Consider the following 112,968-nt stretch of genomic DNA (forward strand, 5'->3'; position numbering starts at 1 on the left):
CGCTCTTGTCCTTCTGGTTGGCCTGCACAAACTCCTGGTACTCGGGCAGCGTGAACAGCTTACCGGCTACGTTCTGCACCAGGGCAAAGTCCTTGGCTTTCTCGTAGAATTTGTCGTCGGAGAGCATGCCGTACTTCACGAAAAGCCCAATGTCCGACCACTTCTGCTCGTAGCCCGCGCGGTCTTTGCGGTAAAGCTCGGCCAGCTTGTCGGCTACCTTCTTGGTGATGTAGGTGTTGATTTTGCGCACGGCCGCGTCGGCCTGCAGGAAGGAGCGCGACACGTTCAGCGGAATATCAGGCGAGTCAATCACGCCGTGCAGCAGCATCAGGAACTCGGGCACCACGTCCTTCACCTCATCGGTGATGAACACCTGGCGCGAGTACAGCTGGATTTTGTTGCGCTGGAATTGCAGCTCATCCTTCACCTTGGGGAAATACAGAATACCCGTGAGGTTGAAGGGGTAATCCACGTTGAGGTGAATCCAGAACAGCGGCGGCTCCGAGAAAGGATACAGCTCCTGATAGAACTTGGTGTAGTCCTCATCGGTCAGCTCGGAGGGCTGCTTGGTCCAGATGGGGGCCGTCTGGTTGATAACGGTGCCTTCGAACTCAATTTCGATGGGCAGGAACTTGCAGTATTTGTTCAGGATGCCCTTCAGTCGCGCTGCTTCCAGGAACTCATCGGAGTCCTCGGCTACGTGCAGAACCACGTCGGTGCCGCGGTCGGCCTTCGCGGTGGTTTCGAGGCTGAACTCCGTGCTGCCGTCACATACCCAGTGGGCGCCTTCGGTGTCATCCTTATAGCTCTTCGAGAATATTTCTACCTCCTTGGCTACCATGAATGCCGAGTAAAAGCCTAAGCCAAATTGTCCGATGATCTGGTCTTTGGCGGCGGCATCCTTCTCCTTATACTTCTCCACAAACTCGGTAGCTCCGGAGAAGGCAATCTGGTTGATGTACTTCTTGATTTCCTCGGCCGTCATGCCCAGGCCGCGGTCGGAGATGGTGATGGTGCGGGCGTCCTTGTCCACGCTCACCTTCACCTTCAGCTCACCCAGCTCACCCTTGAACTCGCCCAGCTGGCCGAGGCTTTTCAGCTTTTGAGTGGCATCAACGGCGTTGCTAACCAACTCACGCAGGAAAATTTCGTGGTCGGAATACAGGAATTTCTTGATGATGGGAAAGATATTCTCGGTGTGAATCGAGATGCTGCCTTTCTCTTGCATGGCGCTTGGGGAACAACTAGGGTTAAAACACAGAACTCGGTTTTCGGTGCCGGTAGCTGAGTCTTTCAGCCACCGGACGGACAGCGCGCGTCAAAACCCATTCCACCCCGGGCTTGGGCTGTCAGATTGACAGGCAAACCAACACGGCGGCGGCATAAACCGAAGGCCGAAACCGCCCGTAGATACTGGCTGATAAGGCAAAAAGACACGTATACACCCCACCTGTTCCTTATGGCTGCTTCCCACAACCGCCTTCGCGAACTACGCGACCTACTGGCCCTGGAGCGCACTTTAATGGCCAACGAACGTACGCTGCTCGCTTACGTTCGCACGGGTATGGCCTTGGTTATTGCCGGCTTCTCCCTCATTCAGTTTTTCCGCCAGAATCTCTTCGTCTGGGCAGGGGTGGCCCTGGTGCCAATTGGGCTAGGCGTAGTGCTGGTGGGCTGGGTGCGCTACCGTCATAAGGGCAATGCCTTGGCCAGCAGTTCGTCCACGTCTTTGTAAACTACGGTTGGGTTTAGCCATTCTGCCATAAGCCGCCCAGTGGCTTCTTCGTGGCCGTTTACTACCCAGTCAAAGGCGGCATCCAGATCGGAGAAAAGCTGTACGTCGAAGCGGATAAACCGCCGGCCAGCGCGCAGAATGCTTTCAATCACCATCAGGTTATAGTCCCGCTCGCCCACTATCACGGCCACGCAATCGATAGTCGGCAGGCAAACCCGGGGAAGCCAGCTGTGCAGAATCCAGAACTGGTCTTCTATGGAAATAGGTGGCAGAGAACGGGTATCAAGCAGGCACTGGCGGATCTGAAGTTGCGGAGCCAGCTGCGCAATAACTTCCAGCGCCGGCCGCAACGCTTTGCCCGAGGTCAGGTCGCCACACCAGGCATAATGCAGCAGCTGCGCTTCTGCATCGTAATGCAGCCGAATGCACTCCTGAATATAACAGATCATAGTTGGCGAGAGCAGGGCTTATCTACAATAATAAGCACAATTCTGCCATAAAACCACACAGTTACAAAATTTACTCCACTACCCTCACCCTGTTTTAGCAGTCAGCTAATATGGTTTAGCACATACTGAAGGCACCTTGTTGTGGCCGCATCGCCCAGATGCGCCACGACTACACAAACCACGATTCGGTGGTATGCGGCTGACCGGTTTTGGGAAACGGACGTAGTTTAGCCGCCAAGCGGCGTAACAGATGGATAGTGAGCTTTTGCATGGTATGAGCAACCAGGTTTTGTCTGCGGCAAAGCTCGGATGGCAAGATGACCTGAAGATGATCAGGCTATTATGTTTACCGCTCTTTCGGGGCATTCCGCGTTTTCCTTCTACATTTGCCTTCGTTCGTATCCTGTGGTAATGCCCATGCGTAAGCTTCGTTCCCGGCTGGCTTTGTTGCTGCTCCTGTGCTTTGTGCGGGTGCTGCTGCCGGACACGTGGGTGCTGGCCCTGCACCAGCACACGCACACCACCGACGAGCTGGCCCACGCCGTGACCTGGCCCAAGGGCAAGGCATTGTTCTCCGCCAAGCACCAGCACTGTAATGCGGACCAATTCTTCAAGTCGGCATTTGAGCCCGCACCCGGCGTACAGCTGGAAGCCCCGGTAGCTGGCATTTTTGCCGCGCCGACTGCCGAGGAGATTGTTTCGCTTTGGGCCGCTACACCCTTTGCTACTTACCAGCTGCGGGGCCCCCCTACCCGGGCTTAAGCACACAGTAACCTTTTCCACCAGCAGCCCCGCAGGTAAGGGCATCGGGCTATCCGATGCCGTAGAGCACTTGTCGCTGCGCTGCTGCTACTGGCCAGAGCCTGCCCGCTCCTGGCCTATCAGGGAAAACGGTTGGTTTAAGTAGCCCGGGCAGATTCCTTTCTCTTCGTATGTTTTTTCGTACTCCGGGCCGTGTCCGGGGGCGGAGGGCTGGCTCCGTGCTGGCGGTAGCGTTGCTGTGCGTGCTACCCCGGCTGCTGTGGGCCCAGGCTCCCGCTCCGGCGGATTGCGCCCTGCTGCTGAGCGGCCGCGTGCAGGACCACGAGTCGCGCCTGGCACTGGCGGGCGCCACGGTAGTTGTGCTGGAAACCCAGCAAGCAACTCAAACCGAGCCCGACGGCCACTACCACTTGGAAAGTCTTTGCCCCGGCACCTACCACGTGCAGGTAAGCTTCATTGGCTTTGCGTCGGAAGTGAGTGAGGTGCGCCTGACGGTGGCCACGTACCGCGACTTCCGCCTCCACCCCGATGCCGTGGTGCTGAAAGGGGCTGTGATAAGCGGGCAGCGCGTAGCGGCTCCTACCACCCAGGCCACGGCTACGCTGTCGGAAGCTGACTTGCAGCAGACCCGCGGCCAGACCCTGGGCGAGGCCCTGCAGAAAGTGAATGGCGTGACGGCCCTGCAGACCGGCCCCGGCATTTTCAAGCCCATGATTCACGGGCTGCACTCCAACCGCGTAACCATTCTCAACAATGGGGTGCGGCAGGAAGGTCAGCAGTGGGGCCAGGAGCACGGCCCGGAAATTGACCCGTTTCTGGCTTCTCAACTCACTGTCGTGAAGGGCGCAGCCAGTGTGCGCTACGGCTCCGATGCCGTGGGCGGCGTGGTGCTGGTGCAGCCCCGAGCCCTGCGCGACTCGGCCGGGGTGGGTGGCGAGCTGAACCTGGTGGGCATGAGCAACAACGGCTTGGGCGCGGCCTCTGGTACGGTGGAGGGCAACCTGCGCCGCCTGCCAGCCCTGAGCTGGCGAACCCAGGGCACGGTGCGCAAAGCCGGCACCATGCGTGCTCCGGGCTACTACCTGAAAAACTCCGGCTTCGAGGAGGGCAATTTCTCGGGCGCGGTAGGCTGGCGCAAACCGACGTACGGAGCCGAGGTTTTTTATAGCCAGTTCAACACCCGCATCGGGATTCTGCCGGCGGCGCACGTGGGCAATCAGCAGGATTTTCTGCTGGCCGTGGCGCGTGACCGGCCGCTGGAAACCACCGGCTTCAGCTACGACATCGAGCGGGCTTACCAGCAGGTACAGCACGACGTACTCAAGTTTTCGGGCTTTGTGAAAACGGGCAATGCGGGCCGCCTCAGCACGACCGTGGCCCAGCAGGTAGACGCCCGCGACGAGTACGACAAGTACCGCCCTCGTAACGACAACCGCGCCGCCCTCGACCGGCCCGCGCTGAGCTATACCAACCGCACCAGCACCGCCGAGCTGCTGTGGGAGCACCGGGCCTGGCGCGGCTTCACGGGCAGCGTGGGGCTGGCGGGCACCTACCAGTTCAACCGCTACGCCGATGGCAGCCGGCAGTTTATTCCGTTCTACACCAACTACGTGGGCGGCCTGTTCTGGCTGGAGCAATGGCGACAGGGAAGCTGGCTGCTGGAAGGTGGCCTGCGCCTCGACCAGCGCGACTTGCAGGTGAAACGCGCCACCCGTGCGGGCGGAGTGTTTGGGGTTGAAGAAAGCCGATTCCAATACACCACGCCGGCTGCCTCGCTGGGGGCTGTGTATGATGCCTCCACCCACCTGACGCTACGACTGGCCTCGGGCCTGACCCAGCGCGCACCCGCCCCGAACGAGCGGTTCAGCGACGGGGTGCACAACGCGCAGTACGAGCTGGGCTATGACCTAGTACCCGGCAACGGTCCCGCCCGGCCCGAAACTGCTCTCAACCTGGGTTTCACCGCCACCCTGCACGACAACCCGCGCCTGAACGGGGAGCTGACCGTGTACCAGACGCGCATTCGGGGTTTCCTGTACCAGTCCCCCATTCTGCCGCCGGTAGTGAACATCCGGGGCGTGCTGGCCAGCTGGCAGTTTCAGCAAACCGATGCCACCCTGCGCGGGCTGGATGTGAGTGGCTCCTACCAGCTGACGGCGCGCTGGCTCCTGGCCGGCAAGGCCGCTATGGTGCGCGGGCGCGACACCCGCCAGGATGAGTGGCTCATCTTTATGCCCGCCGACCGCGCCGAGCTGAGTGTCCGCTACGCGCTACCCAACCGCGTGGGCCGCCGACTTTCCGCAGGCTACGTGCAGGTACTGGGAACCGGCGTAACCCGCCAGACCCGTGTGCCGCGCAACTACGCCGAGCGGGACTACCGCCTGCCCCCGAACGGTTACGGCCTCCTGGGACTGGAAGCCGGCACCACCCTGCACTGGGGCCGCCTGCCGCTGGAGCTGAGCGTGGCCGGCGCCAACCTGCTCAACCAACGCTACCGCGACTACCTGAACCGCTACCGCTACTTCGCCGACGAAATGGGCCGCAACGTGACCCTGCGCCTGCGGGTACCCCTCGAATTCAGCCGGGCAAAGTCAGCCCCTACGCCCTAGGGCCTGGTACTACTGCCTTCTTCCCTTTTTACTCTTTTCTCATTCACTTCATCACCTTCTGAAACCATGAAAAATCTGCTTTTCCGTTCCGCTTTCCTGGCCGTGCTGGCGGCTTCGCCCATGCTCACCAGCTGCTCCGACGATAACAACGACACGCCTACACCCGACGAGGAAAACGAACAAATTACTACCCTGCGCTACGAGCTGACGCCCGTGGGCGGCGGCACTACGCTCACGGCCCAGTACCGCGACGTAGATGGTGACGGGGGCGCGGCCCCGGTTATCAGCGGCCTCACGCTGGCTCCCAACACTACGTACACCGGCAAGCTGGTACTGCTCGACGAAACCAAGAATCCGGCCGAGGACATTTCGGCCGAAGTGAAGGAAGAAGCTGATGAGCACCTGTTCCTGTTCGAGGCCACCGGCACCAACGTGACCGTTACGCGTACCGACAAGGACAAGAACAACCTGGAAGTGGGTTTGGAAACGACGGTGCAGACCGGCGCAGCCAATGCGGCCGGCACGACCGGCAACCTTAAAATCACGCTGCGCCACCAGCCCGGCACCAAAGACGGCACGGCTACGCCCGGCGACACCGATGTAGCCGTAGACTTCCCCACGGCCGTACGCTAAGTCAGGGCCTCCCAAACAAACCGGGCAGCACAGGTGGCACAGAGCTGCTGGTGCTGCCCGGTTTGTTTACCGGATTTCCCTCGGACGCAGGTACCCGTTCTGATCAGAAAATCCGGCCAGCTGGTTTCATTAGTTTTGGCTAAGTGCAGCCTTGCGGCCCCGTCTGCCGTTCATGACCAGCGTATAGTTTTTTGCGAGTATGTTCCGATTTCTTCCCACGGCCGGCGTATGGCTGCTTTCTTTTAGCGCACTTGCCCAAGCCCCCGCGCCGCCGCCTGCCCGGCCCGCGCGCGTGGCGGCGCCCCCGGTGACGGGCCGTATTACTGATGCCGCCACCGGCGAGGCGCTGCCCGGGGCCACCATTGTGTTTCCGGATTTGCGCCAGGCCACGGCGGCCGGGCCTGACGGCACGTTCCGGTTCAGCAGTTTGCCCCGCGGGCGGTTTCTCATGCAGGTTCGCTTTATCGGCTACACACCCGTGGTACGGACCGTGGATACCGGCGCCGGCCTTGCCCTCGACGTAGCCCTCACGGCGGCCGATACAGAAATTGGGCAGGTCATTGTTACGGGGGTATCGGCTAGCACGGAAATGCGCCGCTCCCCCATTCCCACCAGCGTGGTGGACCAGACACGGCTGCGCCAAACGGCCGCTACCAACGCCGTAGATGCCCTGGCCCACCTGCCGGGCCTAAACCAGATTACTACCGGAGCAGCCATCAGCAAGCCGGTTATCCGGGGGCTGGGGGCCAACCGCGTTATCACCCTGAACAACGGAGCCAAGCAGGAGGGCCAGCAGTGGGGCGATGAGCACGGCATCGAAATCGACGAGTTCAGCATCGACCGGGCCGAAGTCATCAAAGGTCCGGGTTCTTTGCTTTACGGCTCCGACGGGCTGGCCGGGGTTATCAACTTCCTGCCGGCCGAGCCCGTGGAGGAAGGCCGGGTGCTCGGCGCCGTAGCCGCCACCTACCAAACCAACAACTACCAGCAGGGCTACTCAGTCTGGAACGCGGGCAACCTGAATGGCCTGAACTGGCAGGTGCGCGGCTCGGGCAAAGTAGCCGCCGACTACCGTGACCGCTACGACGACCGGGTGTACAACTCGGGCTTTCGGGAGCTGGACGGCAGCGGCTACGTGGGTCTAAACAAAAGCTGGGGCTACTCCCACCTCACGTTTAATTCTTTCAACCAGATTCTGGGCCTGATTGAGGGCGAACGGGAGGCAGCCACCGGCCGGTTTCTGCGCATCAATGGCCTGGGCGAGCCGGAAGTGGTGATGGACCGCGGCTTTTCGGGCTACGACCTGGATGTACCGCGTCAGCAGATCAACCACCTGCGCCTGGGCACCGATAACAACTTTATTCTGGGCCAGCACCGCGTGACGCTGAACGTGGGCTGGCAGCAGAACCTGCGCCGGGAGTTCGGCAACCCGCTGGACTACTACGAGAAGTCGTTGTTTTTCCAGCTGCGCACCGTGGATTATGCCCTGCGCTGGTTTCTGCCCGAGAAAAACGGCTGGAACACCACGGTGGGCCTGAGCGGCATGCAGCAGCAAAACCAGAACAAAGGCGTGGAGTTCCTGATTCCGGCGTACCGGCTGCTGGATGGGGGCCTGTTTGGCGTCACCAAAAAGAGCTTCGGGAAGCTCGACCTTAGCGGTGGCCTGCGCGTGGACGCGCGGCGCATCACGGCCGATGCCCTGTTTTTGAACGCCGACGAGCAGCCGGTGCCGGCTGGCCTGGGTGAGCAGAAGTTTGGGGGCTTCCAGAGCACCTTTCGCAACGTGAGCGGCAGCGTGGGCGGGGCGTACAGCCTCAGCGAAAAATGGCTGCTGAAGGCCAACCTAGCCCGGGGCTTCCGCGCGCCTAACATTGCCGAGCTGGGCTCCAATGGCATTCACGAAGGCACTACCCGCTACGAAATCGGGGAGCCGGATCTTAAGGCCGAAACCAGCTTCCAGGCCGACGGCGGGGTGAGCTTCACCTCCGACCACATTAGCTTCCAGGCCGACGTTTTTCGCAACCGCATCAGCAACTACATCTTCCCCCGCCGCCTGGCCGCCGTCGATGGCACCGATTCGCTGTCGGCCGACGGCGACCGGGTGTTCCGTTACGGGCAGGGCGACGCGCGCCTGGCCGGGGGCGAAGTCAGCCTCGACCTGCACCCCCACCCCCTGGACTGGCTACACTTCGAAAACTCGTTTTCGATGGTGCGGGCCCTGCAGTTTGACCAGCCCAGCGGGCAGCGCTACCTGCCCTTTACCCCCGCCGACCGATTTCAGTCGGAGCTGCGGGTGAACTTTCGCAAAGCCGGCCGCTCCCGGTTGCACAACCTGTACGCGCGGGCCACCCTGGAGCACAACTTCGCCCAGAAGCGCATTTTCTCGGCCTTCGACACTGAAACTCCCACTTCTGGCTATACCTTGTTTAATGCAGGTATAGGAACAGATGTGGTGTCGGCCAAGGACCGCACGCTGTTTTCCTTGTACCTAGCGGCCAACAACCTCTTTGATGTCGCGTATCAAAATCACCTCAGTCGGCTGAAGTACACGGCCGTAAACGAGGCCACCGGCCGGCCAGGCGTGTTTAACATGGGCCGTACCCTGAGCGTGAAGCTTTTGGTGCCCTTGTCGTTCAAGTAAATTCCTCGCATTGTTATGCTGTGGAAGGCGCAGTGTCCGCAGTGCGCTGACCGCAGAACGACACCGCGAGACACTACTCCTTTCACTGCGCAATACTGCGAGCAACCCGTATGGCCCACGACCACGCCGGACACGACCACCACCACCACGGCCCGCCTGCCGACGGCAATTTCTCGCGGGCCTTTGCCTGGGGTATCACGCTCAACCTGCTGTTTGTGGCGGGCGAAGCAGCGGGCGGCTTGTGGGCCAATTCCTCGGCCCTGCTCTCCGATGCCGGCCACAACCTGAGCGACGTGCTAAGCTTGGCCCTGGCCTGGGGCGCCACGCTGCTGGCCCGACGCCGGGCGGCCGAGCGGTTCACCTACGGCTACAAGGGCGCCACTATTCAAGCCGCGCTACTCAACGCGGCGCTTTTGTACCTGGCCCTGGGCTTTATTCTTTGGGATACCATCGACCACCTGCGCCACCCGGCCCCGGTAAATGGGCCGGTCGTCATGGCCCTGGCCGGGCTGGGCGTGCTCATCAACGGCTTCACCGCCTGGCTTTTCCAGAGCGGGCAGAAGGCCGACGTAAACGTGCGCGGCGCCTACCTGCACATGCTCACCGACATGCTGGTATCGGTGGGCGTAGTGGTGGGTGGAGCGCTGGTGTACTTCACCGGCTGGCTCTGGCTCGACCCGGCCATCAGCTTCGTAATTCTGGCCGTGGTGGGCTACAGTTCCTGGGGGTTGCTGCGCGAGACTATGCAGCTGGGCTTACAGGCGGCTCCCGTCGGAATTGAGGTAGGGGCGGTGCGGCGCTTTTTACTGGCCCGTCCCGGCGTTACAGCCCTGCACGACTTGCACATCTGGCCCTTGAGCACCCAGGACACGGCCCTCACGGTGCACCTGGTGCGCCCCGGCGGCCAAAACAGCAACCAATTTCTACGGGAGCTGCAGCACGATTTGCTCCACGAGTTCAACATTCACCACTGCACCGTGCAGCTGGAAGATGACTACCCCTTGATGGGCGCCCACGGCTGCTGCGACGCGTAGGGAAGGCGGGGGCTGCCTGACCGCCTAAGCTGCTACGTAGGACGCTGGCAAAACCACCGCGCCTTCTGCGGGCTAAAATACACCGGAACAATTCTGCTGGCCCCTGGCTCCCCTCCGGATAACAGAAGCCAGGATGCCGGTAAATCTTCGTAATCTGCGGGTCGCAACGTTCCCTCCCGCATGAAATCCGTTACGCCTGCCTCTCCTTCCCAAACTACCGGTCTGCTCAGCACCATTGTGGTGGTAGCTGCCCTGGGCTATTTCGTCGACATCTACGACCTGATTCTGTTCAGCATTGTGCGCGTCGCCAGCCTCAACGAGCTGGGAATTACAGCCGCCGACCAAGTGACCAGCCAGGGCCTCTACCTCATCAACATGCAAATGGGCGGCATGCTGCTGGGGGGCATTCTGTGGGGCGTGCTCGGCGACAAAAAGGGCCGGCTCTCGGTACTCTTCGGTTCCATCCTGATTTACTCCCTGGCCAACATTGCCAACGGCTTCGTGCAAACCATCGACCAGTACGCCTGGCTGCGGCTGATTGCCGGCATTGGGCTAGCCGGAGAGCTGGGCGCGGGCATTACCCTGGTTTCGGAAACCCTGCCTAAGGAAAAGCGCGGCTACGGCACCATGATTGTGGCCACCGTGGGCGTATCCGGCGCCATGCTCGCCTACTGGGTGGGTGACAAGTTCGGCTGGCGCAATGCCTACTTTGTGGGGGGCGGGCTGGGCCTCGCCCTGCTGGCTTTGCGCGTGGGCGTGTACGAGTCGGGGATGTATGAGCAGGCCAAAAAGAGTGAGGTGGAGCGCGGTAACTTCTTTGCCCTGTTCACCAATGGCCCACGCTTGGCCCGCTACCTCAAGTGCCTGCTCATCGGGGTGCCGCTGTGGTTTGTGGTGGGCATCCTGATTACCCTTTCTCCCGAGTTCGGCAAAGACCTGGGCCTGACCGGACCCGTCACGGCCGGGTTGGGCGTGTTCTGGTGCTATTTTGGACTGGTCTTCGGCGACTTTGCCAGCGGTACGCTCAGCCAGCTGCTGCGCAGCCGCAACCGGGCGCTGCAGATATTTCTGGTGTTCTGCGGCCTGATGGTGGGCGTGTACCTGTTTGCCATTCGTGGGGCCTCGCCCACGGTGTTTTACGCCGTGTGCTTTGTGCTGGGCATTGCGGTGGGCTTCTGGGCCCTGTTCGTGACGGTGGCCGCCGAGCAGTTCGGCACCAACCTGCGCGCCACGGTGGCTACCACGGCTCCCAACTTTGCCCGTGGCTCGGTGGTGCTGCTGGTGCCCATCTTTCAGTACACAGCCGCCGCGCTGGGGCAGCCCGGCGCGCCCAACCGTGTGCTGGCCGGGGCCGTAGTGGGTTTGGCTTCCTTACTCATTGCCTTCTGGGCCGTGAGTACCCTGCCCGAAAGCTTCGGCAAGGACCTTGATTACGTGGAACTGGACGAGGCGTAGCCCGGCGGACGGGCTTTTGTTTGCAGCGGCTAAGTGGGCTGACCCCAACTCTGCTGAGTGGGCGCCGTACCTAAGGGCGAATTCTCCTATGAACTCGACCGTAGCTATGAAATTTTTTGTTGCGCTTTTAGCCGCTGCCTGTTGCAGCGTAGCCACTGCTCACGCCCAAACCACGCCTGCGGTAACCGATACCACCCAGCTTACGCTGGAGCAGCAGCAAGCCCGGGCCGCCGCTGCCCAAGGCACCCTGAACACTCAGAAACAAGCCTCGACGGCTTCCCGTACCGCCGTACACGACTCCAAGGCGCAGCTTAACGAGCAGAAGCGCGCTATGAAGGAGCAAAAGCAGCAGCTTAAAGAGCAAAAGCTGACACTACGCCGGCAGCAGGAAGCGGCAAAAGCCGACCGCCAGCGCGAAAAAGAAGCGCGTGGGCTGTTGAAAGAAGAAAAGAAGCGCACCAAGGAAGCCCGGAAAGCAGCCCGCGCCTAAGCCGGTAAGTCTGCGGGGCGATGGTCGGTACTCAGCCAGGCAAGTTCCCCGCGCACCCAGCATATAGCGGCTCGAAAATTTCAGTGCTTTTCACGACCACAGCTCATGCCCTCTTCTTCGCCCAACAACCGCCCTACCGTGCGCTTCTACGCGCCGCACCATTTTATCCTGTTGCCAGCGGCGCTGGTCATGGCCTTTTATGCCGGACGGCGCTACGCAGCCGTAGCCGGCACCGACGACAACAACGCCCGCCTGTGGTTTTGCGTGGCGGCCGGAGCCATTATTGTACTGGGCATACTCATTATGATGCGGCAGCACTACGCCCTCACCCTGCAGGACCGCATCATTCGGCTGGAGATGCGCCAACGCTACTTCGAAATCACCCGGGACAGTTTTCAGCCCTTCGAGCAGCAGCTCACCTTCAAGCAGATAGCCGCCCTGCGTTACGCCTCCGATGCCGAGCTGCCGGGGCTGCTCCAGGCGGCCATCCGCGAGAAACTCTCCCCCGCGGCCATCCAGGAGCGCATCGACCACGTGCTGCTCGACACCATGCGGGTGTGAGCCATACGCCCGTTTAGGCCGGCGACTGGAATTTTTGCCTGAACTTTGTGTTGTCGCACCAAGACCTGCGCCGTAGAACCGTACTCCGGCCTAGCACCCTTGGTCGTATTCATCCGCTTCGCCGACATTCCCCATGATTCTGTATAACGTCACCACCAGCCTCGACCCGGAAATTGAAGAGCAGTGGGTAGCTTACATGCGCGACACGCATTTGCCGGATGTAATGGCCACCGGCTTTTTCCTGAAAAGCCAGCTCTGCCGCCTGCTCAACGAGGAAGACGGGGGTGTTACCTACGCCGCCCAGTACTACTGCGTGAGTCTGGAGCAGCTGGAGGAATATCAGCAGGTAGCGGCCCCGGCGCTGCGCCAGGAAATTGACAAGCACTTCGCCGGGCGGTTTGCCTCCTTCCGCACCATGCTGGAAGTGGTAGACTAGTCTCACAGTACCCTTGAAGGCACGAAAAGCCGCTTCCCTGGAGGCGGCTTTTTCTGTTTATCTTACCTGCGCTTCGCCCTGCTTGTCCACTTCCCACCCCGCCCCCGATGAACTTGAACCCGATTATCCTTTCCATTCCCATCTACTTTCTGCTGATTGGGGTGGAGCTGCTGGTCGAACGATTTCACCAGACCAAGCACTACCGCTTCCACGATGCCCTCACCAACATCAGCTGCGGCCTCACCCAGCAGGTAACGGGCGTGTTCATGAAGGTGCTGGGCGTGGGCGCCTACGCGCTACTCTACCAGCACCTGGCTATCTGGCACGTGCCCCGCACCTTGCTTACGGGCGCCCTGCTGTTTGTGCTGGCTGATTTGTGCTACTACTGGGCCCACCGCATGAGCCACGAAATCAACTTGTTCTGGGGAGGCCACGTGGTGCACCACCAGAGCGAGGACTACAACCTCTCGGTGGCCTTGCGGCAGGGCTCCTGGCAGGAGCTGTTCACGTTTGCCTTCTACCTGCCCCTGGCCGTCATTGGGTTCGAGCCGGAGTTTTTCGTGTACGTGTCGGCCTTCGTGACGCTGTACCAGTTCTGGATTCATACCGAATATATTGGCCGGCTGGGGCCACTGGAATGGGTGCTCAATACGCCCTCCCACCACCGCGTCCACCATGGCCGCAACCCGCAATACATCGATAAGAACTACGCCGGCGCGCTGATTATCTGGGACCGGCTCTTTGGCACCTTTGAGCCCGAACAGGAACGGCCGGTATACGGCGTGACGGTGCCCGTCAGTTCCTGGAACCCGGTGTGGGCAAACCTGGGCCACTATCAGGGGCTGTGGCAGCAGCTTAGCCGCACACCCGGCCTCGGCGACAAGCTACGCACACTGTTTGGGCGGCCCGGCTGGCGCCCCGCCAGCCAGGGAGGCCCCTACGAAATTCCGGCCGTAGACCCGCTCACGTATCAGAAATACCATACCCCGGCCCCGGTGCAGCTGAACTGGTACGTATTTGGGCAGTACGTCGTCACCATTGGTATTGGGGCCTTGTTTCTGTTCACCCAGAAAGATATGAATGCTCCCCTGCGCCTGATTACGGCACTTTGGATAGGCTGGGCGGTAGTAGCCTGCGGCGGCCTGTTTGAGAACCGCCGCTGGGCTACGCAGCTGGAGCCGGTGCGCCTGCTGGCCACGCTGGGCCTGGTACTGGCCTTCACCTACCATACCGCGTGGCTTGGCCTTGCGGCGGGCGTGGGTGGGGCGTGGCTGGTGGCCGCCGAAATCTGGTACGCCCGCGTACGGGCGGCTACCACGGCCACGTATGCCCCGGTCCCGCTGCAAAACGCCTAAACCCAATCTACCCGCGCACGGCTGCTTCCACGTCCGGGTGACAGGCGTAGGCCGCCAACTCTGCGGCCGTGAGGGTGCCATTGTGCCACTCGGGGTCGAGGTTGGCGCCGATTTTTTTGTAGAAGCCGATGGCGGGCTCGTTCCATTCCAGCACCTGCCAGCGCAGGCGGTGGGCCCCGGTGCGGCGGGCTTCGGCCACCACGGCGTCAAACAGCAGTTTGCCCAGGCCGGTGCCGCGGGCGGCTTCCGTTACCACCAGGTCTTCGAGGTACAGCATCCGTCCTTTCCAAGTGGAGTAGGCGGTATAGTACAGCGCAATGCCCAGAATGCCCTGCTCTGGCGACTCGGCCACGAAGAACCCAAAAATTGGCTGAGGTCCGAATCCGTCGCGGCGCATGTCGTCCAGCGTGTTGGTGACTTCCTCGGGGGCGCGCTCGTAGATGGCCAGCTCGACGATAAGCTCATGCACGCGGGGCAAATCGGCTTCGGTGCCGCGACGAATAATCATAATCAACGATGTAGTGAGGGGGCAAAGAAAGTTAATGCGGGGGCAATATACTGCTGGGCCGGTGGCCCGAAACAACGGTTACTTGCTGCGGGTAGCCAGCTTTAGCTCGTTGAGCTTTAGCAGCGCCTCAATGGGGGTAAGGGTGTTTACATCCAGGCTTTCTAGCAGCTCTCGGATACGCTCGAGGGCCGGGTCGGCGGGCTCGAACATACTGAGCTGCAGGCTGGGCCGGGGCGCAGAGTGCACCGCCGCCGCGGGCTGGGCCCGAGGCCCCGGCCGTGCTGCCTCGGGCGTAGCTACTGGTGCCGGGGCTACGTCTAGGCCGGCCAGTACTTCATCGAACTCCGTTGCCCCGTCAGTGTCTACGCCGGCGGAGGCGCGCTCCTGCTCCAGGTGGTGCATAATCTCATTGGCCCGCAACACCACGGAGGTGGGCATGCCCGCCATGCGGGCCACGTGAATTCCGAAGCTATGCTCGGAGCCTCCCTCTCGCAGCTTGCGCAGAAACAGAATGCGACCATCAGCTTCTTTCACGGCCACATTGTAGTTGCGCACCCGCGGGCAGTCGTCGGCCAGCTGGTTGAGCTCGTGGTAGTGGGTGGCAAACAGGGTTTTGGCCCGGGCCTTGGGCCAGTTATGCAAGTGCTCTACAATAGCCCAGGCAATGCTGATGCCGTCGTAGGTGCTGGTGCCGCGCCCAATTTCGTCCATGAGCACCAGGCTGCGGTCGGACAGGTTGTTGAGGATGCTGGCCGTTTCCGTCATTTCCACCATGAAGGTGCTTTCGCCCTTGCTCAGGTTGTCGGAGGCCCCCACGCGGGTGAAGATCTTGTCGATAACGCCGATGTGGGCGGCATCGGCGGGCACGAAGGAGCCGATCTGGGCCAGCAGCACAATGAGGGCCGTTTGCCGCAGCAGGGCCGACTTGCCAGCCATGTTCGGCCCGGTTATCACCACAATCTGCTGCTCGTCCTGGTCTAGCCGGATGTCGTTGGGAATGTACTGCTCACCGGGGGGCAGCTGGCGCTCAATCACGGGGTGGCGCCCCGCCCGAATGTCAAGCAGCGTGCTGTCATCCACAGTAGGCTTCACGTAGCGGTGCTGGCGGGCGGTAGCGGCAAACGAGGCTAGGCAGTCGGCAACCCCAATAGCGCGGGCGTTCTGCTGAATCTGGGCTACGTACTCGGCCGCAAACAGCACCAGGTCGTTGTAAATGTTCTGCTCGATGACGAACAGCCGCTCCTCGGCGTGGAGGATTTTCTCCTCGTAGGTTTTCAGCTCCTCGGTGATGTACCGCTCGGCATTCACCAGCGTCTGCTTCCGAATCCAGGAGGCCGGCACCTTATCCTTGTGGGCATTCGTCACTTCGAGGTAGTAGCCGAACACCTTATTGTAGGCCACTTTCAGCGACGATATTCCCGTTTCCTGAATGGCCCGCTGCTGGAGCTGGAAGAGGTAGTCCTTGCCCGAAAAGGCCATGGCGCGCAGCTCGTCAAGCTCCTGGTCTACCCCATCGTTGAGCACGCCGCCCTGGTTGGTGAGGATAGGGGCATCTTCCCGCACTTTCGCCCGGATTTCTTCCCGCAGCGCCTGGCAGGGGTTGAGCTGGTCGGCCAGCTTCTGCAGGGCCTTGATGCCCGAAGCCGCCAGCTCCGCCCGGATGGGACCAATGGCTTCCAAGGCGCGGGCCAGCTGCAGCAGCTCCCGCGGGTTGATGCGCCGAACGGCCACCTTGGAAATGAGACGCTCCAGGTCATTTATCTGCCGCAGGTGCTGGAGCAGGTTTTCGAGCAGTTCGGGGGTCTGAAGCAGCGCCTCCACGGTATCGAGGCGGCGCTGAATCTGGGCTGGCTCCTTGAGCGGCAGCACCACCCACTTGCGCAGCAGCCGCGCGCCCATGGGGGTCACGGTCTGGTCGAGAATATCGATGAGGGGTACGCCGCCGGGGTGCTGGGCGTGTACCAGCTCCAGGTTGCGCACCGTAAACCGGTCGAGCCACACGTACTTGTCTTCCTCCAAGCGCCCGATACTGCCAATGTGCCCTACATCGGTGTGCTTGGTTTCGGCGAGGTAGTGCAGGATGCAGCCGGCTGCCGTTATACCCTCGCGCAGGCCATCAATGCCGAAGCCCTTAAGTGAGGTAGTGCGGAAATGACGCGTGAGGGTATCATGCCCGTAGTCGAAGCCAAACACCCACTCATCCAGCGCAAAATGGCAGTAGTCGGGCCCGAAGTGCCCTTCAAACTCCGCGCGGCTTTTCTTGCAGAAAAGTACCTCGGCGGGCTGGAAGTTCTGCAGCAGCTTGCCCAGGTACTCAATGGTGCCCTGCGCCACCAGAAACTCTCCGGTGCTAATGTCCAGAAAGCTGATGCCGGCCTCCTGCTTGCCGAAGTGCACGGCGCAGAGGTAGTTGTTGCTTTTGCGCTCCAGCACGTTATCGTGCAGGCTTACGCCCGGCGTCACCAGCTCCGTGATGCCGCGCTTCACCAGACCCTTAGCCATTTTCGGGTCTTCGAGCTGGTCGCAGATGGCGACGCGCTGCCCGGCCCGCACGAGCTTGGGCAGGTAGTTGTCGAGGGCGTGGTGGGGAAAGCCGGCCAACGGCGTTTCAGAAGAGGTACCCGCGCCCCGCTTGGTCAGCGTAATATCGAGAATGCGCGAGGCCGTAACGGCATCCTCGCCGAAGGTTTCGTAAAAGTCACCCACCCGGAACAGCAGGACCGCACCGGGATGCTGCTGCTTGAGCTGGTAGTACTGCTTCATCAGCGGGGTATCAACCACGGGGGCGGGCCCAAGGGAACCATGCGTGCGGATGGGCTTTTTATTGGTATCGGCAGACTTGATTTTCACGGAAGCGGAAATACGGGAATATGGGGCTGGCCTGTTATCCTGAGCAGGTCGCGCACCGCAAGCAAGGGCGCAGAGCATGATCAGGCCAGTGCGGCTTAAGCCAAACAGCTACCACCTAGCCGGGCGTTCCTACCTTTGTGGGCATGCGCAAACTCTCCATGGAAGAGCTCAACCGGCTGACGGTGGCAGACTTCAAAAATACGCGAAAATTCCCCCTTACCCTAGTCCTCGACAACGTGCGGAGCCTGCATAATGTGGGCGCGGCCTTCCGCACCGCCGATGCGTTTGCCATCGAAAAAATATGGCTGTGCGGCATTACCGGCCGGCCCCCGCAGCGCGAAATCACCAAAACAGCCCTGGGCTCCACGGAGTCGGTGGTGTGGGAGTACGCGGCTACCACCCGGGAGGCCCTGCAGCAGCTGAAAGCCGCAGGCTACGTGCTGGTAGCCGTAGAACAAACCACCGGCAGCCAGCTGCTGCCCGCCTTTCAGCCCTTACCCGACCAGCGCTACGCCCTCATTATGGGCAATGAAGTGTTTGGGGTGGAGGATGAAGTACTGGCCTTGTGCGACGCCGCCGTGGAAATTCCCCAGTTTGGTACCAAGCACAGCCTAAACGTGAGCGTAGCCGCCGGCGTGGTGTTATGGGATTTTATCAGCAAGTTGGGCTGGCAACTGCCCACTGAGTAGGCCACTGCTCAGCCCATAATAAAAGAGCCGCTTCTATAGCAGAAGCGGCTCTTTTACTTTTCTAAGGGGAAGCTTAGTGGCGAACCATCAGGCGCTTGGTCAGCGCTTCAGAACCATCACCCAGGCTTACCAGATAGAGCCCATTTGCCAGCTGGCTTAGGTCGAGGGTTTCCTTCACGAGGCCGGGCGTAGTGGGTAGGGCTTTGCGCAGCACTTCCTGGCCCAGCACATTACGCACTACCACTTGTAGGCCGGGCGTAGCTTTGGTAAGGCGGGCCTGGAGCGTAAAGCGGCCTGTGGTGGGGTTCGGGAATACGTCGAACCCGCCGGCATCCTTCAGCTCCTGGGCCACGCCCGTTACTGCGTCCTGAATGCGCAGATTGTCGATGGCCCAGCCCCAGCCGTGGGCACCGGCATCGGCAAACAGGCGGAAGCGCAGCTGCACAATGTCCCCACCGGCAAACTTGTCGCGGAGGTTGAGCTCACGGGCCCTAAACAAGCTGGGCGTGCCCACGGCAGTGGAGTTGTTGCCGCTTGTGCTGCTGTTGTAGTGGTCCAGCCAGGCAATATTGGCGCGGGCATCGTAGCCATCGGCCAGGGGTACCCAGGTAGTGCCGTCCTTGCTGCCTTCCACCACCACGTAGTCGTAGAAATCGACCGAGCCAAAAGGTTTCCCGTCCTCGCCGGGCTCCACCAGTACAATCTCATCGAACTTCACCGTGGCCTCGGCGCGGTTGGCCTGCACCTTAATGGGCACCAGCAGCTGGTAGATAAAGTTAGTTTCCTGGTCGTCGCCGTCCCCATCGGGGTAGGGGTGCAGGGAGTGAATGGCGGCGTTGCTGAAGCCGGCGGGCGTGGTAATGGAGAAACCGTTGCCCACCAGATCAAGCGGCGTGGCGCTGTTGAGCTGGTTGACGTACGTAACCTGGGCATCCTTCACTTTCACTACGTTGATGGTGTATACGCCAGCAGTGGGGTTGAAGGCTTTGTTTTGTGCCGTAGCCACGTCCGTCACTACCACCCGGTACGTGAGTACGTCGCCCGCTTTGAGGGTGCCGTTATTCCCGATGGTGCCTACATAAGTATCCTCGCCCTGCTTGGTTAGCTCGATAGGCGTCTGGGCCACGCCGTTTACGCTATACTCTACTTTCACTGAGGCCACGCCCACGTTGTCGTCGGCCGCTACCACCAGCTGGTAGGGCAGCTGCGACTCGAACAGGAAGCTGGGGGCTTCGTGGGCTACCTCCGGGGCCGTTACGTCGGCCCCCACTTTGAAGGTGTAGCGGGGCATGGCGGCAATACCCGGCGCCGCTTTACCCGGGGCCGTGTAAGTGCGGCCGGTTTCATTGTCGGCGGCGCTCAGGTAGTACCGGATGGTGTGGTTGAGGCCCGGGTTGGGAATAACCACCGAATACTGCTTGGGCTGGCCGGTTGGGGCCAGGCTCAGCGTCACGTCAGTGCCTCCATCTACGGAGTACACCAGCTTGGGCGAATCGGCCTTCACGGTTCCGTCGCTTTCAATTACGGCCGTGACGGTGTAGTTCTGGGCCGTTTCCGTGTCGCGTAGGGGCGTATGACGAATGGCCGTGTTAAACCAGCCCATTTCGTCGAACATTTTTAGCGTAATAGGCCCCGGGGTGTGGATAGACTCGGCCGGCCCGATCTGGGGCGTCATCAGGGAGTTGGGGTCGCCTGAGAGGTAGGTATTCTCGTTTAGGTGAGCAATGCTAGAGCCCCCGCTGTACCGGGTGGGCGCGTACAGCCGCGGCCGGGTATTGTTGTTCACCGCCTCGGCCAAGTCGCTGTTAAAGTACAAGGCGTTGCTGGTCATCTGCTTTTCCAGCTCCGGGGAAGGATTGGCAAAGTTGGTTTTGTCGACCAGGCGCTTGCCCAGGCTGTTTTCCACGAAGGTGTCGTAAGCCACGGGCAGGCCACCATAGCCGTGCTCTCCCCCGGCATCCACTATCCGCATGCCATCCACGAAGCCCAGGCCGTGGCCCAGCTCATGCAGCACCACCGACACCAGGTCGTACTTATTGGTGGGGGTGTTGCCGTCAGTGCCCAAGTACCAGTCGAAGGTACTGCTGAAGCTGGCCACCACGTCGGCCTGACCGGCTCCGTTCAGCTCCTGCCCAGCTAGCTTTTCGGCCAGAGCTATGGGGTACCACACGTTACTTTGAGGCGCCCCACTTATATTACGTATATATGTACCTGGGCCAGCCGAGCCTAAGACACCTGGTTTTAAAGGCTCCCACGTAGCCTCAATATAAATGGGCACATCTGTTTTAAGCAAAGAAGCCCAGATATCTACCGCGTACTGAAAAGCCGCCTTGGCCGCGGGCGTGAAGCCCGTGTACGTCACCGTAATGGGGGCATTGATAGAGCGGCCTTTCAAACGCTGGGCCCGCAGAAAGCTTTCCGGCGGGGCAATGCGGGTATAGGCGTTTTCGGTGGAGGCAAAGCATACGGTGGTGCCGCCCGGCACGGAAGACTGCTTCAGGTCCTGGGCATTTCCCAGCTGGGCGGTGGCTAAGCCCAGCAAGGCAAGCAGTACTCGTTTTTTCATGCGCAACGTGCAAAAGGTAAAAAGGGGTGGAAAAGAGAATCGAAGAGAGTATGCCAAAAATACCCTTTTTGCGGCAATGCCCGGCTAGCAAACTGAAGCCGGGCCAGCTAAGCGGGCACATTCCAGGCAGTTGCGGGGCTTTCGGCTGAAATATTCCCTGTATATTTATCTCCTAACCTGCCCCAAACTTTCTTTCGTTCCAGTGAAAACACTTTTAACCAGCTTCTTTGCTGCCCTGCTTTTGGGCCTGAGCGCACCCTCGCCCGCCCAGGCCCAGGACCCCGGCACCCGGGCCCAGCACTACCTCGCGCAGCACCAGCAGCAGCTGGGCCTGCGGCCGGCCGATGTGCAGAACCCGCTTATTACGGATGCCTACACCGACGACCTGACGGGCATCTCGCACGTGTACCTGCGCCAGCAGCACCAGGGCTTGCCGGTGTTTGGCACCGAAATGGGCCTGCACTTCGACCGCCAGGGCGCCCTGCTCACGCAAACGGGTCGGTTCGTGGCCGATCTGGCCCGCAAGGCCCCGGAAGCGGCCGCCGCCTTGTCGGGTACGGAAGCCACGCTGGCCGCTGCCCGCAAGCTCAAGCTCACGCCCGCCAGCCTGCGCCCGACCAGCACGGCGCAGAGCCGCACCAACAAGCTCACTCTAACCGACGACGCCCTTTCCACGGAGGAAATACCCGTGGAGCTGGCGTACCTGGCCGCCGAGGATGGCCGCGTGCAGCTGGTTTGGCAGGTGGTGCTGCACCCGCCCCGCACGCCCCAGCAGTGGCGTCTGCTGGTAGACGCCGGCACCGGCCGGATAGTAGAGCAGCACGACCGGAACATCCACGAGCAGCTGGCTCCGCCGGTACCCACCGCCGCCCAGCAGCTGGCCCCACCCGCGGCCGGGATTAGCGGCCGCCCATCCGCCAACGAACCAACCTACACGGTATTCGCTATTCCAACGGAAGGGCCGTCCTTCGGGGCCCGCACCGAGGTTCGCAACCCCGCCGACGCCCAGGCCTCGCCCTACGGCTGGCACGACACCAACGGCGCCGCCGGCCCCGAGTTTACGACCACGCGCGGCAACAATACCCTGGCTTTTGTCTTCGACGAAGCCAAAAGCCCCGTCTACGTTGATGGTGGCACCAGCCTGGCGTTCAACCCCGCGTACGACAGCAACAAGTCTTTGCTGGACAACCAGAAAGCGGCCGTGGTGAACCTGTTCTACATGAATAACATCATGCACGACGTGTTCTACAACTACGGCTTCACGGAAGCCAGCGGCAACTACCAAACCAAGAACTACACCGGCAAAGGACGCGGCAGCGACGCCGTGCGGGCCGTAGCCCAGGACCCGGACGGTGTGTACAATGCCTACTTCGTGCCCAGCGTGGATGGCTCGGCGGGCCGCATGCATATGTTTACCTGGCCGGCCCCCAATACCACTACCCTGAAGGTAACCGCCCCGGCCTCCATTGCCGACACCTACCCCGCCGCCGAGGGCAGTATCGGGCCCGCCCTGCCCGAAGTTACCCCGCTTAAGGGCCAGCTGGTGCTGGTGAACGACGGCAGCGCTACTCCCACCCGGGCCTGCAGCGGTACGCTCACCAATGCCAGTGCCATTAAAGGTAACATTGCCCTGCTGGACCGCGGCGACTGCACCTTCGTGGAGAAAATCCAGGCGGCGCAGAATGCCGGGGCCATTGCCGTGGTGGTCATCAACAACGTGGAGGATGAGCTGCTTACCATGGGCGGGGATGATCAGCTAGCTATTCCCAGCCTGATGATTACGCTGGCCGCGGGAGAACAGATCAAGGCCCGCCTGAAAGCCGGGGAAACGGTAAGCGTGGAGCTACTGAGCCCGCCCAGCCCGTACGCCGACCGGGATGGAGCCTTCGATAACGTTATCATTGCTCACGAATACACCCACGGCATCAGCACCCGCCTCACCGGTGGGCCCTCCACTGCCGACTGCCTAGACAATGTGGAGGGTATGGGCGAGGGCTGGAGCGACTTTGTGGCCTTGTGGCTGACAACCAAGCCCGGCGACAAAGCCACCACTCCCCGGAGTGTGGGCTCGTACGTGATGGGCCAGCCTACCGATGGCGAAGGCATCCGACAGAAGCCGTATTCCACTGATATGGCCGTCAACAACTACACCTACGACATCATTGGCAAGGCATACACCGAGACGCACGACGTGGGCGAGGTGTGGGCCACGGTGCTCTGGGACCTGAACTGGGCCATGATTGAGCGCTACGGCTACAACGCCGACTTGTACCGCGGCACCGGGGGCAACAACAAAGCCATGCTGCTGGTGATGGAGGGAATGAAGCTGCAGCCCTGCAGCCCCGGCTTCCTGGACGGACGCAACGCCATCCTGGCCGCCGATAAGGCCCTGTTCAACTCGGCCAACCAGGACCTTATCTGGCGGGTGTTTGCCCGCCGCGGCATGGGGAGCAATGCTATCCAAGGTAGCGGCAAGTCCCTGAGCGACAACAAAGCGGGGTTTGCCCTCCCGGCTGCCCTGAGCGCGCAGGCCACCCTCAGCGCCACGGCCGTGGAGGTATACCCGAACCCCGCCAACAACCAGCTTATGCTGCGCACCTTCGGCCTGGGTGCGGCTCCGGTGCAGGTGGAAGTGCTTACCGTACTGGGTACTTCCGTGCGCACGGTTTCCCTGTCGGCCGGGCAGGCACAAAGCGGCGCCTTCCTCGACGTGCGCGACCTGGCCGATGGCCTCTATCTGGTGCGCGTGACCACGCCTCAGGGTACGCTCACCAAAAAAGTAGTGGTGCGCCACTAGCTTTTTTTCCAGTACCGCTTAACCCCAACGGCCCGCCTGGCTTTCTGCCGGGCGGGCCGTTGTTTAGCCTGCAGCCGATGATAACCTACTACGCCGTTCTGGAGCTAAGCGAGCAGGCCGCCGCCGCCGAGATACGCCGGGCCTACCTGCACCTGGTGCGCCTCACCCACCCCGACCGTACCGCCGACCCAGCTGCCCACCAACGGTATCTGGCGGTAAATGAAGCCTACGAAACCCTCTCCGACCCCATTCGCCGGCAGCGCTATGACGCAGCGTTGCAGCAGGCGCAGAAGCTGCCTGCTCCGGCTCCTCCAACAAATTACAGGTCACGCGCCCAACGGACTCCGCCACCCACCGCATTCAGGCGCCGAGCCAGAATTAGGGTGTTGCAGGTATTCGATTACCACTCGTATTCCGGGCGGGCCCGCCGCTGGTGTCAGCTTTTACTGCTGCTGCCTTGCCTGATCCTGGTTGACTATTTCGTGTTAAGAAGAGAAGTGCAGGCCAACTTTCTGACCTACGCAGATAAATCCAACGTCAATGAGCCCGGGAAATACGAAATAGGCACTTCGCATGGGCACTTCATCACCAGCGTCGATATTCCGCTATCCATCCCCCATTTGCAGCTACGCATTTCCCCGATAGGCCATTTTGTGTTTGCAGCGCAGCTACCTGATGGCACGCCACTGCCAGTTCACAATGAAGTAAGCGTCCTGGCTGTATTCAGTGGCATTTTGTTAGTTATAGCAGGCAGCGGCTGGCGGGCTTCCAATACGCAGGTACGAGTCAACCTGGCCATCATAGGCTCCGTAGTGGCGCTGATCTTGCTGCTAATGCTCCTGAAACGCCTATAACCAAAGAGGCCCACCGCTACACGCTGTGGGCCTCTGCTTTTACCAACGCTGTTAACCGCTTAGTCGAACTGGGAGTCGCGCAGGCGTACCGGGTCGGCCTTTTTGCGCAAACGCATGTTGAGCACTTCCACCACCAGGGAAAAGAACATGGCAAAGTAGATGTAGCCCTTTTCGATTTCCTTGTGGAAAGCCTCCATCACCAGCATCACCCCAATCATAATCAGGAAAGACAAGGCCAGCATCTTGATGGTAGGGTTGCGGTTGACGAAGTCGGCTACTACTCCGGAGAAGGCCAGCATCACGCCCATCGACAGCACCACGGCCAGAATCATGATCAGCACATTATCGACCAGCCCTACGGCCGTGAGAATGGAGTCGAAGCTGAACACGATGTCGATGAGCACAATCTGAATAATAATGCGCCCCATGGAGCTGTAAAGCTTGCCGCCGGCCTCAGTTTCTTCCTCCCCCTGCAGCTTGGTGTGAATTTCGGTGGTGCTTTTGGCAATGAGGAACAGGCCCCCGATCAGCAGGATAATGTCGCGTCCGGTTACGCCAAAGTCGTGGTCGGCCCAGGGCACATCGATGTGGAACAACGGGGCTTTCAGGCCCACAATCCAGGAAATACTCATCAGCAGCAGGATCCGGATAACCAGCGCCAGCACCAGCCCAATGGTACGGCCCCGCTTCTGCTGCGCGGGGTCCAGGCGGTTGACGATAATGGAAATGAAGATGATGTTGTCGATGCCGAGCACAATTTCCATGAACGTGAGCGTCAGCAGGCTCACCCAGGTTTGCGTTTCGGAGAAAATGGAAAGGTCGAACATGGTGTTTACTGTGCGAATATGGGAAAGGTGCTGGTGTGATGAGGAGAGTTAATGCGCCGATGTGCTGATGCCAGAACAAGCCTTAGCACACCAGCCCATTGCCGCATGAGCACATTGACTAGCTCTTCATGTTCACAAATTGCAGGGGCTGGCCAACCTCCGCCCGCCGCACGGCCGCAATGGCCGCCTGCAGATCGTCAATTTTTTTGGCCGTCACGCGCACCTGGTCGTCCTGCATCTGGGCTTCTACTTTCACCTTAGCATCTTTGATGGCCTTGATAATTTTTCGCCCAACTTCTTTGTCAACGCCGGCGCGCACTTTCACGGTTTTCTTCACCAGCGCCCCACTGGGCACCTCTTCGTCCGAGAAGTCCAGCACGGTCCCATCAATACCCTGTTTCACCACCCGCGTGAGCAGGATGTGTTCCAGGGCCTGAATACGCATAGAATTCTCCGAGCTCAGCAGAATGGTATTGGCCTTTTTGTCCAGCTCGATGCCGCCCTTCGTGTCGCGGAGGTCGTAGCGGGTTTGCAGTTCTTTTTTAGCCGTGTTCACCGCATTTTCCAGGGTTTGCGGATCTACTTTGCTGACGATATCGAAGGAAGCCATGAGGAAAAGCAGGGAAAAGAAAGAATATCTTGCAGGGCGCAGGGCCCAAAGGTAGGAGTTTGGCCGTACGCCCGGCGCAGCCGCGCCGGAACCGCTCCTGTTTTCCTTTAACGTCCCTTCCTGCTATGCGTGTTACGGCGCCTCAAAGCCCGGCCGAGTGGGCCGCGTACTACCAACTTCGCTACCAAGTGCTCCGGGCGCCCTGGCTGCAGCCTCCCGGCTCCGAGCACGCCCCCGACGACGAGGACCCGGCCACCTGCCACGCAGCGGCACTGGCCGAGGATGGCACGCTGGTGGGCGTAGGGCGCCTGCACGCGGCTACCGCGGCCCAGGGCCAAGTGCGCTTTATGGCAGTTCATCCCGCCTGGCAGGGCCAGGGCGTAGGCCAGGCTGTGCTTACCTACTTAGAAGCCGAAGCGCGTCACCGGGGCCTCACCGAGTGCGTGCTGCATGCCCGCGCCGCCGCGGTGCCTTTCTATGAGCGGGCCGGCTATGCCGTGGTAGCGCCGTCGCATACCTTATTTGGCAGCATTCCGCACTTCCTGATGCAGAAGCCTCTTTAGAACTTTTCCCGGCCGCGCAGCAAGTCCACGTACAGCTTGAAGTCGCCTCGTAGGGAAAGCCACGGGTGCTGAAAGGTGGCAGGCCGGTTGTGCTCCACGAAAAAGTGCCCCACCCAAGCCAGCCCGTACGCCACCCCAATGCCCCAGGCCAGCAGAACCGGCCGCAGGAACACCAGCGCCAGCACAGCCGCTACCAAGAACAGGGAGGTGCCGATGAAGTGCAGCACCCGCGTGCCCCGGCGCTGATGGTCGCGCAGGTAGCGGGGATAGAACTCAGCAAAGGTGAGCGGCAGAGCAGACATGACCGGGGGCTTTCCGTAAAGAAGCCTAACTTTTCGCTGAAAGCCCAGTACCCCCTTCCCTTTTCCATGGAACCCCTCCCCGATGTGGCCACACTGGTGGCCATCTACAACCAAATCAACCAGTACGGCCGCACCAATGGCATGGCGCTGCGCCTCGTCGGCTCCGGCCAGGTAGAATACAGCATGACGGTGCTGCCCGAGCACCTCTCCTCCCCCGGTACCTGCCACGGCGGCGTGTTGGCCGGCCTGATGGACTCGGCCCTGGGGGCGGCGGCCCTGGCCCTGGCTTTCACGGAGGGCGAGCTGGTTTCTACGGTCGAGTTCAAGATCAACTACCTGCACCCCGTGCGCCTGCACGACCAGCTGGTGGCCCGGGCCCGGGTGGTGCACAGCGGTAAAAGCCTGGTAGTAGCCGAGGGCGACATCTTCTGCGCCACTCGGGAGCTGGTGGTAGCGTGCGGCCTGGGCACCTTCAACCGCTACCCCGCAACCAAGCGCGAGTTCCGCAACCTGCTGTTTCCCTCCGCCGACGACAGCCAGGAATAAACGGCCACAAAAAAGCCGGCTGACTGTTCGTCAGCCGGCTTTTCCAAGACCGAACTACAAGGATAAGGGCAGGGTACTAGTAGCGCGAGCTGGCGGACTCGTGCTCTTCTTCTTCGGAAGAGTTTTCTTCTTCCTCGTCAAACTGCGGCGCCTCTACTTTGCGCACGTTGCGGGCACAGTCTTCGTCGCGGTGGTTGCGGCCTACGGTAAACTCCACCCAGTCGCCTTCGCGCAGGTCGTTGAAGTCGCCTTCGGCCATATCAGCGTAGCTGAAGAACAGGTTGTTTGGCGGCATTACCACGAAGCCAAACCCGTTTTTCAGGTTCTTGATGGTGCTGATGCCTACCGTGCCTACCGGCCCGGCTGCCGTGGGGCCTGTCGGGCGTACGGGCTTGGCCGCGGGGCTGTAGGGTGCCGGCTCGGGCGTGTTCACAAACATGTCCTCAATCAGCGGGTCGTTTTTGGCCAGACGCTCATCAATTACCTCGTGCATGAGCACGGGATAGGTAGAGTGGTCGAGCAGCTGCTGGGAAGGACGCGTTACGCGGTTTTCGCCTTTGAAGTCGGTGTACTTGAAATCCCAGCTCAGCAGCATCACGCGGGTACCCACGGTGTTGAGCTTCTTCACCAGCGGCAGGTAGTCGGAGTCGCCGGCAATGAGCACAATCACGTCGAAGCTTTTGTGTAGGGCCAGTTCCAGGGCTTCCAGCGACAGCCACACGTCGATGCCTTTTTCCTGCAGGCGGCCGTCGCGGGTTTTCAGGGCCATGTAGTGGGTGGTGATACCCAGGTTCATGAGAATGTCGTCCAGGAGCCGGTCATGGAACAGTCGGTCTTTGTCGCGGGCTTCGGTGGCGCTCAGGCGCCCCCGGAAGAAGTGCGCGTCGGTGATCTGACACAGGCGCACGTCGGTATCTTCATCTTCGGCAACCTGATGGCGGATGAACTCGTGCAGCCCTTCCAGGCTGATGCGAGCTTTCCGTTCATGTTGGAAGTAGTAGTAATCACTGATCTTCAGGAAATAATTGCCGTCGTAGAAGACGCCTATCCGGATCAGCGGGCTATTCATCTGATTCATAAACAAGGAACGCGGGTTAGAATGAGCGGAAAATGAGCGAAAACAGGTGTGTAAAGGATGAAGAGGACGAGAAGCGGGGTGGTAGTTCGGAAGCTCCCGTAGAGGCAGGAGGGGTTCAAAGGTACGAAGGAAGCATAAAATACATAATATAAATTTAATATGGTAACTGCCTGATTCTTTGCGTATATAGACAAAGCTACTTTCCTATATAATCCTATTTTCTACAACGCAGAAGGCATCATATAGCGTCTTTATACTGTTTGATTTCACCATTCAGGTTGGGAGCTAAAAGTAAATAATCCAAGTTCAGCAAAAACCCTATATTCTCTCGGGGCGGGCAGCAGCTCCCGTGGTGGGCCGGGCCACTCTCCTGGCCCACGGCCAGGCCGGCTGCGGGCTCCAAGCTCCTGTGGAGTAATAATCTACTTGCCAGCATTTTGTTTAAAACCCCATCCGCCCAACTACCAACCCCAGCACCAACAGCCCGTAGCCCGCACAAATGGCCACCTCCAGAAAATTACCGCTTTTCGAGCCCGTGCGAATCAGCGGAATTTTCACACTAACGTCCCAGAGCGGCATAAAGTATTTCACCCCGGCCTTGGTGAGCGTATCGGCCAGCAGGTGCGACAGGTACCCCCCGCCCGCGAACAGGGCCACGCCATGCCAGCCCAGGCTCTGGTTGGCCAGGTGCCCGATATAGGTCCACAAAGCCGCCGCCCAGAGCGTGTGCGTCCAGGTGCGGTGGGAGGTATAGGGGGCCACGGCCACAAAGCACCCCAGCATGCTCAGCCACACGTACTCGGTGTAGAGGCCCGCTACCACCGTGCACAGCCCGGTAAAGAGCAGGGCCAGCTTGCGCGTGGCGTCGCCCTGCATGGCGGCCCCAATCAGGCCAAACGCCAGCGCCGCCGTGAAGCCCATACGCCGGTCGGGGCCGGGCGGCAGCAGGAAGTGCGTGTAGGCCGCCAGCACGGCTGCCCCCACCATAAAAGCCCAGCGCACGTAGTTCTGCGCGAAGCCCAGCCGTTTGCTGAGCCGGGAGCCGGGGTGGTCGAGGTCGGGAGCCAGGGACGAAAAGCCGGCCAGGGCAATACCCGCCGGGGAGAAGGGAATGCCGGGTACCAAGCCGGCAATGGCGACGCCGGTAATCAGGCCGATAGCCAGGTGAGAAGAACCGCGCACAAAAAATACCTACTACTTACTACTTGCGAAAGTACGAAGGTAGTGCGCCCGGGCCTAGCAATGACTTTTCTCGGGCAGGGCGCAGGCGGCCCAGGGCCGGGCGCTGCCGCGCGTGTAGGGCCGGGGCGTATGCACGGCGGACAGGCAGCGCTGCTGGTAGATGGCTAGCCAGGCGTGATGGGCCCGCTGGCGCAGCTCCCAGGCGTTAAAATCGAATTCGGGGTCCTCGGCCGGGTTGCGGGTAGGGTCCATGGGGTGTGGGAATTAAGGGGTAGGCAAGCAGAGCGGGGTAAGCAGGACCTAATATAGGAATTAAGTAATAAGCTCCACCATACGCGCCATGCCGGGGCTTCGCGGAAACTTTCGGACCTTGGCCGCGGTATTGCTACCACCCCTGCCCGACCGGAGTTGACTCCGGCCGGGCTTCCCCCTTTGCCTCCCCTTTAGCCGATACCCGTTTTGAAGGTCTCCGATTTTCTGAAGCTCTACGCCCTCGACCCAACCGTGCTGACCGTGGGCGCCCGCCTGAACCCCGCCACGCGTAACACCCTGCGCGGGGCCGCCAAGGCCGAGGCCGGCACCACCCGCCTGCACCTGCGCGGCCTCATCGGCTCCCAGGATGCCGTGCTAGCCGCGGCTCTGCACCAGGAGTTTCCCGACCAGCACCACTTGTTCATCCTCCACGACCGGGACGAGGCGGCTTACTTCCTGGCCGACCTCCAGCATTTGGTGCCCAACGAGGAGCCCCTGCTGTTCCCCACCTCCTACAAGCGCCCCTACTCCTTCGACGAGACGGAAAACGCCAACGTGCTGATGCGGGCCGAGGTGCTCAACAAGCTCAATAGCCACCGCGGACCCAAAACCAGCGCCGAGCAGGCCTCGGAGGACGCCGACGATGCCCTGCCCGAAGGCGCAGAAAAAAGCCAGAAGGGCAAGAAGATCAGCATAAAGGACACGGCCGGGGCGCTTATCGTCACCTACCCCGAGGCCTTGTTCGAGAAGGTTATCAACAAGAAAAGCCTGGTAGCCAATACCTTTCTGGTGAAGGTGGGCGACAAGCTGGACGTGAACTTCGTGAGCGAGATGCTGGCGGAGTACGACTTCGAGCGGAGCGACTTTGTATACGAGGCCGGCCAGTTTGCCGTGCGCGGGGGCATTGTGGATATCTTTTCCTACGCCAACGAGCTGCCCTACCGCATCGAGCTGTTCGGCGACGAGGTGGAGACGATTCGGACGTTTGACCCCGAAAGCCAGCTGTCGGTGGAAAAGCGCCAGCAGGTGAGCATCATCCCGAACGTGCAAACCAAGCTGCTCCAGGAAACCCGGGAAGCCTTCCTCGACTTCATTCCCCAGAATACCACCATCTGGGCCAAGGACGTGCGCCAGACCCTGGACGTGGTAGACGAGTACTTCGACAAGGCCGAGCACGGCTTCAAGGAGCTGCTGGCGGCTTCGGGCGGCACCCAGGTGGTGAGCAAGCCCGACGACCTGTTTGAGACGGGCAAGTCGCTGAAGAAGCTGCTCGACGGGTTTGCGGTGGTGGAGTTCGGCAAGCGGTTTCACTACAAGACCGGGGCCGAGGAGTTCCAGTTCAGCGCCAAGCCCCAGCCCAGCTTCGGCAAGGACTTCAACCGCATCGTGAAGAACCTGCACGACAACCAGAAGAAGGGCTACACCAACATCATGGCCGCCGAGCAGGTGCGCCAGGCCGACCGCCTCCGCACCATCTTCGACGAGCTGGACAACAACGTGCAGTTTCAGCACCTGCTCCTGGGCCTGCGCGAAGGCTTCATCGACGAGACGCTGAAACTGGTGGTGTACACCGACCACCAGCTGTTTGAGCGCTACTACCGGGCCCAGGAAACCCGCAAATTCAGCAAGAAAAAGGCCCTTACGCTCAAGGAGCTGCGTACCCTTGTGCCCGGCGACTACGTGGTGCACCAGGACTACGGCATTGCCCGCTTTGCCGGCCTCACCCAGGTCGAAATCAACGACCGGCTCCAGGAAGCCATCCGGCTGGTGTACCGCGACGACGACGTGCTGACCGTGAGCATCCACGCCCTGCACAAGATTGCCAAGTACTCGGGGGCCGAGGGCACCCCACCCTCCATGAGCAAGCTGGGCTCCCCGGAGTGGGAAAACAAGAAGAAGTCGGTTAAGAAAAAGGTGAAGGACATTGCGGCCGAGCTCATCCGGCTCTACGCCAAGCGCAAAACCGCGCCCGGCCACGCCTTCGCCCAGGATTCCTTTATGCAGGCCGAGCTGGAATCCTCCTTCATCTACGAGGACACCCCCGACCAGGCCAAGGCCACCGAGGACGTGAAGCGCGACATGGAGGTGCCCCACCCCATGGACCGCCTCGTGTGCGGCGACGTGGGCTTCGGCAAAACCGAGGTAGCCATCCGGGCCGCCTTCAAGGCCGTGGCCGACGGCAAGCAGGTAGCCATGCTGGTGCCCACCACTATCCTGGCCATGCAGCACTACAAAACCTTCCGCGAGCGGCTCGGCAACCTGCCCGTCACGGTGGAGTACGTCAACCGCTTCAAGACCACCAAGCAAATCAAGGAAACCCTGGGCCGGGTGGCCGACGGCAAAACCGACATCCTCATTGGCACCCACCGCCTCACCAACAAGGATGTGCAGTTCAAGGACCTGGGTTTGCTGGTGATTGACGAGGAGCAGAAGTTCGGGGTGAAAACCAAAGACAAGCTCAAGGAAATAAAGGTGAACGTGGACACGCTCACCCTCTCGGCCACGCCCATTCCGCGCACCCTGCACTTCTCCCTCATGGGCGCCCGCGACCTGAGCGTGATTGCCACGCCCCCGCCCAACCGCCAGCCCGTGCAAACCGAACTGCACGTGTTCGACGAGCTGCTGATCCGCGACGCCATTGCCCGCGAAATCAAGCGCGGCGGGCAGGTATTCTTCGTGCACAACCGCATCAAAGACATTGAGGAGCAGGCCAGCATGATCCTGCGCCTCGTGCCCGATGCCCGCGTGACCTACGTGCACGGCCAGATGGAGGGCGACCTGCTGGAAAAGCGCATGATGAAGTTTGTGGACGGCGACTACGACGTGCTGGTGAGCACCACCCTCATCGAGTCGGGCCTTGATATTGCCAACGCCAACACCATCATCATCAACCGCGCCCACATGCACGGCCTCTCCGACCTGCACCAGATGCGGGGCCGCGTGGGCCGCTCCAACAAAAAGGCCTACTGCTACCTGCTCACGCCCCCGGTGGCCGGCCTGCCCTCCGACGCCCGTAAGCGCCTGAGCACCCTCGAAGAATTCTCCGACCTGGGCGCGGGCTTCAACGTGGCCATGCGCGACCTCGACATCCGGGGCGCGGGCAACCTGCTGGGCGGCGAGCAGTCGGGCTTCATCAACGACCTGGGCTTCGAAACCTACCACCAGATTCTCGACGAAGCCGTGCAGGAGCTCAAGGAAACCGAGTTCCGCGACCTGTTCCTCGGCGACCCCACCCAGCGCCTCCAGGAAGCCACCGGCACCGGCCGCCCCAAGGAGTGCAACATCGAAACCGACCTGCAAATCCTCATCCCCGACCACTACGTGACCAGCGTATCGGAGCGCCTGCAGCTGTACAGCAAGCTCGATCGGGCTAAAAACCCCGAGGAGCTGCGCAAGGTGCTCACCGGCATGATAGACCGCTTCGGCCCCCTACCCGCCGAGGTAGAGCAGCTCGCCGACATCGTAAGCCTGCGCTGGCAGGCCTGCCAGGTAGGCTTCGAGAAGCTCACCCTCAAGAAGAACCTGCTCAAAGGCTACATCCCGGCCACCAACAACGAGCCTTACTTCCAGGGCGACACCTTCGGCAACATCCTCTCCTACGTGCAAAGCCACACCCGCTCGGCCACCCTAAAGGAGCGCAAGGAACAGCTCATCCTCAGCATCGAAGACGTAAAAAACGTGCAAGCCGCCAAGCGCATTCTCAGTGAGCTGGGAAGTGAGGAAGCGGTGGGGGTATAATTGCTTTCATAGAAACAGCTGAAAATGCCTGCCTTATAATGGGCAGGCATTTTCATTTCATCGGATGGCGTAGCTCACCGGCACCAAGCAATCGGCAGCTACTGGTTTGCCGCCAGCGTAGGCCGGAATCCAGTTGGTGGGAATAAGTTTTACCACGCGCAGAGCCTCTTCATCACAGCCAGAGCCTAAGCCCTGAATGACCCGATAGTCGGTAGTATTTCCTTTGGTATCAATGGTAAAGGCTACCCAAACCTTTCCCTGCACGTCTTTGCGCAAGGCCTCGGCCGGATAGCGCATATTCCGCCCTATGTAGCTCACCATAGGGTTAAGTTGTTCAACATATACGGGGTCCGTGTCGAGCTTCACCCCTTCCTCTGCCGCCGAAAACACGAGGCCATTCATAAGCATAGTGGGTTTGCTGAACAGTAGTTTTCCTTTGCTATGGTCGTACTGTTGGGCAAGCTTACCGTCACTGCCATAATAGTCCCATACGCCCACCTTCTCGTCGTTATGGTAATGCCCCTTCTGGCTAAGCTCTTGACTGTTTTCAGCATACGTTATCCATAAGCTATCCTTTTGCCCAGCTGTATAGAAACCACTCGTTAGCAGCTTAGCTCCTTTGCGGCCGCTGTATTGCTGATAGGGACCCTGTTTAGTTGCGGGCGCGCCTTTCAGCACAAAGTATTCTTCACGGCCCAAAGGTTTCTGTTGACTGACCGTCACCTTCTCGGTGTCTTGCCCAAAACTGGCAAACGAGATTCCCAACGACAGAAATGGCACTAAAAAAGACAAAGACGGGCGCATAGTATTTGAGATAAAGGAAACCTGAGCAAACTGAAACCAGCAGAAAAGCCGCTTAAAGATAGTACCTCACCATGCTTAGCCAGCACCAGCTATTGTAAGCAGCATTTTCAGCGAGCTGGGTAATAAGGAAAGGGCAGGTGCGTAGACACCAAACGAAAAGGCCCAAGCTCTGACACTGCTTGGGCCTTTTACTTAATGCCTAATTGAAAAAGACACCGGTATCTGGCATTCCGCTCCAACAGCTTTTCCTGCCCTTTGAGCCGGTTGCCAAGTGCCCGGCAGCAGCTTTATCACCCGTAGGGCTTCTTCATCGCAGGCCTGTAAGAATGGCTTTACGATTCGATGATTCGATACCTGCCCCGTACTGTCTATAGTAAAGCCAACCAACGAGCTGCCTTCGATGTGCGACCGAAGATAGAGCGGCGGATAGCGCAGATTCTTCCTCACGTGCTCAGAAAGACCAGTCAAGCCACCCGCGTAAACTGGATTGCTGTCCAATGCAGCTTCGCCAGCTAGCGGAGTGAACCTAACATCGATTTTAGCTTCACGGGACTTAGCAGATAGCAGTTTGCAGCCGACCAGGGAAACTCCAAGCAACAGCAGCGGCAGCAGAAGCCGCAGGACTCGGTACATAAGCATAAGTAACGGTGAGGATAAAGGCTACCTCGAAAGTACAGAATGACTCAGCGCTAGCCGGAAGTACTGAAAGCTGGCCGAGGTATTTCGATCCGGCTCCAGATGGGGCGTAATAGTTTCGGCCCACTCCACTTTGGCCTTGCCGGTTAGGTAGTACTTGCCTTCCTGCAACACGCGCCACAATGTTTCCCAGGTATCGGCAATAGTATCAGGGTCGTGGGGCAGGCCGCTGAAATGCGGTGGGCGTACGCGCGGATAAGCCGCATGAATAGCCGCCCGGTCGCCGAGAAACCACGCTTCCAGCTCCTGCACCGCTAGCCGGGTGATGATGCGGAAGGGCTGGCCGGCAGCGGTGGTCTTAGTCAGCAGGCCCGCGTCGGCCACTATCTTTTCGAGCTCTCCTTTCCGCCGCTTACAGTCCGAATCGGCATCCATCAAAATCACGACCCGCAAATCTGGCTGCCCGGCAAACTGGCGGGCGTAAGTTTTCAGGCGGCCGGGCAAGCGCTGAAACAAGTCCGTTTTGCCCCGGTGCGGGTAGCAACTCCAAGTGGTATCGGGTGGCAGCAGCTTAGGCAGCAGAACGTCCAGTGCGGCCTTGGCCGATTCTTCCTCCAGCAGAAACTCAATGTGCATACTACTGCGCGACTGAGGTGCGGGGAGCAAGCGGGTCGCCCAGTCGAAAGAAGTTGCTGGTCCAGAGGTAGCCCAGCGGTGAGCCATCCTCTATCAGCTCCTTCACCTGCGGAATATCGGCCGTGCGGGTGGCCTGAGTGTAGCCATCCGCGCCCCGGTCCAGTATCCACACCTGCTCCGGCTCCAGCGCATCCAGAAAAAAGGGCGAGTGAGTAGCTACCAGTAATTGTCGCGTTTCGGTAGCCTTGCTCAGTTCCTCCGCCAAGCGCGTCAACAGGCGCGGGTGCAGCTCGTTTTCCGGCTCTTCAATCCCCAGCAAGCCGGTAGCATTGGGCTCATAGAGCAGCGTGAGCAGGGCCGTCAGCCGCATGGTGCCATCCGACATGTACTGGGCCGGCAGGGGCTTCTCAAACGGCGCATCCCGGAAGCGCAGCAGCAGCCGCTCATCCGAGGTTATTTCCGGCACCACCTCCGCCAGCCCCGGCACCCAGCGCCGCAGCTTCTCGCTGATGCGGGCCAGTGCCTCCGGGTGCTTGGTGTGCAGGTAATACAGCACGTTGGGCAGGTTGTCTCCGTTGGCCGACAGCTTCTCCCGCGGCCCGGCATCGGAAAAGCCTTTCAGGTGGTCGTCGGTGAGGTGAATGTAGCGGTAGGATTTAATTGCTTCGCTCAAAGCAAATGTTTTAGGTGCAGCCTCTTTCCTTCCTCGCTCTTCAGAAAAGAGAAAAGTAGAATAAAGGAAAGGGTCACTTGACATACTAGTGTAACTCTTTCCAGGATTGCCGTCTCGCTCATAAATGTTTAATCTAAATACTCTATCATAGCCTTGTGGAACTGGTTCTGCACTTACCAGTTCTATAAGTCTCTCTAGTACCGATTCAGGCTCTGTTATGCTCTCGTAGGATACGTATACCATTCCTCCTGCCTCATCTATATTCAGCTTATAGCGAAGTCGAGATGTATGCTCGTTGATAAAATATTCCACCTCAAACTCAATCGGCCCCTCCTGTCCGCGGGTGCGCATCCCGGCGAAGCGGTTCCGCTTTTCCCAGGCTTGCTGCAGATTCCCGCTCACGGCTTCGGCCAGAAACGCCAGCGCGTCGAGTACCGTGGATTTGCCGCTGCCGTTAGGGCCGATGAACACCGTCAGCGGCGTCAGGTCGCGCAGCTCCACGTCGCGCAGGGCGCGGTAGTTTTTGATGCGCAGGTAGGTGAGACGGGGGAAACCAGAAGATGCGGCGGAATCGGGCATAGAGCAAAGCGGTAGTTGCTACAAAGTACGCGGGTTTGAAGGAATACGTGTATTCTACACGTATTTCGCCTGAAGCTGCCACCGCAACGCGGCCAAGGCGGCAGGTTCTAGCGCGTAGCAGCAAATTCCTTTCTTTACGGCTGTATTTCCCGCTACGTATTCGCTTTATGCCTATTCGCCTTAAACCCATCAACTGGCGCTTACTGCTCCTGCATCTTCTGTCAATCCCTCTGCTCATTCTTGGTGCGCGACAATTGGCATTGGCTCCTTATGCCGAGATGATAACCCTGTATCAAAAGGGAGGAACCCGGGCAATAAAGGATTCGCCCCAGGTCTTTAATGCAGCAGATATAGGCGGACTGATAGCAGACCCTATCTACGCATGGTTCTTGGCTATCCTGGCTGGTTGCGCCTTGTCAGCACTCGTGGTATGGCACAGACGAGAAAGCAAGCTGCTGCCCGTTGCGCTGTTCATCCTTTCCATCGTCACTTCCTGGACGCATTACGACGAAAGTGAAGCTGCCCAAAGTGGCTTGGCATATCTGCAGTGGCCATTTAAAGCATGGCCACTGGCTACGCGTTTAGGTATCGTGGGCGCTGGGTTGCTGGTATTAGGGTGTCTGCCCTTCCTGTTTACCTGGCGACGTCCGGTATCAGCCCGGAACTGAAATAGCAACTACTCCTGCTTCTCTGGTAGCCTGAAGCTGCCGCAGCAACGCGGCCAAGGTCGCCGGTTCCGGCGCTTAGCAGCAAACTCCTTTCTTTACAGCCGTACTTCCCACTACGTATCCGCATTATGCCTAGCCGCCTCAAACCCATCAACTGGCGCTTGCTGGGCCTGCACCTGCTGGGTATCCCCTTTATGGCGCTAGGCATGCAAGAGTTATTCCTGATTCGTCAGGTGTGGCTTATCAGACTTGGGTTGCGCTACGGAGATGACGCTTGGAAGCATATACCGGCTAATTATTTACAGGCCGAAACGGTGAATGACATATTGATGTGGCAGCTATCAGCCAATCCTGTAGGTATACTCCTCGGCTGTTTGCTGCTGAGCATCATTGTATGGCGGCGGCGGGAAAGCTGGTTGCTGCCCGTGTTGCTTTTCGTAGGCGGTATACTGCTCAATTGGAGTCAGCTATACAGCCTATCGTATCTGCATAACTTATTGATAATCCTACGAGGCTCAATCGAAGCAGCTAATATTCATTACCGGCTAGCCATCCTCGGCGCTTTCTTGGTACTGATTGGGATGCTGCCATTTCTGTTCACGTGGCAGCGTCCGGTACAAGAGCGAAACTGATCTAAGTAACCCAGCCGCCCCCGCGTCAAAGGCACTCCCGCGCCCGGTACCCCAGTCGCGCCACTGATATGGCCTCTCGCATGGCCGACAAAGTGCCTCACACGCCGGTCAATGCCCGTCGCACGGCCGCCACTGCCTGTCGCAAGGCGGTCAGCGGCCGTCGCAGAACGGTCAGTGCCTATCGCAAAGCAGTCAGCGGCCATCGCACGATGGTCAGCACCCGTCGCAGAGCCGCCACGGGGCGTCGCACGCCGGTCAGCGGCCATCGCACGCCCGACAGCGCCCTTCGCACGGCCGCCACCAGCCTTCGCAGCCCGGTCAGCGCCCGGCGCGCGGTAGCCCAACATATTTCCGCCGCCGCCTCCACAACCAATTAGCAATATCCCTATATTCCCTTACACTTTAACCCTCATCCTATTATGACCGACAAGCAACGGGCCCAGCTGGCTATGCTACAAGCCACCCTCGGCGTCCTCACCGACCACGCCCCCCTCTACCTCACCAACAAGGCCCTCACCGCCGCCCGCGTTAGCCTGGCCGCGCTGGTCGCCGACCTCGACCCCACCGCCGCCACCCAGCAGGCCGCCGGCGCCGCGCCCAAGCCCGGCGCCGTCAAAAAGAAAACCAAGGCCACGCTGGCCAGCCGCGCCGCCGAAACCGCCGCCGCCCTGCACGCCTACGCCGACGAAATCCAGGACATCCGCCTCCACACCGACGCCGACTACACCGAGCGCGCCCTCCTGCGCGCCACCGACAACGACCTGCCGCGCATCGCCAAAAACATTCACACCCGCGCCACCGAGCTGCTCACGCCCCTCAAGGAACAGGGCGTCACCCAGCAGGAGCTTAACGACCTGGCCGCCGTCCTCACCGCCTTCCAGCAGGAGCAGGCCAAGCCCCGCGTCAACGTCGCCGATGCCAAAGCCCGCAACGCCTCCCTCACCGCCGACCTGCGCGCCGCCACCGCCCTGCTCCGCAACCGCGTCGATAAGTTCATGGTCCGCTACCAGCGCCCCCAGCCCGAGTTCTACACCGCCTACCTCTCAACCCGCCAAACCATCAACACCGCCGCCCGCAAGGAAAAGCCCCTCCCCACCCCCGCCTAGCCCCCGCGGCCCATTATTGCCTGTCGCCCCCTATCCCTTCGCACTATCTATTGCAACAGCCGCGCCCGGCTTCCCACCCGGGAGGTCGGGCGTTGTGTTGTCTGACGCCCCTACTCCACCTTCGTAACGGCGTAGGTGATGCGTGCGCCCAGCAGCCGCAGGCTGGAGGCATTTTCCACCGTGTTGAAGCGGACGTAGTAAGCGTACACGGCGTTATCCACCACGGAACTCACATCGGCCAGAATGGTCGTGTTCAGCGGGGTGCCGTTCGTCAGGCTGGTGGAGCCGATATTGGTAATGACGTTGGTAGCCAGGTTAATCCGGTAGAGGTTACCATACAGCTCGTAGGAAGCATCATTATCATACACATACACCGTGTACCGGGTAATCCGGGCTCCGTTGGGCAGGTAGACTGGGGCAAACAGGTGAGCCGAGTTGCCGTAGCTCCCACCGGCCACATACCGGTAAGTACCCGTCGTGGTGCCGGTAAGATACGCCGTAGTACTGCCGAAGGGGGCATACGTAAAAGCAATGGCCGGCACTGATACATAGCCCACCCTTTCCCCGTCGTACTTGAAATCGTTGGCAGCGGGAATCTGAATGTTGCCTGATACTTCCAGCCGCTCGGCCGGAGTGGTGGTGCCAATGCCCACATTCTGGGCCATACCCAGCGCGGGCACAAACAGCACCGCGGCCAGGATAAGGATACGTTGTTTCATAGCAGGCAGATAAAAAGGACGTACGCCAAAGATAGCCCCAGGCGCTTCCTACTGCCAACTCCGCAAACTGCCGCCGCCCGCCGGCGCGCCGGGAAGCTACCCGGCCGCGGGCAGCCCGGCCTTGAGCACCTGGGCCACCTCCGCCAGGCGTTTGCCAATGGGGTCCAGCAGGTCGGCGGGCACCGGCACCTGCCCGGCACTGCGGGCCTTCAGGTAGCGCACTACCGCCATCTGGTTGTGCAGGGCTTCCTCGGCCTCTTCGCGCAGCTGCTCCCAGGCCTGGAGCTGGTGGACGCTCAGCAGATGGCGGCGGGCCTCCAGGGCCAGCGTCACCAGGTCGGCCAGGTGGGTAAGTAGCTGCTGCTCGGGGGCCGTCAGCTCCCGCGGCTCATACCCGGCCAGGCACAGCGTACCAATGCGGAAACCCTGGGGCGTGCACACGGGCACGCCGGCGTAAAACCGGATTTGCCGCGCCTGGGTCATAGCCGTACTATTCAGGGGCTCAGTGGCCAGGTCGGGGTACACCAGCACCGGCTCCGCCGACGCCACCGCCCGCGGGCACAGCGTCTGCTCCAGGGTCAGGGTTTCCTGGGGCGGCATGCCCACGCTGGCTTTGTGCCAAACCACCAGCTCGTGCACAAAGGCAATGCGCGCTACCGGCACGCTAAAGATGTAGGCCGCCAGTTCTACGAGGTTGTCGAATAGCTTCTCCCGCGCCGAGTACAGGATATCGTAAGAATCAAGCTCCGCCAGGCGGTTATATTCATCGGTAGTCATAAGTCATACACGCACGAAGGAGAAGACGACAAGCAATCTACGCAGCAGCGGGCACATAACCGGCGGAATCAGCCCAACAGAATTTAGGGTATTGGCTTCACATCATTATGTGAAACCGCCTGAAAGTCAGCCAGCCTATCTTTGGCAGCCTGCTAGCTCCCCTTGTTGCCCATGAAACGTCTGCTGCTGTTTTTCTGCTCCTTGCTGCCCCTGCTCACCGCTGCCCAGCCCCGCATCGGCTACCAGGTTCACTACGCCCCCCACCTGGGCGCGGAGGGCCTGCGCGTGGCAGTGCAGTTGCGCACGCCCAAAGCCACCGACTCCACGTATTTTCACTTCGCCAACAACGTGTGGGGGGAGGACAACCTGCTGCGCTGCCTCAGCGGCTTTGCCGGCGAAAAGCCCGGCTACCGCTTCCGGGTAGTGCCCGACAGCAACCGCATTGTGGTCTACCACCCCCGCACCCGCGACGTGCGCTTTTCCTACCGCGTGAAGCAGGATGCCCCCGAGTATACCCGCGACCAGGTAAACCGCCCGCGGGTGACCGATACCTACTTCCACGTCCTGGGTGAAAGTCTGTTTACCGTGCCCGAGTTTCTGGCCGGCGCCCCCACCGAGCCCGAGCTTACCGCCACCATCCGGTGGGTGGGCTTTCCCAAAGGCTTTGTGCTGCACAACACCTTCGCCTCGGGTGCTACCGAGCAAACCTTCCGCGGCAAGCTCTGGACGGAGTTCTACCGCTCCCTCTACGTAGGCGGCGACTACCGCCTGCACCAGCTCAGCTACCAGAACCGCCCGGTGTACGTGGTTGTGCGCGGCCAGTGGCAGCAGTACGACGATGCCCGCCTGCTGACCACCCTGCAGCAGGCCCTCACCGCCCAGCGCGACTTCTGGCACGATGCCGGCCCCGCCCGCTACACCGTGTTTATGAGCCCCACCGTAACGTACACGGACAGCACCTGGCGCGGGCAAAGCATGCGGGGGGAAGGCCTCTACCAGGGCTTCAAGCTGCAGTCTACCAACAACCCCTTCAACAGCTGGGACCTGCTGCGCTACATGTTCAACCACGAGATGCTGCACGACTGGATAGGCGGGCAGATCCGGGGCGCCCACCAGGAGCTCAACAGCTGGTTTACGGAGGGCTTCACGGATTACTACGCCTACAAAAACCGCCTCCGCAGCGGCGACCTGACCCTGGACACGTGGGTGAAGGCCTTCAACGAAGACATCATTCAGCAGCTCTACAAAAACCCGGAGCGCAACCAGCCCAACTACCTCATCAAGGACAACTTCTGGAAAAGCCGCGCCTTTGGCAAGCTGCCTTACCGGCGCGGGGCCCTCTTCGCCTTCTGGATTGATAACCTGATCTTGAAACGCTCCGGCTATACCCGCTCCCTCGACGACCTGATGCGCGAGCTGCGTCAGGCCTGCCTGCTGCCCGGTCAGTCCTTCAACGATGAGCGTTTCCTGGCTTTGGCCCAGACGTACTTGCACGAAGACATCAGCTACGAGTTCCAGAAATACGTGCTCCACGGCGCCGATATTTCCTGGGCCGGTGCCGAGCTGATGGAAGGCTTCACGATGGACACCACCCAGCCGATACCCGTGCTGAAAGTTGCCGGCCCCGGCCCGGTCCTGCGGGAACGGTATCTGAACGCGAAGGCCCCGGCCCGGCCCGTAGCCCAGCAGTAGATATCTACCGCGTAAGATGCTCAACCCCAGCCCGGGCGGCAGCGTACCTCCGAGCTCACCGTCCTTGCTGAACTCATGAGAAAGTCCTTTGTCCTGGCTAGCGTTGTTGCCCTGAGCTTGGCCTCCTGCGGCGAGCAGAAAACCGAAGATACCGACACTACCACCACAACCTCCGACACGCCGGGTGCGGCCCCCATTGCCCCGGAAGATGCCTACGCCGGGGTAGATACCGCTGCCGCAGCCACCGATACTGCCGCCGCCCAGTAGCCCCCTTAGGCTTACCGACCCTACAAAACGTGTAACAGCTGAAAGGCCGCCTTACTTGCGTGAGGCGGCCTTTCAGTTTAGTAGGCACTCAAGCTCTAACGGCCCAGGTCGAAGGTGACGCGCCCTTTCTCGGCCATGTTTTTTTCCATGCCGTGTAGGGTACGGAATACCCACTTCAGCCCTTTGGCACCGGCTGGCACTTCGTAGAAGATGGGGCCCGTTCCCGACATGCCAGCGGCGCGGCTCCGGTCAAGCTGCATGGTGCCCTCGGCGCTGCCGGCGGGTTTCACCGGAATTTCCTTGCCCTTGGCATCCAGCACGACGGTTTGCAGCAACGTGGAGAAGTCCCGCAGCTGGGTGGTGCCGTTTTCCCAGGTGATGTTCACCACCACAAACTCCTGCCCGGCTTTGGGCTTTTCCTTGAAGTCGGTTTCCGGGGCCGTGCTTACGCTGTTTACGCGGATGAGCAGGGAATCCAGCTCTGCAACGTCGCCTACGCTGTATACCTCTTTTTTAGGACCAGCCGTGAGGTGAGGTTCACCGTCAGGCGTAGGTGCCGCCGGCGTGGCCGAGGCCGCCGGGGCTTGCTCCTCAGTAGTGGCCTGCTCCGAAGCGTCGGCGGTTGAGGAACTTTCAGTAGCGCTATCTGTGGATCCACCACAGGCTGCACAAAACAGTAGACTGGCCAGAAAAACGGAGCGGTAAGTACGCAGCATAGATTGGAGCATGGAAATGGAGGTGAATAGATAAGACCCTGGTGGCAAACGGTGAGGAGAAGCCAGCCTGGCGCAATACTGGTAATATTTTTTGACACCTATGTTCCCCACCCTGTCTGGCTTTCGGGCATCCATTCGCGCAAACTCATCCTTATCCTTTTGGCGCCTTGGGCCGTTGCTTAGGGTAGCAACTCAGCCTTCTATCCATTCTTACTATGCACCAGCCCATTTCCCGTCGCCAGCACGTAGTTGCCGACTACAGCTTTGTAGCGGCGGCAGCGGCAGCCCCAACAGCCGCCGGTTTTTCGGAGGACTCCACGGCCAGCACCTTGTCGTACGTCCTCAGCGGAACGGCCCTGGCCTCCAGCCTGCTCACCCGGGCCGAGTGGGGCTTGGTGAAGGCCATACCCTTTAAAGCCCATCTGGCCCTTGATGCGGTGAGCAGCCTCACGGCGTTGTCCGCGCCCTGGGTGTTTGGCTTTGCCCGCAATAGCCGCGCCCGCAATGCCTTTCTGGCCATGGGCGTATTTGGACTGATAGCCACGGTGCTTTCCCGCCCTGAGGAAATGCCCGCACCGCGCTAAGGCACCCTACGGTCTCAAACCACTGCTGCCATTTTTACTTCAGCGGGCAGGTGCCAGCAGCCGGCGACGGTGCTACCTTGCCGGCTATGAAGCTAAACGGCGGTAGCCTTTCCTTACTTTTGCTGCTGGTGGCCGGCATGGGTGCCTGCCAATCCACGAAAAAGTCCACAGAAATCAACCTCACGCTGAAGCGGGAGCTGGATAGCCTGGATGTAGTGGATCAGCGGTACCGCAAGCTTTTCGTGGGTGGGCCGGGCATGGAAGTCAAGTTTGACTCAGTAGCCAGGGCGACGGGCATTCCGCCGGAGCAAGTGGGGCCGTACCTCAGCCAGCGCATGGTGACGCAGGACTCGCTCAACATCAAGCGGGTTGGGCAGATTATCGGGCAGTACGGCTACCCTGGCAAAACCCTGGTGGGAGAGCCTACCAACGAAGTAGCCCTGCTCGTAATCCAGCACTCCACCCGCATTCCGCGGTACCTAAAGCTGGTGGAGCAGGAAGCGGCCAAAGGTGAAGTGCCCTTCTACCTCTACGCCCGCATGCTCGACCGGCACCTGATGTACCAGAACCAGGCCCAGCTGTATGGCACCCAAGGCTGCAGCTACGGCGTGCTCAACCCCCGAACCGGCCAGCGCGAAACAGTGTCTTTTATCTGGCCCATCGAAGATGCCGGGCGCGTGAACGAGCGGCGCAAGAAAGCGGGCTTCGACTCCACAGTGGAAGAAAATTCCCTGCGCCTGGGTATTCCCTACAAGCCCCTAACCCTGGCCGAAGCCCTGCGCATCAAGCAGGCATCTGAAGCCAGCTCTCGCTAGGCTACACCGTAGCGGCAGTCCGGCTGTACTTGGCGCGGTACTGCTTGGGCGACAGGCCCGTGATGCGCCGGAACGCCACCCGAAAGGCCTTGGGGTCGGAATAGCCCACGCGGTACATTACCTCGTTTACGTTCTCCCGCGACGATTCCAGGCTGCTTTTGGCGGCTTCGATTTTTACCCGCTGAATGTATTCAACCACGGAGTTGGCCGTGGCCTTCTTAAACCGGCGCTCCAGGTTGCGGCGGCCCAACGCTACTATATCGGCCAGCTGCTCCACCGTTAGCTTCTCCTGGTAATTATGCTCGATATAGGCCTGCACCTTCTTGATGGACTCGTCGCCGTGTTCTTTCTGCCCATTGAAAATGATGAAAGCCGACTGGCTCACGCGCTCCATATCTATTTGAAACACCTTCGCGCACAGCACGGCAATTTCCCGGCTGGCGTATTTCTCAATCAGGTACAGCACCAGATTGAGGTAAGAAAAGGCCCCGCCGCTGGAATAAATGCCTTGCTCATCGGTAATGAGCTGGTGCTCGACCAGCTCCACGGCCGGAAACATGCGCCGAAAATCGGCCGCGGCGGCCCAGTGGGTAGTGCAGTGCCGCCCGTCGAGCAAGCCAGTGGCCGCCAATAAGAAGGCGCCCACGCACAGGCTGGCAACCTCGGCACCTTGCGCATACTGGTTTGCAATCCAGGGAATAAACGCCTGGTTGGCTGCCAGCGCCGCGGCCAGGTCTCCATCTACGGCCGGAATAATGACCAAGTCCGTGGCCGTTACCTCGCTGAGTAGGCGCGGGGTAGAAATAGTGTAGAGCCCCCCGCACACCGGCGTCTCGGGCTGAAGCCCCACGAGCTGCACGGCGAAAAGTGGCGGCTGCCCCATCCGCGCCAGCAACGCATTCACCTCCGAAAATACCAGGCGTGGCCCCTCGATGCTTCCCATGATAGCGCCCTGCGGTACTAGGATAGATATGTTTTTCATGGCAAAAAGCTAGGCGGAGCAGATGTCGGAATCAACCCCAAATTAGTCGGAATTGCCCCGCTGCCGGGACGCGGTTGTTGCTAATTTTGTTGGCTTTCAAAGATTAAATGTAGCCAATATTACTACATTAATTAGCAAAGCAGACGCCTAATTCTTCTTTTATTTCACCATAACCTCCTAGTCCGATGAGCACGCCCCGCCTCACGCCTTACCTCACGTTCAATGGCAACTGCCGCCAGGCTATGGCCTTCTACCAGCAATGCCTGGGTGGTGAGCTGATGGTACAAACTTTTGAAGGCACGCCGGCCGCCGAGCACGTAGCACCCGAAGCCCTCCAGAATGTGATGCACTCCGCGCTGACCACGGCCGACATGGTGCTGATGGCCTCGGACTCCGGGCTGGGCCCCGTGGCCAAGGGCGACATGATTTCCTTGTCCGTCAACTGCCAGAGCCCGGAGGAAATCCAGCGCCTGTTCAGCCTCCTTTCCGCTGGTGGCACTATCACCATGCCGCTGCAGGACACGTTCTGGGGCGCCACATTCGGCATGTTTGCCGATCAGTTCGGCATCGACTGGATGCTCAACTACGACAAGCCCCAGTAGTAAAGCCAATTCTTCTCCTGTCGCGCACTTGCCTTCGCCATGAACAAGCTCAACCTACTGTACTGGATTTGCACGGGGCTGCTGGCCCTGCTGATGACCTTGTCGTCCGTGCCCAACGTGCTGAGTGACCCCGAAGCCGTAGCCTTTTTCCAACACCTGGGGTATCCGGCCTACCTGCTGCCTTTTCTGGGCGTGGCCAAGCTGTTGGGGGTAGTGGCCATTCTGGTGCCCGGGTTTCCGCGCCTGCGGGAATGGGCCTACGCCGGCTTCGCATTCGACCTGAGTGGGGCCCTGTATTCCTTTATTGCGGTGGGCGACCCGCCCAGCATGTGGCTGCCCTTGCTGGTGGGCCTTAGCCTGGTGGCTACCTCGTATTTTTTGAACCGCCGCAAACGAAGTAAACCCGCGTCTTTGGCTGCCAATGCGCCGTTGCCCGCTTATTCCTAAAGGCCAAGCCCTATTCTAACGGTGTTTCGACGAGCTATGAGAAAAGTGGTTGTATCCGAATTTGTGTCGCTGGATGGGGTGATGGAAGACCCGATGTGGACGGCTCCGTTTTTTGGAGAGGAGCAGCAGCGCTGTAAGCTGGAGGAACTCCTGAACGCCGATACCCTGGTGCTGGGCCGCGTAACCTACGAAGCCTTTGCCGCCGCCTGGCCCAGCCTTACCGACGAGCAGGGCTTTGCCGCCCGCATGAACAGCCTGCCCAAATTTGTGGTATCCAACACGCTGCAGGAGCTTGCCTGGAACAACAGCACCCTGATTCAAGACAACATTGCCGAGGAAATTGCAGCTCTCAAGCACCAGCCCGGCGAAGACATCTTGGTCTACGGCAGCGGGCAATTAGTGCAAAGCCTGCTGCAGCAGGGCGTGATAGACGAGTTCCGGCTGATGACGTTTCCGGTGGTGCTGGGCAGCGGCAAAAAGCTGTTCCCCGAGGGCAGCATGGCCACCCTGAAGCTAGTAGACACCACCTGTTTCAGCACCGGTGCCATTGAACTGGTCTATCATCCACAACAAATGTAGCAACCCAAAAAAAGCCCCACCCGCTAGGCAGCGAGTGGGGCTTTTTACTTCAACCAGAAGCTTAGCAGGCGCCATTTTCCAGGTCGCAGGCGGCGCCCTCGGCACCGGCGAAGGGCACCGCCTGGGGCTTAGCTTCTTCCCAAACCTTCTGCAGCACTTCCTCAAACAGCTCCGCCGGCTGCGCCCCCGACACGGCATATTTGTCGTCGAATACGAAGTAGGGCACCCCGCGCACCCCAATCTGGTGCGCCTGGTACTCGTCGTGGCGCACAGCCTCGGTGAAGGCATCGGAGGCCAGCAGCTGCGTTACCTCGGCAGCAGGCAAGCCCAGCTCGGCGCCCAGCTGCGTGAGCGTGGCCGGGTCGTTCACGTTGAGGCCTTCCTCCAGGTAAGCTTTAAACAGCCTCTCTTTGGCCGCATCCTGCTTGCCGTGCGTGGCAGCCAGGTGCACGAGCCGGTGCGCCCGCAGGGAGTTGGCGGGAATGAGTTGGTCGAAGTCGAAAGCCAGGCCCTCCTGGGCGGCCATCTGGGTCATGTTGGCACTCATCTCGCGTGCCCATGCCTCGGACTTACCGTATTTGGCGGCCAGGCGCACGTACTGGTTTACACCCGGCTCGGGGTTAGCGTTAGGGTCCAGCTCAAAGCTGCGCCACTGTACTTCTACCTGGTTGGCGTGCGGAAAGCGCGCCAGGGCCGTTTCCAGGCGCCGCTTGCCGATGTAGCAAAAGGGGCACATGATATCGGACCAGATTTCTACTTGTATCTTTTTCATGGGGAAGGTCGGTTTTAGAATGCTGTATAAGCTCCAATCCGGTAAAAAGGTTTCTGCCAAACCGCCATCCATTGGTAAGACCACGCTGGAATTATGCGTATTCTTACAGCCTGAGTTCTACGCCACTCCTTCTTCGTTTTCCCGATGAAACGCCTCTTTCTACCCGTGCTGGCCGCTGCGCTGCTGGCCGGCTGCAATCAAACCCCACCGGCCAGCGAGCAGGCCACGACCACAGCCCCGGAGCTGACTGCCCAGGATACGGCTACCGCCGGCACTGCCGCTCCAGCCGCTGATGAAGCACCGCAGCTGAAGACAGCTCCCGGCCCCGAACCCATTACGCTGTCGTTGCGCTTCAAGCCCGTGGCGGGTGCCCAGCCGCTCCGTACGGAAGCATTTCTGAAGATAGCCGGCAAGGAGAGCAAGGAAATAAACCTCGGCTCGTTTGCCGGCAAACCCGATGTGGTAGATGCCGCCAAGGCCGAGCGGGCCGGCTACCCCAAGGGCTGGATTGTAGGCTTCCGCAGCTACGAGCCCGGCTCCGGCACCGGCGCCGACGTAGCCGTGCTGCCCGGCGACGACCTGAGCCACCTGCGCATTATGCAGCGACGCATTGATGAGTCGGCCACGGAGCCCTTCACCTTTCAGATTGCACGGGAGCTGTCGTTGCCGGGTCCCAGCAAAGCTTCTGCGGCTAAATAAGCCTGGTGCGCATGGCGGCTGAAACGTCTGTTTTCGAAGCCCGGCTAGAGCACGGCGGCCCCAGCTTTATGCCTACGCAAGTGGTAGTGGTGCCGCCGCTGGTGCTGGCAGCCCTGGGCTCGCCCCTGCCTCGCCGCGTGGTGGGTACGCTCAACGGCTACGCCATCCGGCGCGGGTTGCTGCCACTCACGGGTGGGGGCCGCTACCTGATGTTCAACAAGGATATGTGCCGGGAAGCAGCCGTGCAGGTAGGCCAACTGGTGACAATCACCCTGGCCCCTGACCCCGAGCCCGACCGGGTAGACGTACCGGAAGAGCTGGCCGAAGCCCTGGAGGCGTGGCCGGAGGCGCTAACGGGTTTTCAGCAGCTCAACGGCAGCATGCAGCGGGCCGTTGCCCAACATATAGCCACCGCCAAGCAGCCCGAAACGCGGGCCCGGCGGGCCGTAGAAATGACCGAGCGGCTGGCCCGGGGTCGCCACCCCTTCCGCAAGCTATAACGCGACAACCGCCGCCCTACTCCGATAAGTAAGGCGGCGGTTGTTCGGTAATTGCGTTGTGCGCAGGTGGGGCTACTTCGGCAGCAGCACGTGGTCAATCACGTGGATTACGCCGTTGCTTTGGTTTACGTCGTAGGTGCTGATGCTGGCCGTGTTGCCCGACTCATCCGTCAGCACCACGTTGTGGGCGCCGTTCATCATGGCCGTGAGCGTACCGCCGCTTACCGTTTTGAGGGTTGCTTTGCCTTTGCCCGCTTTGATGGCGGCCATAATTTTGTCGGCCGTCATGTTGCCGGCTACCACGTGGTAAGTCAGCACTTTCGTGAGGGTGGCCTTGTTTTCGGGCTTCAGGAGCGTTTCTACGGTGCCGGCAGGCAGGTTTTCGAAGGCGTCGTTTACGGGAGCAAATACGGTGAAGGGGCCTTTTCCCTGCAGGGTTTCTACCAACCCGGCGGCTTTCACAGCGGCTACCAGCGTGGTGTGGTCTTTGGAATTGACGGCGTTTTCAACAATGTTTTTGTTGGGGTACATGGCCTGGCCTCCTACCTGTATGGTATTAGGCGTCATGCTGGCTTGGGCCGAAGCGGAGAACGAAACCGTGCCCAGCAGGGCTACGAAACCCAGGGAAAACAAGTGCTTTTTCATGGAGTGAGGTAGATGGAACTGTAAGATGCCCGACCTACGAAGCCTGGCTGGACAGTGGATTGCAACTGATTCGGGAAATATTTCAGATCTGCTTTATATCAGCCTACGACAACTGCCTGGCAAGCCTGCTTATGCCTACCGAAGACGCCTTATACACCACCCTGACTGTTAATAACATCCGCGAAGAAGTACTAGGTGTAAAAAGCCTGGTCTTGGCACCAGAGGCCGGTGAGCTTGCGCCATATCAAGCCGGGCAGTTTCTTACTCTCATCTTCCGGCGGCACGGGCGCGAGGTACGCCGTTCCTACTCTATCAGCTCGGCTCCGGCGCTGGGTGAGCCGCTCACCATCACGGTAAAGCGGATCGAAAATGGGCTTATTTCCCGCTGGCTGGTAGATGAAGCCCGGCCCGGTGACCAGTTGCTGACCAGCGGAGCCGCCGGCTTCTTCACCTTGCCGCCGCCCCCAGCCGCGCTTCAGGAGCTAGTACTGGTGGCGGCTGGCAGTGGTATTACTCCCCTGTACGGGTTGCTTAAAACGGCCCTTCACACCCAGCCTGGGGCACGGGTATTGCTAGTGTACAGCAACCGGGCCCCGACCACTACCTTATTTCGGGAGGAGCTGCTGGCGTTGCAGCGGCAATTTTCCCAGCGGCTGCAGCTGGAGCTGCTCTACAGCGTGGATGCCAACCTGGGGCGGGCCCGCCTGCACAAACCACTGCTGGAGGAGCTGGTCCGGCGCTTTGCTCCCAGTTCCTGGCAGACTACTCTGGCCTACGTGTGCGGACCGCTGGATTTTATGCGCATGGCCACCTATGCCCTGCACGCGCTGGGTTTGCCACTTAACCACATCCGGCGGGAGCTTTTTACACCCGTTGCGGCGCCGGTAGCCCACGTCCCGCCCGGTACGGACCAGCACCCCGTAGCGCTGAGCTGGCGGGGACAGGAGTACGTGCTGCAGGTAAAGTACCCTACCACCATCTTGCGGGCAGCCCGGCAGCAGGGCCTGCGCCTGCCCTACAGCTGCGAGGCCGGCCAGTGCGGCAACTGCGTGGCGCGCTGCACCCAGGGCACCGTGTGGATGAGCATCAATGAGGTACTGACAGACCAGGAGCTGGCCCGCGGTCTGGTGCTCACGTGCACGGGCTACCCCGTAGCCGGTCCGGTACGGCTGGAACTCTAGCTACATCTGCCGCAGCCAGGCTTCGGCCGTGTCGATGTCGTCGAAGGTAACGATGATGGGGCGGGTGGTGTGCTGCAAGGTTAGGTCGGTAGAAAGGCGGCTGTAGATGTTGGGCGAGTACACCCAGGCAAAGTATTCCAGGCCCCCGGCCGTCATGGCCGGAAACCATTCGTGGCCGCCCCATTCCGCCGCGTCGGCCCACATGCTGGTTACTTCCCGGTTATCGTTGAGCACTTTGCGGCAGCGCTCCGCCCGCAGATGGTCGAGCATGAAGCCGCACCCCGTCTGCACCGTTTCCAGGTTCTGGTCCCCGTGCCAGTTGGCGTACAGCCAGTCGTTGCCGTAATCGTAGGCAATGGTGATGTAGTCGGTTTGTTGGAGCAGACGAAGAGCCATTTGGCGAAGGGAAGGACGTGTCAGGAAAGTAGGCTTGCGGCCGCGCCTAAGCGCCATTCCTCATCACAAAGCCAGCAGGTGGCCCCAATACGTCCGAACTCCTGTTGGGTTTCGTATGTTAAGCATGTATATGCAGAAGCTCCTCTTTTTCCTGCTGGCCGTGCTGGGCACAGTCAGCTGCGACGCGGCCCCTGCCGGCCAGCAAACGCCCGATGACCACCAGTTTGCCGAACTGCCCAAGCCTCAGCCGGGCGAGGCCGTGGCCACGTTTGCCAGTGGCTGCTACTGGTGCGCCGAGCACGTTTTCGAAAGCCTGAAAGGGGTACGCACGGTTATTTCCGGGCACGCCGGCGGCACAACGGTTTCGCCCACGTACGAGCAGGTGGGCCGGGGCGGCACCGGGCACGCCGAGGCCATCCAGGTGTACTACGACCCCAAGGTCATCAGCTTTGAAACGCTGCTAAAGGTATTCTTTGTGCAGCACGACCCTACCACCCTCAACCGCCAGGGCCCCGATGCGGGGGAGGAGTACCGCTCCATTGCCTTCTACCGTACGCCCCAGGAAAAAGCGCAGATTGAAGCCGAAATCAAGCGCGTGAATGCCGCCCGCCGCTACCCCAACCCGATTGTGACGCAGGTGGTACCGTTCAAGGTGTTTTATCCGGCGGAACGCTACCACCAGGACTACTTCGTGCACCACCCCGAAAACCCCTATATCCAGAACGTGTCGACGCCGCGCTACCAGCATTTTGCCAAGGAGTTTCCCCAGCTGCTGAAAGCACACTAAGCAGCTGTTCCTGTACGCATCGTGCCCCGCTACCTGGTTTTACTTCCAGCGTAGCGGGGCTTTTTGTTGCCGGCCAGCGGCATCCGCCGACAATTCCCTACTTTGCTTTTCCCTTACTTCCCTGAAAGAGCCCAAAGGATTGTCCTTACCCCCTATGCAACCTTTGAGGCCAGTTCCAGGGTCTTACCCGTGCAGAGTCCTTCCCTACGCTAGCTTACCTATAGCCCGTTTTCCCTCCTTATGACTACGCGCCATACCTTGTTATACAGCGGATGCTCGGCTGGATTACTAGCCGCGGCCCTGGCGTATGCGCTACCCACCGCGGCACCCTCTCCGGCCTGGTCCCTGTGTGCGCTGGATGGGCAGCGCGTTTCGGCTGCGCACCTCACGGACTCATCTACTACCGGCTTTGCCTCTGCCGCGGCCTGGTCGCTCACGGCATTGCCACAGCCCCTGGCTGGTAGTGGTACGTTTACCTGCCCGCTGTCTTTCCGGGTGCGCTCCTGGGTGCACGTCATTGCCACCATGCTGCACTGCGACAATGCCACCGCCCGGTTTGAGTTGCGCTACATGAACCTGATGGGCCAGGTAACCTACTACGAAACCAGCGGCCGCTACCTTTACCTTTACGACGCCGCGCACCAGCAGCCCCGCCTTGCCTTTGAGCTCCGGCCCGGCCATGCGTCCCTGGCGGCCTCGGCTACTGGCTCTTCGCATTCGCTGTAAAACGAAACTCAGAAGCCAATATCCAGCACCAAAGGCTGCACCAGCCATTCCCCGGAGCGCACATTGTAGATCGTGCGGGCTCCTACCTCAAAGGGCGTCCGCAGCCGAAGAGCGTTAAACACCACTGACACATCGGCACCCACGGTGGCGTAGCGCTGCCGCACTTCGGTGGGGCGTCCGTCCGGGGTTACACCCGTTAAAGTGCCCACGGCCCTATCGTAAAACACGCCGCCCAGCACCCGCGGCACATAGAGCCAGCGGCCCAGGGTCCAGTCGGGGTGCAGCAGGGGCAGGCGGTACTCGGCGCTGCCCGTGGCCAGCTGCCGGAAGTTGTAGTACGTCTGCCCCCGGGGGTAGAAAATAGCGGCAGTCAGCGGGAAGCTCCGGGGGTTTTGCTGCTGATAGCCGGCGCGCACCCGCACCGAATGATGGCGCCCCAGCCCCGGAAAGTAGCTGCTTCCCTGCGCCGCCAGCTGCCAGGTAGAAAGCCCCTTGCCAAACGGCGTAGTTCGCGCCGACAAAAAGAGCGTCTGGCCCCAACGAGGCGCTACGTCCCGCTGGCTTTGCTTGAGCAGGCGGAAGTAAGAAACCGACGAGGAAAGCAGGTGCAGGGTATTGCGGCCCAGTTCATTTAAGAAGCGGTACGGCAAGTCGTAGCCCTCGCTCTGCTGGGCGGTGTAGTACGCCCCGATGGTCAGGGCCTGGCGGAAACGGTTTTGGGTGAGTTGCAGCGGCAGGCGGGCCCCCAGGGTAAGGTTGGTATATTGCCACCGGTCCTGGCGCAGGCTATCCGCCTCATCATCTCTATCAATGTACAACGTGGTACGGCGCTGCCCACGCTCCAAGGTAGCATCCAGTACGGGGTACAAGCCCTGGTAGCTGATGGTAGCAAAGGCATTGCCCGTCCGCTCCGTCTGGTCATACCCTACGCCGGCTACCGACTGCAAGGTGCTCAGCACATCCTGTGACCGGACGCCTACGCTCAGCCCGCTGCCTGCCGGCGACTGAATAAGCCCCCAGCCGAAGACATTGAATAAATGAGCGGCTGGCCGGTACCGTTGCGTGGGCAAAGCGGTATCGGGAAGCAGCGTGTCGCCGGGCAACACGGGGCCTACTTTTTGGGCGCCGGGGTCGGTTTGTACTACAGGCTCCAGGTAGGCGGCAGGGTCGTGGCCGGCTTCGGCGGGCTGCCATTGGGCGGGCGTCAGGGGCAGCTCGGCTACGCGGCTGCCCCCGCTCCGAAACACGTGGAAGGCCAGGCGCTGCCCGTCGGGCGAAATGGCCGCGTGATAGGCGCCCACCGAATCGTGGGTGACTTGCAGGCGCTGGCGGGTGCCGGTATGCACGGCATAGATCTGGTCGGTGCCCGACTGCGGGGAGTTGTAGAAGACGTAGTCGCCCCAGGGCTGGGGGTGGCTGATGTTGAGCTCCGCCGTGGGCAGCAGCTCCTGGCGCTGCCCCGTGGCCAGGTCTATTTCCTCCAGGGCCTTGCCCGCGGCCTTCAGCGTCACGACCACGGCGCGGCGCTGATCGGAACTCCAGCGCGGCTGCTGGAATTGGTCGTGGCCGGGGTTGGGCAGCACCTGCACCTGCTGGCCGGTGCTGGCATCGAGTACCACCAGCTCGGTGCGGTAGGTAGCATCGGTGCGCACGGCCAGCAGCTGTCGCCCGTCGGAGGAAAGAGCAGCAGCGGTGTAGCGGCCCCGGGGCGTGAGGCGCGTTACCTGGCCGGAAGCCACATCCAGCACCTTCAGCTCCGAGTACACCCGCTGCAGCCACCGGACATCGTAGCGGTACTCGGGCCAGCACACCTTGCCCCCACCCGCCGACAGCATCTCGGGCAGGTTAACCAACCCCGGCACGTGCAGCACCTGCTCTTTGCTTCGCGGCCGGAGCAGCACCAGCTGGTCGATGTGGCCCAGGCCACTCTTCAGCGCCACCACCGTGCTGTCGTTCAGGTACTGCGGGTATTGGTACTGGGTAAATACCCGGCGCTCGGGGCGGGCAGGGTAATAGAAAGGTGCCGGCCCAGCGGGCATACGGGCCAGCTGCTGGCGCCAGGTAGAATCTACTTCGGCCAGGGTGCGCTGGTAGAGGCTTTCCACGCGCAGGCCGGTGGTGCAGCGCAGGCTGTTGGAAAAGGAAAAAGGGTAGACCGGAAACTGGTAGTACCGGTTCAGGACCGGGCCCCACACTTCGGGGCCGTAGCGGCGCTTGGCGTAGGACGTCAGGAAATAGCCCAGCACGTAGTGGTTGGGCACGTTGTCGCGGTAGGAGCCCGCCACGGATTTGGCATAGGTGTAGCGGCGGCCCGCCAGCAGGTTGGCCCGCAGCTCCACATCAAACGCCGGAATACGCCCCCGGCCACTGCGCGTCAGCACGGTTTCCGTGCCCACGGCGTCGCCTTCGGTAAACCAGTCGGGCACCCCGATGGTGGTAGCGCCCAGCCCGCCGTAGCCAAACAACCAAAAAGCTACCCGCGACAAACCCTGCCGGGGCTTTTCGAACTGCACCACGTGGCGGTACTCATGCACAGCCAGCTGGTCGAGCCAGTCGAGGGTACCCGTGAGCGAAGGCGCCTGCGGGGGCGTGGTGAAAAACTCGGAGCGGCGCGGCAGGATGCTCACAAACCCGTTGCCGATAGTATTCTGCGTTTGCAGCACCACGGTTACGGGGCGGGGGCGCACACCCAGGGAGGCGCCTACCGGCTCGTATACCTGCTCCAGGCGACGGGCCGTGCGTTGGGCCCGCTGCTCGAAGCCCGCCGGATACAACACCCGGAAATGGGCCGTGCGAATTTCAAACCACCGCAACGACGGTGGGTTCTGGCTGAGAACCGGAAACTGTTGCGCGGCGGCCGGAGCCGTCAGCGCCAAACTGCCTGCCAAAGCAAGCCAAGACCACATGCGCATAGCCGCAAGGTAGTGCGTCGGGCGCATTTGTCGGCGGGTGCTGGGGTAGTAGGTATGGGGCAGGCCTGCCGCAACGCACGGGCTTTGGTTCCGCAGCAGCGGGCACACCCACCGCTGCCCCGGTTCTGCACGGTGAGCAAGCCGCTTACTCGCCCTGCGCAGCCGGCTCCCTCGTCGTGCGGAACCGGCTCACTCCCGGCAGGGGTTGTCCAGAAGCAGCGTGAAAGCCGGCTTCAGCGTAGATTAGTCCCCAACTCTGACTTTGCCGCCGGCCCCTATGCCTACTCCTGCTCTTGCCTCCAAGCTGCCCGACGTGGGCACCAGTATCTTTTCGGTGATGTCGCAGCTGGCCCAGGAGCATGAGGCCATCAACCTGGCCCAGGGCTTTCCCGACTACGACCCGCCCCTGGTACTGCGCGAAGCCCTAGCCCGCCACGCCACCACCCCGGGCCACCAACAGTATGCGCCCATGCCCGGTCTGCCCCGCCTGCGCGAGGCCATCAGCCACAAAACGGCGCTGGTATACGGCGTGCCCGCGCCCAACCCCAACACGGAAATTACCATCACCAGCGGCGCTACCGAGGCCTTGTATGCCGTGCTGGCGGCCGTAGTGCACCCCGGCGACGAGGTACTGGTGCTGGAGCCGGCGTATGATTTGTACGGCCCCGCCATCCGGCTGCAGGGCGGAAAGCCGGTGTACGTACCCCTGCGCGCCACCGACTTCCGCCCCGACTGGGACCTGGTGGCCGCGGCCCTTTCGCCCCGCACCCGGCTCATTATGCTCAACACCCCGCACAACCCCAGCGGTGCGGTGCTTACGGAGCAGGATTGGGACACGCTGGCCGGGCTGCTGGCGCCCACCAACACCCTGGTGCTGTCGGATGAGGTGTATGAGCACATGGTTTTCGACGGGCAGCCGCACCGCAGTGCCCTGCAGCATCCACAGCTGGCCGAGCGCAGCTTTGTACTGTCGTCGTTTGGCAAGACCTACCACGCTACGGGCTGGAAAGTGGGCTACTGCATTGCCCCCCCTGCGCTTACCGCCGAGGTGCGCCGCGTTCATCAGTTTCTCACCTTCGCCGTGAGCACGCCCACCCAGCATGCCCTGGCCGATGTGCTGGCGGAGGCCGCCCATTTCCAGGCCCTGCCCGCTTTCTACCAGGCCAAGCGGGACCTGTTTGCGGAGCTGCTGCGGGAAACGGGCTTCGACCTGCTGCCGGTGCCGGGCGCCTATTTCCAGCTGGCCCGCTACCACCGGATTTCAGCCTTGCCCGACGTGGAGTTTGCCCGCCGCCTTACCACGGAAGTTGGCGTGGCTGTAGTGCCAGTATCGGCCTTTTACCACGACGGGCAGGATGCCGGCCTCATTCGCTTTTGCTTTGCCAAAGAAGACGAAACGCTACGCCAGGCAGCTCAGCGGCTACGCGAGGCAGCTCTTTCCTGATAAACTAGCCGGCCGGGCTTTGTTATCTTCCTTGTGCCCTGTACCTTGAAGCACCTACGCCACGCTTACACACCGTTGTCTGGCTGACCAGGGCCACCCTGCATCTTTTCTAAAGCAGGCCGCCGTACAGCTTCCGTTCTCGCTCAACCTCTCCTCTACCGTGTCGGATCTAACCGTTTCCTTTGTTCAGGCCGCGCTTCAATGGCACCAGCCGGAAGCTAACCGGGCTGAGCTTTCCCGCCTGCTAAGCCAGCTTTCCTTGTCTTCGGACTTGATTGTGCTGCCCGAAATGTTCAGCACAGGTTTCAGCATGGAAGCGGCTACGCTGGCCGAGCCGGTAGAAGGGCCCAGCCTGGCCTGGATGCGGGAGGTAGCGGCCCAGCACGATGCCGTGGTAACCGGCAGCCTGATGGTGCGGGAAGCCGACCGGTTTTACAACCGCTTGTTCTGGGTGCGTCCCGATGGCAGCTACAGCCACTACGACAAGCACCACCTGTTCACCTTCGCCCGCGAGCAGGACACCTACACGCCCGGCACCAGCCAGCTGGTGGAAGAGTGGCGGGGCTGGCGCATCCGCCCGCTTATCTGCTACGACCTGCGCTTCCCGGTTTGGAGCCGCAACAACGCCGATGCTCCCTACGACCTGCTGCTGTACATGGCCAACTGGCCCGCCGCCCGGCGCACGGCCTGGATGACGCTGCTGCGCGCCCGGGCCATCGAAAACCTGGCATATACCCTGGGGGTTAACTGCGTGGGCCTCGACATCCACGGTCAGCTGTATGCCGGCGACTCGGCCCTACTGGATATGAAAGGCGAGTATCTGGTAGAAGTAGGCAACCACGAAACCAGCATTACCCGCACCCTGCGCCGCAGTGAGCTGGAGGCCTACCGCCGCCGCTTCCCGGCCCTGCAGGATGCCGACCGGTTTACCATTCATCCCTGAGGCTAGCGCACCACCAGGCGGCGGGTAGCCAGCTGCCCGTTGATGCCTTCGGCGCGCACTACGTACACTCCCTTGGCTAAGCCTTGCAGATTTAGCTGATGGGCCCGGCCCGGCTGGGAGCTGGTCAGCACCACGCGCCCCGTTAGGTCCAGCACCGTCAGGCGCGTGGGCAGCGGGGTTTCCACGGTGGCCCGGTCGGTGGCGGGCACCGGGTACACCTGAAAGCTGAACGTGGCGCGAGGAGAGCGCACGGCCGTTTCCGTTTCGCGGCGCACCCGGAAGCTTTGCAGCCCGCCTTCCTGCAAGCCGATGAGCAGCTCGGGCTGCTGGTCGCCAGTGAGGTCGGCGGCGGCCAGGCCCAGGTGCAGGTTGGCCGAGGTGCCCAGTCGAGCTGCTCCGTACTGCTGCGTGAGGGGCTGATAGAATAAATCGGTGAGGCCATCAAAGGGCGAGGCCTGACTGGTGATATCCGCAAAGAAGCGCACCTGCCCGAAGTTGTCGGTGGTTAGCAGGTCCAGCTTGCCATCCTTGTCCAGGTCCGTGAGCAGGGGCTGCAGGTTGGTAGGGCGGTTACCATCGGGGTTTCGCACCTCCCCAAAATCGTCGTCCATCAGCGTGAATTGCAGCGTGGCGGCGCCGGGCACCTGGGGGTAGTAGCGCAGGGAGCCTGCGCCCGTGGCCTCGTTTGTACCCAGGAGCAGGTCGGGGTACTGGTCGCCGTTCAGGTCGGCAAAGGTGGGGGCGGGCGCCAATAGGGTGCCCACGCCCGGCAGCTCCTGCAGCTGGGCTACTTCAAAGCGCACCGGCTGCCCCGCAGCGGCCTGGTTGAGCAGGTACCACACCCGGCCTGTGCCTCCCTGCGAAGCCCCGAAGGCCAGGTCGGCGGCGCCGTCGCGGTTGAGGTCGGCTACGGTTGGTTTCAGGTGGAGCAGGCCTTTGGCCGCCAGTTCCAAGTAGTCCTCCGAAACCAAGGTAAAAGCCGGTTCGGTGGCGGTGCCATCGTTGTGGTAGTAGTGCAGCGCCGACCGGTACGTGCCCGCGGTGGGTGCGTCGCCCCCGTTGGCGACCAGCAAATCCAGCAGCCCGTCACCATCCACATCCAGGAAAGTAGGAGCGGCGGCCTCACTTACGTCCACCATCTGCCCCTGCAGAAAATCAGCCTGCCGGTACGTAAATGCCGGTATAGTAGCCGTGCCCGTATTTTCGTAAAGCCACGTCGTTTCCCGCAGCCTTATCTGGTCGGCATTATCGGGCAGCGTAGGGGAAAGCAGCAAATCGGGCAGGCCATCAAACGTCACGTCAAGGTAGTAAGCGCCGGGAAAATTGGGCAGCCGGACCGGAGTAGTGCCCGGGGGAAACTGTGTGCTCAGGCCTGCCGCCTGCATCAGCGCCTGGGTGGCCGTGCCGTCGTTGCGCAAACTCACCAGCTCCGGGCACTGGTCGCGGCTGGTAAGCAGGTCCCGGTCACCGTCCCCATCCAGGTCGAGCGTCGCGAAAAAAGCGCCGCCCGTATGCTGGGGGGCCGCGGCCCGGCACTGGGCGTTGAAGGCAAAGCCGGTGCAGGAAGCAAAGCAAGTGCTGAGGCGGCCCCAGTAGTTGGTTTCTAACCGGAAGTCGAGCCCACCGCAGGTGGGACTCACGTTGCGGTACCACGTCAGGGTCGTGCCCAGCACAAAGTCCAGCATCAGCAAATCCAGCTTGCCGTCCCCGTCAATGTCATCGATGGCGGGGATGTCGTAGGCACTGGCGAAGATATTGCCGCTGTTGTTGGGCGTGTTGTAGAACTGCAGCTGGCTGCTCGCGAGCTTAAACGTCAGCTGCCCGCGCGCATCAGTTTCCTGACGGTAGACGCGAATATCGCCCCCGTTGGCGTGGGTAAATAAATCGGGGCGCCCGTCGCAGTCGTAGTCGCGGAGCAGGGCCCAGTTGCGCAAGTCGGCGGGAAAAAGGGCTTCGTACTGGGGCGCGTACTGCCAGCTGAGCTTGCCGGCCGCATCGGCCACGCGCAGGTAGGTAGACACCCGGTTGCTCATGCGGTCAAACGCAAACAGGTCGTTCTGCCCATCCTGGTTTAAGTCGATGGCCGAGAACTGCGGGGCATTAAAGCCACCGGCCCAGGGCATGGATAGCGTCTGGGTGCCGTGTACTACTTTTGCCAGGGGCTGGTACTCCAGGCCCCAGCTCCCAAGCTCTTGGGCCTGCACGCCCAGTGCGCCCAGGCTTAAGAGCCCGGTCACCACCCCTCGTTTTACGCGTCGCATCATGTCAGAAGGCAGTTTAGCAGCAAACAGCACTGCGTTGCCGGAAGTTAACACCCTTACGTTCTATGTCTGCGCCTACCGCCCTTTATTCTCGTTTTCTGGCTAGCTCGGCCGTGAGCACCGACTCGCGGCAGCCCCAAAACGGCACGCTGTTCGTCGCCCTCAACGGGCCTAATTTCCGGGGCCGCGACTTCGCTCCCCAGGCGCTAGCCAAGGGGGCTAGGTTTGCGGTGGTGGACGACGCGGCGCTGGCCGCCTCCGACCCCGACCGCTACACCTTCGCCCCCGACCCGCTGGTGGCGCTGCAGGAGCTGGCGCTGGAGCACCGCCGGCAGTTTACGGGGCCGGTGCTGGCTATTACGGGCTCCAACGGCAAGACGACCACCAAGGAATTGCTGCATAGTGTACTCAGCCGGCGCTACCGGGTGCAGTACACGCGCGGCAACCTCAACAACCACATTGGCGTGCCCCTCACCCTGCTCAGCATCCGACTGCAGGAGCACGAGCTGGCTATTGTGGAAATGGGCGCCAACCACCAAGGCGAAATAGCCCTGCTGTGCACTTTGGCCGAACCCACGCACGGGCTGATTACCAACATGGGCAAGGCCCACCTCGAAGGCTTTGGCGGGGTGGAGGGCGTAGCCAAGGGCAAGGGCGAAATGTGGAATTATCTAGCAAACCACACCGGCACGGCTTTCGTGAATACCGCCGATGCCCAGGTGGCCGCCCGCGCGCAGGTGGTTCCCCAGCGTATTACCTACCCCGCCCCCACCGACCAATATCCCGCCGAGCTGCTCAGCGCGGCCCCGCACGTGGTGTTCCGGCTCTTCGATGGCACGCACGTGGAAGCGCAGATTAATGGGGGCTACAACTTCCTGAACCTGGCTGCCGCCGCCGCCGTGGGAGCACATTTTGGCGTGCCTACGGCCGATATTGCGGCAGCCCTGGCTGGCTACGCCCCCGATAATAACCGCTCCCAGCTGGTGCGCACCGCCCACAACGAGCTGGTGCTGGACGCCTACAACGCCAACCCCTCGTCGATGGCGGCGGCCCTGGCCAGCTTTGCCGGCCGCCCCGGCAGCGCCGCCAGCAAAATGGTTATCCTGGGCGACATGTTCGAGCTGGGTACCGAAAGCCACGCCGAGCACCACGCCATTGGCGAGCAGCTCGCCGGCTACGGGTTCGGCTCGGTAGTGCTGTGTGGCCCCGAAATGGCGGCCGCCCGCCGGCCCGGGTTTCATCATTTTCCGACCAAAGCGGAAGCGGCCGCCTGGCTGCAGCACAACACGCCCGCGGGACAGCAGATTCTGGTGAAAGGCTCCCGCGGCATGGGTCTGGAAACGCTGGTAGAGCTGCTGTAGCTAGAACCACGGATTCGCGCGGATTTTTCGGATTTTGTGTATGATTCAGCTGGTAATAAAAAAGCCTCGCAGTCTGCGAGGCTTTTTGCTTTATAACCTGTCATCCTGAGCACAGCGAAGGCCCTTCTCACGCCAGAAAAAGGGGCTCGGTACTAACGCAGCCGTGAGAAGGTCCTTCGCTGTGCTCAGGATGACAAACAGATTGTCTTAATCGTCCACAAAATCTGTGAAATCCGAAAAATCCGCGCGAATCCGTGGTTCCTTTTCGTGGTTCTCCCTCGGAACTAAAACGGGCTTTCGAAGTCGCGCAGGAAGGGCAGTACTTCGTCTTTCTCGGAAACCACCGGCTCCTCCAGGCCCCAGCTAATGCCCAGCGTGGGGTCGTTCCAGCGCAGGCCACCTTCGGCGGAAGGCTGATAATAGTCGCTGCACTTGTAGATGAAGCGGGTGTTGTCGGCCAAGGTGAGGAAACCGTGGGCAAAGCCGACGGGCACGTACAGCATATTGCAGCGCTCCGCGTCCAGCTCCACGCTCAGGTGCTGCCCGTAGGTGGGCGAGTTGCGGCGCAAGTCCACCGTCACGTCCAGCACGCGGCCTGAGGCCACACGCAGGAGCTTGGCCTGGGCGTAGGGTGGGCGCTGGAAATGCAGGCCCCGCAACACTCCCCGCGACGAGAGGGACTGGTTATCCTGCACCCAGTCGCCTTCTATGCCGACCTCAGCAAAGCGCCGGGCATTAAACGATTCGAAAAAGGAACCGCGGGCGTCGGTAAACAGCCGCGGAGTTAGTTCGATTATGCCGGCCAGAGCGTGATACTTGATTTCCATGCGCAAGAAAGTGTAGGTCGCAAAGATGAGAAAAGGCCAAACAGGAAACGGCTTCAGGCCTTGCGGCGCGAGCCTATTTCCGCCACCACGCGCAGGTACTTTTCCAGTACAATCCGCTCGTCGAATTTCTCTTCGGCCAGCTGGCGGCTGGCGCGGCCCATTTCGGCCAGCTGCGCATCCGGCAGCCCCTGCACCTGCAGCATCTTCTCAGCCAGGTCGGCGCCGTTGCGCACTTCGCAGAGGAACCCGTTGACGCCGTCCTCCACGGTTTCGCGGCAGCCCGGCACATCCGTCGTGACGATGGGCTTGCCCATAGCGGCGGCTTCGAGCAGGGTTTTGGGCGTGCCCTCGCGGTAGGAAGGCAGCACCACGCAGTCGGCCTGGGCAATGTGGGCAGCTACGTTGTCGGAAGTGCCCAGGTACTCCACGTTGCCAGCCTGCAGCCACTGCTCAAATACGGCCCGCTTCACGCCCACTCCCCCGCTCTCATCGATGCCCCCAAGCAGCTGAATGCGGGTGCCGGGCATGGCCTCCCGCACCCGGCGGGCGGCTTCGAAATACTCTTCCACGCCCTTTTCGTAGAGCACCCGCGCAATCATCAGGAAGGTGAAGGGCTGCTGACGCTGGAATACGGGGGCCGGCTGAAACTTCCGGGTATCGATGCCGGAACCGGGCAGCAGGTCGGTGATGCGGGCCTGCACGAGGCCGTGCTGCAGGAACAGCTGCCGGTCGTCATCGTTCTGGAAAAATACGCGGTGCGGGTAGCGGAAGGCAAAGCGGTACAAGCCCAGGGCTACCTTGCTCACCAGGTTTTTCACGATAAATACCGTGCCCAGCCCCGAGACGTTGTTGACGCTGGGAATACCGGCCAGCCGGGCAGCCAGGGTGCCGTAGATGTTGGGCTTGATGGTGTACTGCAGCACCACATCGGGCTTCTCGCGGCGGTATACCTGGTAGAACTGCCGCGTAAGCAGGGCATCCTTTACGGGATTGGTGCCCTTGTTTTCCATCAGAATGGGCACGTAGCGGCAGCCCAGCTCGGTTTCCAGGCGCGCCGAATAATCGTCGGGCGGAGCTATGGCCAGCACTTCGTGGCCTGCGGCCTGCAGGGCTTTTACCAGGCTACGACGGAAATTCCAGATATTCCAGGAGGTGTTGATAACAATAGCGACGCGCATGCAGCAAAGGAAAGTTCGGACGGCAAAGGTAGGCGTTGGCGGCGGGCTGCCCGGCCTTGCCGCATTGTTTCGGTTACTTTGCGCCGCCTTACGTTGTTTCCCGTCATGATGATTCTCTTCTCCCGCACTTCCTGGCTGCTGCTTTTGAGCATGGGGCTGCTGGGCGCCTGCCAGGGGCAGGAGCCGGGCTACCAGACGTCCACCGATACCACGGCGGCTGTTATGCCGCCCGGCAAGGCTTTATTTGAGCAGAACTGCGCGCTCTGCCACGGCTCCGACGGCAAACGCGGCTTGAATGGGGCCCACGACCTCACCAAAAGCAACCTGAATCAGGCCGGACGCGTGTACATGGTGACGAACGGGCTCGGCAACATGCCTGCCTTTAAAAATCAGCTTAGCCCAGAGCAGATTGAGCAGGTAGCAGCCTACTCACTTACCCTGCAGTAACTCTGCTCCGGCAGCCGCCCTGTCCTCGTTCGTAGTACCCGCTCACCTCTTTCCCTAAACCCTCCCGCACGCATATGGCCAATAAACCCGCCTCCAAACGTCGCCAAAATAGCACCCGCCACCCCGGCGCTGTAGATACTGCCAAAGGCCGCGCCGGCCGTATTCTGGCCCAGGGCAATAAAGACGCCACCTACGAAACCGCCCAGCAGCAGGAAACGGCCGTGCTGGTGGCCGTGCCCGACAAGCGCCAAGCCGATGCCCTCACTCAGGAATACCTCGATGAGCTGGCCTTTCTCACCGAAACCGCCGGTGCCGTCGTGACCAAGCGCTTCGTGCAGCGCCTCGAAAAGCCCGATATCCGCACGTTTGTAGGCGAAGGCAAGCTCGAGGAAATCAAGGCCTACGTGCAGCACAGCGGGGCCAGCATGGTTATTTTCGATGATGACCTCTCGCCCTCCCAGCTCCGCAACCTGGAAGCCGAGCTGCAGGTGAAAATCGTGGACCGCTCCCTGCTCATCATTGACATTTTCGCCAGCCGGGCCAAGTCGGCCACGGCCCGCACGCAGGTGGAGCTGGCCCAGTACCAGTACCTGCTGCCCCGCCTCACCGGCCTCTGGACGCACTTGGACAAGCAGCGCGGGGGCGGCGTCAGCCAGCGGGGCCCGGGGGAAACGGAAATTGAAACTGACCGTCGGGTAGTGCGGGAGCGAATTGACTTCCTGAAAGAACGCCTCAAGGAGCTGGACAAGCAAAGCCAGACCCAGCGCAAGTCGCGCACGGGCATTGTGCGGGTGGCCCTGGTGGGCTACACCAACGTGGGCAAGAGCACCCTCATGAACCTGCTGAGCCGCGCCGACGTGTTTGCCGAAAACAAGCTCTTCGCCACCGTCGACTCCACCGTGCGCAAAGTGGTGCTGGAGAACACGCCCTTCCTGCTTTCCGATACCGTTGGGTTTATCCGCAAGCTGCCCACCCGGCTGATTGAAAGCTTCAAAAGCACACTGGACGAAATTCGGGAAGCCGACCTGCTGGTGCACGTGGTGGACATTGCCCACCCGGCCTTCGAAGACCACATTGCCGTCGTCAACGACACACTCAAGGACATTGGCGCGGCCGATAAGCCCATGCTGCTCGTCTTCAACAAAATTGACCAGTACAACACCGAAGCCAGCACCGAGCCGCACGAGGGCTTTGAGGGCATGAACCCCGACGAAGACCACGTGCCCCGGCCCACGCTGGAGCAGCTGCAGGCAACCTACATGGCTAAGCTTCACGACCCGGTTATCTTCATTTCGGCCAAGGAGCGCACCAATATCGATGAGCTGCGGGCCCTGCTGGTGCGCCACATCAGCGCCCTGCATGCCCAGCGGTTTCCGGGCCAGACCGGGGCGGCCTGGGAAGACGAGCAATAGCCGAGCTTACCCGAAATGCGAAAATTCGCTTTTTGTTAGCCCCCCGTATTTTTATCGGCGGGAATTTGCGTTCTTAGCGGCCCCGTTGTTGCAGCACGGGGTTTATTGCCTCCCTATTCCACAGCTCACTCACCCAGAAAAGACCCGCCTCCACGCGGGTCTTTTTATTTTCGGGGCATTCTTTCGCCGGGGAGAAAACCATTTGCCAAGGCCAACAGTAAAGAAGCGCGACACGCCTCCCTGCTGCTTATGAAAACCTTGTACCTGATGCGCCACGCGAAGTCCAGCTGGAGCTTCGACGACCTTTCCGACCACGACCGGCCCCTGAACGACCGGGGCCGCGACGATGCCCCCACTATGGGCCGGGCCCTGGCCGGGCGCCAGATTCAGCTGGATCTGCTCATTAGCAGTACGGCGGTACGGGCCCTGAGCACGGCGGCCCTGGTAGCCAAGGAAGTGCAGTACCCTCACGAGAAAATTCAGGTGGAGGAGCTCATCTACCGCGCCGACCCGCTGGGACTGCTGGCCATTGTACGCGCCTTTCCCGATGAGGCGGAGTCGGCATTGCTGGTGGGGCACAACAACACCATCACGGACTTTGCCAACCTGCTTTCCCCGAGCCCCATTCCGGAAATGCCCACGGCGGCCGTCGTGTGCCTGAAGTTCAGCATCGACCGGTGGCAGGACCTCGACCGCACCAACGCCGAGTACTACTTCTTCGACGCGCCCAAAAACCACAAGGGCTAACCTAGCCCGCCACATTTCGCTTTTTATGAGTGACCAGCCTACTTCCACTTTGCCCCGGTTTCAGGACCGGGAGCTGAGCTGGCTTTCGTTTAATCACCGCGTACTGCAGGAGGCTCAGAATCCCGAGGTACCCCTGCTGGAGCGGCTGAAGTTCCTGGCCATTTTTTCGTCTAACCTGGATGAGTACTTCAAGGTGCGCGTGGCCACCATCCGCCGCCTGCTGAAGCTGAAAAAGAAAACCCTGGCCAAGCTGGGCGAAGACCCGGCCCGGCAACTCAAGCACGTGCTGGCCGAAGTCGGCCGCCAGCAGCAGGAGTTTGGCGACACGTTCCGCAACCAGATTCTGCCGGAGCTGCGCGCCCAGCACATCCACCTGATCAACGAGCACGACCTTTCGGACGAGCAGCGCCAGTGGGCCCAGCAGTACTTCCGCGACCATGTGCAGGACCTGCTTTCCCCCATCATCCTCGACGACACCCTGCACCACCTGTTCCTGAAAGATCAGACCGTGTACCTGACCTTTTTCCTCACGCAGCCCCTGCAGAAAAAGAAGGGCGAGGACGACGAGCGGGTACTGGTGATGGAATTGCCCACCAAGCGCCACGGGGGCCGGTTCGTGCGCCTGCCCGACCAGGGCGAGGAACGCTACGTGATGTTTCTGGACGACATTATCCGGTGCTGCGCCCAGGGGCTGTTTCCCCGCTTCGGCCGCGTCCAGGTGCACGCCATCAAGATTTCCCGGGATGCTGAGCTGGATATTCAGGAGGAGGTGTCGGGCAACCTGCTGGCCAAAATCAAGAGCAGCCTGCAGAAGCGCGAAACCGGCTACCCCGCCCGCCTGCTCTTCGACCCGGCCATGCCCCGCGAGGTGCTGCGGGCCGTGCAGCAAAAAACCAACATCGACGCCAGTGAGCTGGTAGAAGGCAGCCGCTACCACAACTTCCGCGACTTCTTCGGCTTTCCCGACCTGGGCCTGACGCAGCTGAAATATGTGCCCCAGCCCCCGCTAAAGCATCCTACCCTGCCGCGCACTGGCTCCTTTCTAGCTGCTATTGCTCAGCAGGACCACCTGTTGCACTTTCCCTACCAGAGCTACGACCTAGTGCTGCGCCTGCTGCGCGAAGCCGCTCAGGATCCGGCCGTGTCTGCCATCAGCATTACGCTGTACCGGGTGGCCGAAAAGAGTGAAGTAGCCAAGGCCCTGCTCAAGGCCGTGAAAAACGGTAAGCAGGTGACGGTGGTCGTGGAGCTGAAGGCCCGCTTCGATGAAGAATCGAACATCAAGTGGGCCGAGAAGCTGCAGCGCGCTGGCGCCAACGTCATTTACGGGGTGCCGGAATTGAAAGTGCACAGCAAGCTGGTGCTCATTACCCGGGTAGAAGAGGGCCGCTCCCGCCAGTACGCCATGCTCAGCACCGGCAACTTCAACGAGGTGACCAGCGAAATCTACGCCGACCACGCCCTGCTGACCGCCGATGAGCGACTCACCCACGAAGTTGGGCGCGTGTTCCGCTTTTTCGTGGACCGGGTGCCGCAAACCGGGTTCGAGCATTTGCTGGTAGCCCCCTTCGAACTGCGCGAAAAGCTGGTAGCTCTCATCGACGAAGAAATCCGCCAGGCCCAGGCCGGCAAGGATGCCTACATCATTCTCAAGCTAAACGCCCTGCAGGACGAGAGCATGATTCAGCGCCTCTACGATGCCAGCCAGGCTGGCGTGCGGGTGGAGCTGCTGATTCGGGGCATTTCGTGCGCGGTGCCGCAGGTGCCAGGGCAAAGCGAGAACCTGCAGCAGCGGGGCCTCGTGGACCGCTACCTGGAGCACGCCCGCGTGTACGTGTTCGGCAACGGCGGCGAGGAAAAGGTGTATGTGGCCTCCGCCGACTGGATGGTGCGCAACCTCGACCGGCGCGTGGAAGTGGCCTTCCCCCTCTACGACCCCGCCGTGCGCCAGGAAGTGCGCGACCTGCTGGACCTGCAGCGCCAGGACAACGTGAAGTCCCGCGACTTCCATAACCACTTCATTGGCCAGGATGACGCCGCCGCGCCCCGCATACAGGCGCAAACGGCTACCTACGCCTACCTGAAGAAGCGAAGCACTCGCCGATAGCCGGTCCTCGCTTTCACGCAACCGCCTCGCCGACAATGTGTCGGCGGGGCGGTTGCGTAGTAGGGCAATACAGTTGGGCTTACTTGTTGAGGGTCTTTTTCAAGAACTTGCGCGGGGGCACGATGAACAGCTCCAGGCTGGCGTAGGGGGCGCTGGCCAGCTTGGAGTCAATGATTTTGCGCCGGTCATTGTTGCTGCGGTCAAAAGCGTCGAAGGCGTAGTTGTAGCGGTAGCCGCCTTCTACCCCAAACCAGAGGAAGTCGTAGATTTCCCGCTCCCAGCGCAGGCGGCCGCGCACTTCCGTTTCGCGCAGCTCCAGGGTGCGCAGCTGCTGGCCTTCTGCGTTGGTGATAGGCTCGCGCAGCTTGATGTTGTAGCTCAGACCATCCACGGAGTAGCCCGCAAAAAGCAGGGACCGGTCGGAGAGGTTGCGGCGCACCGTCACGCGGGCCGGGAACAGGGCTTCCACGCCCCATTTATCGTTGAAGGTGCGGTTGTAGAGCAGGGCCGGGTAGATGCTTTGCCGTCCGAAGGTATAGCCGAGCTGCAGGCCCAGGCCCCAGGAAAACTGCGGGCTGCGCTTCCAGCCGTACACAAATTCCGAGGATACTTTCAGGTAATCCTTGATGCCCAGCTCCGAGGATGTGTAGTCGCCGTTCAGCTCACCCTTCACCCGAAACAAATACCAGTTCACGGTATTCACGGGCCGGATAACGGCCAGCTGGGCGCCTAGTACCTTCAGGCCTTTGTCTTCGATATTCTGGTAAAACTGATAGTTGGCCGGGGGCGCAAACTGGAACTCTTCCCGCTCATAGTTGATGCCCACCACCACCTTCAGATGCGGGTGGTTGAGCAGTGGAACGTAGCCCTTGATAATGAGCCGGGCATTTTTGGTGGCCTCGCCTTTGTAGTCTGTAACCGTGCCTACTTTGCTGTCAGACGACACGTTGAAGCGCGGCATCCGCTCGTAGTGAAACACCAGGCCTTTGCTGGGGCCCATGCCTACCACTGAGGGCGTGGCAAATTCTTGGTCGCGGCCTACCTGGTCGGCCGCCGCTGTATCGGTACTAGCTGGGGCCGGAGGTGGGTATACCTGCGCTTCAGCCTGTGAGCCAGCAACCAGCAGCGTAACCGTGAGGAGCGGAAGTAATACCTGCTGAGGCTTAAACAACGTGGTGGAAAGCAAAGCCATAGTGCGTGAGAAAGTAAAGCCGAGAAAGGCGAGCCGACGAGTAGCGGGGTGTACGAGGAAGCCGAAGCGGCGGGCGTTAGAACAGGAAATCAAACCCCACAAAAACCAGGTTTTCCTCGCCCACGGAGTAGGTAGCATTGATGACAGCCTGCTTGAGCACGTCTACCCACACCCCACCGCCTACGGCCGTGTGGAAGGCTTTCAGGCCGGTGCGCTCATCCTGGGTGCTATACACGCGGGCCGCATCGGCCAGGCCCAGAATGCCGAACTTGCCAGGCACCAGGTACGCGTTGAAAGTGAACAGCTGCACGCGCACTTCCCCGTTGGCATACACCGACGAGCGGCCAGCGTAGCGGGTGCGCCGGTAGCCGCGCAGGTTGGTAGTACCCCCCAGGGTGTTGGCCTGGTAGAAGCGGTAGTCGCCCAGGTTGCGGTTGGCCCCGATGCGGCCGGCCCAAGTGAGCTGGAAGGGGAAGTTGGGCGAAAGGTAAAAGCGCACTTCCGAGGCCAGGCGGCCGTACTGGAGCTTTTCGCCGTTGAGCTGGCGGTTGTACTCCGCCGAGTTGTACCAGCGCAGCCCGATGCGCGGGTTCTTGGGCGAGGAGCTGGCATCAAGGTTCAGGTAGGCCTTGCCCCCGAGGTAGCGGTTGTTCTGGAAGTCGGAAGGCCGGATGCCCGACGCCGCGCCGGTGTAGCCTGCGTCGATGCCGTTCTGAATTTCCTGGCCCAGGTCTTCCCGGCTAATGCGCCACTGGTCGTACTGCGGGCCAAAGCCGAACTTCAGGAAGCTGAAGACGTCTTTCTCCAGCATCGGCGCGAAGTTGAAGCGTGAGAAGCGGATGCGGTAGGTTTCGTTGATGTCGCGGTTGGTGATGCGCTCATCGTCGGAATCAAGTAGCACGTTGCGGGTGTCATTGCCCTTGCCGAAGTAGTTGTACAGCAGCTGGGGGCCGTAGAGCTGGCTGGTAATGCGCAGATCCAAGTCGCTAAATACATCGGTGAAGGTGCCGGTGTAGCGCACGTTGTAGGCCTGGCGGCTAGGCGCATAGTTAGCAGCCAAAGTTTGCTCCGTGGCGAAAGGCTCCCGCCGGAAACCATAGGTGCGGTAGGTAGCGCCGCCACCCACAAACAGGCCGTCGTCAATGTTGTAGCCGAAGTACAGGGCCGGACCAAAATAAGGCAGCTTGTAGTCTTTGCGGTCGGCGCGGCTGGGGTGGTCGTAGCGGCTTACCTCGGTGCCGGGCTCCAAGCGCAGGCGGGCTTCCTTGCCCACGTTGATGACGTTGCTGGTATCGGCGTCGTAGATCTGCGTTTTGTGGCGCAGGCCGCCTACCCGGGAGTTATCGGTGATGGAGTCGCGCTCAATACCGCCGATGATACGCACCACGGGCCCGCCTTTCGACTCACCCGTGACGCGGTACACATCGTTGCCGGCAAAGCCGTAGATGCGGATGTCCTTGGTCACATCGCCATCGAAGGTCTTATCGAAGAGCTGCTTGCTCCGTTCCCCTTCCTTGTTGATTTTGGTAACCGTGACGCGGGTTTTATTGCCGGGCAGGCGCTGCACCTCAAACTGCTCCCGCTTATCAGAGCCTTTCACTTCCACCACTTTGTCCAGCACCTCGTAGTAGTCGGCGGCCAGCTGGGGCAGCAGGTCGCGGCGGCTCTTGAGCTTGGCGGCAATTTCGGGGCCGTGCAGGCGGTAGATCTGGGGCGCCCAGTTGTCGCGCAGCGCCGAGTCGATAACGGCGTCGGTGAGGCTGGCTTTCATTTCCTGGGCAATCTTTACCCAGTCTTCCTTGCTCACTGAGGCCAGGAAGGTCCGGTCGTTGGCCAGAGCGGTCAGGTTAAGGCCTTTGTAGTCGGCGTAGTCCTTGCCGAAGTTCTGGAAGTTGCGGATGGCCCACTTGCGCGAAGCCAGGTAGGGCAGCAGCCCGTCGCCCTTGAAGAAAGCCACGTCGCGGTCTTCGGGCACGGCCGTGAATTTCCGGTCCCCGTCCTTGTCCTTGCGCTCAGCCCAGCGCCACTGGTCTTCGTGCCGGTCCCAGTCGCCAATCCACATATCGAAGAGGCGGGAACGGGCAAAGGCTTTTTCGTTGACGCGGTTGTCGTTGTCATCGCGCAGGCGCTCCAGCACTTTGTCGGTGCCTACCAGGTTGGTGGCGTTGCCCAGGCTTTCCACGTTGCTTTGGTCGTCCTTGGCATCTTCCTCAATAGCGGCCGGGATGTCGGCAAAGCGGTCCACGTACGGCCCCAGGAGCGGGTCGCGGGGGATGTAGACGGGCGTGGGGTTGGTGTGCAGGATGCCCGCGGCCGTAGCCAGCGGGGGAATCACAAAGGAAGCGTACGGGTGCTGGGCCGAAATCTGGTCCTGCAGAATGTCCTTGGCGGCGGTTTCGCGCAGGGCCTCGGGCAGCACGGCGGCGGGGTCTTTGTTGAGGCTGCGTAGGGTATAGAGGCGGCCTTCCTCGTTGCGCACTTTCAGGGAAGCCGTTTGCTTGCCCCCGCCGGTTTTGTAGGGGGTGAGGCCGCCCCGCTCGGTGGCCAGGTCCAGCACCGGAAACTCTACGGGCGTGGCCCACTCCTGCCGGTAATGCTCCCCGAACAGGGCTTTGTGGAAGCCGCCGCGCTTGGCGTATCGGGGGTTCACGGCCAGGGTTTTGGTGCTGTCGCCGAAGCTAGGACGGTTTACTTTGCCCGCATCGGCGAGGCTGTCGACCACGGCCGTTTGCTGGGCGTACATGGGCGTGCGGAAGACCAGGCGGCCTTTCTCGCCTTTGTCTTCGGGCACGTAGTACTCCACCCACACCTCGCCGTTGTTGTAGTAGTTCACGCGGGCAAAGCCTTTTTCCTTGTCGGAGAAGAGGGCGTCGCCCCCGTCGCCGGGCTTCACGTGCTGGGTTTTGCAGCCCGAGCCGCTGACAATGTGGCTCAGGTTGCCTTCCTTGAAGTACTGAATGTTGTGCTCGTGCCCGGCGGCGTACACCACGTTGGGGTATTTATTGAAGATATCCATCAACCCCTTCTTATACTGCTGGTAGAGTGGGTGCGGAATGTCCTGGCTGACCCCGCCGTACTTGCGCGCGAAGGGGTAGATGCTGCCAATGATAGGTAGGGGCACAAACGCGTACTTGTACACGATGCTGAGTGGGAAGAAGTGGTCGGCCAGGGTGAAGTAGCCCCCGTGGATGCCATCGGAGTACAGCGGGTGGTGCGCCACCACCATGATGTTCTTGCCCGCATTGCGCCGAATCACGTCTTCGAGCTGGGAGAAGAAGTCGGTTTCGTCTTCTACCCCGCAGCCGCTGTTGCTGCCGTAGGGCCGCTCGTTGGTTTGCAGAAACCACTGCGAGTTGATGGCAATCAGCACGATGTCGTCCTGCAGGCGCACCTCAAACGGGCCGGGGCAGGCGTCGCGGGGGATGAAAAAGTCGCCAGTGTAGGCAAAGGCCGCCGAGTCTTTCTGCATGAAGTCCTCCACAAACTGCTGCTCGCGGTTTACTTGTTCTACGCTGCCTTTCAGGCCCTGCTTCCAGTCGTGGTTGCCGGGAATCATGTACTTCTCGCCGGCGTAGTTGCGCATGGTGTTGAGCTGCGCGATGATGCGCTTCTCCGACGTTTTGCGGTCCAGGGCCTTGGTTTCGGGCATTCCGTACTCGTAGATATTGTCGCCGAGGAACACCGTGGTGCTGCGGGCGCCTGCCTGCAGAATCTGACGCCGCAGAAAGTTCAGGGAAGGCTCGCCCACTGAGTCGAGGGCGGGGGCACCCACGTCCCCGATCAGAAACACGGAATAGCGGATGCGCGACGTGTCGGGTGGCGTCTGCTGCTCCCAGTTTTTGCCGGCTCCCCGGTAGTTGGGCCGCGTAGGATGGGGCGTTTGGGTTTTCTGAGCCCAGGCCGACGACGCGCTACCCACAAGCAGCAGCGCCAGACCACAAAAGGCGGAAAGTATTCTCATAAACAAAAGATGATGCGTCGGGCAGCAAACAGCCGGCGTGGGGCAAGCGCTACGCGCCTTTCTGACAGGATACGGCCCCGGCAGTTCCAACGTTGATGGCTGTGGGCTGCCGTACGCAAAGCAGGGCCCTACGGTTGGGCTGCCGAGCTTACAACCTGCCCGCCCGATTCGCGTTGTAGGGCGGGAAGAACGGCCCGTTGCCCGGGCCGCAGCTCCCCGCTATCTTCGCCCTTCCCGCCTCACTTATGGAAGCTCCCAATACTCTCCCGGTTAAAAAGCCTAAGTCAGAAATTGTCAAGCAGGCCAAAGCCTACGTGGAAGCCCTGCTCGAAGAAAAGCTTCCCAAGCAGCTGGTGTACCACTCGCCGCGCCACACCCGCACCGTTGCCAAGGAAGCTACGGCCCTGGGCGAAGCGGCGGGCGTTGCGGCCCCGGACCTGGAGGCCCTGCAGCTGGCCGCCTGGTTTCACGATACGGGCTACATAGAAGTGTACGACGGGCACGAGTTTCGCAGCATGGAGCTGGCCGAGCAGTGGCTGCAGCAGCAGCAGTACCCTGCCGACCGGATTGCCCTCGTCAAAGACCTCATCAAAGCCACCCACCGCGACGAGCAGCCCACAACCGAGCTACAGCAGCTGATGGTGGATGCCGACATGAGCAGCATGGGCCGGGAGGAGTTCTTCGGCAACGCCGAACTGCTGCGCACCGAGTGGGAAACAACCCAAGGCAAAACCTACTCCAACCCCGACTGGGCCGAGTACCAGCTGGACTTTCTGTCGTCGGCGCAGTTTTACTCCGAGGCAGGCAAGGAGCGGTACCGCAAGCAGTTCAAGGCCAACATCAAGGAGCAGCGGGAGCTACTCAAGAAGATGGAAAAAAAGGCCAAGAAGAAGGAGGAGCAGCAGGTTGAGAACTTCGCCGAGGGCAAGCGCGGCGTCGAAACGATGTTTCGGGCCACCTACGGGCAGCACATTCAGCTCTCCGGCATGGCCGATCAGAAGGCCAACATGATGATCAGCCTGAACACGGTGATGCTGTCGGTTATCATCACGTACCTGGGCGCCAAGACCTCCCAGGTGGGCCCGGCCTTCACCAAAAACCCTATTCTGGCTATTCCCATGGGCTTGCTGGTGGCTACGGCCCTGGGCTCGGTGGTGACGGCCATTCTCTCGGCCCAGCCCGATGTGACTAGCTTTAAGTGGCTGCGCCGCTCCCCCCAGATTGCCACCAACCGCCGCGTGAACCTGCTGTTCTTCGGCAATTTCACCACGCTTTCCCTCGACAACTTTCAGGCGGGGATGCACGAGTTGATGCGCGACAAAGACCTGCTGTACACCAACATGATAACCGATATTTATTACCTGGGGGAAGTACTCTCGCGCAAATACCGGTTGCTGCGCATCAGCTACACCATCTTCATGGTCGGGCTTATTCTCACGGCCATATCCTTCGGTATCGTGCTGCTCTACAAAATGTAATTGAGCAGTCCGCCAAACGCCACGGCCGGCTTCCTGCGCAGGAGGCCGGCCGTGGCATTAGATGCGGGGCTTTGTGCGGTTAGGCGGCGTGGGCCCGGGGCCCGGGCGCGTGAGTTGGCGGCACAGGGCCGCCAACGCATGCACCGACGCCCCCAAAAACCGGTGCAGGCGCCGAAGCTGCCCAAAGCGCACCAAACGGCTGGTGGCAGCTACGTGGCCGTACCGGAATTCCAGGGTCAGGAGGCAGGCTTTATCGGATATTTCTTCCAGAAAGAAGAAAAGCAGAGAGTTGGGAAACATGCGGAAGTGGGCAATCTTCTCCACGTACTCCAGTCGCTCGGCCCCCACAAAGTGCTGCACGGCCTGAAAGTCTACCTGCCCGCGGTTCAGGCCCACGTTGTAGGTGCTGCCCAGGCGGTTGCTTTTGCTCACGTCGTACCGCACGCTGTGCGTCCCCTGCAGCCAGTTGGGTCGCAGCCGCAGGTTGCTTACCACGCGCAGTGCGTAGGCCGCCGATACGGGCAGCACCCGCCGTACCTGCACAGCATTGCTGCGCCCGGGCTCTGCTCCTTGTAACAACAGACGCAAAGGTGTGAGGTGGGCGTACTGGTAGTGAATGTCGCCCAGGTACTGGTAGTTGGTAACGCCAGCCAGCAGCCGCGTCCAGGGAAAGGCCGCACGGATGGCGGCGGCACGCTGCGTAGCGAGATACTCGGCCGACAGCAGCACGTATTCACTGCCTACCACGTCGTTTTTGAGCAGGCGGTGCACCACTATCACGTCGCGGCCCATGAGCTTGGTATGCTCCCGGATGCGGGCCACGTGTACCGGCCCGTAGTGCACAATGATTTTGAGTGTGAGGGCATGCTCCCGCACCACGGCCGCCAGCGCCGAATCCGTGTCGCGCTCAATAATGCGCAGGTAGTTCTGGAAGTCGAGGAACACGCGGCGGCACTGGCTGGCCAGCTCGGCAATGGTGGGCGGTGGCCCCAGGCGGTAGAACAAGATGGCGTCGCCCTGGATTTCGTTTACCTGCATGTTCAGCACGTTGGCTTCGATGAGAATTTCCAGCAGGTCGGCAATCAGCCAAGGGGCCTGGTTGTTGCCGGATTCTTCGATAAACCGGGTAAAACCACTGATATCGGGGATGAAAAGCAAGGCAGGCTGGGCCGCCGTTTCCGGCACGGCAGTGCGGGTGCGTTGGCCGGCCAGTCGTCGGGCAGTGCGTAGTTCATCAAGCAAGCCCATAGAAAAGGAAATCGGGAGGGGAAGGCAGAAATATGGGCCTATACGGCGGGGGGGCTTCGGCAGGTTTGGGTTCCACTTTACTTTCCGGTTACTTTGCAAACGGCGCGTAGCTTGGCCCCGTAGTTCAACGGATAGAATAGAAGTTTCCTAAACTTTTGATGTGGGTTCGATTCCCGCCGGGGCTACCACCATACTGAGCGCGACTCAGTTTATACGCCCTCAAAATGCTTTCAAAATATACTTGAAAGGGTTTTGAGGGTGTTTTTGGTTAGCGGCTCCCGGCGTTCTTTTTTGACTCTGGGCGCGAGTTCTGCCCCCAATCCTGCCCCCAAATCTGGTATCTGCCCCCATGAATACCTCCTATGAACGCAGGGCCGACCGTCCCGACGCCCAGGGCCGGTACACGATTCGGCTGGTTGTTACCTTTGACAATCAGCGCCTTAGACTCGCCACCAAGGAAAAATGCCGGGCGTCGGAGTGGAACGACAAGAGCGGCTGGTTCCGCAAGTCCTTTGGTGACCTGGACAACGCGACTTTACGACTCCAGGCACTGCGAAACCGCGTAGAAACGGCCTATAGCCAACTTCGCACGAAATACGGCACCGTCACGGCCGCCCAACTTAAGCTGGCTTTGGCGGTGGCGGCGGAGGCCCCTACACCCAAGCTGACTGACCTCTTCGGTGAGTACGTAGTGGCGATGCCGGGGCTGGGGTTTGCGGCTAATACGGTGCGGGCCTACCGATCAGTGCATAATACGCTGACAGAATGGATAGGGAGCCGGGAGGAGGCGCTGCTACTCTCCGATTTTGATATGACAGCCTATGAGGAACTCCTTGGGTGGCTGCGCTCGGTACGGGGACTGGCCGACAACTCGGTGGCGGGGTTTGTGAAGCGGTTGAAGCCCTTTCTGCTGTGGGCACGTGAAAGCCGGGGGCTGGTGCTGTCTTTGGAACTGTCGAAGCTCAAAGTAGAATGGGAGCAAGTGGAAAAGGTGTGGCTGTCGGTTGATGAGCTGGCGGCCGTGGCAGCGGCTATCCTGCCGGCCGGGCTGACGCGGGTTCGGGACGCCTTCTTGTTCTGTTGCTACACTGGCTTGCGTTACTCGGACCTGCACGACCTCCACTTGGGCAACGTGCACGACTGGCAAGGCAATAAGGTGCTACGGCTCATACAGACCAAGACGCGCACGGGCGTGAGCATCTACCTGACCCCGCCGGCCCTGGCGCTGCTGGCCAAGTACGAGGGTACTCGGGTTCGGCTGCTGCCGGTGATGACCAACCAGGTGATGAACCGGGCGCTGAAGCGGATTTGTCGGCTGGCGGGGTTGTCGGCGCTGGTAGAAGTGGTGGAAACGATGGGTGGACGGGTGCTGAAGCGGGCCGTGGAAAAATGGGAACTGGTGACGATGCACACGGCGCGCCACACGTTTGCTACCCAGTCGCTGATGCGGGGTATGCCGGTGGAGGTGCTGCAGAAGGTGCTGGGCCACGCCAACATCAAAACCACCCTGCTCTACGCGAAGATTATCGAGGACTTTCAGCACCAGACCATGCGGCGTATCTGGGAGGGCGGAAATACCCAGACCGACACGACGGCAGGGGACGCGGCGCCAGTCTGCGCGGTTTCACTGGCTAGTTAGGCTCGATATGCCCAGAGGCCGAAATACGTGCTTTGAATGCCAGCAGACGTGCATCCCATATCACACGAGCCAACAAGTGCAGAGCAAGTTCACCATCTGAAAGTAAGCAGGGAAGCTGAAAGTAAATTCATATAAATCCCTGGTAACTGCTCCCTACCCAGTACCCGGCCAACAAGCAGGGGAACAGGCTTTTCATAGGACCCAACTACCTGAAGTAGTGGGATAGTACTACGGGACTTCTTGGCCGTGAGGTGGCGGAAGCTCCAGGCTCAAATCGGCCCATACTACCAGTAGTTTTCGCTAGCTTACCACTAATGAAAAAACGCTACCTCCTGGTCCTGCTACTGACGGCGGCCTGTACGCAGAAATCTTCGGATGACTCCCCCGAGCCGCCGCAAACAACCGTGACCACCTTGGCCGGCGACGGAGAGGCAGGCTTAGTCGATGGCTCGGGACCAACGGCGCGCTTCGATTACTTGTGGGGTGCCACGCTGGATGCGCAGGGCAATGTGTACGTGGCGGATCATGGCAATGGCCGTATTCGGCGCATCACGCCCGCCGGGCAAGTGAGTACCTACGCGGACTTTGGGCGGCCAGCCAACTTTGCTGAGGGGCCGGTTGGTGTGGCCATGAGCCCGAAAGGAGTCCTGTATGTGAGCATGGAAGGCCAGGGGCCCCTGCTGCAGGTGAGTGCCAGCGGCGTAGTAAGTGATTTACCGGGCGAGGCCGCCAACACCTCCTTCCGCTACGTGCGCAGCCTGGCCACGGATGCCCAGGGAAACCTCTACGTGGCGGAGCTGCTGGGCGCTAAGATTGATAAAATTGACCCGGCGGGCAACGTTACGGTGCTAGCGGGTAGTGGTGTCGCGGACCACGTTGATGGGCTGGGCACACAAGCCCAGTTCTGGGGGCCCAGCGCCATAGCCGTGGATAAGCAGGGCACGGTGTATGTAGCCGACGGGAGCTGCATTCGGCGCATCACGCCGGCCGGGCAGGTAACGACCATTGCCGGCAGCAGCACCATCGGGGAGGCGGATGGTAATGGCACGGCTGCGCAGTTTGATACCATGTATGGCCTGACTGTTGACGCCAACGGTATCCTCTACTTGTCGGACCGCAGTACCGTGCGGCGGATTACGCCAGCTGGCGAAGTCACGACCCTGGCGGGCGGCCCGCTGGGCGGCCACGCTGACGGCCCGGCCAGCAGCGCGCTTTTTGGTGGGACCTGCGGCATCACGGGTGATCCTGCCACGGGGTTGTACGTGTGTGACTTTGGTAACTATGTGCGAAAGGTGGTAACGAAATAGCCCTGCAAATTAGCGTCTATGAGCTTCAAAGCGCTGGTGTTCCCCCTAGCCGAAACCATGCATCAGTTGGAGGAGATGAATGGTAGCCACCACGAAACCCTAACGCGCGGGGCTGTTGCAGCACCGAGGTTCGGCTACGGTGCCCTATTTGGCACCAGGCGGTAAAGAGGCAGCTTGCTTTCGGCTGGTTGAACGCCCGCACCCCAGTTACCGCCAAGGTGGGCAGGCATTGCCTGACCCGGTACTTTCTTTTACGCTTGGGCTCGTGAGCCGGCTGGAATACCTGGGCTGTCGGGTTAGGCCACCTGCAGCTCTTCTTCGCGGTAGCAGTCCCAGAAGCCGTCGTTGAGGCGGTAGACGTTTACGCGCTGCACCCAGCCGGTTTCGGGGCTACGCTCTTTAAGCTGCCCGCGCCATACAACGGTGTGCGGCTGAGCCTGGGTGGCCGGCTGCACGGGTTGGCCCAGGTCGTAGGCGAAGGTGTCGAGCTTCCGATGAACCGGCGGGGCCTGCTGCGTTGCACTGGGTGACGCATCGCAGGCTTCCTCGTGCCAAGCCAGTAAGTCGCCGCAGGTGGGGCACAGGGTCGCCTCGGCGTCGCTATCTTCTGGCAGATCGGCCTCGGGTATCTCGCCAGACAAGTCTGTTTCGGGGATGAGTTGGGCGTCCGTAACGGTAGTTGAGAGACGCGGCTTGCGAGTGGTTGCCATGGCTGATTTAGCTAAATGGGTCAGCTAAAATACAGCCTGCCAACTTTTTTAGCAAATCAGACTATAAATCCCGGGTTTGTACGGCGCACGTTCCACTGGTGCCGGAAGTGCCATCCAAGTAGCAGGCAGCTTCTGTTTTTCCGTTGACCAGGATGGCCGCGCTTACATAGGCATTGATGATCTGGCCTAGTCCCTGCATTTCCACCACTACCCTATCATTCTTTCCAAAATTGCCAAGCTCATAGGTTTTGGAAAAGGAAGTCAGGAAGATTTCCTCATAGCCTGGCCCGGCCCTTTCTTTGTCTTTGCCAGCTTCAACGTCATAGGTTGAAGTAACGACAGCACGTACTTTATCCACGTTATGGCCATAAACGACTACCTGAACACTGTATATCGGCTCGGCGGCCTCTTCCTCGTCATCGTCGCTACAGCCGGAAACGAGGGTCGCCAGGGGTAGCAGCAGAAATAGCAGGTAGGCAGATAGTCTTTTCATAGACCCTAAGCTACGGGAAAGCTCCTGGCATCTTCAGAACTTTACGCCAGTTCCTCCCTAGGCGGTAACCCTATTCTCTACGTGGATGACATGAACAAGCTCACCAGTACTTGGCTTGCGGTTTTGCTGCTGAGTTTTCTGCCGGCTAGCACCTATGCTTCGGGGAGTGTAGTAGAGGTATTCAACCGCCTGCTTTGGGACTTGCGGCCGCTCTTCCTGGGCGGGCTGGTGGGGATTGGGGTGTGCTGGGTGTTGTTCAGGATAATCAGCAGAAGCAGCAGCCAACAGCGGAAGTAACTGCCTACTTCTCATCCGCCCAATGACCAGACCGTGGCTAGCGGCCGGGGCAGCTAACGCACCACGGTGGATGCTATCGAGTCGGCCACGGGCACAACCCGCTGTCGGCCGTGGCATCTCCAGTTAGGAGCACCGTCGAGTCGCGGGTGGACTTGGGGCCAAGGAAGTAAGGCCAGCATACCCTGAAGAAAGCCTCTCCACACCGGAGGGGCTTTTTGTTGCCCGGGACTTCAGGGCTCCTGCTGCCTCTTACGCACTACTACTGGTGACTTAGCAGGCCGATATAAACCTACATCAAAATAGGCAATAAAGTATTTTTTGATGTAAATTATTTACATATTTGAGGCATGAATACACTCGAATTATCATTTTGGTGTATAGCTCTAGTACTTCCTTACCAGCTTGCTGCTCAGAACGAATGGGCGCGGGTAGTGCGGGTGGTGGATGGGGATACCTACGAACTGCGGGCTGGGGGCCGGAACGTGCGGGTGCGGCTGCTTGGCGCGGATGCGCCGGAGCTGAAGCAGCCGGGTGGCCTGCTGGCGGCGGATAGTGTGCGGCGCCTGCTACGGGGCCGGGCCATTCGGGTGCAGCGCGGTGGGGCCGACCTGTACGGCCGGCAGCTGGGGCGCCTGGGCGTGGAGCTGGCAGCAGGAGGGCCGGTGCTGGCGCTGGACAGCGTGCTGGTGGTGCGGGGCTGGGCCTGGGCCTACGACCCCAACCACACGGTGGCGGGGCGGGCGGCGCAGCAGCAACAGGCCCAGGCGGCCGGGCGCGGCCTGTGGCGCTGCGGCACCCTGGGGCCGGTGGAGCCAGCACGCTGGCGCCGCATGAACAAGCTAACGAAGCTGCGGAACTGGGTTAGCTGCCCCTGGTGACGCGAAACGGCAAGAAAGGCAGCACTTTTTTCACCTCTTACCTTTTTCACGCATGGCAACTATTTACAGCCCGCTGGGGGACATTTCCGGCTCGGTGGGCAACCTGACGTTCTCAAAGCGGAACGGGCAGAACGTGTTGGGGCAGAAAATTGCGACCAACACCAGTAACACCCCGGCCCAGCAGGAGACGCGGGCCAAATTCTCGCTGCTGTCTTCGCTCTACAAGCGGATGGCTGCGGCCGTACTCCTGGGTCTGAAAGCCTCGGGGGGTGCCTCGGGCTACAACCAGTTTATGGCTAACAACTTTGACTTCGTGAGCGTGGACGCGCAGATGAACGCCACGGCCGACTACACGAAGCTGGAGCTATCGGAAGGGGCCGTGCTGGAAGTGGCCGGTCTGAAAGGCGTGAAGGCCACGGCTGCGGCCGACACGGTGACTGTGAGCTGGACCAACAACACCAATGGCAACTCGGCCCTGGGCACGGACCTGGTGAACGTGGTGCTGGTGAAGAAAACCACCGGGGAGGTTATTATGAGCCTGGGGGCGAAAGCGCGCAGCGCCTCGCCCCTGGCCGTTCAGGATGCGCGCCTGGCGGGCGTGGCCACGGCTGATGTGCAGGTGCTGGCCTTCGCCCAGCGCGCCGACGGCAGCGACGCCAGCCCCACGACCCGTATTGTGGCCTCGGTGTCGTAAGCCGGCGGAGGCAGGAAAGCCCTGGGCCGTCTGGCCTGGGGCTTTTTTGTGTTTAACCGGGAACAGGCAGCGGGCGACACTTAGGGGAAACCTAGGAGGAGGCTAGGAGACACATAGGACCCGCCGCGTTGGCCGGACCAGTCCGGTCTATTGCATATTTTCAATTTTTCATTCTTTTCTTTTTTGCTGTATGGCAACGCTCACCCCTTACCAGAAACAATACCGGACGCGCATGAGGCGGGCCATTCGGATGCGGGCCACCGCTGACCGGCGCGCCCGGCGCTACGCGCAGCTGCTGGCCGATAGCATCGGGGACGCCGAGGATGCGGCTACGCAGATGAATGAGCTGAACGCTCTCTATGGTATAGATGTAAGTCCGTTTACGCTGCTTACGAAGGCCCTGCACGCCGACAGCGGGCAGGAGCGGCTGGTAGACCAACTGGCCCAGTACGCGCCGGGTGAGGAGGTATTGCTGTTCAATCAGGTGCCGGACGGCAACGGCGGGCAGCCGCTGCCGCCGAATCCGATTTTTGGCGAGTAGTACGGACTCGCATCAATAACCACGGCCCGACTCCTACGGTAGGAGTCGGGCCGTTGCGTTGGGGAGAGTAGTTGTCGCCCAACCTCGCCGCCGGTGCTGCTGCTGGAGCAACGCCAGGGCGGGCGGGGGTGGCCATGGCGGCTAAATCTCTACTACCTGCTTGCACTCCAACAGATGGGGCGGGCAGTCTTGGCGGGCCCACTTGTGCAGGCCCTGCGCATACTTCTCGGCGTAGGCCCTGAGCAGCCGACAATACTTTTTGCGGCCCTGCTCCATGCTGTGATTGTCGGCCGACAGCTCCACCAGCCAGATATCATGCGGGGCTTTCTTCTGGACGCCGATAAACAGGAAGCGGTCGGCCTGGAGTACGTCGGAGTAGAAAGCGGCTTGGCGGTCGTAGTCGTATTGCTCGATGGTGCCCACGAACTGGGCGTAGTCGCGGCAGCTAGTGGTTTTGAAATCGACTAGGACGCGGCGGCCCAGGCGGGGCGTAACCACGAGCAGGTCGGGACGGATTTTGACGGTGAGGCCGGTTTCCTCGTGCACGGCGGTATGGGTCAGCTCGGCGGTGCCGCGGTAGAGCAGGTCGCGGCAGTAGCGTTGGCGGCGCACGGCGGCGGCCAGCGTATCGAGCAACCGTAATTGCGCCGGTGGCAGCTCCTGGGGCGCGTGGTAGCGGTCGGGCTCCAGTACGGCTTCGTGGAAAGCGGAACCGAAGATGAGGGCCTGGGGGTTGCCGGTGCGCGTGAGGCCTAGCAACTCATTTTTGAGGTTACTCAGGTCGGTATTACTGACGAACGGGAGGGCGCGGTGGTCGGGCTGGGTGAGGCCGGGGTGAGTGGTGACAGAGTGAAACATGGGTTGGTAGGGCTTAGGAGCTCAGGAATTAGAAACAGCTATGGTTACCCAGGTGGCCCCCCACTCGCTTGATGCGCGACATCCTACTGCGGGTCGGGGGCCGGGAGGGTTAGGCAGTGACAGCAGCAGCTTCGGCGGCCGGGGCGGCTTCGAGCTGGGCAGGTTGTTGCTCGGCATGGTAGCGGGCGGGGAGGCGGTAGCCCTGGGTAATGCGGCGCTCCTCGGTACCGGTGAGGGTTTCCTCGCGGTAGAGGTCGAAATCCTGGGCAAACTCCTGACGGGCCTGCACCTCGGCCGGGTTGGCGGGCTGGTAGCTGAACTCCACGATGTAGTAGGTGGCGGGCTTCCCGTCCTTCTCGGTCTGCTTCTTGGTAGGCGTGCATGTCAGGACTACATCGGTCAGGTTCAGGTCGTCATAGAACAGCGCGGCGTTGAGCTTCTGCAGGTTTTCGACGCTGTAGCCGTGAAAGAGCACGGCGCACACGGCGCCGGACTCGTCCACGAAGAACAACTCGGCCCAGATCTTTTTTCCCATGTTCAGGATGCTGTCGGAGAAGATGCGCAGGGCCATCGGAATGAAGCTGATGGATTTGCCGAGTACCTTCTCGCCGCCGACGTTGAACACCCCGGCTTTGAGGTCGGCGCGGATTTGCTTGGGATGGCCGGGCAGATAGCGGAAGCGGCTAGTTTCGGCGACTTCGCCGGTATCCTCGTCCACGGTGGCGGTCAGGTAAGCGCGGGTGGGTATGGGGGCAGCGGCCGGGGCGGCGGGAGCTGCAACAGCAGCGGAAGCAGTGGCGGGTTGTTTTGCCATGGGGGTAGTTGGCTGGAAGAAAATGGTGGGGCCGCTTGTCGGCGCGGCCCCGGTGGCCGTTAGCGGAATTGTTTGTCGTGGCAAAGGATGGCGCGGCCTACAATGGAATCGACGCCGCGGGCGGCGGGCTGGTGATGGTACCACAGGTAGGTGGCCAGCAGATTCAGGTAGCAGGGAGTGCGGAACTTACCTTCGTCGTCGATGATGAGAATCAGCTCATCGGTGAGGCGTACCACGTCCACCGTGCGGCAGTCGAGCAGCTGGTATAGCTCAGTCAGCCGGAAGCTGCGGCCGTTGCGGGGGGTGATGGGTTGGGGCTCGGCGCTGTGCGGGTTGAGCAGATGAGGCTGGTAAGTGGTAGCGGGCATAGCAGCGGGCAGTAGTGGCCCGCGCCAACGGGGCGCGGGCCAGTGGCTGAATCAGTTGGCGGTGATGATGAGGCGGCCGGCTTCGACCTGTACCAGGGCGGTAGCGCCGGGCGCGAAGCCGGCGGCGGTGAGCCAATCCCCCTGCAGGCGCAGTGAGGAGGTGACGGCCAGCGTAGGGTGCAGGCGCTTGTAATGGGGGGCCACCTTGAGGCGGCGGGGCATAGTGGCGGGCATGATGGGGGAAGTAATGGCCCGCGCCAGCGCGGCGCGGGCCGGTGGCTGGATTATTTCAAGTCCCAGGGGTGCGGGTGGTACTCGGCGGAGGCGGGCGACAGGCCGTAGTGGTCGGCGGGGCGCAGGCGCACGGCGCGCACGGTGTAGTTGAGCGTATCGGCGGCCTCCTGGGCGGCTTCCTCGGTGGGGTAGCACGTGCCGGCCGGGTGGGCCTGCTGCTGGTAGCAGTGGCCGCCCTGGGGCTGCTCGCGCAACAGCCCCCACCCGCCGAAGGCACCGGCCGGGGCCGGGTGCCACGGGGCGCGGGGCGCCCACAAGGGGGCGCCGGCGCTGGTGTAGCAGACCAAGCCAGCGGCGGCCAGCTCCTGCAGCTCCTCCCCGCACTGCTCCCGGCCCATGCCGGCGCGCAGGGCAAGAAACGACAGGCCCACGGCGCGGCCGTGGTGGGCGCGGCACACACCCAGCAGACGGAGGGCTACAGCACCCAGCGGAGCGGCCGAAGCCGCCCCCGGTGCGGGAGCGGCCTGGGCGGTGAGTGAGGCACTACGCATGGCGCAGGGAGGCGCAACGGTGACGACGGGCGCGGCAGGCGAAGCCGGGGCGGGTGAGCTGCACCCCGCACAGGGCGGCGGCAGTGCGGGCAATGGCGCGCTGGGCGTGGTGGCGGCAGACCGGGACACCGGCAGCAGCGGCAGCGGCCACGGCGGCGGCTACCGCCTGGAATGGGCACGTACTGCAGAGCGGTGAGAGGAACACGGCCCCGCCACTGGTATAGGAAACCGTGTAGTAGGTGATAAGGTGGCCGCTGAACAGCTGGCAGGTGCTAATGGTGGCCTGCACAATAGAAGCCGGACCCGCCCAAGCGGCGGCGGCAAGCTGCGAGAACTGCAAAGGAGTAAGCATAGCCTGTAAGTGGTAGGCGTGGAGGGCGCGGCCGTGGCCTTTGGCAGCGCGGGCGCCGGGGGCCTCTCCCCCGACTTCTTACCAAATATACGCATTTTGATGTAAATATATACACTATAACAGGAAAATAATTACCCAAATTATACATCGAAAAAGGAATAGAATACATATATTACAGTATGAGAAAGATGCAAAACAACACCCTGAAACACACTGTGTATTGCGTGGCGGTAGTAGGCAGCCGCACCCTGACGAACTGCCCGGCCCTGCTGGCCTGCCTGGAGCAGCTGCACGAAGCCGGGCAGCTGGGGCAGCTGGTGAGCGGCGGGGCGGTGGGCGTGGATGCCCTGGCGGCGGCCTGGGCACGCGCCCATGGCGTGGACCTGGTGGAGCTGCGGCCGGACTACGCCCGCCACGGAGCCAGCGCGCCCCATGTGCGCAACGCTGAAATAGTGCGCCGGGCCGGGCTGGTGCTGGTGTGCTGGGACGGAGTGAGCCGGGGTGCCCTGAGCGCGGCCCGCGCTGCTGCACGGCTGGGCCGCCGCTGTGAGTGGCTGGTGGAGCCGGCACCCAGTGCGCGGCTGGTGGGTGGCCTGGGACTGTGAGGCCCGCCGCTGCCGGTGGTGGCCACTACTGCCGCTGCTGGTGCGGGCAGCTGAGCAGGTAACGCAAAACAGGCCCACCACGGCCCGCACCCCGCCGCCTCTACCTACCTGCCGCCCGCAGCCTGAACGTACAACCTGGGCCACGTCTGACGCTGGGGCGGCCCCTGGCGGGCGCGGCCGACCTGCCACCACTACCAGCCCGGGGGTCTGGGGGCCGCTCCCAGAAAAACAACCGCCCACAGGGCACTTTATGAGGCCCCGCCGCTGCAAGCCGCTCGGAGTCGCCGTAGCTGCTGGGCTGCTGGGCCGAGGCAAGCCAGAGCGGAGAGGAGGCTAAAAGGCCGCAGCAGTGAGGGGGAAAAAAGCCTGACACGCTCAGCGGCCGGGCGCGAAGCCCTACAGGTTGAAGCTGTGCTTTGGGAGTGGGGAGCCGCCAATGGCCGCAGCAAGCCGCCGCAGCTGCTTTTGCGGGTGGGAAGCGGCCAGGACGCCCGCTTGGGAGGTGGCGACCAGCGGAAGCCGGCAACCTTAGCTACGCTGACCTTCGGTTGCGGATAGGCGCCCTGAGCCGGTGCGGGGGGGCTGGCGTTTGGGGATAGGTGAGGATACGGTGGGCAGAGGCTGGCCGACCGGAGGGAGGCGGGCCGGGGCGGAGGGGTGCGGTAGCGGAGGCCGGGGCCTTTTTCTGGCCCTGGGCCGGAGCGTAGAACGATGGGCAGCTGCAGCAACAGGCAGAAGCTGGAGGATACGCTAAGGATGGGAAGGGCCGAGCGGGCGCGTCGCGGGGGCTACCGTTGGGGCTGGGTGTGTCGTCGGGCATCGGCCCGGCCGGGTGCGGAGCACCGGAGCGGAGACGGAGTCCTGGACAGCCTGGGCCGAAGGCAGCGCCCTGCAAAGTACAAATTCAAGAATACTCGACTCGTGAAACTGCATATTACATTTTGATGTAAATTCTGCAACTTTACGGACCAAAATTCTATCAAAATACACGATGAGCCGCACTACCTCTACCCTCCCGCCCAAACAGCCGCCGACGCTGACGCCAAAGCAGGTAGCTACGCAAGTCTTGCGGCTGGCTCAGGCCGTGCCGCACCTAGCGGCGGCCTACACGCAGGCGCTGGCGCGGTGGCTGGGAGACCCGGTACTGCGGCTGGCGGGGCGGCCCATCATTACGGAGTGCTACCGGAGCCCGGAGCGGCAGAATGAGTTGTATGCGCAGGGACGCACGAAGCCGGGGCCGGTGGTGACGTACAAGCGCGGGGGCGAATCGAACCACAACCAGGGACCTCCTACCCCGGCCCTGGACGTGGCCTTTCTGCTGGCGGATGGGTCGGTGTCGTGGTCGGGGCTGCTGCTCTCGAAGTTTGCGCGCCTGATGAAGTATGCCGATGCGCGGGTACGGTGGGGCGGGGACTGGGTGCGGTTCAAAGACCGGCCGCACTTTGAGGTACCAACTACGAAGAAGGGAGGTGTGGGGCGTGGCTAATCCGGTGCTGGAACATTGGGGCGTGGTGACGTCGGTGGTGTGCGGTGGCGTGGCGGTGCTGCTGTACTTCGTGAAGAGCTGGCGGGATGTGGAGACACTGAAAACGGCCTGCCAGACGCAGCAGCAGCGGGCCGAGACGCTGACGCTGAAGGTGGACCAGTTTCACGTGGACGCGGTGGCGCGGGAAAGCAAGCTGCGGGAGGAAGTGAAGCTACACCTGGAGCAGGTGCGCACGGAGGGCCTGCAGCACCGCTCAGAGCTGCGCAAGGAAATGGTGGACCTGGTGATGAAGCTGACCGAGAAGCTGAGCCACATCGACAAGACGATGGCGCTGGTGGAGCAGATGACCAAGATGCTGACGGAGGCCAGCAAGGACCAGCACGAACGGAATAAATGGGCCGACCGGATACTGGCGCGGCTGGATAACACGAACGGGCCCCACGCGGGAGCCTGATGATGAACCTATAACTTGTTTACTGCAATGGAAACGAAGAAAATGAGCTTGCTGGACCGGGTGACGCTACCCACCCCCCGGTTCTTTCGGAAGGTGCGCACCATCGGGGCAGCGCTGGCGGCGGTGGGCGGCGTCATTGCCACGGCACCGGTGGCATTGCCGGCGGCCGTGGTGGCGCTGGGCGGGTACCTGGTGCTGGCCGGCAGCATAGCGGCGGCGGTATCCTCGGTGGCGGTGGAGCCGGGGGCGCAAGAGGCAGCGGCGCAGGAGCGGCGGGAGTTAGGCGGGTCTTCGGGACAGACGTTGTAGAGAGTAACGAAAGAGGCTAAATGAAACAGCCCCGACCTCACCGGTTGGGGCTGTTTTGGTTGGGTGGTATTGCTGCTGGCTTGACCGAAACTTGCCGTATCTTGGACAGCTTAATCTTCCGGCTAGCATTGTATCATTATCTATGGCTGACGAGCATTCCACGCCTGCACATTCGGACGCCTTGGCTTTTGGGCTGGTAAAACAGCCCACCTCGTTGGCCGTTGCGAACCGCGTTACCACTACCCTGCTGCTTACGCGCCGAGTAGTGGAAGAAAGCTCGGCCGGATACTGGTATGAAAAAGGCCAGCAACACGCGGAACTAGAGCAGTGGCCGGAAGCCGTGTACTGTTGGCGCCAATGCACGGAGCGGGAGCCCACACATTGGCGGGCCTTAATACGCATGGCCAGGGGGCTCGCACAATTGGATAAGCCTGAGCTGGCGGCTCAAGCCTTGCAACAGGCTTTCGGCAGTGATTATCCTGGGTGGAACGAGTTTTCCGGACAACTCCAGCCAGACGAGTGGCTGCTGTTGCGTAGTAATTTGGAAGCAATGAAAAACAGTACCCAAGAGGGCTACATCTTGTTGTTCGGGCTGACCCTGGTATTCCGAGCGTTAAAACAAAATGAGCATGCCCGGCGCACCTTGGACGTTATGCAGTTCATTTACGAGTCGCAGGTGCAGTCTTCAGCGCAATGGAATTACCTATCTGGGTGTATATGGTGTGATGCTAGACAATGGGACAAGGCGATAAATGATTACTCCCAATCTATTAGCTTAAACAACAATTATTATCAATCATTTTTACACCGCGGATGGACTAAATTCACTCAAAATTACTATAGTGAAGCAATTGCTGACTACGACCAAGTTATTGCTATTAAACCTAAATACGCTGCTGCCTATTTTAACCGAGGCTACGTAAAATTCATACAGAAGGAATACGATGCGTCTATAGCTGATTATGACTATGCTATTAAGCTGAGTCCAAAATATGCTACTGCATATAATTATCGGGGACTAGCTAAGCACGATCAAGGCAAATTTGAAGAAGCATTAGCAGATTACAATTTGTCCATTGATATTCAGCCTATGGCTTCTTCATACTATCATCGTGGTAACAGCAAACTGGCGCTCAGTGATTTTATTGGTGCTTTATCAGATTATGACGAAGCTCTTAGTTTGGACCCGAAATTTTATCAAGCTTACAATAATAGAGGTATAGCCAAGTCTAATATAGAAGACTTTATAGGTGCAGTGGCTGATTATGACCGAGCTATTGAAATTAACTCAATAACTGAGCAATTATACAACAACCGGGGCACAGCTAAGCTTGATTTAGAAGAATTTTATGGCGCTTTGAGTGATTTTAATTACGCTTTAAAATTAAATCCTCAATATGTTAAAGCTCTTAACAATAGAGCTAGAGCGAAGGAGAATATAGGAGACTTAACTGGGGCAGTAGAAGACCGAGAGTCGGCTTCGAAATTCAATAATTGAACAAATACTTTTGTTTAACTGTGGAAACTGAGGCGTACTTTTCAGGAATTCAAGAGATAATACGCCGCGAAATAGGATTGACTAAATACTCCGTTCACGTGGCAGTGGCGTGGTTTACTGACCCGGTGCTATTTGCGGCGCTGCTGGAGCGGCAGCGGGCGGGCGTGGCGGTGGCGCTGTGCGTAACCCAGGATGAGAAGAACATCAACTTTCAGCCATATGGCCTGCCCTTCGGGGATTTGGAGGCCGCCGGGGGGCGCGTGTGGGTGGTGGAAGACCGGCTTATGCACCATAAATTCTGCGTGCTGGACGGGCGGGACGTGCTGACTGGTTCTTACAACTGGACGCGGAAGGCCGCGCAGAGCAACGAGGAAAACATCGTACTGACGACCGGCGACCCGGAGTTGGCCCACCACTTCCTGCGGGAGTTCCGGCGGTTGACGGGGCAAACGGAAGCAGCCGCGGGCGACCCGGCCGTGGGGCGGGTGCTGAAGCGGCTGGGCGTGATAAAGACGCTGCTGGCCCTGCACGAAACCGAAGATCTGCCGAAGCACATCGGGCGGCTGGAAGCCGAGGGAGTAGCGGATAGCCGACTAGCGGCGCTGCTGGCGGCCCTGCAGAACCAGCGCTACGCGGAGGCCATGCAGCAGTTGGAGGCATTCGTGGCGGCCTACGCGCAGGTGCGCGTGTGGGAAGACCCTCTCCTGCCAGCGCTGCAGCTGGAAATACGGCTGCTGGAAGCCGAGCTGCTGGCGCTGGAAGCGGAGCGCTCTGAGCTGAGCCGGGTGCTGCTGAACTTTGAGCTGTGGCAGCAGCGGGAGTTAGGGGAGCTGCTGCAGGAAGTGCTGGGGCTACGTCGTGACGTGGCCCGCTTTCACCGGCAGGAGTCGAGCTACTCGGAAAGCGAGTATCAGGAGGCGAAGCGCCGTTACGAGCAGCAGGCCCAAGACCGGGAAACGGCCGAAAAAGTTGCGGAACAGACGTTCGCGCTGGATGAGCTTGGTCGGGCTTCACTGAAAAAGCTCTACCGGGATGCTGCGCAGCTGTGCCACCCCGACCGGGTGGCGGCCCAGTTTCAGGAAGCTGCTACGGCGCTGTTTCAGGAAGTGCAGAATGCCTACCAGCGGCAAGACCTCGCAAGCCTGCAGGCCCTACTGGTGAACCTGCGGCGGGGCGTGTTTACGGCTGCCACCACGGCCCTGACCTCGGTGCAGGTGCTGCGGGAACGGCGCGACGCCATGGCGGCCAAGCACGCGGAGTTGCTGCAGGAGCTGGCGGAGCTACGGGCCTCGGAAGCTTACGCCCTGGCGCAGGAGGACGAAACCGTCCGGGAGGAATACCTCCACACCAACCGGGCTGCCCTGGAGGCGGAACGGGAGCGGCTGGCGGCCCGCTTGGAGCAGCTGCTTGCGCAAACGGAGTAACTTGTAATTTGACTCAATAGTCAACTCAGCAAGGATATTGGGCTATGAAGCGCAGGTACCAGAAAGCAGCAGAGCCAGCTTCGCTGAAAGCGACAGATATCCTGTACAGCTTGACACGAAGTGCGGCAGTGCTCAGACGGCTGCAGACACTAGAGGGGAAACCCTATTCTGCCCTGGCCAGGGCTTTACTGCCTTGGGTGGGTTCTGAAAAGCGGCCAACCGCTAAGCTGCTGCAACAGCAGTTAGGCGTGAGTGCGGGTGTATTGGGGCGGTGGCTACAGCTCTGCTACGCTGACCTCCTGGCACTTCTGGAAACTGATGCCAGCGTGCTGTCGGCCGGGCCTGTAGAGCACTGGCTGTATGTGCATGGTCAACGCAGAACGGTAGAGGTGCGGTGCCGGCTACCGGTAACGCCACGTCTGCACGAACAGGTGGAACTACCGCTTATAGCGGCGGAAGCGGGTAACAGCCAGTTTTATGTGCAAACCATTACCTATGAACTGGTGAACGATCAGCTAGTGGTGCATATAGCCCTCAAGCCGGGTTACTATAATGCCTATGTTGAAAGGTTGTTGGAGCGCGCCCTTTTTGAAGAAGAACTCAGCATACACGAGCTACTGGACCTATCGCGCTATCAATTAGAAGACCGGCTTCGGGAGCTATATCCCAGAGGGTGACGTGGGGCTATGGGCTTCGGTTGCTTAACCTAAGCAGGAGACGCAGTCGTTAGGCAGCCTGTAGGTTTGTTTCGTAGTAGCAGTCCCAATAGCCGTTGTTGAGGCGGTAGACGTTGACGCGGTGGACCAGACCAGTGCGAGGGGGCGGGGCTTTAAGCTGGCCAGGGGGCGGGTTGGGCGCCGGTTACAGCCGTGACGGAAAGGTTGGTTGTTTTATAAGCAGAACGCCAGACTTGCCTCATTGTATTGTGGTGGGTGAGTCGTCTGAGGAAGCGGGCAATATGCCCAGGTGGGCGCGCTTGACTTTCGGTAGCCGGACAGTATCTTGTATGATTGCACCGCCCTATCTTAAGGGGAGCCGAAAAAGGAAACGGGGTCACCGCCTATCCCTAAATGCGGTGCCTCAGCATCGACGTTGCGAGTGAGAATTTGTGCCCCGTTTCCCGTTTTTGCCTGAAGACTGAACAGTATGGAGGGAGCCTGGTGCTACTGGCATCCCGCATTTGTACAAGGATAGTTGCGGTGAAAACCTTGCCGGCTGGTTGCTTTCCACCTTTTTACCCTGTGCCCATGCCCATCGTCGCTTCCCTCACCGCCCCCCTCAAGTATGTCGTAGGCATTGACATCGCCAAAGACACGTTCGTGGCCTGCTTCGGCCTCATCGAGCCCAGCCAGCAGTTGCGCTTCGGGAAAGAAGCCACCTTCGATAACACGTTGGCCGGTTTTGAGGCCCTGCTCGCGTGGGCGGCTCGGCAGCAGGCCACCGCTGCGGCGCTCTGGTTTGTGGTTGAAGCCACCGGCGTGTACTACGAGGCGCTGGCCTATTTTCTCGCCGACAACGAGCAGGCTCTGAGCGTGCTGTTGCCCAATAAAGTCAAGCACTTTGCCCAGAGCACCGAGTTCAAGAGCAAAACCGACCAGCTGGACGCCCGGCTGCTCTGCCGCCTGGGCCTGGAGCGGGCCCTGCCTGCCTGGCAGCCGCCCACGCCCGCCCTGCGCCAGTTGCGGGCCCTGGCCCGCGAGCGGCAGCGCCTGGCCGATCAGGGCGGGCGACTCAAAACCCGCTGCCACGCCTATCAGCACAGCTACCAGCCCGATGAACGCACCCTGCAGCGGCTGGCCGCGCAGCAACAACTCATTGCCCAGCAGTTGAAGGCCGTCGACCAGGACCTCTCGGCACTGCTCGACGCCGAGCCGGAGTTAGCCCGTAAACTGGCTCATCTGACCAGCGTGCCGGGCATCGGCCTGACCACGGCCATTGTGGTCGTGGCGGAAACCACGGGCTTCAGCTTGGTGGAAAACGAGCGCCAGCTCACTTCCTACGCCGGGCTGGATGTCGTGCAGCGCCAGAGCGGCCTCTCAGCCCAGGCCACACGCATCTCCCGACGAGGCAACGTGCGCCTGCGCACGGCCCTATACTTGCCGGCGGTCAGTAGTTTGCGTTACAATCCTCAGCAAAAAGCTTTTTACGCCCGCTTACGGGCCCGCCAGCCCAGTGGCAAGCCCGGCGTAATTGCCGTCATGCGCAAGCTCTTGTTGCTGTGCTATTCGCTCTGGAAAAACGACCGGCCCTACGACCCGCTATTTCACCCGGCCCAACTAGCGGAAAAAGAAGTAGCCCCAGCCACGTGATGGGCCGAGGCTACACAGGATGAACCCGAAGGCCCTCCTTCAAAGAAACCAAAGGTAATAATCCTGACCATTCATTGCTTTTCATCACAGTATCTCACGCAACGGGCCACGCCGGAAAACAAGTCTGCTGTCTTCACTCCCGCTGGTCGTTACGACTGCAGGCGCGCTTTTTCCCGCCCACCCGAATACCAGAACTAGTGCCCCAATGCGGCCCAAACGAAATCGGGAAACGATTGGGGCAGTGGGGAAAAAAGGCGGTTTAAATGTGTGTAAAAAGGGCTTTAATAAATGTATTTATCGCAACTACAAATGTATGATTTGCGTTTAATAAGTATATAGCAACACACACAACAGCAACCGTTTATCATGAAAAAGACCACGAAAGCCGCCGCCAAGAAAGCCACCAGCAAGGCCACCGCTGCCCGCCCCGATGTGTACCAGATTGTAACCGACCGCATCATTTCGGCCCTCGAAGGCGGCATCATTCCGTGGCGCAAGCCGTGGAACGCGGTTTACGGCTTGCCCCGCAACTACGTCACCGGCCGCGTTTATAGTGGTATCAACCTGTTTTTACTGCATTTCAGCGGTGCCCTGCCGTTTTTCATGACGTTCAAGCAGGCCCTCGAAATGGGCGGTAATGTCCGCAAGGGGGCCAAAGGCCATCAGGTGGTGTATTACAACGTTTCCACCCGCGAGAACAAGCAAACCGGCAAAGAGGAGAAAATGCCCTTTCTAAAGTATTACACCGTTTTTTCGGTGGAGGATATCGAAGGCATTACGTTTGATTTGCCCAAAGTAGAAAAGCGCAAATTCACTCCCAGCGAGGTAGCCGAAGGCATTGTGGAAGCGTGGGACGGTAAGCCCGCGATTCAGCACCTGCACCAGCGCGCCTACTACTCCCCTTCGTTGGACTTTGTGAATATGCCCAAGCCGGAGACGTTCACCACGTCGGAAGGCTACTATCAAACCCTTTTCCACGAACTGACCCACAGCACCGGCCACAAGGCCCGCCTTGACCGCGCCGACCTGACCGCCGGCGAAGGCAAGCAAAGCCTGAGCTATGCCCGCGAGGAGTTGACCGCCGAAATGGGCGCATCGTTCCTGAGTGCCGCCGCTGGCATTGCGACCGAGCAGACCGAGGAAAACGCCGTGGCCTATATCCAAAGCTGGTTGGAGCGGCTGAAAAATGATAACCAGCTAGTCATAAAAGCCGCCAGCAAGGCCCAGAAAGCCGCCGAGTTGATTCTGGGTCACACCACCGAGCCTGACGAGCCGCAGGTGCAGGAGCAGCCCGCCGAGCAGCGGCAGCAGCCGGTGCCCGGCGCGGTGATGGTGGCCGTCCCGAGCGGGGCAGCACCCGAGCTTGACACCATCGGCCGCGAGTACGCCGCCGCAGAGTTGAGCTGGCTAGCCGCCGCTTAGCGCTCAGGGCCGGGGTAGCAGCAAAGCTGCTGCTGCCCCCAAGCTCCTAGCCCTAGCCCTAATCCTAGCCTTAGCTCTAATCCTAGTCTCTTTCCTGATGAAAGCCAGCGAAGCCCCCACTATTCAGCACCCCAGCTGGAACCAGTACCGCAACCGAATAATAGCCGCCATCGCCGACGTGGAGGTAATGATGCAGCAGCTTGGCAAAGGCATTAACAGCGAGGTGCTGACCGAGGAGGTAGCCGAGCGCCTGATGATGGAAATAGACACGCCCGAGGCGTACGAGGCGCTGTTAAAGCTGGTTCGGGCGACCCGGGCAATAGCCCGTGAGGGCCTGCGCATGACCCGCGAGGAGCAGGGAGGCCAATACGCCTTGCTTCTCGTATGATTCCCTTCTCCTTTCCATCTTATGCTACCTACCCATGCCAGAATATAAGGATTTAGCCGTAGGCGAGGCCGTGTATTACCCCTTTGAGAAGGCGGTAGGGCTGATTTATGAAACCTATACGTTCGTTGACGGACCCGACCACCGGCCCGGCGTCTCGCTGCTGCTGAGCGACGGGCGCAACGTGGGCGGCTTCAATGCCGAGGAGGCTGACCAGTACCTGGTGCCGCTGGGTGATACGGGCCTGCGCTACGCGTTTGCTGACGTCGGCCAGCTGGCCGGCGACTACCGGCGCGGCGTGTTTGCCGAAGCCTTCCACAACGCCCACGTCCTGCACCTCGCGCGCACATTAGCCAGCGCCCCGCAGCGCTAGGCCGCCGGCCGGGCCTGACCAGCCCGGCCGCTTCTTCATGCCTAACCAGTACCCCGATGAGCCAATCCGATAAATTCGACCCCACTGCCCGGACCTACGCTGCGCAGCAGGCCTACTTAGCCATTGAGCAGCAACCCTACGATAAGGCCGAACAGCAGTTGCTGGAGCAAGTCCGCCGGTATGTTCAGACCCACAGCCACCAGAATGACTTGCGCGACCTGGCCGGCGCAATCCGGGAACTGATGGGCGACGCATACCAGGTAGGGTGTGGCAGTTGCCACATCTGGATTAAGCGTAGCCCGGAGCGGCTGGCCGTCGTCGCTGACCGGCTGACCACAGCCTACCGGGATTGGTTCGAGCCCAGGGTGCCCGGCGGTCCCCGCCGCAGCATCCGCACTGAGCAGGGCTTGCCCGTTGCCGGGGTTCTAATCACTACCAGCACTCCTACGCGATGACTAAGCGCGTGGCATGCATACTACACGAGTAGCCCCGCCGGCATCAAGCCACCGAGCGCAGCAGCCTCCCCGTTTGTTGCGCTCTTTTTTTGCCCATTCCAGCGGGGGCAGTGGAAAAAAGCAGATGTAAAATGCATTATTAAAAATGCATAAAGTGCATCTATTTTGGTATGATTTGCGTTTAATAAGTAAGTAAGAAACGCATCTAAACCCCCTTTTTTCTATGGAAATCACCCCCGTTCCCCAGCCCGCCGCGCACCCTGTCGTTCTGGTTGGCCCCCACCTTTTCAATCTGTCCAGTGTGCAGATGTTCTACGGCGGTGCCGGTGCCGACCTAACCGTGGCCGCATGGTGGAAGAAGCTCCCCGCTACCGTGTTTCTGCAGGTCACCCAGCGCGGCGCGGCCTTGTTAGCAACGACGGTCGGCGTAACCGCTCGCGGCCAGGTGGTGACGACGCCGGCTTACTACTTAGGCCCGTTCCGCATCGAGGGCACCGAACGCGTATTTTCTACCGTCCGGGAGCTAGGCGAGTACCTGTTGGCCCAGCGTACCGCAATGGTGCCCGCCGAGGGCACCGCCACGGTGCTGGGTGTGGATGGGAGCCTGACCGAGATACGCCCGACCAAAGGCAAAACCTTCAAATTCGACCAGCTACGGCCCCTTATCGGCGCTGATACGCTGGACATTCACTATTTCCAGTATGGCCCGCTTGCCGGCTACATTCTAGTAATCGACGACAACGGCAAATACAGCGGGGCCGCGCTCAATATATTGGCTACGGCCGCTTGGTTTGATACCTACCCGCCCGAGCAGTACAGCCCGATTGATGTAGTAGTCGGCACCGTTGTGCTGATGAAATCCGAGCAGTTGCGCTAGGTGCTTCCAGTAAGAAAGCCGCCCCTGACCGGGCGGCTTTTTCGTGCACATTTCATAAAAAAGCCGATAAAAACCGCATAAATAAATGTACAAAGTACCACTATTTAGGTATGATTTACGTTTAACGAGTATAGCAAAGCTGCTCACTCTTTAGCCCTCTTTCTATGCTGACCGCCCCTTCTTCCGCCCCCGTTGCCACGCTTTCCAATGCTGGCCTGATGCTGATGGTACAGTCAGCCCGCAGCAACCTACGGCGCGTGCTGAATCACCCGGCTTTCACCCCGGAGCGCCGCCAGAAGGCCGAGGACCTGATTAGCAAATCCACTGACGCGGCCTAGCTGATGGAGTGGAAGGCCCTGGCCATTGCCGAGAGCGAGAAATGGGAAGACGCTCAGCTTGAAAAAGAAGCCCGTGAGCTAGGCCCGGCCGCTCACCCCAACTATCTCTATTAGTCCCTACCCTAGCCCTTACTCCGATGAAAAAGACCAGCCCAGAAATGCCCGCCTCCAACCAGCCAGTATCTCATTTTCAGCACCGCGAGAACGGCCGCCTTATTGTAGTCCAGGGCGAGTTGTCCGATTTTTACGGCTTCTATGACATAGAAGAATTCACTGGCACTGACCGGCAGGATGCCGCGCAGCGCGCCGATGCCGGCAACTGGAAAGACCTCGCCGATTTTCTGTACCTGGAAGTGCCCGCCGAGGGGGCACCGCGGATTCTTGAACTCGTCGCTGGCACCGTAGACCAGGTGCAGGACGTGACCGCCCAGCACCCCGGCCCGTTTCGCATTCCGGGGCGGGTACCCTTCACGGCCACTGACCAGGCCGACGAGTACGCGACGCTGAGCGACCTGGCGGCTGAAATGAAGCCCCAGCCCGCGCAATACCGGGGGCGCATCGTGGCGCAGGGCGGGCTACTCAGGTGGTTTGCGTTTGAGGAAGAGATGGGCGGCAGCGGGGAATGCCCGTGGGAGCCGACAGAGTTGAACTTGGGCACCTACCCGCACGATTCATATGCCTACCATTCCGGCAAGCGGGCCACCCTGGAGCAGGCCTTCTTATAGCAGCGGGGGGATAAAATTACTTTAAGCCTTCCCCAGCCTTTCCGGTCATGCTGCTCCCAAAATCCTGTTCGCCTGGACCCAGGAAAGCACTTGGGTTTGAGTTTACGAAACTCATCTCGTTTTCGAGTTTCGTAAACTTTGAATCGTAGACGGGTTTCTTAAACTCTCCCGACAATGTCGTAGGCACCTAGCACCTGGTGCCGAGCTGATTTCTGCCGTTCATTCAAAGGAGCTATTAACTGACTGTCGGATTTTGCCGAGCGAATCATGCTTTTCCCTATATACGCTTGTACATTTAGGCGGCTACACCCAACCATTTTTCCATGAAGCTACTCTTTCTCTTGTGTTTATTGGTCGGTTCCTCGCTGGTGCAGGCCCAAACGGTTAAAAACAACGCCATCGTCATCGGCCGTGTTGATAGCGTCACGTCGGTGGTATTGAAGGAAAAGCGCACGCTCTGGGTGTACGTGCCCGCCAGTGCGACCGACCCCACCTACCTCAAGCAACGTTACCCTGTGGTGTACCTGCTCGACGGCGATGCCTGGTTTACGACCACGACGGGCGTGCTGCAAAAGCTGAGCGAATTCCCCAATTCGGTGTGCCCGGAGATGATTGTCGTGGGCATTCCTAATACCAACCGCACCCGCGACCTGACCCCTTCCACCTCCACCACCGACACGGATGTGCTGCCCGCGGCCGTGCTCAAAACCGCTGGCGGCGGCGAACACTTCACCGCCTTTTTGGAAAAGGAACTGATTCCTTACATTGATGCGCATTATCCCACCACGACCCACCGCACCCTTATCGGCCACTCGTTTGGCGGGCTGCTGGTGCTGAACACGCTGGTGCATCACCCCGACCTGTTTGAGAATTACGTTGCCATCGACCCCAGCCTGTTTTGGGACCAGGAAAAGTTACTCAAGCAGGCCCACGAGGCCCTGGAACAGCCCCGGTTTGCCGGTCGGGCGTTATTCGTGGCCTCGGCCAACAATACAGGACTGGATTCGGTGCGGGTGCTGCGAGATGTATCGGTAGGGGGAGCCCTGACCCGTTCCCAATGGAAGCTACGCGACGAGTTGGCCCGCAACCGCCGCAACGGGCTGCGCTCGGCCTATAAATACTACTCCACCGATACGCACAACACGGTGCCCCTGCTGGCCACCTACGACGCCCTGCACTTTCTGTTCTCGGCCTACGCGCTCTTGCCGGCCGCTACCAGCGACCTGTTCAATCCGGCCTCCAAGGCCGACCAAGCGGCCCTGTTGGAGGCGCACTACCGGCAGGTGTCGGCGCAGGCCGGCCATGTGGTGCTGCCGCCCGAATCCGCGGTCAATGCCCTCGCCTACTATCTGCTTTCGCAGCCTGGAAAAGCCGCGCGGTCCCTGGCCCTATTTCAGCTCAATGTGCGCAACTACCCCACCAGCTTCAACGTCCACGACAGCCTTGGCGACTACTACCAGTCCCAGGGCCAGCCGGCCCTGGCCATTGCTTCCTACTCGAAGGCATTGCAACTGAAAGAATTCCCTGAAACCCGGCAGAAGCTGACGAAGCTTCAGGCTAAAAAGTAGCGGCTAACAGAGAAGGCTCCGCTTCGGTGCGAGGGCGGCCATTCGGTCGGGCAATAGTGCCTAAATAGGAGTAACACACTGTTACCCCTGCTGCCATAACTGGGACATCCTAAATATACGAGGCTACGCGAGTTCAGCGAAACGGTAATTTTGGTAAGCAGTGACTTGCGGCTACGTCTGCAAAAGGCTGGGGAAGACTTAAAGTAATTTTAGGTAATGTCCCAGCTATAGGTAGTGAAGTTCAAAGAAAACGGCCTTGATGATCAAGGCCGTTTTCTTTGGCTATTCTTCTGTTACGTCCTCAGCTTCACCGTCCTCATAATCCTCATAACTCTCTAGGTTGAGCGTTAGCTGATCGTTGAGCTTGGGAAGCGAACGGTTTACCAGCCGCATAAAAGTGGTCCAATTAGGCGCAGCACGCATTAGCGCGACAAGTATCTCGATATGACGTTGCAAGGCAGGTAGGCCAATGTCATCCGAGAGGTATTGAAAGTTCTTGACCTTGCGCCGGCCGTTGATCTTAGGGTTCCGAACTTGTAGCTGCTCAAATAGGCCAGGTGCGATACGCTGGTAAACTATATCGTTGGTGTATCTGCCGACGACACCCGGGCGCTTCATGGTTTTCAGGTCTAGCGACCATCCTTTGAGCCGGAACATTTGGATGTAAAACTCATCATCAAATTGCTTGGCCCACTTCGCATAATCCTTCAACAAGTACTTGTCAAGGATGCGCTGTAGGGCCTCACGACTTCTGACTGTTTGGAATCCAGTGATTTCGTCAACCAAAGCAGTGATGCCTACCTTGGCAAGCGCATCATCAAGCTTTTCGGCGTTCGCCCCTATTGTATCGAATTGAGGAGGCAGCTTGCCACGCAGGTGCGCTTTAGCTACCGCTCTTACAATTTGCTGTAGAACTTCGGCTTTGTAGCCCAAGTACAAGGTGCCATTTACAGTGAAAGGAATAGGGGTTTTCAGCGCCACCCCTATATCACTGTTCTTCAAGGAGATAATGTTATTATTCTCCAGGAAACGGGCCAATCTTGCGCCACCCCCATACTCCTTGTATTTCTCGGTGGTGTCACCTCCCCGGGTTATGCCAAGTGCCTTAAAAAGACCACGTTGCACAATAACCCGCTCCTCGTTATCAAGGACGAAGCATTGGATTGGCATCCCCTCTATTATGAGGGGTTTATCTAGGGAGCCGTAAGCTGCCTTAGATACATTGTCCGATTTGCCGCCGTCTTTTGGCGTCAGGTTTTTGCTCATAATGAAGAGGGGTTAGGTTGATTAAAGGACTGCGGATGCTGGGCTGTATGGATTCAGGGCTTTGTAGAGTACTCGTAGAAACAGGTCTGCTGCTTTCTCCTTGCGGGCGTTGTAGCGAAAGCAGAACTCCGTTACATATTGGTTGAGGTACTTGGGAGTGACGTAGTGATATTGACCGATAACCCCACGCTTTAGCAGGCTCCAGAATCCTTCCATTGTATTGGTGTGGGTGTCGCCGTTGACATATTCACCAATAGAGTGGGTAACAATCGAATGGATGTAGTCCTCAGTCAAACTGTTATAGCCACGGTGCTCATCAGTCATAATCTTGGCACCCTTCGATACGTTCTTCTTAATGATAGCACTTAGCGTACCCTGGGTACAATCAGGGGCTACCTCCGCTTTAACCTTCCCTTCACGGTTCAGGGTGCCGACGACAATGGTTTTATCACCGCCATTACCACCTTGTCCACCACTGATCTTCTTGTCATTGTGGCGGTTTTTGTTCTTCCCTCCTACAAACGTTTCATCAATCTCAACCACACCCTGCATTAGATCGGGGGCATCTACAAATGCCCGTCGAATACGCATCATCAGCGACCATGCCGTGTCTTTGTTGACTTCTATGTCACGGGCAAGCTGCCGCGCCGAAAACCCTTTCTTGGCATTCAGGGTCAAGGCAATGGCTAGGAACCACTTTTGCAGGTCAAGGCGCGTCTTGTGAAAGATAGTGCCAACAGTGACAGAGAAAGAGGTGTTGCAGTTATTGCAATGGTAGCGGTGCTCCTTCGGCGCAGGCGTTTGGTTGGTGCTGTTACAGTAGGGGCATTGGGGTTTCCCGTTCCAGCGAATACGCTCCAGCTCGGCCAAGCAATCAGCTTGCGTGGGGAATTGCTTGTAAACCTGAATGATATTCATTGCCTTCTGCGTAATGTGGATACCCAAAGGTAAAACACATTACGCAGAAAATATAGAGAACTTCACTACCTATAGCTGGGACATTTCCTAATTTTATCCCCCCGCTGCTATAAGAAGGCCCAGATGGGAGTTGGGGAGTTGCTTATTTCTTCCCCACCGTTCTTATTTTGTTTTCCAAGGATGGTTTTGCGTTTACTTATCTGTACAATACCGGGCGGAAACTGCTCCCAGTTGCCGCCCGGGAGCACCGAGTGAGGTAATTTGTTGGGAAAACTGCGTCAGCGGGCCATATTTAGCCGTATTCCCCATGTCGGATTTACCAACCATCAAGCAAAGAGGTAACTTTCCGACTGGTATTACCCTCTGTCCTCCTTATGGCATCCACTTCCGCACCCGCGCCCATTCTATTCAAGGTCACTCTGGATAACACTGACCTGACTATTAAAGCCTCGACGCTGGCGGAATTGCTGGACGGAACCCGGATGCTGAAAAAGGACATTGTTGCCCTATGGAATATCAACCCGCGCACCTACGATAAGCGCCATGACCAGCCGGGCGGCATGACCCAAGACGAACTGCACAAGCTTGCCGCAGCCCTAAAAGTACCGTATCTGGACATCGCCAAGTTGGTGTACCAGGAGTGCGCGGCTGATCCCAGTGCCCGTAAAACGCCACTGAATAAGGCCGAGTAACAGAACAGGGCCAGCAACTTTCTTTCTGTAGGTCGTTGGCCCTGCCTGCGCTACAGCCGTATGTTGAATCTTGTGCTGTGATGAACATCGACGACCTGTTGATTCCCCGTCACCCCCTCCCACACCTGCATGAGCAGCAGGTGGCCAATGCCTGCAAACAGTTAGTGCAAAACGTGATTGTGTGCTGGAATTGCCTGTACCTCAATCAGTACTTGTTCAGGCGCCCGGAGCCGAGCGTCAGCAGGTCGCCGACGCCATTGCGGCTAGTTCGCCCGTGAGCTGGCAGCATGTCAACTTGCATGGCGAGTTTAACTTCTCCGATGACGCCCTCAAGGATTCACTCCGCTTCGATGTCGCGGCCCTATTGGCTTTCAACGGGGAGCACACCGCTACCCACCCCGATTAACTCGTATGATTGTGCTGCCTTTCCGCAAAGCGTAGCTGGAGCAGGAAGCAGGGGCACCACGTTTAACTAAACGCGCGGCTGCGGCCTCGACGTTGCACAAAAGAAAGCGTGCCCTGCTTCCGTTTTGCCTGAAGACTGCACAGTATGGAGGGAGCCCACGCCGCGCGCCGGTATCCCGTATTTGCACGAGACAAGTTGTGGCAAAAACCTGGCCGACTGATGGTTTTACCCACTTACCGCTCGCCCTATGCCCCTAGCAAAACAAGAGAGTACCCCGCTCAAATACGTCGTCGGCATTGACATTGCGAAGAATTCGTTTGTGGCCTGCCTGGGCCAGGTAGACAGCCGCCAGTGCCTGCACTTCGGCAAGGAAACCATTTTCGAGAACACCCTAACTGGCTTTACTGACCTGCTGCAATGGGTGGCCCGGCAGCAATCAGCGGCCGCTCCGCTGTGGTTTGTGGTCGAAGCCACCGGCGTCTACTACGAGGAACTGGCGTACTTTTTAGTCGATCAGCAGCAACTCCTCAGCGTGCTGTTGCCCAACAAGGTGAAGCATTTTGCCCGCAGCACTGAACTCAAAAGCAAGACCGACCAGCTGGACGCGCGCTTGCTCTGCCGGTTGGGTCTGGAGCGGGCGCTGCCGGCCTGGCAGCCGCCCACGCCGGCGCTGCGGCAGCTGCGGGCACTGGTCCGCGAGCGGCAGGTGCTGACCAAGCAAGGGGCGCAGCTCAAAGCCCGCGTACATGCTTACCAGCATAGCTACCAGCCCGATAGCCGGACGCTGGCACGCCTGGCGGCCCAGCAGCAACTTATCCTGCAGCAGCTGGCAGCGCTGGACCAGGACCTGATGGAACTGCTGGCAGCCGAGCCGGAGCTGGCGCGCAAGTTGGCCCAGTTGACCAGTATTCCAGGAATCGGTCTAACGACAGCCATCCTCGTTCTCGACCAGCGGCTTTGCCCTGGTCGAGAACGAGCGTCAACTCGCCTCCTATGCCGGCCTGGACGTGGTGCAGCGGCAAAGCGGCCTCTCGGCGCACGCCACCCGCATCTCGAAGCGCGGCAACACACGCCTACGCACGGCGCTTTATTTGCCCGCGCTCAGCAGCCTGCGCCATAACCCGCGGCAAATCGCCTTTTATGCCCGGTTACGTACGCGCCACCCCAGCGGCAAGCCCGGCGTCATTGCCGTTATGCGCAAACTGCTCGTGCTCTGCTACGCGCTCTGGAAAACGGACCGGGTGTATGATCCTGGCTACCCCACCGCCCACCTAGCCGGGCAAGAAATAGCCCCGGCCACCGAAATGGGCCGAGGCTACGCAGGATAAACGCACACGTCCTCCTTCAGAGGCTCGAAGATAAATAAAGACGGTTTAGCGCTTGCTTGCCATCACAGTATCTTTTGTACCAAACTTTTAACCAAGGCCAACAGTACTAAAAAAAGCGTTCCGGCTTATGGCCGGAACGCTTTAGAAGATTTGGGTAAGGACAAGCTGCTGGGAGGAGCTTTTTTCATAACCGGGCTTGTTTAACGACTAGTTAGCCGACTGCGGCTCCTAACCTTGTAGTCTGGGGCTCATAGCTGAGGGCCCATCCACGCAACCCAAAGACGAGAAGAACGGGGTCTTGTATCACGCGTCTACCTTTTCACTTAGTCTGTCCCCTCAGGCTGTCGGGCCGGAGATGGGTACGCCAAAAGGCCTCGTTGAAGGGCCTGCCTTTGAGCAACATGCTGGCAAGTGATGGCTGGGGTGCCAAGGGGACTACGTCACTGGTGCGGATGTTGGCAAACTGCAGGCTCAACACAGAGAGTTTTTCCATACGCCGGCCGGTGGCCAAGTCGGTATGCTTTTCTATCCAAGTCTGCGCGCTGTGGTCAAGAAAATACGGCCCACCGGGGTTCAGCTGCTGATACGTCACGGTTTGCCGGATCCGATAGTCTTGGTGCACGTGGTGCCAACGCTGAGCAGCTGAGCCACCCTGTGCATAATATTTGTGAGTCAGGCTGTTCAGCAATACAGTATCACGTTGCCATTCTACTTCACAACGTGTTACGGCATAATCAGCTCGGTTTACATAGAGCTTGCCGCTATACCCCTGATCAAAGTAGTCACCGGTCGTGCGGTAGCTGTTTTTTCTAGCGGCAAAGTCAATAACTAGCAGGTCCCGTCCCTGCTCCTGAATCACGCCACTCAGCGAATAGGTGTAACTCTTCAAGGTGCGAGCTTGAAAGAGGGGGTTTTTATCTACTAAGTCGTGAAAATTAGTAAAGTACCCGGAATGGGCAAAGTGATACTCTGTCCAAACGTTGCCTTTGCCTGGTTCCTTATTCCATTTTACTTCCTCCAGCCGCGAGGTCGCTTCTCCCACCGAGCGGTACCCCTGGGGGTCGTAAAAGGAGCTGAAGTAGTCTACATCATACAACAAAGAGTCGAAGTTGGTAGATGAAGCGCGGGCATAGACATTGGCATTATAGTCCTGCTGGGTATAGTTCTGAGGCAGCCGCTGCAGGACACGCGCCATAATGGTGCGCGCGTCCATGCTTTCGCCCTTAATTGTCACTTCGGCCAGCGAGTACGTATAGGGTGGCAGCAGCACGGTCAAGTAGGGCTGTGCAGGCACTGCCACGGCTTGCCGGCCAAATCCCAGGCTGGTTACCACCAGCGAGTCAGGTGTAGTAGGTTGGGGCAGCTCAAACTCGCCCTTAATATTGGTAATAAGGCCTATTTCTTGCTGCTTGAGGTATACGCTGGCAAAGGGCACGGCTGTCTGTGTTTTCTGGTCAAGCACCACACCACACAGCCGGCCCCCAGCAAGCCCTGTCCCGGCAGCCCGCATTCTCACACGACGGGCATCCATTGCCAGCGTGCCCCGGCCGGTTTTGGTAAATCGTACGGAGTCACCACGGGTAAGTGGCAGAGGCTGTCCGACAAGTACGGGCGGGCGCACGGTTCTCAGGAACAGCAGCCCGTCGAACACCTGAGTCCAGTTGCCAGCCACGGGCTGGTATTCAAACAGCGAGGCGGTCGTGCTTTCCAATGTTGGCTGTCGCATAGGCACAAACAGATATTCTGGGCCCAGGGCAGCCAGCTGCGCCTCCAGACCACCGGGTGCGGGCACCGGTACTTCCTGATGCGGACGATGCACGTTACCGTATTTGCCCCCGGCCGTAGCCGTGCCCAACAAGTACACTTGCCCCATCGGCAGGGAGGCCTTCACCAATCCGCCCATGGGTCGGAACGCCTGCAGCTCGGGGTTTTGCAGACTGGTTAACCGTCCAGCGAAATGGGGGGCAGCGCCCCAGCAGATGACTTTCTCGGTGGGGTGCTGGCGCAAGTACCAAAGCAAGTTGTCGGCCATCAGCCGGTCACGCAGGTTGCTGTCCTGCGCCTTAAATTCCTGCGGACCTTTCGCTCCGGTATCATTTTGGGCATAGTCCCGGGCCAACGCATTGAGGCTGGTCAGGGTTTGAAGCCAGAACTCAGCGCGGGCCCGTCGGCGCGGGTCGGCAGCGGCCACTTGGCGCACTTGCTTACTCACTTTGCCAATAGCCATATTAAATAGTGCATATTGGTGAGTGGGCGGAAACGTGTAGAAGTGCCCCATCGAGGCAACCACCTCTTCCAGATAGTCAAAGGGGACATCCTGTACCTGCTTGCTGGAACCCAAAAAGGCCTGTAGATCCTCAACTAATTCTTCCCCGTATTCTCCACTCAACTGGGGGTCGAAACCAGCTATTTTAAGCCGGCTTGTGCCAACAAGTGAGATGAGCGATTGGAATTCTCGGCTCTGGGTCCAAATCGGAAATACGCTCTTACTCAGACAGGCTGCCGGGTCCTGGCCAGCCTCAATAGCCTGCTGCGCCCGGGCCACTTCGTAGAAGCCACTTTCAAAGGCTATAGTGCCAAACCCCTGCTGCTGTAAGTAGCGTACAAGCCGCGTTTTAGCTTCGAACACATTGCCCTCGCCGTGGGTTGGCTCTCCTAGGAAAACTACCCGCGCGTCGCCAATTTCTTTCTTTAGGAATGCTAGATCCCGGAAATTGGTGTCCGCGGGACTAATGCTGCGCACGGGATGGTAGATCAGCGGAGACGATGCTATAGCGGGCGCTTGGGCATATGATACAATCCTAATTATTAATAAAGCAAGAATTAGAAAAAGGCGAGTACTAGTCATTAACAGGTAGGGGAAAGAGTTGAGGCTGTGGCACGGCTTTGCGGTGCGACAGGCCGTTAAAATGGTGCTATCCGACAGCTGGATGAAACTTGATTGGCAATATCAACTCGGACGTCAGTAAGGGCCGCTAGCGGTTGTAATTGTATAGCCCTGCGCTATGCTGCTCGCGGACCTGCGGCAATGTAACAAAAGATGTAGGGTGGAGCAACTCGTGACGAAACAAGCCGTTGCAGTGCTTGGTGAAGGCATACTAAGTCGGCAAACGGGATAAAATCAGGTATGGATAACCCGTTCGAATTCAACCAGCGTGGGTGGCGAGCGGCAAGGCTCCTTCATGGTAGCCTATTGCTAGACCAAGAACGAAAGAGCTCTCTGTCTGCAAAACAGGTACTTGGTAAACCAGGAAGTTATGCGCCCCTATTTTCCAGGCGTACCGCAGTTAGGCCAATCAGCTAAGTCTCTTCATGTGCTTTACGAGCTAGGAGCTACGCACCCTATCCTGCCGTTGTCTATGCTACTCTTTTGCATGCTAAGTAAAGGCAGCCGTACGATCCTCATTTGCTGGGCGGGCAAGTTCTAATAACTCCCAACAAAGCCGGAAGAGCCGACCTTTGTGTTCAGAGCTTCCTTCACGTGAAGGTCTCCTTGCTTAGCCAAGTCTGGTCTTGCCGCTTCAGTATGAAAGGAGCAATTCACTCCACAAATTGAGTCGTTAATTACTAGTTTTGCTAGGGTGTGTTATGTCTTGGGGCACTGCCATTTCTTACTTCTGAGCTTATTTTCTTTATTCACCATGCTTTCCCACTGCGGTTTCTTTTTTCTTCGATCTCCCGTTCTGCCATTTGAAGTAATCAATAATCTTTCCGTTAGCAGCGCCCTAAAGCTTTATCACGATCCCTTTGTAAAGGAAGCCCTTTTTGTCGCATCCCCTGCCCTTTATGAAGTGCTCGAACGCTGGCGGAAGGGAGAATTAACAGATACAAAAGAACTTGACAAACTGGAGGTTACGCTTGCCAAGTACCTGTTGCGCATGGGTTACCGCAGTACCCCCTTTGGCCTTTTCGCTGGGGTGTCGCGTGGGGAAGTCGCTACTACAACTAACATAGAATTCGTTACACGCGACGCATATCGCAAGCATGTGCGCCTCGATATGGACTACTTATGCGCGCTGGCTCTGAGCATCGCTCGCGACCCCAGCGTTCGGGCCCACTTGACCTACTTCCCCAACACGACCTTATACCAGACCGGTGATAGCCTCCGGCTGGTGGAATATCGGGTTTTTAACCGACATCGTTCGCATCACCTGATTAATTTGGATGCGAACGAGTACCTGCAAAAGGCATTGCATATCGCCAAAAATGGGGCTACCGTAGCGACGTTGGTCGAGCAGCTGGCGGATGAGGAAATATCACCAGCCGACGCCGTGGACTTTGTGCATGAATTGCTCGACAGCCAAATATTAATAAGCAAGCTAGAGCCCACAGTGACGGGCAAAGATTACCTGCTCAGCATTACTGACACCATTGCCTCAGCACCGGGTAGTGAGCAGCTAGTCCGCCAACTGCAAACCCTACGAGCTGCCCTGCTTACGCTCAGCACATTACCTTCAATCGAGGCTGTTCAGGGTTATAAAGACCTGGAGCAGCTACTCAAGCCTCTGGGCGTATCCTACGAACTAGGGCAGCTATTTCAGGTGGATCTGCGCAAGCCCACAATCGCCTGCTCACTAAACCAAGGCGTATTCGAGGAGTTGCAACGCGCGTTACGCTTTCTGCTGCGCATCAACCGGCCTAACCAGGAAAAAAACCTAACACGCTTTAGCGAGGCCTTTCAAACAAGGTATGAGGGGCAAGAAGTCGCCTTGCCCCTGGTGCTTGACGCAGAGATGGGCTTGGGTTACCCTTTCCAGCAGGGCAATAGCACAGATCACACCCCGCTTCTGGCCGAAGTGCTTCTGGAGAATTCTCCTTCTGAGAGTGCGACCTTCCGCTGGAATGCCTGGAGCAAGTTCGTGTTAGATGCCTACCTAGGGGTAATTAGTCGCCAGGAAGTCGTGTTGCGCCTGGATGCGTTGGACCTAAGTGGCTTTATGGAGCCAGAGGACCGGGCTGAAGTGCTGCCTTTTTCCCTCTACAGCATGATCAGCGTGTTGGCGTCTTCCCCACAAGCGGTGGACGACGGGGCGTATACGATCCTCTATCACGGCTTGGATGGTCCCTCGGCCGCAAACTACCTCGGTCGGTTTTGTTATCTGGATGAGCAACTCACCAGCGACGTCAAGGCGTGTCTAGCCCGCGAAGCCAGCAACTACCCGGAAGCGGTACTGGCGGAGGTCGCGCATATCAATCAATCGCGCGCAGGCAACGTTATTATCCGCCCCGTATTACGGGAGTACGAAATTCCTATCTTGGTTCAGTCAGGAGTGGATGAAAACCACACCTTGCCCTTACACGACTTGCTGCTTTCTTTTCGGAACGGGAGACTGGTCTTACAGTCGAAGAAGTTAGGCCGGGAGGTGATCCCCAGAATGAGTTCGGCCCACAATCACTTCTTCAATACCTTGCCCGCCTATCACTTCTTATGCGATCTGCAGTGGCAGGGAGCGCCGGTGCACGCCAAGTGGGACTGGGGTCCAGTCGGAAAAGCAGACTTTCTTCCCCGTGTGGAATACGGCAAGGTGATTTTGTCGAGAGCGCAATGGACCTTAACCGAAGGCGAGCTTAAACCGATCAAGAATGTGCAGCCGGAAACGGCTCTCGGCCTGCTGCAGGAGCTGCGGATAAAACATCGCATACCGCAGTGGGTATCTCTAAGGGAAAGTGATAATGAACTACCCCTGGATCTGAAGAACCCACTTAGTGTTCGCGTGTTCCAGGCACTGATTAAAACTAAGGACCGAATAACGGTGCAAGAATGCTTGCTCAACCAGCAGCAAACTTTTGTGCAGGGGCAGAACCAGTCATTCAATAATGAGATTGTCGTCCCGTTGCAGTCTACCAGTAACGTTCCTACTCAGCCTGTACGGGCTCCCAAATCAGCTTGGCAGAACACTCAACCCCGGAGTTTTGGGATGGGATCCGAATGGGCCTACTTCAAAATTTACTGTGGTGTAAAAACAGCAGACCATGTATTAACTGAGTATATGCAGCCCTTAGCCGAAGCCTTGAAGGCGGAGGGCATAATTGACAGGTGGTTTTTTATTCGCTACAACGACCCGGGCCATCACCTGCGCATCCGCTTTCACGGTCAGGGCACCTTCTACGCTCCCTTAATCAAGTGCATCCATCAGGTTCTGCAGCCTCTGGCCGCAACCATGCAAATAGAGAGCTACTGCGCCGAAACCTATAAGCCTGAAATCGAGCGCTACGGTGCTCTTACCATGGCAGCCAGTGAGACGTTGTTTTGGCGAGACAGCGAGGCCGTAACCAGCATTATCTCCCAGCTTGACCCTGGGGACTCAGGCGATGAACTTCGATGGCTCATTGCGATGCGCGGTACGGATGCCTTGCTGCAGGATTTCGGTCTTACTCTGGAAGACAAAAAAACGTTTTTTCACAGCCTACAGGACCATTTTAAGAAAGAGTTCAACGCCCACTCTGCCCTGACCAAAAAGTCGCTTGGGAATCGCTACCGTAAGGAACGCGCCCGAATCGAAGAGATTATGAGTGCGACTTTAAACCCAGAATCTGAATTGTTTCCCGTGTTGGAAGCACTAGCGATCCGCAGCCGCACGTGGCAGCCAGCGGTTGAAGTCATTGTAGCAGCGCATCGCTCCAAACAGCTGGAAGTACAGTACTTCGGCTTACTGGAATCTTATGTGCATATGTTTTTGAACCGGTTGTTTCGGTCCAAGCAACGCGTTCAGGAAATGGTCCTCTATGACTTTCTCTACCAATTCTATACCTCAGCTCTGGCCAAAGAGCGCCGGGCAGTCCCCGCAGCACTCAAGCTAGAGAAGCTTTAGCTAATCGCTTGGCCGCAGTGATTAGTCTAGGCAAGCTCACTCAATTCCAGGACCGGCCTGTTCCAGCGTGTCCTCATTCCTATTATGTCTTTCTCCTCTGCTACTGCACAGATTGATACCAATCTTGCATCAATCGCCACGTTCCTGGCCCGCAACCCGGAGCAGCACTTGCCAAACCTAATGCAGGGCAATGCTGGCATTGCCCTGTTTTACGCCTACCTGTATCTATATCAGCAGAACGAGGTACATCTGGAGCAGTGTATTTGCCACCTGGAAACAGGGCTGCAGGCCACCAACAATTCCGATCAAACGGCCTTTTTGGCAACGGGGTTTACAGGAGTAAGCTGGGTTATTGCCCACTTGATGAAGCAGGGCTTGCTAGACGAGGAGGTTGCTGACATTATCAATGATGTGCGGCCACTGGTCATTGCCTCTTTAAACAGCTTCTACCTACAACGCGACTACGACCTGTTTTACGGGTTTATGGGCACGAGTCTTTTTTTACTGGAGGACTCCCAGGAAAACCACCGCGACCTTCAGCAGGCCTTGTTGTCGCGTTTGGAGGCCTTTGCCCTGCCCATGCATCAAGGGGTCGCCTGGAATTCGGCCCAGAGCCAAAACACGGAAGACAAGCCAGAGATCAGATTCAACTTAGGGTTGGCTCATGGCTCTCCAGGTATTATTCTTTACTTATTGAGCTTGCACCAGCAAGGTGTTGAGCCCGAGCGGTGTCACAAATTGCTTGAGCAGGCCTTGATCTTTCTGCTTACGCAAGAGTTGGCGGAGGGGCCATCACTGTTTCCCACTATTATTGGCCTCGACGCCGTAGCACCGGGCTACAGCCGTCTTGCCTGGTGCTACGGCGATTTAGGTATTGCCTACATGCTGCTGCGCACAGGCGACTATTTTGACAACGACAATT

Annotated in this window: 107 protein-coding genes and 1 tRNA gene (2 of these 108 running past the window's edge); 68 read left to right on the forward strand and 40 right to left on the reverse strand. The window is 60.0% G+C overall.

Annotated elements, in window-relative coordinates; translation table 11 throughout:
- Window positions 1-1,228: the 5' portion of a molecular chaperone HtpG gene (gene htpG / locus FY528_RS04440; protein WP_149069790.1), read on the reverse strand. The gene continues 605 nt to the left of window position 1, outside the view; only the first 1,228 of its 1,833 coding nucleotides appear in the window; its start codon is at window positions 1,226-1,228; its stop codon lies beyond the left edge, outside the window.
- Between the two features lie 231 nt (window positions 1,229-1,459).
- Here htpG and FY528_RS04445 point away from each other — a divergent pair, with 231 nt between their 5' ends.
- Window positions 1,460-1,735: a DUF202 domain-containing protein gene (locus tag FY528_RS04445; RefSeq protein WP_149069791.1), complete on the forward strand. Its 276-nt coding sequence runs from the start codon at window positions 1,460-1,462 to the stop codon at window positions 1,733-1,735.
- On the opposite strand, the gene FY528_RS04450 is transcribed toward FY528_RS04445, so the two are convergent.
- Window positions 1,690-2,184: a hypothetical protein gene (locus FY528_RS04450; protein WP_149069792.1), complete on the reverse strand. Its 495-nt coding sequence runs from the start codon at window positions 2,182-2,184 to the stop codon at window positions 1,690-1,692. The genes FY528_RS04445 and FY528_RS04450 overlap by 46 nt on opposite strands.
- Window positions 2,185-2,601: 417 nt before the next feature.
- Here FY528_RS04450 and FY528_RS04455 point away from each other — a divergent pair, with 417 nt between their 5' ends.
- From FY528_RS04455 to FY528_RS04500, 10 genes are all read left to right on the forward strand, one after another.
- On the forward strand, window positions 2,602-2,946 hold the full coding sequence (locus FY528_RS04455; RefSeq protein WP_149069793.1) for a hypothetical protein: 345 nt from the start codon (window positions 2,602-2,604) through the stop codon (window positions 2,944-2,946).
- Between the two features lie 170 nt (window positions 2,947-3,116).
- Window positions 3,117-5,555 (forward strand): TonB-dependent receptor, encoded by a 2,439-nt coding sequence (locus FY528_RS04460; protein WP_149069794.1) that lies wholly within the window; start codon window positions 3,117-3,119, stop codon window positions 5,553-5,555.
- A 66-nt stretch (window positions 5,556-5,621) separates the two neighbouring features.
- The gene (locus tag FY528_RS04465; RefSeq protein WP_149069795.1) at window positions 5,622-6,188 is read left to right on the forward strand and encodes a hypothetical protein; all 567 of its coding nucleotides are present in this window, start codon (window positions 5,622-5,624) and stop codon (window positions 6,186-6,188) included.
- A 199-nt stretch (window positions 6,189-6,387) separates the two neighbouring features.
- Complete coding sequence (locus FY528_RS04470; RefSeq protein WP_149069796.1) at window positions 6,388-8,829, forward strand: TonB-dependent receptor; 2,442 nt, start codon at window positions 6,388-6,390, stop codon at window positions 8,827-8,829.
- A 110-nt stretch (window positions 8,830-8,939) separates the two neighbouring features.
- Window positions 8,940-9,863, forward strand: coding sequence for a cation diffusion facilitator family transporter (locus FY528_RS04475; RefSeq protein WP_149069797.1), 924 nt, complete (start codon window positions 8,940-8,942; stop codon window positions 9,861-9,863).
- Between the two features lie 180 nt (window positions 9,864-10,043).
- On the forward strand, window positions 10,044-11,318 hold the full coding sequence (locus FY528_RS04480) for an MFS transporter (protein ID WP_149069798.1): 1,275 nt from the start codon (window positions 10,044-10,046) through the stop codon (window positions 11,316-11,318).
- Between the two features lie 106 nt (window positions 11,319-11,424).
- Window positions 11,425-11,808 carry a hypothetical protein gene (locus tag FY528_RS04485; RefSeq protein WP_149069799.1) on the forward strand — a complete coding sequence of 128 codons (384 nt, stop codon included), beginning with the start codon at window positions 11,425-11,427 and terminating at the stop codon, window positions 11,806-11,808.
- Between the two features lie 105 nt (window positions 11,809-11,913).
- Window positions 11,914-12,369 (forward strand): DUF6526 family protein, encoded by a 456-nt coding sequence (locus FY528_RS04490; protein WP_149069800.1) that lies wholly within the window; start codon window positions 11,914-11,916, stop codon window positions 12,367-12,369.
- Between the two features lie 133 nt (window positions 12,370-12,502).
- Window positions 12,503-12,805: a DUF4286 family protein gene (locus FY528_RS04495; protein WP_149069801.1), complete on the forward strand. Its 303-nt coding sequence runs from the start codon at window positions 12,503-12,505 to the stop codon at window positions 12,803-12,805.
- Between the two features lie 107 nt (window positions 12,806-12,912).
- Window positions 12,913-14,160, forward strand: a complete 1,248-nt coding sequence (locus tag FY528_RS04500; RefSeq protein ID WP_149069802.1) for a sterol desaturase family protein — start codon at window positions 12,913-12,915, stop codon at window positions 14,158-14,160.
- 7 nt (window positions 14,161-14,167) lie between these two features.
- Here FY528_RS04500 and FY528_RS04505 read toward each other — a convergent pair whose 3' ends face one another.
- Together FY528_RS04505 and mutS are read right to left on the reverse strand one after the other, a co-directional pair.
- A complete protein-coding gene (locus tag FY528_RS04505; protein WP_149069803.1) occupies window positions 14,168-14,668 on the reverse strand; it encodes a GNAT family N-acetyltransferase in 501 nt (166 codons plus the stop codon).
- Window positions 14,669-14,746: 78 nt separating this feature from the next.
- A complete protein-coding gene (gene mutS, locus FY528_RS04510; protein WP_187632020.1) occupies window positions 14,747-17,431 on the reverse strand; it encodes a DNA mismatch repair protein MutS in 2,685 nt (894 codons plus the stop codon).
- Window positions 17,432-17,661: 230 nt separating this feature from the next.
- Between mutS and FY528_RS04515 the strand changes: the two genes are divergently transcribed.
- On the forward strand, window positions 17,662-18,207 hold the full coding sequence (locus FY528_RS04515) for an RNA methyltransferase (protein WP_149069804.1): 546 nt from the start codon (window positions 17,662-17,664) through the stop codon (window positions 18,205-18,207).
- A gap of 73 nt (window positions 18,208-18,280) precedes the next feature.
- Here FY528_RS04515 and FY528_RS04520 read toward each other — a convergent pair whose 3' ends face one another.
- Window positions 18,281-20,773 (reverse strand): T9SS type A sorting domain-containing protein, encoded by a 2,493-nt coding sequence (locus FY528_RS04520; protein ID WP_149069805.1) that lies wholly within the window; start codon window positions 20,771-20,773, stop codon window positions 18,281-18,283.
- Window positions 20,774-20,975: 202 nt separating this feature from the next.
- Between FY528_RS04520 and FY528_RS04525 the strand changes: the two genes are divergently transcribed.
- On the forward strand, window positions 20,976-23,570 hold the full coding sequence (locus FY528_RS04525) for a M36 family metallopeptidase (protein WP_187632003.1): 2,595 nt from the start codon (window positions 20,976-20,978) through the stop codon (window positions 23,568-23,570).
- Between the two features lie 77 nt (window positions 23,571-23,647).
- On the forward strand, window positions 23,648-24,424 hold the full coding sequence (locus FY528_RS04530; protein WP_149069807.1) for a J domain-containing protein: 777 nt from the start codon (window positions 23,648-23,650) through the stop codon (window positions 24,422-24,424).
- Between the two features lie 59 nt (window positions 24,425-24,483).
- Here the strand turns inward: FY528_RS04530 and FY528_RS04535 are convergent, their stop codons facing one another.
- Both FY528_RS04535 and FY528_RS04540 read right to left on the reverse strand, forming a co-directional pair.
- Window positions 24,484-25,251: a TerC family protein gene (locus tag FY528_RS04535; protein ID WP_149069808.1), complete on the reverse strand. Its 768-nt coding sequence runs from the start codon at window positions 25,249-25,251 to the stop codon at window positions 24,484-24,486.
- 118 nt (window positions 25,252-25,369) lie between these two features.
- Window positions 25,370-25,861, reverse strand: coding sequence for a YajQ family cyclic di-GMP-binding protein (locus tag FY528_RS04540; RefSeq protein WP_149069809.1), 492 nt, complete (start codon window positions 25,859-25,861; stop codon window positions 25,370-25,372).
- Window positions 25,862-25,986: 125 nt separating this feature from the next.
- On the opposite strand from FY528_RS04540, the gene FY528_RS04545 reads away from it, so the two are divergent.
- Window positions 25,987-26,424, forward strand: a complete 438-nt coding sequence (locus FY528_RS04545) for a GNAT family N-acetyltransferase (RefSeq protein ID WP_149069810.1) — start codon at window positions 25,987-25,989, stop codon at window positions 26,422-26,424.
- On the opposite strand, the gene FY528_RS04550 is transcribed toward FY528_RS04545, so the two are convergent.
- The gene (locus tag FY528_RS04550; protein WP_149069811.1) at window positions 26,421-26,726 is read right to left on the reverse strand and encodes an Mpo1-like protein; all 306 of its coding nucleotides are present in this window, start codon (window positions 26,724-26,726) and stop codon (window positions 26,421-26,423) included. The genes FY528_RS04545 and FY528_RS04550 overlap by 4 nt on opposite strands.
- Before the next feature lie 66 nt (window positions 26,727-26,792).
- On the opposite strand from FY528_RS04550, the gene FY528_RS04555 reads away from it, so the two are divergent.
- Window positions 26,793-27,272: a PaaI family thioesterase gene (locus FY528_RS04555; protein ID WP_149069812.1), complete on the forward strand. Its 480-nt coding sequence runs from the start codon at window positions 26,793-26,795 to the stop codon at window positions 27,270-27,272.
- 76 nt (window positions 27,273-27,348) lie between these two features.
- Here the strand turns inward: FY528_RS04555 and FY528_RS04560 are convergent, their stop codons facing one another.
- The 3 genes from FY528_RS04560 to FY528_RS04570 all read right to left on the reverse strand — a co-directional run bounded on the left by FY528_RS04560 (window position 27,349) and on the right by FY528_RS04570 (window position 29,784).
- Window positions 27,349-28,350, reverse strand: coding sequence for an NYN domain-containing protein (locus FY528_RS04560; protein ID WP_149069813.1), 1,002 nt, complete (start codon window positions 28,348-28,350; stop codon window positions 27,349-27,351).
- 441 nt (window positions 28,351-28,791) lie between these two features.
- Complete coding sequence (locus FY528_RS04565; RefSeq protein WP_149069814.1) at window positions 28,792-29,532, reverse strand: metal-dependent hydrolase; 741 nt, start codon at window positions 29,530-29,532, stop codon at window positions 28,792-28,794.
- A 54-nt stretch (window positions 29,533-29,586) separates the two neighbouring features.
- Window positions 29,587-29,784, reverse strand: a complete 198-nt coding sequence (locus FY528_RS04570) for a hypothetical protein (RefSeq protein WP_149069815.1) — start codon at window positions 29,782-29,784, stop codon at window positions 29,587-29,589.
- Window positions 29,785-29,991: 207 nt separating this feature from the next.
- Here FY528_RS04570 and mfd point away from each other — a divergent pair, with 207 nt between their 5' ends.
- The gene (gene mfd, locus FY528_RS04575) at window positions 29,992-33,522 is read left to right on the forward strand and encodes a transcription-repair coupling factor (protein WP_149069816.1); all 3,531 of its coding nucleotides are present in this window, start codon (window positions 29,992-29,994) and stop codon (window positions 33,520-33,522) included.
- Between the two features lie 57 nt (window positions 33,523-33,579).
- Here mfd and FY528_RS04580 read toward each other — a convergent pair whose 3' ends face one another.
- The 4 genes from FY528_RS04580 to FY528_RS04595 form a co-directional block, all read right to left on the reverse strand.
- The gene (locus FY528_RS04580) at window positions 33,580-34,326 is read right to left on the reverse strand and encodes an energy transducer TonB (RefSeq protein ID WP_149069817.1); all 747 of its coding nucleotides are present in this window, start codon (window positions 34,324-34,326) and stop codon (window positions 33,580-33,582) included.
- Between the two features lie 192 nt (window positions 34,327-34,518).
- Window positions 34,519-34,959 carry an energy transducer TonB gene (locus FY528_RS04585; protein WP_187632004.1) on the reverse strand — a complete coding sequence of 147 codons (441 nt, stop codon included), beginning with the start codon at window positions 34,957-34,959 and terminating at the stop codon, window positions 34,519-34,521.
- Window positions 34,960-34,986: 27 nt separating this feature from the next.
- On the reverse strand, window positions 34,987-35,598 hold the full coding sequence (locus FY528_RS04590; RefSeq protein ID WP_187632005.1) for a DUF4276 family protein: 612 nt from the start codon (window positions 35,596-35,598) through the stop codon (window positions 34,987-34,989).
- Window position 35,599: 1 nt separating this feature from the next.
- Window positions 35,600-36,850 carry an AAA family ATPase gene (locus tag FY528_RS04595; protein ID WP_149069820.1) on the reverse strand — a complete coding sequence of 417 codons (1,251 nt, stop codon included), beginning with the start codon at window positions 36,848-36,850 and terminating at the stop codon, window positions 35,600-35,602.
- A 167-nt stretch (window positions 36,851-37,017) separates the two neighbouring features.
- Here FY528_RS04595 and FY528_RS04600 point away from each other — a divergent pair, with 167 nt between their 5' ends.
- The 3 genes from FY528_RS04600 to FY528_RS04610 all read left to right on the forward strand — a co-directional run bounded on the left by FY528_RS04600 (window position 37,018) and on the right by FY528_RS04610 (window position 39,256).
- Entirely contained in the window at window positions 37,018-37,518 is a 501-nt protein-coding gene (locus tag FY528_RS04600) for a hypothetical protein (RefSeq protein WP_149069821.1), read from the forward strand.
- Window positions 37,519-37,646: 128 nt separating this feature from the next.
- Window positions 37,647-38,150: a hypothetical protein gene (locus FY528_RS04605; RefSeq protein ID WP_149069822.1), complete on the forward strand. Its 504-nt coding sequence runs from the start codon at window positions 37,647-37,649 to the stop codon at window positions 38,148-38,150.
- 419 nt (window positions 38,151-38,569) lie between these two features.
- Window positions 38,570-39,256 carry a hypothetical protein gene (locus FY528_RS04610; protein ID WP_149069823.1) on the forward strand — a complete coding sequence of 229 codons (687 nt, stop codon included), beginning with the start codon at window positions 38,570-38,572 and terminating at the stop codon, window positions 39,254-39,256.
- A gap of 110 nt (window positions 39,257-39,366) precedes the next feature.
- Here the strand turns inward: FY528_RS04610 and FY528_RS04615 are convergent, their stop codons facing one another.
- Both FY528_RS04615 and FY528_RS04620 read right to left on the reverse strand, forming a co-directional pair.
- Window positions 39,367-39,975, reverse strand: a complete 609-nt coding sequence (locus tag FY528_RS04615) for a hypothetical protein (RefSeq protein WP_149069824.1) — start codon at window positions 39,973-39,975, stop codon at window positions 39,367-39,369.
- Window positions 39,976-40,071: 96 nt separating this feature from the next.
- Window positions 40,072-40,752, reverse strand: coding sequence for a GAF domain-containing protein (locus tag FY528_RS04620; protein WP_149069825.1), 681 nt, complete (start codon window positions 40,750-40,752; stop codon window positions 40,072-40,074).
- Window positions 40,753-40,923: 171 nt separating this feature from the next.
- Between FY528_RS04620 and FY528_RS04625 the strand changes: the two genes are divergently transcribed.
- Both FY528_RS04625 and FY528_RS04630 read left to right on the forward strand, forming a co-directional pair.
- Window positions 40,924-42,444: a M61 metallopeptidase family protein gene (locus FY528_RS04625; protein WP_149069826.1), complete on the forward strand. Its 1,521-nt coding sequence runs from the start codon at window positions 40,924-40,926 to the stop codon at window positions 42,442-42,444.
- Window positions 42,445-42,519: 75 nt separating this feature from the next.
- Window positions 42,520-42,711 carry a hypothetical protein gene (locus FY528_RS04630; RefSeq protein ID WP_149069827.1) on the forward strand — a complete coding sequence of 64 codons (192 nt, stop codon included), beginning with the start codon at window positions 42,520-42,522 and terminating at the stop codon, window positions 42,709-42,711.
- 95 nt (window positions 42,712-42,806) lie between these two features.
- On the opposite strand, the gene FY528_RS04635 is transcribed toward FY528_RS04630, so the two are convergent.
- The gene (locus FY528_RS04635) at window positions 42,807-43,439 is read right to left on the reverse strand and encodes a DUF4352 domain-containing protein (protein ID WP_187632006.1); all 633 of its coding nucleotides are present in this window, start codon (window positions 43,437-43,439) and stop codon (window positions 42,807-42,809) included.
- Window positions 43,440-43,642: 203 nt separating this feature from the next.
- Between FY528_RS04635 and FY528_RS04640 the strand changes: the two genes are divergently transcribed.
- Window positions 43,643-44,011 (forward strand): hypothetical protein, encoded by a 369-nt coding sequence (locus FY528_RS04640; RefSeq protein ID WP_149069829.1) that lies wholly within the window; start codon window positions 43,643-43,645, stop codon window positions 44,009-44,011.
- Window positions 44,012-44,097: 86 nt separating this feature from the next.
- Entirely contained in the window at window positions 44,098-44,826 is a 729-nt protein-coding gene (locus FY528_RS04645; protein WP_149069830.1) for a DUF6624 domain-containing protein, read from the forward strand.
- Window position 44,827: 1 nt separating this feature from the next.
- On the opposite strand, the gene FY528_RS04650 is transcribed toward FY528_RS04645, so the two are convergent.
- On the reverse strand, window positions 44,828-45,808 hold the full coding sequence (locus tag FY528_RS04650) for a GlxA family transcriptional regulator (protein ID WP_149069831.1): 981 nt from the start codon (window positions 45,806-45,808) through the stop codon (window positions 44,828-44,830).
- A 185-nt stretch (window positions 45,809-45,993) separates the two neighbouring features.
- On the opposite strand from FY528_RS04650, the gene FY528_RS04655 reads away from it, so the two are divergent.
- Genes FY528_RS04655 through FY528_RS04665 form a run of 3 tightly spaced genes read left to right on the forward strand, consistent with a single transcriptional unit; the run spans window position 45,994 to window position 47,436 of the window.
- Complete coding sequence (locus FY528_RS04655; RefSeq protein WP_149069832.1) at window positions 45,994-46,410, forward strand: VOC family protein; 417 nt, start codon at window positions 45,994-45,996, stop codon at window positions 46,408-46,410.
- A 39-nt stretch (window positions 46,411-46,449) separates the two neighbouring features.
- Window positions 46,450-46,857 carry a DoxX family protein gene (locus FY528_RS04660; protein WP_149069833.1) on the forward strand — a complete coding sequence of 136 codons (408 nt, stop codon included), beginning with the start codon at window positions 46,450-46,452 and terminating at the stop codon, window positions 46,855-46,857.
- A gap of 36 nt (window positions 46,858-46,893) precedes the next feature.
- Window positions 46,894-47,436 carry a dihydrofolate reductase family protein gene (locus FY528_RS04665; protein ID WP_149069834.1) on the forward strand — a complete coding sequence of 181 codons (543 nt, stop codon included), beginning with the start codon at window positions 46,894-46,896 and terminating at the stop codon, window positions 47,434-47,436.
- Between the two features lie 61 nt (window positions 47,437-47,497).
- Here the strand turns inward: FY528_RS04665 and FY528_RS04670 are convergent, their stop codons facing one another.
- Entirely contained in the window at window positions 47,498-48,208 is a 711-nt protein-coding gene (locus tag FY528_RS04670; protein WP_262383902.1) for a DsbA family oxidoreductase, read from the reverse strand.
- Between the two features lie 144 nt (window positions 48,209-48,352).
- Here FY528_RS04670 and FY528_RS04675 point away from each other — a divergent pair, with 144 nt between their 5' ends.
- Together FY528_RS04675 and FY528_RS04680 are read left to right on the forward strand one after the other, a co-directional pair.
- Window positions 48,353-48,907, forward strand: coding sequence for a hypothetical protein (locus FY528_RS04675; RefSeq protein WP_149069835.1), 555 nt, complete (start codon window positions 48,353-48,355; stop codon window positions 48,905-48,907).
- 11 nt (window positions 48,908-48,918) lie between these two features.
- Window positions 48,919-49,407: a YdeI/OmpD-associated family protein gene (locus tag FY528_RS04680; RefSeq protein ID WP_149069836.1), complete on the forward strand. Its 489-nt coding sequence runs from the start codon at window positions 48,919-48,921 to the stop codon at window positions 49,405-49,407.
- 72 nt (window positions 49,408-49,479) lie between these two features.
- Here FY528_RS04680 and FY528_RS04685 read toward each other — a convergent pair whose 3' ends face one another.
- Window positions 49,480-50,052 (reverse strand): fasciclin domain-containing protein, encoded by a 573-nt coding sequence (locus tag FY528_RS04685; RefSeq protein WP_149069837.1) that lies wholly within the window; start codon window positions 50,050-50,052, stop codon window positions 49,480-49,482.
- A 131-nt stretch (window positions 50,053-50,183) separates the two neighbouring features.
- On the opposite strand from FY528_RS04685, the gene FY528_RS04690 reads away from it, so the two are divergent.
- Window positions 50,184-51,233: a ferredoxin--NADP reductase gene (locus FY528_RS04690; RefSeq protein ID WP_149069838.1), complete on the forward strand. Its 1,050-nt coding sequence runs from the start codon at window positions 50,184-50,186 to the stop codon at window positions 51,231-51,233.
- On the opposite strand, the gene FY528_RS04695 is transcribed toward FY528_RS04690, so the two are convergent.
- Window positions 51,234-51,629: a hypothetical protein gene (locus FY528_RS04695; protein ID WP_149069839.1), complete on the reverse strand. Its 396-nt coding sequence runs from the start codon at window positions 51,627-51,629 to the stop codon at window positions 51,234-51,236.
- 130 nt (window positions 51,630-51,759) lie between these two features.
- On the opposite strand from FY528_RS04695, the gene msrA reads away from it, so the two are divergent.
- Complete coding sequence (gene msrA / locus FY528_RS04700; RefSeq protein ID WP_149069840.1) at window positions 51,760-52,416, forward strand: peptide-methionine (S)-S-oxide reductase MsrA; 657 nt, start codon at window positions 51,760-51,762, stop codon at window positions 52,414-52,416.
- A gap of 240 nt (window positions 52,417-52,656) precedes the next feature.
- The gene (locus FY528_RS04705; RefSeq protein WP_149069841.1) at window positions 52,657-53,142 is read left to right on the forward strand and encodes an META domain-containing protein; all 486 of its coding nucleotides are present in this window, start codon (window positions 52,657-52,659) and stop codon (window positions 53,140-53,142) included.
- Window positions 53,143-53,150: 8 nt separating this feature from the next.
- Here the strand turns inward: FY528_RS04705 and FY528_RS04710 are convergent, their stop codons facing one another.
- On the reverse strand, window positions 53,151-56,048 hold the full coding sequence (locus FY528_RS04710; protein WP_149069842.1) for a TolB-like translocation protein: 2,898 nt from the start codon (window positions 56,046-56,048) through the stop codon (window positions 53,151-53,153).
- Between the two features lie 283 nt (window positions 56,049-56,331).
- On the opposite strand from FY528_RS04710, the gene FY528_RS04715 reads away from it, so the two are divergent.
- Together FY528_RS04715 and FY528_RS04720 are read left to right on the forward strand one after the other, a co-directional pair.
- Entirely contained in the window at window positions 56,332-57,498 is a 1,167-nt protein-coding gene (locus tag FY528_RS04715; RefSeq protein WP_149069843.1) for a methionine aminotransferase, read from the forward strand.
- Between the two features lie 160 nt (window positions 57,499-57,658).
- On the forward strand, window positions 57,659-58,441 hold the full coding sequence (locus FY528_RS04720; RefSeq protein WP_149069844.1) for an amidohydrolase: 783 nt from the start codon (window positions 57,659-57,661) through the stop codon (window positions 58,439-58,441).
- A gap of 2 nt (window positions 58,442-58,443) precedes the next feature.
- Here the strand turns inward: FY528_RS04720 and FY528_RS04725 are convergent, their stop codons facing one another.
- Entirely contained in the window at window positions 58,444-60,705 is a 2,262-nt protein-coding gene (locus tag FY528_RS04725) for an FG-GAP-like repeat-containing protein (protein ID WP_149069845.1), read from the reverse strand.
- A gap of 62 nt (window positions 60,706-60,767) precedes the next feature.
- Here FY528_RS04725 and FY528_RS04730 point away from each other — a divergent pair, with 62 nt between their 5' ends.
- The gene (locus FY528_RS04730) at window positions 60,768-62,063 is read left to right on the forward strand and encodes a UDP-N-acetylmuramoyl-tripeptide--D-alanyl-D-alanine ligase (protein WP_149069846.1); all 1,296 of its coding nucleotides are present in this window, start codon (window positions 60,768-60,770) and stop codon (window positions 62,061-62,063) included.
- A 284-nt stretch (window positions 62,064-62,347) separates the two neighbouring features.
- Here the strand turns inward: FY528_RS04730 and rfbC are convergent, their stop codons facing one another.
- Window positions 62,348-62,890, reverse strand: a complete 543-nt coding sequence (gene rfbC, locus FY528_RS04735; RefSeq protein WP_149069847.1) for a dTDP-4-dehydrorhamnose 3,5-epimerase — start codon at window positions 62,888-62,890, stop codon at window positions 62,348-62,350.
- A gap of 53 nt (window positions 62,891-62,943) precedes the next feature.
- A complete protein-coding gene (locus FY528_RS04740) occupies window positions 62,944-64,068 on the reverse strand; it encodes a glycosyltransferase family 4 protein (RefSeq protein ID WP_149069848.1) in 1,125 nt (374 codons plus the stop codon).
- Window positions 64,069-64,173: 105 nt separating this feature from the next.
- On the opposite strand from FY528_RS04740, the gene FY528_RS04745 reads away from it, so the two are divergent.
- The 4 genes from FY528_RS04745 to ppk1 all read left to right on the forward strand — a co-directional run bounded on the left by FY528_RS04745 (window position 64,174) and on the right by ppk1 (window position 68,781).
- Window positions 64,174-64,515 (forward strand): c-type cytochrome, encoded by a 342-nt coding sequence (locus tag FY528_RS04745; protein ID WP_149069849.1) that lies wholly within the window; start codon window positions 64,174-64,176, stop codon window positions 64,513-64,515.
- A gap of 74 nt (window positions 64,516-64,589) precedes the next feature.
- Window positions 64,590-65,927: a GTPase HflX gene (gene hflX / locus FY528_RS04750; protein ID WP_149069850.1), complete on the forward strand. Its 1,338-nt coding sequence runs from the start codon at window positions 64,590-64,592 to the stop codon at window positions 65,925-65,927.
- A gap of 249 nt (window positions 65,928-66,176) precedes the next feature.
- Window positions 66,177-66,674 carry a SixA phosphatase family protein gene (locus tag FY528_RS04755; RefSeq protein ID WP_149069851.1) on the forward strand — a complete coding sequence of 166 codons (498 nt, stop codon included), beginning with the start codon at window positions 66,177-66,179 and terminating at the stop codon, window positions 66,672-66,674.
- Window positions 66,675-66,699: 25 nt separating this feature from the next.
- Window positions 66,700-68,781 carry a polyphosphate kinase 1 gene (gene ppk1 / locus FY528_RS04760; protein ID WP_149069852.1) on the forward strand — a complete coding sequence of 694 codons (2,082 nt, stop codon included), beginning with the start codon at window positions 66,700-66,702 and terminating at the stop codon, window positions 68,779-68,781.
- 79 nt (window positions 68,782-68,860) lie between these two features.
- On the opposite strand, the gene FY528_RS04765 is transcribed toward ppk1, so the two are convergent.
- Together FY528_RS04765 and FY528_RS04770 are read right to left on the reverse strand one after the other, a co-directional pair.
- Complete coding sequence (locus tag FY528_RS04765; RefSeq protein WP_149069853.1) at window positions 68,861-69,973, reverse strand: DUF6268 family outer membrane beta-barrel protein; 1,113 nt, start codon at window positions 69,971-69,973, stop codon at window positions 68,861-68,863.
- Window positions 69,974-70,049: 76 nt separating this feature from the next.
- Complete coding sequence (locus FY528_RS04770; RefSeq protein ID WP_262383903.1) at window positions 70,050-73,934, reverse strand: metallophosphoesterase; 3,885 nt, start codon at window positions 73,932-73,934, stop codon at window positions 70,050-70,052.
- 245 nt (window positions 73,935-74,179) lie between these two features.
- On the opposite strand from FY528_RS04770, the gene FY528_RS04775 reads away from it, so the two are divergent.
- The gene (locus FY528_RS04775; protein ID WP_149069854.1) at window positions 74,180-75,412 is read left to right on the forward strand and encodes a Pycsar system effector family protein; all 1,233 of its coding nucleotides are present in this window, start codon (window positions 74,180-74,182) and stop codon (window positions 75,410-75,412) included.
- Between the two features lie 57 nt (window positions 75,413-75,469).
- Here FY528_RS04775 and FY528_RS04780 read toward each other — a convergent pair whose 3' ends face one another.
- On the reverse strand, window positions 75,470-76,660 hold the full coding sequence (locus FY528_RS04780; RefSeq protein WP_149069855.1) for a DUF2652 domain-containing protein: 1,191 nt from the start codon (window positions 76,658-76,660) through the stop codon (window positions 75,470-75,472).
- 113 nt (window positions 76,661-76,773) lie between these two features.
- Between FY528_RS04780 and FY528_RS04785 the strand changes: the two genes are divergently transcribed.
- From FY528_RS04785 to FY528_RS04795, 3 genes are all read left to right on the forward strand, one after another.
- Window positions 76,774-76,848 (forward strand) — tRNA-Arg (locus FY528_RS04785).
- Between the two features lie 161 nt (window positions 76,849-77,009).
- Window positions 77,010-78,299, forward strand: a complete 1,290-nt coding sequence (locus FY528_RS04790) for a site-specific integrase (protein ID WP_149069856.1) — start codon at window positions 77,010-77,012, stop codon at window positions 78,297-78,299.
- A gap of 314 nt (window positions 78,300-78,613) precedes the next feature.
- On the forward strand, window positions 78,614-79,606 hold the full coding sequence (locus FY528_RS04795; RefSeq protein ID WP_149069857.1) for an NHL domain-containing protein: 993 nt from the start codon (window positions 78,614-78,616) through the stop codon (window positions 79,604-79,606).
- A gap of 296 nt (window positions 79,607-79,902) precedes the next feature.
- Here the strand turns inward: FY528_RS04795 and FY528_RS04800 are convergent, their stop codons facing one another.
- Window positions 79,903-80,316, reverse strand: a complete 414-nt coding sequence (locus FY528_RS04800; protein ID WP_149069858.1) for a hypothetical protein — start codon at window positions 80,314-80,316, stop codon at window positions 79,903-79,905.
- A 61-nt stretch (window positions 80,317-80,377) separates the two neighbouring features.
- Window positions 80,378-80,809, reverse strand: coding sequence for a hypothetical protein (locus FY528_RS04805; RefSeq protein WP_149069859.1), 432 nt, complete (start codon window positions 80,807-80,809; stop codon window positions 80,378-80,380).
- A 644-nt stretch (window positions 80,810-81,453) separates the two neighbouring features.
- Between FY528_RS04805 and FY528_RS04810 the strand changes: the two genes are divergently transcribed.
- From FY528_RS04810 to FY528_RS04820, 3 genes are all read left to right on the forward strand, one after another.
- Window positions 81,454-81,984, forward strand: coding sequence for a thermonuclease family protein (locus FY528_RS04810; protein ID WP_149069860.1), 531 nt, complete (start codon window positions 81,454-81,456; stop codon window positions 81,982-81,984).
- Between the two features lie 52 nt (window positions 81,985-82,036).
- Entirely contained in the window at window positions 82,037-82,678 is a 642-nt protein-coding gene (locus FY528_RS04815) for a DUF6266 family protein (protein WP_149069861.1), read from the forward strand.
- Between the two features lie 190 nt (window positions 82,679-82,868).
- Complete coding sequence (locus FY528_RS04820) at window positions 82,869-83,219, forward strand: hypothetical protein (RefSeq protein WP_149069862.1); 351 nt, start codon at window positions 82,869-82,871, stop codon at window positions 83,217-83,219.
- A gap of 141 nt (window positions 83,220-83,360) precedes the next feature.
- Here FY528_RS04820 and FY528_RS04825 read toward each other — a convergent pair whose 3' ends face one another.
- The 6 genes from FY528_RS04825 to FY528_RS04850 all read right to left on the reverse strand — a co-directional run bounded on the left by FY528_RS04825 (window position 83,361) and on the right by FY528_RS04850 (window position 86,396).
- Window positions 83,361-84,077: a PD-(D/E)XK nuclease-like domain-containing protein gene (locus FY528_RS04825; RefSeq protein WP_149069863.1), complete on the reverse strand. Its 717-nt coding sequence runs from the start codon at window positions 84,075-84,077 to the stop codon at window positions 83,361-83,363.
- A 109-nt stretch (window positions 84,078-84,186) separates the two neighbouring features.
- On the reverse strand, window positions 84,187-84,891 hold the full coding sequence (locus FY528_RS04830) for a hypothetical protein (RefSeq protein WP_187632008.1): 705 nt from the start codon (window positions 84,889-84,891) through the stop codon (window positions 84,187-84,189).
- A 59-nt stretch (window positions 84,892-84,950) separates the two neighbouring features.
- Complete coding sequence (locus FY528_RS04835) at window positions 84,951-85,259, reverse strand: DUF3846 domain-containing protein (protein ID WP_262383904.1); 309 nt, start codon at window positions 85,257-85,259, stop codon at window positions 84,951-84,953.
- A 51-nt stretch (window positions 85,260-85,310) separates the two neighbouring features.
- Window positions 85,311-85,493 (reverse strand): SymE family type I addiction module toxin, encoded by a 183-nt coding sequence (locus FY528_RS04840; protein WP_262383905.1) that lies wholly within the window; start codon window positions 85,491-85,493, stop codon window positions 85,311-85,313.
- Between the two features lie 50 nt (window positions 85,494-85,543).
- Window positions 85,544-86,044, reverse strand: coding sequence for a hypothetical protein (locus FY528_RS04845; protein WP_149069865.1), 501 nt, complete (start codon window positions 86,042-86,044; stop codon window positions 85,544-85,546).
- A complete protein-coding gene (locus tag FY528_RS04850) occupies window positions 86,037-86,396 on the reverse strand; it encodes a hypothetical protein (RefSeq protein WP_149069866.1) in 360 nt (119 codons plus the stop codon). Before FY528_RS04850 ends, FY528_RS04845 begins: the two co-directional genes overlap by 8 nt.
- Window positions 86,397-86,575: 179 nt before the next feature.
- On the opposite strand from FY528_RS04850, the gene FY528_RS04855 reads away from it, so the two are divergent.
- From FY528_RS04855 to FY528_RS04925, 16 genes are all read left to right on the forward strand, one after another.
- Window positions 86,576-87,001, forward strand: coding sequence for an SLOG family protein (locus FY528_RS04855; RefSeq protein WP_262383906.1), 426 nt, complete (start codon window positions 86,576-86,578; stop codon window positions 86,999-87,001).
- 991 nt (window positions 87,002-87,992) lie between these two features.
- Complete coding sequence (locus tag FY528_RS04860) at window positions 87,993-88,487, forward strand: M15 family metallopeptidase (RefSeq protein WP_149069867.1); 495 nt, start codon at window positions 87,993-87,995, stop codon at window positions 88,485-88,487.
- Between the two features lie 4 nt (window positions 88,488-88,491).
- Complete coding sequence (locus FY528_RS04865; protein ID WP_262383907.1) at window positions 88,492-88,941, forward strand: hypothetical protein; 450 nt, start codon at window positions 88,492-88,494, stop codon at window positions 88,939-88,941.
- 27 nt (window positions 88,942-88,968) lie between these two features.
- The gene (locus FY528_RS04870; RefSeq protein WP_149069868.1) at window positions 88,969-89,250 is read left to right on the forward strand and encodes a hypothetical protein; all 282 of its coding nucleotides are present in this window, start codon (window positions 88,969-88,971) and stop codon (window positions 89,248-89,250) included.
- Between the two features lie 142 nt (window positions 89,251-89,392).
- Complete coding sequence (locus FY528_RS04875) at window positions 89,393-90,748, forward strand: tetratricopeptide repeat protein (protein ID WP_149069869.1); 1,356 nt, start codon at window positions 89,393-89,395, stop codon at window positions 90,746-90,748.
- Window positions 90,749-90,768: 20 nt separating this feature from the next.
- On the forward strand, window positions 90,769-92,172 hold the full coding sequence (locus tag FY528_RS04880) for a phospholipase D-like domain-containing protein (protein WP_262383908.1): 1,404 nt from the start codon (window positions 90,769-90,771) through the stop codon (window positions 92,170-92,172).
- A gap of 44 nt (window positions 92,173-92,216) precedes the next feature.
- Window positions 92,217-92,849 (forward strand): hypothetical protein, encoded by a 633-nt coding sequence (locus tag FY528_RS04885; RefSeq protein ID WP_149069871.1) that lies wholly within the window; start codon window positions 92,217-92,219, stop codon window positions 92,847-92,849.
- 570 nt (window positions 92,850-93,419) lie between these two features.
- Entirely contained in the window at window positions 93,420-94,481 is a 1,062-nt protein-coding gene (locus tag FY528_RS04890) for an IS110 family transposase (protein WP_149069872.1), read from the forward strand.
- A gap of 366 nt (window positions 94,482-94,847) precedes the next feature.
- Window positions 94,848-95,903 carry an ArdC family protein gene (locus FY528_RS04895; RefSeq protein ID WP_149069873.1) on the forward strand — a complete coding sequence of 352 codons (1,056 nt, stop codon included), beginning with the start codon at window positions 94,848-94,850 and terminating at the stop codon, window positions 95,901-95,903.
- A 97-nt stretch (window positions 95,904-96,000) separates the two neighbouring features.
- Complete coding sequence (locus tag FY528_RS04900; RefSeq protein ID WP_073112490.1) at window positions 96,001-96,291, forward strand: hypothetical protein; 291 nt, start codon at window positions 96,001-96,003, stop codon at window positions 96,289-96,291.
- A gap of 34 nt (window positions 96,292-96,325) precedes the next feature.
- Complete coding sequence (locus tag FY528_RS04905) at window positions 96,326-96,661, forward strand: hypothetical protein (protein WP_149069874.1); 336 nt, start codon at window positions 96,326-96,328, stop codon at window positions 96,659-96,661.
- A 56-nt stretch (window positions 96,662-96,717) separates the two neighbouring features.
- Entirely contained in the window at window positions 96,718-97,116 is a 399-nt protein-coding gene (locus FY528_RS04910; protein WP_149069875.1) for a hypothetical protein, read from the forward strand.
- A 223-nt stretch (window positions 97,117-97,339) separates the two neighbouring features.
- Entirely contained in the window at window positions 97,340-97,993 is a 654-nt protein-coding gene (locus FY528_RS04915) for a hypothetical protein (RefSeq protein WP_149069876.1), read from the forward strand.
- Window positions 97,994-98,157: 164 nt separating this feature from the next.
- On the forward strand, window positions 98,158-98,331 hold the full coding sequence (locus FY528_RS21165) for a hypothetical protein (RefSeq protein WP_187632011.1): 174 nt from the start codon (window positions 98,158-98,160) through the stop codon (window positions 98,329-98,331).
- 137 nt (window positions 98,332-98,468) lie between these two features.
- Window positions 98,469-99,056 (forward strand): hypothetical protein, encoded by a 588-nt coding sequence (locus FY528_RS04920; RefSeq protein ID WP_149069877.1) that lies wholly within the window; start codon window positions 98,469-98,471, stop codon window positions 99,054-99,056.
- A 323-nt stretch (window positions 99,057-99,379) separates the two neighbouring features.
- Window positions 99,380-100,624: an alpha/beta hydrolase-fold protein gene (locus tag FY528_RS04925; protein WP_149069878.1), complete on the forward strand. Its 1,245-nt coding sequence runs from the start codon at window positions 99,380-99,382 to the stop codon at window positions 100,622-100,624.
- Window positions 100,625-100,906: 282 nt separating this feature from the next.
- Here the strand turns inward: FY528_RS04925 and FY528_RS04930 are convergent, their stop codons facing one another.
- Entirely contained in the window at window positions 100,907-101,890 is a 984-nt protein-coding gene (locus tag FY528_RS04930) for a P63C domain-containing protein (protein ID WP_149069879.1), read from the reverse strand.
- Between the two features lie 21 nt (window positions 101,891-101,911).
- Window positions 101,912-102,835 (reverse strand): IS1595 family transposase, encoded by a 924-nt coding sequence (locus FY528_RS04935; protein WP_187632012.1) that lies wholly within the window; start codon window positions 102,833-102,835, stop codon window positions 101,912-101,914.
- A 347-nt stretch (window positions 102,836-103,182) separates the two neighbouring features.
- Here FY528_RS04935 and FY528_RS04940 point away from each other — a divergent pair, with 347 nt between their 5' ends.
- From FY528_RS04940 to FY528_RS21780, 4 genes are all read left to right on the forward strand, one after another.
- Window positions 103,183-103,500 carry a hypothetical protein gene (locus FY528_RS04940; protein ID WP_149069881.1) on the forward strand — a complete coding sequence of 106 codons (318 nt, stop codon included), beginning with the start codon at window positions 103,183-103,185 and terminating at the stop codon, window positions 103,498-103,500.
- 181 nt (window positions 103,501-103,681) lie between these two features.
- The gene (locus tag FY528_RS04950) at window positions 103,682-103,906 is read left to right on the forward strand and encodes a hypothetical protein (RefSeq protein WP_187632023.1); all 225 of its coding nucleotides are present in this window, start codon (window positions 103,682-103,684) and stop codon (window positions 103,904-103,906) included.
- Window positions 103,907-104,153: 247 nt separating this feature from the next.
- The gene (locus tag FY528_RS04955; RefSeq protein WP_149069884.1) at window positions 104,154-105,026 is read left to right on the forward strand and encodes an IS110 family transposase; all 873 of its coding nucleotides are present in this window, start codon (window positions 104,154-104,156) and stop codon (window positions 105,024-105,026) included.
- The gene (locus FY528_RS21780) at window positions 104,917-105,234 is read left to right on the forward strand and encodes a transposase (RefSeq protein WP_373281602.1); all 318 of its coding nucleotides are present in this window, start codon (window positions 104,917-104,919) and stop codon (window positions 105,232-105,234) included. The genes FY528_RS04955 and FY528_RS21780 overlap by 110 nt, the downstream gene beginning before the upstream one ends.
- Before the next feature lie 319 nt (window positions 105,235-105,553).
- Here the strand turns inward: FY528_RS21780 and FY528_RS04960 are convergent, their stop codons facing one another.
- Window positions 105,554-108,082: an erythromycin esterase family protein gene (locus tag FY528_RS04960; protein WP_149069885.1), complete on the reverse strand. Its 2,529-nt coding sequence runs from the start codon at window positions 108,080-108,082 to the stop codon at window positions 105,554-105,556.
- A 793-nt stretch (window positions 108,083-108,875) separates the two neighbouring features.
- On the opposite strand from FY528_RS04960, the gene FY528_RS04965 reads away from it, so the two are divergent.
- Complete coding sequence (locus FY528_RS04965) at window positions 108,876-112,046, forward strand: lantibiotic dehydratase (protein WP_149069886.1); 3,171 nt, start codon at window positions 108,876-108,878, stop codon at window positions 112,044-112,046.
- Window positions 112,047-112,130: 84 nt separating this feature from the next.
- Window positions 112,131-112,968 carry the 5' portion of a lanthionine synthetase C family protein gene (locus tag FY528_RS04970; protein WP_149069887.1) on the forward strand. Its footprint extends 398 nt past the window's final position, so the window shows 838 of its 1,236 coding nt (coding positions 1-838); the start codon lies at window positions 112,131-112,133; its stop codon lies beyond the right edge, outside the window.

Source organism: Hymenobacter lutimineralis (genome assembly GCF_008271285.1).
In the GTDB taxonomy this organism is placed as follows: Bacteria; Bacteroidota; Bacteroidia; order Cytophagales; family Hymenobacteraceae; genus Hymenobacter; species Hymenobacter lutimineralis.

Bases quoted from the DNA above. Each gene is read 5' to 3' on its own strand.
- FY528_RS04445 (WP_149069791.1), top strand. From the start codon at position 1,460: ATGGCTGCTTCCCACAACCGCCTTCGCGAACTACGCGACCTACTGGCC.
- FY528_RS04450 (WP_149069792.1), bottom strand. From the start codon at position 2,184: ATGATCTGTTATATTCAGGAGTGCATTCGGCTGCATTACGATGCAGAA.
- FY528_RS04455 (WP_149069793.1), top strand. From the start codon at position 2,602: ATGCGTAAGCTTCGTTCCCGGCTGGCTTTGTTGCTGCTCCTGTGCTTT.
- FY528_RS04460 (WP_149069794.1), top strand. From the start codon at position 3,117: ATGTTTTTTCGTACTCCGGGCCGTGTCCGGGGGCGGAGGGCTGGCTCC.
- FY528_RS04465 (WP_149069795.1), top strand. From the start codon at position 5,622: ATGAAAAATCTGCTTTTCCGTTCCGCTTTCCTGGCCGTGCTGGCGGCT.
- FY528_RS04470 (WP_149069796.1), top strand. From the start codon at position 6,388: ATGTTCCGATTTCTTCCCACGGCCGGCGTATGGCTGCTTTCTTTTAGC.
- FY528_RS04475 (WP_149069797.1), top strand. From the start codon at position 8,940: ATGGCCCACGACCACGCCGGACACGACCACCACCACCACGGCCCGCCT.
- FY528_RS04480 (WP_149069798.1), top strand. From the start codon at position 10,044: ATGAAATCCGTTACGCCTGCCTCTCCTTCCCAAACTACCGGTCTGCTC.
- FY528_RS04485 (WP_149069799.1), top strand. From the start codon at position 11,425: ATGAAATTTTTTGTTGCGCTTTTAGCCGCTGCCTGTTGCAGCGTAGCC.
- FY528_RS04490 (WP_149069800.1), top strand. From the start codon at position 11,914: ATGCCCTCTTCTTCGCCCAACAACCGCCCTACCGTGCGCTTCTACGCG.
- FY528_RS04495 (WP_149069801.1), top strand. From the start codon at position 12,503: ATGATTCTGTATAACGTCACCACCAGCCTCGACCCGGAAATTGAAGAG.
- FY528_RS04500 (WP_149069802.1), top strand. From the start codon at position 12,913: ATGAACTTGAACCCGATTATCCTTTCCATTCCCATCTACTTTCTGCTG.
- FY528_RS04505 (WP_149069803.1), bottom strand. From the start codon at position 14,668: ATGATTATTCGTCGCGGCACCGAAGCCGATTTGCCCCGCGTGCATGAG.
- mutS (WP_187632020.1), bottom strand. From the start codon at position 17,431: ATGAAGCAGTACTACCAGCTCAAGCAGCAGCATCCCGGTGCGGTCCTG.
- FY528_RS04515 (WP_149069804.1), top strand. From the start codon at position 17,662: ATGCGCAAACTCTCCATGGAAGAGCTCAACCGGCTGACGGTGGCAGAC.
- FY528_RS04520 (WP_149069805.1), bottom strand. From the start codon at position 20,773: ATGAAAAAACGAGTACTGCTTGCCTTGCTGGGCTTAGCCACCGCCCAG.
- FY528_RS04530 (WP_149069807.1), top strand. From the start codon at position 23,648: ATGATAACCTACTACGCCGTTCTGGAGCTAAGCGAGCAGGCCGCCGCC.
- FY528_RS04535 (WP_149069808.1), bottom strand. From the start codon at position 25,251: ATGTTCGACCTTTCCATTTTCTCCGAAACGCAAACCTGGGTGAGCCTG.
- FY528_RS04540 (WP_149069809.1), bottom strand. From the start codon at position 25,861: ATGGCTTCCTTCGATATCGTCAGCAAAGTAGATCCGCAAACCCTGGAA.
- FY528_RS04545 (WP_149069810.1), top strand. From the start codon at position 25,987: ATGCGTGTTACGGCGCCTCAAAGCCCGGCCGAGTGGGCCGCGTACTAC.
- FY528_RS04550 (WP_149069811.1), bottom strand. From the start codon at position 26,726: ATGTCTGCTCTGCCGCTCACCTTTGCTGAGTTCTATCCCCGCTACCTG.
- FY528_RS04555 (WP_149069812.1), top strand. From the start codon at position 26,793: ATGGAACCCCTCCCCGATGTGGCCACACTGGTGGCCATCTACAACCAA.
- FY528_RS04560 (WP_149069813.1), bottom strand. From the start codon at position 28,350: ATGAATCAGATGAATAGCCCGCTGATCCGGATAGGCGTCTTCTACGAC.
- FY528_RS04570 (WP_149069815.1), bottom strand. From the start codon at position 29,784: ATGGACCCTACCCGCAACCCGGCCGAGGACCCCGAATTCGATTTTAAC.
- FY528_RS04580 (WP_149069817.1), bottom strand. From the start codon at position 34,326: ATGCGCCCGTCTTTGTCTTTTTTAGTGCCATTTCTGTCGTTGGGAATC.
- FY528_RS04585 (WP_187632004.1), bottom strand. From the start codon at position 34,959: ATGTACCGAGTCCTGCGGCTTCTGCTGCCGCTGCTGTTGCTTGGAGTT.
- FY528_RS04590 (WP_187632005.1), bottom strand. From the start codon at position 35,598: ATGCACATTGAGTTTCTGCTGGAGGAAGAATCGGCCAAGGCCGCACTG.
- FY528_RS04595 (WP_149069820.1), bottom strand. From the start codon at position 36,850: ATGCCCGATTCCGCCGCATCTTCTGGTTTCCCCCGTCTCACCTACCTG.
- FY528_RS04600 (WP_149069821.1), top strand. From the start codon at position 37,018: ATGCCTATTCGCCTTAAACCCATCAACTGGCGCTTACTGCTCCTGCAT.
- FY528_RS04605 (WP_149069822.1), top strand. From the start codon at position 37,647: ATGCCTAGCCGCCTCAAACCCATCAACTGGCGCTTGCTGGGCCTGCAC.
- FY528_RS04610 (WP_149069823.1), top strand. From the start codon at position 38,570: ATGACCGACAAGCAACGGGCCCAGCTGGCTATGCTACAAGCCACCCTC.
- FY528_RS04615 (WP_149069824.1), bottom strand. From the start codon at position 39,975: ATGAAACAACGTATCCTTATCCTGGCCGCGGTGCTGTTTGTGCCCGCG.
- FY528_RS04620 (WP_149069825.1), bottom strand. From the start codon at position 40,752: ATGACTACCGATGAATATAACCGCCTGGCGGAGCTTGATTCTTACGAT.
- FY528_RS04625 (WP_149069826.1), top strand. From the start codon at position 40,924: ATGAAACGTCTGCTGCTGTTTTTCTGCTCCTTGCTGCCCCTGCTCACC.
- FY528_RS04630 (WP_149069827.1), top strand. From the start codon at position 42,520: ATGAGAAAGTCCTTTGTCCTGGCTAGCGTTGTTGCCCTGAGCTTGGCC.
- FY528_RS04635 (WP_187632006.1), bottom strand. From the start codon at position 43,439: ATGCTCCAATCTATGCTGCGTACTTACCGCTCCGTTTTTCTGGCCAGT.
- FY528_RS04640 (WP_149069829.1), top strand. From the start codon at position 43,643: ATGCACCAGCCCATTTCCCGTCGCCAGCACGTAGTTGCCGACTACAGC.
- FY528_RS04645 (WP_149069830.1), top strand. From the start codon at position 44,098: ATGAAGCTAAACGGCGGTAGCCTTTCCTTACTTTTGCTGCTGGTGGCC.
- FY528_RS04650 (WP_149069831.1), bottom strand. From the start codon at position 45,808: ATGAAAAACATATCTATCCTAGTACCGCAGGGCGCTATCATGGGAAGC.
- FY528_RS04655 (WP_149069832.1), top strand. From the start codon at position 45,994: ATGAGCACGCCCCGCCTCACGCCTTACCTCACGTTCAATGGCAACTGC.
- FY528_RS04660 (WP_149069833.1), top strand. From the start codon at position 46,450: ATGAACAAGCTCAACCTACTGTACTGGATTTGCACGGGGCTGCTGGCC.
- FY528_RS04665 (WP_149069834.1), top strand. From the start codon at position 46,894: ATGAGAAAAGTGGTTGTATCCGAATTTGTGTCGCTGGATGGGGTGATG.
- FY528_RS04670 (WP_262383902.1), bottom strand. From the start codon at position 48,208: ATGAAAAAGATACAAGTAGAAATCTGGTCCGATATCATGTGCCCCTTT.
- FY528_RS04675 (WP_149069835.1), top strand. From the start codon at position 48,353: ATGAAACGCCTCTTTCTACCCGTGCTGGCCGCTGCGCTGCTGGCCGGC.
- FY528_RS04680 (WP_149069836.1), top strand. From the start codon at position 48,919: ATGGCGGCTGAAACGTCTGTTTTCGAAGCCCGGCTAGAGCACGGCGGC.
- FY528_RS04685 (WP_149069837.1), bottom strand. From the start codon at position 50,052: ATGAAAAAGCACTTGTTTTCCCTGGGTTTCGTAGCCCTGCTGGGCACG.
- FY528_RS04690 (WP_149069838.1), top strand. From the start codon at position 50,184: ATGCCTACCGAAGACGCCTTATACACCACCCTGACTGTTAATAACATC.
- FY528_RS04695 (WP_149069839.1), bottom strand. From the start codon at position 51,629: ATGGCTCTTCGTCTGCTCCAACAAACCGACTACATCACCATTGCCTAC.
- msrA (WP_149069840.1), top strand. From the start codon at position 51,760: ATGCAGAAGCTCCTCTTTTTCCTGCTGGCCGTGCTGGGCACAGTCAGC.
- FY528_RS04705 (WP_149069841.1), top strand. From the start codon at position 52,657: ATGACTACGCGCCATACCTTGTTATACAGCGGATGCTCGGCTGGATTA.
- FY528_RS04710 (WP_149069842.1), bottom strand. From the start codon at position 56,048: ATGTGGTCTTGGCTTGCTTTGGCAGGCAGTTTGGCGCTGACGGCTCCG.
- FY528_RS04715 (WP_149069843.1), top strand. From the start codon at position 56,332: ATGCCTACTCCTGCTCTTGCCTCCAAGCTGCCCGACGTGGGCACCAGT.
- FY528_RS04725 (WP_149069845.1), bottom strand. From the start codon at position 60,705: ATGATGCGACGCGTAAAACGAGGGGTGGTGACCGGGCTCTTAAGCCTG.
- FY528_RS04730 (WP_149069846.1), top strand. From the start codon at position 60,768: ATGTCTGCGCCTACCGCCCTTTATTCTCGTTTTCTGGCTAGCTCGGCC.
- rfbC (WP_149069847.1), bottom strand. From the start codon at position 62,890: ATGGAAATCAAGTATCACGCTCTGGCCGGCATAATCGAACTAACTCCG.
- FY528_RS04740 (WP_149069848.1), bottom strand. From the start codon at position 64,068: ATGCGCGTCGCTATTGTTATCAACACCTCCTGGAATATCTGGAATTTC.
- FY528_RS04745 (WP_149069849.1), top strand. From the start codon at position 64,174: ATGATGATTCTCTTCTCCCGCACTTCCTGGCTGCTGCTTTTGAGCATG.
- hflX (WP_149069850.1), top strand. From the start codon at position 64,590: ATGGCCAATAAACCCGCCTCCAAACGTCGCCAAAATAGCACCCGCCAC.
- FY528_RS04755 (WP_149069851.1), top strand. From the start codon at position 66,177: ATGAAAACCTTGTACCTGATGCGCCACGCGAAGTCCAGCTGGAGCTTC.
- ppk1 (WP_149069852.1), top strand. From the start codon at position 66,700: ATGAGTGACCAGCCTACTTCCACTTTGCCCCGGTTTCAGGACCGGGAG.
- FY528_RS04765 (WP_149069853.1), bottom strand. From the start codon at position 69,973: ATGGCTTTGCTTTCCACCACGTTGTTTAAGCCTCAGCAGGTATTACTT.
- FY528_RS04770 (WP_262383903.1), bottom strand. From the start codon at position 73,934: ATGAGAATACTTTCCGCCTTTTGTGGTCTGGCGCTGCTGCTTGTGGGT.
- FY528_RS04775 (WP_149069854.1), top strand. From the start codon at position 74,180: ATGGAAGCTCCCAATACTCTCCCGGTTAAAAAGCCTAAGTCAGAAATT.
- FY528_RS04780 (WP_149069855.1), bottom strand. From the start codon at position 76,660: ATGGGCTTGCTTGATGAACTACGCACTGCCCGACGACTGGCCGGCCAA.
- FY528_RS04790 (WP_149069856.1), top strand. From the start codon at position 77,010: ATGAATACCTCCTATGAACGCAGGGCCGACCGTCCCGACGCCCAGGGC.
- FY528_RS04795 (WP_149069857.1), top strand. From the start codon at position 78,614: ATGAAAAAACGCTACCTCCTGGTCCTGCTACTGACGGCGGCCTGTACG.
- FY528_RS04800 (WP_149069858.1), bottom strand. From the start codon at position 80,316: ATGGCAACCACTCGCAAGCCGCGTCTCTCAACTACCGTTACGGACGCC.
- FY528_RS04805 (WP_149069859.1), bottom strand. From the start codon at position 80,809: ATGAAAAGACTATCTGCCTACCTGCTATTTCTGCTGCTACCCCTGGCG.
- FY528_RS04810 (WP_149069860.1), top strand. From the start codon at position 81,454: ATGAATACACTCGAATTATCATTTTGGTGTATAGCTCTAGTACTTCCT.
- FY528_RS04815 (WP_149069861.1), top strand. From the start codon at position 82,037: ATGGCAACTATTTACAGCCCGCTGGGGGACATTTCCGGCTCGGTGGGC.
- FY528_RS04820 (WP_149069862.1), top strand. From the start codon at position 82,869: ATGGCAACGCTCACCCCTTACCAGAAACAATACCGGACGCGCATGAGG.
- FY528_RS04825 (WP_149069863.1), bottom strand. From the start codon at position 84,077: ATGTTTCACTCTGTCACCACTCACCCCGGCCTCACCCAGCCCGACCAC.
- FY528_RS04830 (WP_187632008.1), bottom strand. From the start codon at position 84,891: ATGGCAAAACAACCCGCCACTGCTTCCGCTGCTGTTGCAGCTCCCGCC.
- FY528_RS04835 (WP_262383904.1), bottom strand. From the start codon at position 85,259: ATGCCCGCTACCACTTACCAGCCTCATCTGCTCAACCCGCACAGCGCC.
- FY528_RS04840 (WP_262383905.1), bottom strand. From the start codon at position 85,493: ATGCCCGCCACTATGCCCCGCCGCCTCAAGGTGGCCCCCCATTACAAG.
- FY528_RS04845 (WP_149069865.1), bottom strand. From the start codon at position 86,044: ATGCGTAGTGCCTCACTCACCGCCCAGGCCGCTCCCGCACCGGGGGCG.
- FY528_RS04850 (WP_149069866.1), bottom strand. From the start codon at position 86,396: ATGCTTACTCCTTTGCAGTTCTCGCAGCTTGCCGCCGCCGCTTGGGCG.
- FY528_RS04855 (WP_262383906.1), top strand. From the start codon at position 86,576: ATGAGAAAGATGCAAAACAACACCCTGAAACACACTGTGTATTGCGTG.
- FY528_RS04860 (WP_149069867.1), top strand. From the start codon at position 87,993: ATGAGCCGCACTACCTCTACCCTCCCGCCCAAACAGCCGCCGACGCTG.
- FY528_RS04870 (WP_149069868.1), top strand. From the start codon at position 88,969: ATGGAAACGAAGAAAATGAGCTTGCTGGACCGGGTGACGCTACCCACC.
- FY528_RS04875 (WP_149069869.1), top strand. From the start codon at position 89,393: ATGGCTGACGAGCATTCCACGCCTGCACATTCGGACGCCTTGGCTTTT.
- FY528_RS04885 (WP_149069871.1), top strand. From the start codon at position 92,217: ATGAAGCGCAGGTACCAGAAAGCAGCAGAGCCAGCTTCGCTGAAAGCG.
- FY528_RS04890 (WP_149069872.1), top strand. From the start codon at position 93,420: ATGCCCATCGTCGCTTCCCTCACCGCCCCCCTCAAGTATGTCGTAGGC.
- FY528_RS04895 (WP_149069873.1), top strand. From the start codon at position 94,848: ATGAAAAAGACCACGAAAGCCGCCGCCAAGAAAGCCACCAGCAAGGCC.
- FY528_RS04900 (WP_073112490.1), top strand. From the start codon at position 96,001: ATGAAAGCCAGCGAAGCCCCCACTATTCAGCACCCCAGCTGGAACCAG.
- FY528_RS04905 (WP_149069874.1), top strand. From the start codon at position 96,326: ATGCCAGAATATAAGGATTTAGCCGTAGGCGAGGCCGTGTATTACCCC.
- FY528_RS04910 (WP_149069875.1), top strand. From the start codon at position 96,718: ATGAGCCAATCCGATAAATTCGACCCCACTGCCCGGACCTACGCTGCG.
- FY528_RS04915 (WP_149069876.1), top strand. From the start codon at position 97,340: ATGGAAATCACCCCCGTTCCCCAGCCCGCCGCGCACCCTGTCGTTCTG.
- FY528_RS21165 (WP_187632011.1), top strand. From the start codon at position 98,158: ATGCTGACCGCCCCTTCTTCCGCCCCCGTTGCCACGCTTTCCAATGCT.
- FY528_RS04920 (WP_149069877.1), top strand. From the start codon at position 98,469: ATGAAAAAGACCAGCCCAGAAATGCCCGCCTCCAACCAGCCAGTATCT.
- FY528_RS04925 (WP_149069878.1), top strand. From the start codon at position 99,380: ATGAAGCTACTCTTTCTCTTGTGTTTATTGGTCGGTTCCTCGCTGGTG.
- FY528_RS04930 (WP_149069879.1), bottom strand. From the start codon at position 101,890: ATGAGCAAAAACCTGACGCCAAAAGACGGCGGCAAATCGGACAATGTA.
- FY528_RS04940 (WP_149069881.1), top strand. From the start codon at position 103,183: ATGGCATCCACTTCCGCACCCGCGCCCATTCTATTCAAGGTCACTCTG.
- FY528_RS04955 (WP_149069884.1), top strand. From the start codon at position 104,154: ATGCCCCTAGCAAAACAAGAGAGTACCCCGCTCAAATACGTCGTCGGC.
- FY528_RS04960 (WP_149069885.1), bottom strand. From the start codon at position 108,082: ATGACTAGTACTCGCCTTTTTCTAATTCTTGCTTTATTAATAATTAGG.
- FY528_RS04965 (WP_149069886.1), top strand. From the start codon at position 108,876: ATGCTTTCCCACTGCGGTTTCTTTTTTCTTCGATCTCCCGTTCTGCCA.